Below are 115343 nucleotides of genomic sequence, written 5' to 3' on the forward strand. Positions count from 1 at the left end.
CGGAGTACTAATTATGGCAAAGAAACTACGAGGTAATGGTTTATTTGAGTCTTCTCGAATGGTGCTGCCGGAACATAGGGAAGCGTGGATCAGGAGGGAAGAGTCAAAAAAGGCGCGAACGAAACCTGTTTTAGATGATCAGGAAATTCAACAAATTGAGTATTTACTTGTAGAGTCGTTTAATAAGCGGGTACCAGTTGTACTTACACTCTTTGATCCGATTGAAGATCAAAGAGTAGTTGGTGTAGTTACATCTATAAACTCATATCTAAGAGAGGTAAAGCTTGTTGTATTCGAAGATGACTGGCAGTGGATTAAGCTAAAAGATATAATTTCAGCTTCTATTTGACCACTTACTCCCATATATTGCCTGTATTTGGTACAATGTACTCATAAACAATTGGGAGAGTGGGTCTTTTGAACAAGAATTATAAAGTATCTTTCATTTTCGTTTCACTTCTTATTTTAAGTTTACTAACGGCTTGTACATCGAAAGACGAACTTACTTCTGCTAAGCAGGAGTTAGAAAAATTAAAAAGTGACTACAAAACTGTAAGCGCTGATTTAGAAAAAGTAAAAAAGACTGCTGCTGAGTTTCAACAACAAAATAAAGATTTAACCGACCAATTAGATTTATACAGAGAAAACAATTCAAATGGTAATGCCGCTGAGACAGTATCTGAATCTGCAATTTCAAATCCAGTTGAAAAAGAATATGCCGAGAACTTTGTTGAAATAAATAATCTTGAAACGAAATGGCATGAGGACATATTGTACGGTAATAAGGTGGCAGGGTATACATTCGATTTGAAAAACAAAGGTAAAAAAGACGTTGAATATCTAACAGTCACTGTTTATTTCAAAGATAAGTCTGGAAGTACTATCGCAGAAGCTTCCCTTACTCCAATAAACCCTTCCGGCATTTTTGATAATGATCCTCTGAAAGCAAATTACTCTTGGAAGATGGATACTGGGATATACTATCAGGCTAAAGATGTATCGAAGGAATGGGTGGAAGGATCCGCAGAAGCTGTTATCACTGAACTCAGATTTGTAAAAGAATAACATGATCTATCCCTAGTCAATTAAAGGCTAGGGATTTCTTATGCCCAAAAATCACTGGCCTTCACATTATATCCATGTTTTCTTAATGCGGATATAATCTTCAGAATGGTTTGTTCCTGAGGTTGAATTAACTTTGCCCCGTCACATAATTCTGAAATTGTATTACGGCTAACTTTTGATTCCTTAGCAAGCCATAATTGTTTAATACCATTTCTATCGCAATAAACCCCGAATTCACTCCGTTTTTTACCTAATCCATACATTTCTCTCACACTCCTTAATAGGAAGTGTGGACAATCTATGAAAAAAATATTCAAAAACCGTGCAACATGACCAAGCCGTTCGCCATAGTTATAGAACTAGATACATAACCAAACCGGATCAAGGCACCCTGGTTACGTATCTGGATATATAACCAGACAGCAGGAGAGTGATGTTTATGATAAGCGCAATCGATCCAGGTGGACGTAATACGAAGTACTTTGACAGTCGTTTACCTAAGCCAGTGATGTTTCCATCAGCAATCGGGATTAATGATCTGGACCGTAACCTAAAAAGCTCTGGGGAATTTGACTTTGAATGGGAGTATGAAGGACTTACTGGTTTCGCCGGCAGTCTTGCGCTCCGGGAGTCAGAGTATGTAGAAAGTCGGAAAGACGAAAGCAAAGCTCACTTTGATGCAAAGCTTAGATCACTCATAGCACTGCACCAGTACGGATCCGGTAACGAGCATCAAATACTTGTTGGCCAACCGATTGATACTCACACCGAAACTGAAAAACAGGCTATTAAGAAAATGTACATTGGTAGCCATGATCTGACTGTGAATGGAAAACGAAAAGTCATTGTAATCAAGAACTGTGAGGTTGGACCTGAAGGAGCTGCTTCTGGGCTTTTGGTAGCTCCTGCAGTCGGAACTATAAGAATCATTGATATAGGAAGTGGTAGCGTGAACTTCGCCACGATCACGGACCGGCAGTTTATCAATAAGAGCAGTTTTACGCTGCCTGAAGGTATGGAGAGTAAGAGTAAGCTGGATCCGCGATCTTTTGGACGGCAAATTGCTGCAAGGGCAATCGCTCGTAAATGGGATAAGAACGATACGGTTTATGTAACTGGAGGCGGAGCTAATGAGGTTCTACCGTTTATCCAACAGCTCTTTCCAATGGCAGTGCTCCTAGATCCTGATCCGTTTACTACAAACGTCAGGGGGCTCCTGATGATTGCAAGGAGGGTATACGGTGGCTAAGCAAATCAAGATCATCCAAGTAGCTTTTAACCTACTCGATCCGGAACAAAGATTCTGGCATGAGCAAGTATCGTGTAAGCCTAATTCGTCCGGATATATTAAGCGACTGATCCAGAGAGATATGGAAGGTAGCAGCATTACTATTCAGCTGCCAGAGGTTAAACGTTCGGAGGAATTCAGTGTTGAGGGTTGGATCTAAAAGGAGGGGGATTGTATGGGATACATCATTAAAAAGATTGCCATGAAAATTGGCGAAGCTGCCGGAAAGATTGATGCATCGAACGCACTTGAACAGCTCAACGCAAATGAGATTATCGGGATTATCAAAGACATTATTTTATAAGGAGTGGTAACGATGGAAAAGGCAAAAACGCTGCTGGCTGTTTCTGCTGTTGCTGTTTACTTTTTATGTCCTGCATACCGTTATTACGTAATTGGTTCATGGGTCGGATACAAGATCATGAACAATAAACCTCCTAAAATCCGTGTTGTGAAATGGAGTCGGTAGCCATGGGAATCCTATTGAGTTTGATTAAATCAGCAAAGAGCCTGGGAGCATTAGAGAAGGTGAAAACGATCATAACAAACGCGTATCACGGAAAATCCACAGTGCTAGGAGATTACATTTATATTAGTGATCGCACGTATGGCGAAATCATGAGCGCGCTAAAGGGTCGGATGAAAGAACTTGATGAATCACATGCGATTATAGACGCTTTTAAAGACTTTATTTTGTAGGAGTGTTTTGGAATGTGGCGAAGGATTGCGGTGTTTGGGTATGAGGTGATCTGCAAGACGAAAAATGAGGGTTACGAGTATGTGTCAATTCATCTAAACAAGAAAGAAGTATACAACTTTTCTCAGCGTAATTTCACCGAATTACCGGAATGGATGGTTGAAAAAATAATTAACTGTATAGACGTATTTTTATAAAGGAGTGATCCAAATGAACTTTATTATTCCTTTCGCGGGTATAGCTGCCATTGGTGTTGTGGCCCACATGATTGAGCGTAAACTTGAGTTTAGCGGTAATGCAGGAAATGTAATCATGGTGAAGATCGGCGCAAACCTTTGTTATTTCCTCATTGCCTTCGCCACCTGGAAGGATTTCTTTAAAATGGCGGGCCGGTATCTCGGTGTACATGTATCTTGGTAAATGTTTAAGTAATCATTTAATTAAATATTTGAGTAAACGTGTATTAAGAAATGTTTAATACAAGCCAAAACCATTGATATAGAGCCAAAAAAATGATTTGTTTCAAAGGAGCGACGCAGGGCGGAGTGAGTTTGAAAGTCTTGGGAGGGCTGCGCGATGATGATTGAAGGTTTGAGCATTTGGAAAGCGGCAGGGGTTGTGGGGAGTCTTGGCGGTGCTTACGCGGCTTATACGACCCTACCGGTGAATATAGCCATGAGAAAGCTAAACAGCGTCATACGTATGGGAAACCTTTATATGAGCATCCAAGGATACAAAGGCAGAGTAATAAAGAAATATCCATCATTCTCTAGAAAGGATATAAGGATTTACCTGAACCGCACTGAAATAAGTTTTGTATTGCCTATCGGACTTATGCCGGATGAAATTTACAAAAAGAAGGATTTGTTTTATCAGGCTTTTGGTTCGGAACTCGAGTTTGATTTGTCGAAGGATAAGCGAAGATTTTTCATTAAAGCTTATAACGAGGAAGTCAAAATGTTTGATTACGATCAGGAGAAAATTGCAGAAGGTGCGAAAGACATTCCCCTCCCTATCGTTGTAGGAAATACACAATCAGGATTAGTGGTTTACAACATGGTAGAGAATCCCCACTTACTTATTACAGGCGAAACAGGGAGTGGTAAATCCATTCAACTTCGGTCTATCCTCACAACGCTGCTTACTCAATGCAAAGACCGTGTGGAGCTGTACTGTGCCGATTTAAAGCGAACTGAGTTTCACATATTTAAAGGCATCGCCAAAGAGGTTGTAATCAAACCAAATGACCTTGAAACGCTGCTGTTAAAAGTCGTAAAGAAAATGAACCGAACCTCTGACCTCTTAAATAAACACGGTCTTGCACACATTGATGATCTACCTAAAGCGATCAGGCCAAAGTATACATTAGTGGCGATTGACGAATTTGTTTTACTGAAAAAAGAAAAGGACATTATGAGCATGCTTGAAGAAATATCGTCCGTGGGTAGAGCGTTAGGAGTGTTTCTTATCCTCTCTCTTCAACGTGCCGACAGTACAGTTATGGACGGGATACTGAAGAATAATTTAACCGTTAGAATGGCGTTTCGTGCCAGTAGTGCAGTTAACAGCCGAATAGCAATTGACAGTGGCGAAGCATCAGAAATTTTGAATAAAGAAAAAGGAAGGTTCGTATTTTCGATGGATGGTCTTAAATTTGCCCAGGCTCCTTTGTTAGCCCTTACCGATGCCAAAGCAATGCTAGAACCTCATAGGTGGCAGGAAACCACAGCGGAGAACGTCATTGATCTAAGGAATAACGAGTACGATGTGGAGGAAGAAAGCGAACCGATAGATGAAGAAGAAAACATATTTGGAGTGCTTGAATATGAGAACTAGAGACAAAGAGATCATCAACAGTCTGCATGAGTTTCGTTTTTTAACTGGAGAAGATGTTGCAGAAATGTACTTTTCCCACACCAAACATCCAGTGATTCACGCAAACTCTACACTTAAAAGATTGCGCCGGGATGGTTATATCAAATGTTCAACAGAGCGAAGGAAATACGTGTATTACTGCGCTGAACGTAAAGTAAAATCAGACTCGCAAAAGATCGGACATTTCCTCTCGATATCGGAGTTTTACAGGGATGTGTTTCGGATCGAGAAGCCACGCATATTCCGCGTAGAACCCAAGTTAGGCGGTAAAGGAATGCCCGAACCTGATGCATTTATGGTTTGGAAAAACACTCCATTTTACGTGGAAATACAGCGCAGTAAATATACTAAACCGCAAATGCAGGATAAAATGAATCGTTATGAAAAGTACTATCTATCAGGAGATTGGCAAAACGAAGCTTGGCAGATACCACAAAAGAAAATCTTTCCACCTGTATGGATTATTGGGGTTGGATCAGGAGGGTACGAAATTGATAAGCGTCCCTTCCGAATATATCAAGATGATATTGAACAGATGATTGGTCGATTTGTAAAGAAATAATAAGTGGGTGATTCACTTTAGTTGTTAGAAGAATTTGTCTGTTCTTGTCTTTGATTTTATTGGGAAATTGTTGAAAATAAAGAAAATAAGTCATATACTAAGAACAGTTGTTCTCTAATGTGATACGTTTTTTTCATTGCGACTATGAAATTAAAATGTCCAAGGGGTATCCGTAATATACGAGTAATTGCATATTTCATTTCCAAAACGTCAACTAATAGTTGACATATATCCGATGGGAGAAGCGGAAAAATTAACCGCTTAATCTAACTTAAATTCATACAATTCCTCTATCGTGCAATCCAATAGCAGCTGAGCACTATAAATATCCTCTGGTTGCATAACTCTTTGTCCATTACAAAAGTAGGATATCATCTGCTTGGATCGTCCAACACGACGAGCATATTCTGCTTGTGTTAACCCTTTTGCTTGTATGAGTTTATTTAGATTACATCTCCCTCGGGAGATTTTCAATGTCTATACTCCTTTTATTGGAAATACTCAAGGGATAATTATATCACGCTTCTTACTTTTCGGTAAACACGGTTCTTGGGAGTGTTTATTAGTCGAAGGGAGTAAATGTATGAATCATAAAGAAGAAGTTATTAGCAAATGGATGAATATTGCTATTACGAAAAGAACAGAAGAGGTGATAGAACAATGTGACGAAAAATCTGAGGAAGTTTATTCGGAGCTAACCAAGTTATTAAATGAGGTTAAAAGTACGAATCCTAACCTCTCTGGAATTACTGATCGCATTGAAAATATATTTCTTTTAAAGACCAGAGTGGATACCGAATTCGTATACCCTCTGGCAATTGAAGAGGGAATTGAACTCGGTAAGAAACTAAAGTGATTTTTTCGTTCTCCCCCAATTCTCCCCCAAAACAAATTTAATTTACATACGGAAATATATTGAAAACGCCTTGAAGCTTAGAGCCTCAAGGCGTTTTGATTATGATCTGTAGTGGGCTCGAACCACTGACCCCTACCCTGTCAAGATAGTGCTCTCCCAGCTGAGCTAACAGATCAAGTTTAGTTTAAAGAATAATCTTATATTATCAGGCTTATTTTACACTGTCAATCAGAAGTTTGTATGTTTAAATTCTACTGAAATGACACATCCTAAAAGGAAGAATGATCATCTGGAGGATTGCCATCCTATGAAAAAGTTATACGACACGTTCATGGCAAGCTGCACAATTGCACTATTGCTACTAAACATATCAGGATGTACTTTAGAGCCATCAGAAGAAACAATAATGCTACAAGAGATGATTGATCCTGAATCGGAGCTGCCTATCATTGATGATGTGTACTCTCCTTCGATAAGGGATGATGTTTATTCTTCTACCGATGAGGAAATACTAACGCCTTAATGAAGCTTGCCGTCGTCTAAGATACAATAAGTCAGTCCGTTCCTTCGGGCTGGCTTATTTCTGCTGTATTGTTGTATAATAGCGTGAGTTTTATGGGTCTAGAGCATCGAAGAGCTAAAGCAGAGGGGGATATCAATGCCAGCTGAAATTATTAATGTAACCACTGAGGAACAATTAGAACAGGGGCTGCACATTCGTAAAGAGGTGTTTGTAAAGGAACAAAACGTTCCTTTAGAAGAAGAAATTGACCAATATGACGTCATTTCTCCCGATGCGCATCATATTCTTATACAGGATGGACAGCAGATGGTGGCGACAGGACGTCTCATTTATTATAAGAAGGATACAGCGAAACTCCAACGCGTAGCTGTTCTTAAAGACTACCGTGTTCATGGTTATGGTCGTGTATTAATTATGGCTCTAGAAGAGCGTGCAAGAGAGCTTGGTCTTGCGTACTCCATCCTTGATGCACAGTGCCAAGCTGAAGGGTTTTACGCTAAACTGGGCTATGAAGTGATATCGGACGAGCCGTTTTATGATGCCGGTATATTACATGTACGGATGCAAAAAGCGTTATAACTTCATTTCGTTTACATAGAGCATTCTTTTTTGGGACACACTATATTTGCCGAGCAAGAGCCTATCTTCGTACTCGGTACAGGTAAACACCAAATACAGTGCAAAAAGGAGTGTTGTTCTAATGGAAAATAACACGCGCGAGCACTTTGTCGCTGTTCAGAAAAATGGAGATGGCGATTTAACCGCATTTAAAACTTCGGCAGGTCGTGTTCTTGATTATAACCAGGCATTGAACGAGGTTGAGTCTGGAACGATTGCGGGAGCCAACGTATTTAAGGCAAAAGGAGGATCACTCCGAATTCGCGGTGATGCTGACGGAGATCCAAGCAACAACCTAGATCAATTACCGATTTTTGAATAAAAACTAACCAATAACCGGAGATCCGGTACGATATGAAAGAGGGGCCCTTTGGGGCTCCTTTTTTGCGTAGATAAGACCTCTAACAAATTTCCTCCTCACTAGCACCTTCTTATACGAATCCCCATACAATGCATTACCTAGGCGAGAGTTCGGATGACAGATCAGTTTTCTCGCATGACAAGGGAAGCGGGGAATAGGGCCATGGTAAAGGGCAAAGGAAAAAAAGTAGTGGCAAAAAAGGAGAAAGTTCGCGGTGGGATGAGAATAGTTACTTCTGAAGTCTGTGAGGTGTGTAAGACGCCATGCGACATAGGAATGGCCTATGCTGCACGTATGCGAGAGCCAGGCGCTGTAGGTAAAGGTGTACCTTGTATCTTAACGAAACCAAAAGGATAAACATTAACAACCGCATTCTTACTCATGAGATCTGAGAGATAATGCGGTTGTTATAAATTTTAGAAAAAGAGAAAAAAACGACTTTTTGCCGCAACTTGTCTTGCTGGATGAAGTATAAATATATATACAATCTTATGGGGGAGGTAATATGGAACAATGAAATGGAGAAGAACACTTGCCTTGGTACTTGTCTTTTCTCTTGTAGGCAGTGGATCTATGTTATTTGCAGATTCAATTACAGAAAAAATTCGTGTCGTAGTCAATGGCAATGATGTCAATGGTGGCGGTTATTATATTAATGGGACAACCTATGCTCCTGTGCGTGAACTTAGTGGTCTTGCATCCTGGGATGCAACTAGCAAGAAGGTAACAGTTATTAAGCCTAATGTACATATAACACTGTTTAAAGGTGATACTGTTTTTGGAAATGTTAATGTAGGAAAGCTGAAATTTCACGTGCTTAGTCAAGTTGATAGTTTGGATGGAAACATTTCAGAAGTCAAAGTTGCCATCACGGATCCTTCCGGAAACACAAAAAATATTCAAACGGAGAAGATGGGAAGCGGATCAAACGATAATTTTTGGTTCAAAACGAATGATTTCACATATGATTTCAAGAAAAAAGGGAAATATAAAGTAGGGTTCTACATGAAGCCGGCAGGAGGGAATTCATTCTTTCTTGTATCCGAAAAAGTGATTACAGCACTAGATTCGTAAATTGGCTGAATTGATTTTATCCTCTAATAGTGTTACGATATTTCGGTATGATTACTTATATGAGTGTGAATACAATACAAGTATAAATGAAATGAGGTATAGATGAATGAGCGATCATAACCATGTACATGATGAGAACTGCAACCACGACCACGACCACGAACCTCAGGTGCTTATCTTTGAAGATGAGAACGGTAAAGAGATTGAAATGATTCTGGTACAAACTTTTGATGTAGACAATAAGGAATATGCGGTATTTGTTGAGCGCAACAATCCGGAAGAAGATGGCCTCATTCTTCGTTTTGAAGAAGAGGGCGATGAAGTGAGTCTTTATCAAATTGAAGATGAAGATGAGTGGAATCGTGTAGAAGCTGCATTTAACAAAATGGTTGAAGAACAGCAATAAGAGCAAAATGAAGCAAGGGAAGTCTCTGGATAACAGGGGCTTCCCTTTTTTTATTACCATGCACACAGTGGATGTTTTGAAAAAAAAGGACCCGCTCAGCTTGTCAGCTAAGCAGGTCCTTCTCATTTATGAATCGTATATCAATGTAAGTTAGAAGATTGGATCTGCTTCTACAATTACTTTTACATTCTTAATATAACGGTCTTCAGGACCTTTTACCGGTAATCCAACTTCGACGTGTTCCGTAATATAATTAATGTTTTCCTGAGAAATAACTTCTCCCGGAAGCAGGATCGGAATACCAGGAGGATATACATAAATGAATTCAGCAATAATACGTCCAGCAGATTCTTCAAAAGGAATGACTTCTGTATCTCCGTAAAATGCCTCGCGCGGTGTAAGCATGAGCTGAGGGATTTCTGGGATTTTGACAATTAAATCGTTAGCTGTGTTGACATTATAATAAGTTTTGGACAATTCACGAAGTGCATCAAGCAGCGTATTTACCGTTACATCATTGTCTCCTGGTGTAATGAGACAGAGGATGTTATACATATCGCTCATCTCGACTTCAATATTATAGTGTTCACGCAGCCAGTTCTCTGTATCGTATCCCGTCAAACCAAGATGGCGTACATGAACCGTTACTTTGGTTGGATCATAGCTATAGGTTGCTTCTCCTCCAAGTATTTCTTCCCCAAAACAATACAATCCTTCGATATCGTTAATCGAACGTCTTGCATACTCTGCAAGATCAATGGCTTTTTGAGCCATGGAATGTCCATTCAGCGCAAGGTTACGTCTGGATGTATCCAGCGAAGAGAGCAATATATAAGAAGTTGAAGTCGTCGTCAGCATACTGATGATCGTTTGAACTCGCTGTGGATTTACAAATCCATTTTTGGTGTTTAGGTTGAGTACTGAACTTTGTGTCATCGAACCGCCGAGCTTATGAACACTGGTTGCCGCCATGTCGGCTCCTGCTTCCATGGCTGACATCGGAAGATCCTCGTGAAAATGGATAAGGACTCCGTGCGCTTCATCAACAAGTACAGGTACTTGGTAACTATGCGCAAGATCTACAATTTCTTTAAGATTCGCACATACACCGAAATACGTAGGGTTAATAACAAGCACGGCCTTGGCATCGGGGTGACGCTCTAAAGCACGCTGAACCGAACCCACCGTAATACCGTGATCAATACCTAAATTTTCATCACTCACTGGAGAGACGAATACAGGCTTAGCTCCCGAAAAGATAATAGCAGACATAATCGATTTGTGTACGTTACGCGGTACGATGATTTTATCACCTGGTCCACATACAGACAGAATCATGGTCATAATGGCACTGCTTGTCCCTTGCACACTAAAGTACGTATAGTCCGCACCAAAAGCATCAGCTGCAAGTATTTGAGCTTCTTCAATGACACCCGTCGGTTGATGCAAATCATCAAGCGGCGCGATGTTAATTAAATCTATGGAAAGGGCATTATCCCCTATAAATTCGCGGAATTCAGAGTCTGTTCCAAGTCCTTTTTTGTGACCAGGGATGTGAAACTGTACCGGATTGTTAGCCGCGTGTGTTCTAAGCGCTGTAAAAAGCGGCGTACGACGGTGATCCATGGATTCTGTCACAACCTTTCTCTATTAGAAATAATAAAACCTAAATGAGTATAGCAAAATGGATAAAGATTGTAACGAATTTTTTGTGATGAATCTCACTTCATTTAAAAAGCCATTTTATACAGGGGCGCAAGCTGAGTAAATACTTCTTGAGCCTTCTTCCCAAAGGCTTCTCCGTCCAGAAGAAGCGGATCATCCTGTTCAATACGCAGGCCGCATAAAATTTCTGATTTTTTCACGGTTTTTAATCGTTCAGCTATTTTTTTGAAATCTGCTTTCGAGATATCTTTATGAAGGGTTCCTTCTGGATTCATATGATCTGTAGACCAGTAGAAGTGCCCTGGAATATGTTCCATAACATCGTCAAGCTGTCTCTCTAATGCTTCAGCGAAGATTTCCTTATTATTGCTTTCGTAAATAACGGCAAAAATAACAAATACATGAGTACCAAACATTCCTACTTGAAAATGAGGATATGCTTTGTAACCACGTTTGTTATTAGCGATCGCTACCCAAGTATCATTTGGCGGATTCACGGTACGTCTAGCATGCTTGGCCACATGAACAAACATTTCTTCTCCAACTAAATCGCTTAGAAATGGCGCGGATTCTGCACCAATCTCGTTCAGTTTTGGACGGATTCTCTCAATCAATAATTCCATTCGGGGTTCGAGCCCGGGTATATCAAAGACATCAAAATCTGCGGATGTAAATGAAGGGTATTTTAGTGTAGTCATCAGGTTAACTTCCTCCTTATGTGTTGTGATGGACAAGTTTTATTTATATAAGCATGAACCTTATCACTTGCCAATATAATAGGATACAAAACAATATGGGACTCATTATAACACAGGTAACTCTATTCGCACTTCTCTAAAGCCTGTCCCTTATCTGTATTGTTAATGAAGATTTCGTGTCTTAAGAAAAATGGACTTATAACTACGTACCCTTACCTTACGTGTCGTATAAAATAGGGTAAGCCGACTTATGGTGGAACGTAGATCATAGGGGCCATGGCGGAAAGTCACATAATAAGACTCCGGATCAATCATCCGGCATGGAGGAGGAAGTGCCGTGAACAAGAGCTATGAAGTGGAATACTGCAATCTAGAGCTCCGGTTTAACCGTCGGCATATCCAACAGCTCATCAAAGACTTAATTCAGGAAGGATATTCGCTGTATTGGAGTGAAGATGAAAGCCTGTTCATTCTTTCCGTGAGAACGGGTCGTAAATTGGTTAAACTGAAATTTCAACTCATGCGTACGGGCGAATACAAGTTGATTGGTGATTATATTATTAAAGATGCGAAACTTGCCGAGTTCATAGAGAAACTCATCGGAGATACTCGAGGCCATGCGGTTGTCCGCAGGTTTAAAGATCACATCATCGTTATAGAAAATATTTTGTTCGGCGAGGTTATACGTCTGGTGGAAGTGTCGGGATTCAAACAAAGGGTGATCTATCAGAAAGGGCCGACCCCTACAATGGAAGAGATGGAGGAAATGTTCTCTTCGCAAGAAGGGGAAATGAGATTGCTGCTGTTAAAGATGGAAGTGGATGATGAACTCGAACGGCTTCATGCTGCAATCCATAATGGAGACGAGGCTAAGGCGGAGTCTTGCCGCAACTATTTAAAGCAAATGCAGAATCGAATGTTCATGCTTGAATGGTAAACAGCCGTATGAACCATACTATTATTTATATGAGTATTTGATGAACACCTCATGAAAAGAGGTGTTTTATCCTTGTTTACACTTTAGCGGGGGGTTCACTTCCTTTTGCAAAAGCGTTAGAATAGGATTATTGTTAGGGCGTCCTTCTTTTGCTTACATAATTTTCTAAGGGATGATAATTGTCTGCTTATGGACAAGTTCATTATCGGACAGCTCTAGTAACATAAGATACATCAAAATAACGTAGCAAAGGATGGAGAATATATTGACTAAACAACAAATTGGCGTTATCGGTCTAGCCGTAATGGGCAAGAATTTAGCCCTGAATATTGAAAGCAAGGGGTTTACGGTGTCTGTATTTAACCGTTCTCCAGAAAAAACACATGATCTTCTGAAAGAAGCAGAAGGCAAAAATCTAGAAGGTTTCTTTTCTATTGAAGAGTTTGTACAATCTCTTGAATCTCCACGTAAGATTCTTATTATGGTACAAGCAGGACCAGCTACAGATGCAACGATTCAACAGCTCATTCCTCATCTAGATAAAGGCGACATTATTATCGATGGCGGTAATGCTTACTTCCCTGATACTGTTCGCCGCAGCAAAGAACTGGAAGAGCAAGGTTTCCGCTTCATTGGTGCTGGTGTATCCGGTGGTGAAGAAGGCGCACTGAAAGGCCCGGCAATTATGCCTGGAGGTCAGGAAAGTGCTTATGAACTTGTAAAACCAATCTTAACTTCGATCGCGGCTCAAGTAGATGGAGAGCCTTGCACAACATATATCGGTCCTGATGGTGCTGGACATTATGTAAAAATGGTACACAACGGTATTGAATACGGTGATATGCAGCTGATTGGCGAAGCATACCATTTGATGAAAGATGTACTTGGTCTTACTGCAGAAGAATTCCACGAACTCTTCTCCGAATGGAACAAGGGCGAGCTTGACAGCTACCTGATCGAAATTACGGCTGATATCTTCTCCAAATATGATGAAGAAACAGGCAAACCAATGGTAGATGTGATCCTCGATGCTGCTGGACAAAAAGGTACAGGAAAATGGACTAGCCAAAGTGCGCTTGATCTCGGCGTACCATTGTCTATGATTACTGAATCCGTATTCTCCCGCTTCTTATCTGCGATGAAAGAAGAGCGTATTGCAGCTAGTAAAGTGCTCAGCGGTCCAAAAACAGAGCCATTCTCCGGTGATAAACAAGAATTTATCGAGAATGTTCGTAAAGCATTGTTCGCAAGTAAAATCGTATCTTATGCACAAGGTTTTGCTCAAATGCGTGCAGCTTCCGACGAGTATGGTTGGAATTTGAAATATGGAAACATTGCAATGATCTTCCGCGGAGGATGTATCATTCGTTCCCAATTCTTGCAAAACATCAAAGAAGCTTATGATAAAGATGCAGAACTGAAAAACTTGCTTCTGGATCCATACTTCAAAAATGTTGTGGAATCTTACCAAGATGCATGGCGTAAAGTGATTTCTGTTGCTGTAGAAAAAGGAGTTCCGGTACCTGGATTCTCCAGTGCTCTTTCTTACTATGACAGCTATCGTACAGAACGCCTTCCAGCGAATCTGCTTCAAGCACAGCGCGACTACTTCGGTGCACATACGTTTAAACGTGTGGACAAAGAAGGAACATTCCACCACAACTGGATGGGCAAATAAGACCAGCTTTAAGATACACTGTAATTCATGCTGCTTTGCTGCATTTCTCCGCGAAGACCATAGAGTGCCTCGTGCAGGCAGGTCCGGAGTCTTTCTTGTGTTGAGTGGGAAGTGTGTTCACCCAATAGCAGCATGGCAGCTTCACTAAAATATTGAAAATTAGTAATAAGACGTGGTTTTGGTAGATCCATGAGAAGTGGGTCTTCCAAAGCCACTTTTTGTTGTACATAATGCAGTACGAGCAGTACGTCATCTCTGCATATCACATAACCTGGTTCAAAGATACGTGTGATTCTGCTAGGAACCTTAGGTAGTTTCAGTACGGGCAGATAAGCTAAATCATCCATTATCTTCACACTCCTTACAGATATCTCTGCTTTTATCCTCTATCATCCATACGTAAAAGGATGTCCCGATATGCTTCTTGGCGGATCTTTTTTTCTATGTTATGTTTAGTAGAATAAAAAAGTGGTACTAACTGGGTCTCATAATGAAGGGGTGGCAAGGCAGTGAGCAAGGAAGCTGATAATATCATTCTTATTGGAATGATGGGTACAGGTAAGACAACAGTATCCAGCATACTGGCACAAGAACTTGGATACACGCGCATAGATATTGATACGGAAATAGAAGCGCAAGAAGGCTGTCCGATCCCTGTCTTATTTCAAGAAAAGGGAGAACGATACTTTCGCCAAGTGGAGAGTGATACCTTATGTAGAATTCTCAAAGACTCTTCTCAAGTCGTTTCTACGGGTGGGGGATGTGTACTTCGAACAGAAAACCAGAAGATAATGAAGGATGCAGGTTGGGTTATCGCTTTGACAGCGAGTCCAGAGTCGATTATTTCACGTGTGTCGTCTAGTGGTGATAGACCGCTGCTTAAAGGCAATGTAGAGGAACGTATAAAGAATATAATGGAAGAACGTAAAGATGCATATTCTTTTGCAGATGTTACGATCGATACTTCGGAGCTTAGTCCGGAAGAAGTTGTTCATCATATTTTAACGCTTTACCGCGTCTAAGCTGTTGTGCTTTTCAGATACATTGTAGTATGATCTTAAAAAGAAAGAGGGCAGGCACTGCCTACCCGTTCCATCTTCTCTTAATTAAGTCCAGGCAAGCATGCCGCCAACCAGGTTCACACAGCTTGGATATCCCAGCTCTGTTAGATATTCGCAAGCTCTCTCGCTGCGATAACCGCTGCGGCAGATCAAAATCGTTTCCTGCGTTTTCTCGATTTCATCAAGACGATCAGGAATTTGTCCAAGTGGAATATGTTTTGCTCCTGGAATCATACCAGCAGCAACTTCTTCATCTTCACGGACATCAATCATTTGAATAGCTTCTCCTGACTGTAGACGAGCCTTAAGTTCAGCAGGTGTAATCTCGAGTATTTGATTCATGAGTCATCCTCTTTTCTATGGTTACTAATATATTGGTGTAATCCGAATGGACATGTTCTTATGGATAACTATACCATGATACCGAAGGGAAGAGGGGACTGTCAATTTCATTACGAAGGTTGTTCCCGAGTGTTAAACCGCAGCTGATTATATATAAAAAGGAGTTATAACTATGGACGTTATCGTAAATAACACCCCTTCCTTATCTGGAACGATTGACGCTTTATCTTCGAAAAATTACACAACGCGTTATTTGCTTGTTGCTGCATTAGCAGAAGGAACGAGCACAATCTATTATCCTGCTCACAGTGAGGACAGCGATGCGATGCGCCGCTGTATTCAGGATTTAGGTGCTGTTCTTGTAGAAGACGATGAAAAAATAACCATTACTGGGTTTGGCTCTACACCTCGTCCCACAGGTGAACTGAATGTAGGAAATGCAGGAGCAGTTCTGCGGTTTCTGATGGGAATTGCCGCGCTTGGAGAGGAAATTACATTTGTTAATACATATCCGGAATCTCTTGGTAAAAGGCCTCATCAAGATTTGATTGATGCACTGGAGCAGCTTGGAGCCGAAGTAGATCATCAGGAGGGAAGACTGCCGATCACCATTCGTGGCGGTCAACCGCAAGGCGGAGTTATTCGAGTATCGGGTTCTGTAAGTTCTCAGTATCTGAGTGCTTTGCTCTTTCTGACACCGCTTCTCCCGCAGGATAGTACCATTGAAGTCCTTCATGATCTGAAATCGAAAGTCGTTATCGGGCAAACACTTGAAGTGTTAGAACAAGCCGGTATCGTTATTCATGCAAGTGATGACTATATGTCCTTTAAGGTTCCTGGTTCTCAAAAATATCAACCGGCAAATTATACGGTTCAAGGAGATTATCCCGGATCAGCAGCGATTTTAGCAGCGGCTGCGGTGACAAAATCAGATGTAACGGTTACGCGGTTAATGGAGAAAAGTAAACAGGGTGAACGTGCTATTATTGATGTGCTGAAAATGATGAATGTTCCGCTCACCCATGAAGATAATATCGTTCATGTTCAAGGAAACGGGAAACTTACGGCTGTTGAATTTGATGGAGATGCAGCTACGGATGCGGTACTTGCTATGGTTGCAGCAGCTGTTTTTGCGGAAGGCACTTCGCGTTTTTATAATGTGGAGAATTTAAGATATAAAGAATGTGATCGAATCACTGATTATTTGCACGAACTCTCCAAGGCTGGCGCAAGAGTCGAAGAAAGACAAGCGGAGATTATTGTCCACGGACGGCCTGAAGGGGTAGAAGGCGGCGTTGAAATCAACGCTCATTATGATCATCGTGTCATTATGGCACTTACGATTGTGGGCCTCCGTTCCAAAGAGCCGCTGCGTATTAAAGATGCTCATCACGTTGCAAAATCCTATCCTGGATATTTCGATCATTTACAGGCGCTTGGCGCCAACGTAGAATGGGTATAGTAAAGTTAGAAAGGTGCTGATGAATATGACATTTGAAAACCCGTCACGGGATGAGATCAAAGAACTTCTTCGTTCCGCTGGAAATATTGCAGTTGTCGGTCTATCAGATAAACCGGATCGAACTTCCTACATGGTCTCACAAGCTATGCAAAGCAGGGGGTACCGAATTATTCCAGTGAATCCTAGAGCAGATGAAATTCTAGGAGAGAAATGTTATGCGAAACTTGCGGACATTCCTGAGCCTGTTGATATCGTAAATGTATTCCGCCGTAGTGAATACTGCGGTGAAGTGGCAAAAGAGGCAGCCGAGATCAAAGCTAATGTACTGTGGTTACAACTCGGTGTTGTCAGTGATGAAGCAGCTCAGATTGGTGAAGAGCATGGCATGACGGTCATCATGGATCGATGCATTAAAGTGGAAGATTCCATTTTACTTGGCAAAGAGCAAAGATAAATGATGATAGAAAGGTCCCTTTATGAGGGGCCTTTTTACTTTCGAAAAAGATGTACAGGATTCATTTTGACAAAAAGACATGGAACGCTTACCATCTAGATTAGAAAGGAGAGGGTGCCATGAATTGGCTCGGTTCCTTACAGCAGCTCGGCAGAGCTGTGATGCTCCCGACGATGGTCTTACCTGCAGCAGCGATATTGCTGAGTGTAGGCAGTTTGCCATGGGATTCTTGGGGATTTGAAAGCGTAAGCGGAATCGCTACAGTAGCAGGTCAAAGCCTGTTTTATTTTTTGCCGTATTTATTTGCGGTGGGTGTGGCGCTTGGTTTATCTAATCAGGCGGGTCAAGCCGGTCTTGCTGCCCTGTCGGGGATGATTATCTACGATCAGGTGGTAAGTCATTTCGGAGATGGAAGCGTTCAGCCTGCTTCACTCATCGGTATTATTCTTGGCGCCATCGCTGGGATTACTCATAATCGATTTAAAAGTATACGACTACCTGAAATTTTGCAATTCTTTGGAGGATCTCGTTTTGTTTTACTGATTGTAGGACTCATCGCAGCATTATTCTCCTGCTTGATGCTGGGTATTGCCCCCATCATCCAATCTTTACTCGACATGATTGCTTCCATGGAATATCAACTGGGAGGATTCGGACTCTTTTTATATGGCATTTTGTACCGGGTCCTGGTTGCTTTTGGACTTCATCATTTGCTGAATAATGTGTTCTGGTTCCAGCTTGGTTCCTATGAGACTACAGGCGGTGAGGTTGTTACAGGAGACTTGCCACGTTTTTTTGCAGGAGACCCAACAGCAGGTTATTTCATGTCAGGTCTGTTTCCTATTATGATGTTCGCCATTCCAGCGATAGCACTTGCGATTATCCAGGAGGCTAGAGAAGATTTAAAACCGAAAGTTTACAAGACGTTCATTACGTCAGCTCTGGTGTGCTTTTTGACAGGGGTCTCAGAACAGATTGAATTTGCCTTTTTGTTTGCTGCGCCTTACCTGTTCATCGTTCATGCGGTTATGTCAGGACTTGCTTTATGGATCAGCTACTTATTAGAAATACGCCATGGATTCTCTTATTCTGCGGGTGCGATTGATTACATACTGAATTTCCATTTGTCCGAGAACGGGTTACTTCTCATTCCGATAGGGATTGTATACGGCTTAATCTATTATTACTTATTTCGCTGGGCGATCCGTACATTCCGTATTCCTACTCCAGGGCGTGAAGAAGGTTCAGTCCTCGAAGATTGGGTGGGCAGTATCCCTTATCAAGCTCCACTTATATTGGAGGCACTGGGCGGGAAGCGTAATATCGTTCAGGTAGAAGCGTGTATTACCAGGCTCAGAATTACCGTTCATAATGATCGTCTAATTGATGTGAGTGCAATGAAGGCACTTGGTTCTGCTGGTCTCATCAAGCTTGGAGGAGGAAATGTACAGGTCGTATTCGGTACTTATTCTGAGCTTATACGTGAAGAGATTGCCAAGCTGCTTGAGCGTGATTTACCGCAAGTATTATTCAGTGCGCCGGTTCAGGGAAAAATGTTGCCAATCGAGGATGTGCCGGATAAAATATTTGCCGGTAAGCTTGTAGGGGACGGGGTCGCTTTTGTGCCGGAGAATGGAGAACTTCTTTCGCCCGTATACGGCACCATTATGCACCTGTATCCAACGATGCACGCCATTGGGATCCAAACACCGGAAGGACTAGAAGTATTGCTTCATATTGGAATTGACACTTCACAACTCAAAGGTTGCTTTGAAGCCGCAGTAAAAGAAGGAGATGTCGTGGAGGCTGGTCAGCTATTGATTAAATTCGATCTGGATGGACTAAGGAAGGACGCTCCTTCGTTAGTTACACCGATGGTGATTACAAATCCCGACCGAGTGAAATCATGGAGCTATGCTCCATTTAAACATGTTAGAAAAGGCCAGGCATCGGTAATGTCTGTTGTACTACATGAAGATAGGAATGTTGGAGGGGTAGAAGCATGATACAAGGCATCTCAGGAGCGGCAGGCGTCGCAATAGGCAAGGCATTTGTCCTTCCCAGCTGGGAATGGGATTTACCAGACCAAAAAATGGACGTCGTTGACCTGGCCAAAGAATTTGAACGGCTGTATGAAGGCATCAGAACATCTCGTAATGAGATTGAGATAATAAAGCAGGAATTTAATGAAGTGGTTGGGCCGGAGGAATCCAGTATCTTCGATGCCCATTTAGCTATACTGGAAGACCCTGTATTTATGAGCGAAATTCAAGGGATTATTGAACGCCAATACAAGGCAGCAGAAGTTGCGGTGAAAGAAGCAATCGATCATTTTGTGACGATGTTTGATTTGCTTGATGATGAATATATGAAAGAACGTGCTTTAGATATAAAAGATGTAGGCAATCGGTTGTTAAAACATCTGCTGGGGGCTCCAGAAATTACGCTCCCTTCAGACACGCAGCCGTATATCCTAGTTGCCAAAGAACTATCTCCTTCGCAACTTGCTCATTTAAATCCTAATTATGTACTTGGTATCGTGACTCTAATCGGGGGTAAGACGTCTCATTCTGCCATTATGGCAAGAGCACTTGGCATCCCTATGGTATCAGGACTTGAGAATAGCGTGAATCTTCCAGTGCAAACGGGAGATACGCTCATTATCAATGGAGATGAAGGCACTGTCTATGTGAATCCGAGCGAGAAGATGATGGAGAAGTACACACGCATTCGTAACCAGCAGCTTCGCAAAAAAGAACAACTCCAGGTACTTGCTGAAGTTGACGCAGTAACTAAAGATGGCACCTTAATGAATCTTGCTGCTAATATTAGTTCAACAAAAGAGCTGGAGATGGCCCTTCGCCACGGCGCAAAAGGGGTCGGATTATTCCGTACTGAGTTCCTATACATGGATCGGGCGACCTTTCCTACAATCGAAGAACAATATGAGGTATATCGTCATGTTGTTGAGAGAGCAGGAGGTCAGTCGGTTGTCATTCGGACTCTTGATATCGGCGGAGATAAACAGCTCGACTATTTTCCGCTGGCAGAGGAGGACAATCCCTTCCTTGGGTATCGTGCGATTCGAATTAGTTTAGATCTGAAAGATCTATTTAAAGTTCAATTGACGGCCATTCTGAGAGCCAGCGTCCATGGGAAAGTGAAAATTATGTATCCCATGATTTCCTCAATCGATGAAATTCGGGAAGCGAATCAGGTATTGCATGAGGCAATGGGTGATCTTGATCGGCAGGGTATCAATTATGATAAGGATATCCAGATCGGTATTATGATTGAAGTGCCTGCTGCCGTTGTTATGGCGGATCTTCTAGCAGCAGAAGTGGACTTCTTCAGTATCGGTACGAACGATCTTGTACAATATGTACTTGCTGTCGACCGGATGAATGAACAGATCGCTCATCTATATCATCCGTTTCATCCATCGATCTTGCGCATGCTGAAGATGACCGCTGATGCTGCTCATACGGCCGGAATTGATATCAGTGTTTGCGGAGAACTGGCTGGGGACGAGAGAGCAGTACCAATCTGGATTGAGCTTGGAATTCATAATCTTAGCATGTCTCCGCAATCATTACTTCGAGTGAAACATAGACTACTAAATACGAATGCGGAAGAGGCAAAGGAAGTGGCTAAATCTTGTATTTCGATGTCAAGAAGTCAAGACATTGAAGCGAAGTTAGAAGAGTTCATTGAAGAAAATACAGAGAGATGAAACTGTTCTTTATGTTTATGTATAAAAAGGATGGATATCGCCGTAAGCAGATTACGGCGGAATCCGTCCTTTTTATTTTTTTGTGATGAAAAGAAAGACGAAGTGAGTAGAAATCTGCTCACTCGTTCTTATAAAGTATCTTATGATCTTTCTGCAAGAAGATCACAGAAAGCTTTTCCGTAAGGCGGAAGATCGGGAGGACGGCGTGCAGACACAATATGTCCGTCGGTAACGACTGCTTCATCTTTCCAGATCGCACCCGCATTTTCCATATCATCGCGAATACCTGGTGTCGAAGTAACGGTAACCCCTTGCAGAATTTTGGCGGATATGAGTACCCACCCCGCATGACATATTTGTCCGATCACTTTCTTTTCTGCATTCATTTCCTGAATCAGTGCAATCACTTTGGGATATCTACGCAGCTTGTCCGGCGCCCAGCCTCCTGGAACGAGAATACCGTCATAATCTGTACTGTTTAGTTCCTCAAAGCTGAATTCCGCTGTAGCAGGAACCCCGTATTTACCTACGTACACCTTACCCTTTACTTCACCGGCAAGATGAACCTCGGCCCCTTCTTCACGTACACGATGTACGGGATACCATAGCTCCAAATCTTCAAATTCTTCATCAACGAGCGCAATTACTTTTTTTCCAGTCAGTCTCAAGTTATTCATTCACTCCTTTTTTGTTTCTTACTCCTAGTGTAACGGAGAGCAGCTCAGATTGCCAAAATTGCTAACTTTTGAACAGGATCATAACTCCATCATGACTTTTAGCATAGATATATGAAATGAGATTGGAAATAGTTCGGGTGCCTGTAACAGCAGGATTTATGACAAAGGAGTCGAAGATTTATTGTAGAAGAAACACGAACCTTGCATGTAGACAATGTTACAGGCGGTGATCCTATGCCCAGATGGTGCGATTGCAATCAACCGATGAATCTTGAGATTCGTACCGTAATTTTTGCTAAAAAGATAGAAGTTAAAAATGTACCGATTTTTTCATGTATGTCCTGTTCCACTTATGAAGTACTTAAACCCGTTAAAGCTCATTTAACCGAGTATCTTGAAGCGATCGAGCTGTCTTTAAATGATCCGTATCAAGTTGTGTTTTTTTCGGATATAGATGAAGTAGCTAGTTTGTTCAGTGACCTATATAAAAGGAATGTGGAGATGGACTCGGAAAAGATTGGGGATATAGTTGAAGCTTTCAAAGAGGAGCGTATTAATTTACTTCTTGATGTGTATCAATGTGCCCTTCAGATGAACGATGAAAGTTGGATGAGAGATACACAGCGGAGACTCGAGCAACTGTCACAGTTCCAATTTGAAGAGCATTTTTCGGAAGCAGGATAAAAAATCACCTTGTAATGGATTGAAAATTAGCATTTCTCGTAGTTTTTTGTTACTATATTGTTAGTGTAAAATTTTCTGAAAAGAATGAAAACAAGACACGAAGCGATTTTTCATGTATTCGCATGGAATCCCTTACCATTCTCATCATCATCATTTTCTTTGTACGATCCACTAGCTGCTGAACTTATGAAAGGGGATGTATATGTTATGAAAACGTTGACAAGAATGAATTCTATAGAGCAATTAAATGACGGTATCGCATTATCTTCGGAAGCACCGCTTCTGTTATTTAAACATAGCACCCGCTGTCCTATTAGCGCGCATGCGTATAAAGAAGTATTAGCATATTTGCAAGATAGTCCCGCAGATAAAGTAAACTATAGTATCATTTATGTCGTCGAAGATCGCAGTATTTCACTAGAAGCTGCAGATCGTTTGGGTGTCAAGCATGAGTCTCCACAGGTTATCCTTGTGAAAAACGGCACACCTGTATGGCATACTTCCCATTCCCAAATCACTTCAAGTGGCTTAAGTGCGGTTTTAAGCGAGTCTTAAAGCCCATTCATTGCATGTTGCAATCTTATGTCGTATCATATTTTTAATTGAAAATGAACTGAAAATTTATTGCAAATGGAGAGAAGGAATGTGACGGTAACGATTTATGACGTAGCGCGCGAAGCCGGTGTTTCAATGGCAACGGTTTCTCGGGTAGTCAACAATAATCCAAATGTTAAACCTCAGACACGAAAAAAGGTATATGAAGCAATTGAGCAACTCGGCTATCGCCCGAACGCAGTAGCAAGAGGGCTTGCTAGTAAAAAAACAACGACAGTCGGAGTCGTAATTCCAGATATTTCGAACTCAATTTTTGCCGAGATTGCTCGGGGAATTGAAGACATCGCTAATATGTATCATTACAACATTATTTTGTGTAATGCCGATAAGAAGAAGGAAAAAGAAATTCGTGTTATTAACACGCTGCTTGAAAAACAAGTAGATGGGCTTCTTTTCATGGGTGGAACGGTTACGGATGAACATATCCAAGCCTTCCAAACTTCTGCGGTCCCAATTGTTCTTTGTGCAACTAGTGACGAAAAAGGAACCTATCCTTCGGTTGATATTGATCATGAAACTGCAGCTTTTGATGCGGTAAGTACACTTGTTCGTCATGGGCACCGTGAGATTGCTATGATTAGTGGAACGCTGCAAGATCCTGCGAATGGTTATGCAAGATTCCAAGGGTACAAGCGTGCGCTCGAAACTGCGGGGATTGAATATCAAGAAGATTTAGTACGCATCGGGAACTACCGTTATGAGTCTGGTGTCGAAGCTATGAAATATTTCTTAGGTCTTAAGAAAAAACCAACTGCTATTTTCTGTGCAACGGATGAAATGGCAATCGGTGCTATTCATAGTATTCAGGACGAAGGACTTAAAGTCCCAGATGATTTCTCTATTATTAGTGTAGATAACATTCGTATGGCTTCTATGGTTCGTCCACAGCTCACTACAGTAGCGCAGCCAATGTACGATCTAGGTGCAGTAGCCATGCGACTGCTTACGAAACTGATGAAGAAAGAAAACGTAGAAAATCCGCGTGTTATATTACCGCACGAAACGATCTTGCGTTTGTCTGTTAGTCACGTGTAAAATATGGAATAGAAAAAGCTCCGATAATCGGGGCTTTTTTTGCCGATTAATCAAGCAAAGGGGATAACATCTATGACAGCTACAATAGGGCTCATAGGAGCTATGAAAGAAGAGATTGAACTTCTTCTGGCAGGCATGGAGAATGTAAACCAGCATACATATGCAGGCATCCATTACGCAGAAGGGGATATTTACGGACAACATGTTGTGGTTTGTAAGTCTGGAGTAGGTAAAGTAAATGCAGCGATCACAACACAAATGCTGATTGAGAAGTTTGGGATCTCTAAAGTTATTTTTACTGGGGTGGCTGGGGCAGTTCACCCTGAACTTGATATCGGTAATATTGTCGTATCTACGACATGTATTCAGCATGATATGGATGTAACTCCTCTAGGATTTAAGCGCGGGGAAATTCCTTATCAGGAAGTATCTGCGTTTCCGGCTGATTCCGGACTGATTAGTCTGGCAGAGAAAGCATGTGAACAGCTCGCTATACCGCTGCGTAAAGGAATTGTACTCTCGGGCGACCAGTTTATCGCAAGTAAAGAATCCGTAAAATGGCTCTATGAAGAATTGGAGGGCGCATGTGTGGAGATGGAAGGTGCAGCAGTAGCACAGGTGTGTTACATGAATAATGTACCTTTTGTTATTCTGCGTGGTATGTCTGACAAAGCAGACGGGTCCGCACATGTCAATTTTGCTGAATTTACAGTGAAGGCATCCCATCAATCTCATAAAATTGTGGAATCGATATTGCTTCAGCTTGGTTAAGTATGTAAACCTTTGTAATAATGAAAAGACAAGAACATCCCGGATTAACTCTGGGGTTCCTGTCTTTTTCTTTAATCTAATACATATAACGATGCCTAAATCGCACTTTATCGAATTGCTCTTTTGAAGAGAGAGGCACATTTTTTCCGATACGAACCATGAGACAGTTAGCAGGATGTGCACAGATCTCAGGATCATCTGTCGCATACCACTCCATATCAACGATTTTCATCAGTTTCTCCATCATTTTTCGGTAATCCCAAACCGACAGTCCGCTTCCCTTCAGATCCCAATGCCAATAATATTCTGTAGTGAATACGATATAATTCTCCATCTGCTCTTGCTCAAAAGCAGTACTAATTAACATTTTTCCAATACCGTAAGAACGAAATTCGTCTGCAACTTCAATGGCACCAAGTTCAATTAAATCTTTCATACTTCCTTCAGACCAACGCTCCATTTCATCAGGATAATGAAAAGTAACATATCCAATGATCGTTTGGCCCTCACGGGCAAGAATAATTCTCCCTTCAGCCAGCGCTGAAATTTCAACCAGGGCTTCATGTTGTTCATTCGGTCTTCGAAAAGCGTCAAGATCCGGGTGCATATGATAACTCTGTAAAAGGGAAGAAGGGACTGGGCCTTCAACAACAATCTCCCTGCCGTTCCTTTGAAAGGAGTGGACATTGTGCTGTTTGATATGTTCCATCAGTTTTTCGTGCTCCTTTGACTTGTCATACCCTACTTATAGCAAATATACAAAAAAATGAAAAGGGATAGTGATAAAAATGAAATTTATGCTATAATAATCCAGACAAAAATTATTCACAATTGAATAGCTGTTCCCATGGTATAAACGTAGATGGTAATGAATTCGATGTTTTGTAAGCGCTAACGAACTTGTACATTGTGAAGATGTAGCTTAGGGGAGGCTCGAGTAGACAATGGGTCAAATGCAGAACGAAGTCATCGCGACTGTCGCAGAACGAAGTAATCTCGGAGATTACGATCAGGCTCGCGCTCAGTTTAGTTGGGAAGAGGTAAAAAAGCATTTTACATGGAATGAGACAGGCAAGGTCAATATGGCCTATGAAGCAATTGATCGTCACGTCGAAGAAGGACGAGGTGCGAAAACCGCACTTTTGTACAGTGATGCTCATAGAGATGAGAAGTATAGCTTTCTGGATCTGAGCGAAGGTTCTAATCGATTTGGGAATGTGCTGCGTAAATACGGCATCTCTAAAGGCGATCGTGTCTTTATTTTTATGCCAAGAAGTCCAGAACTTTACCTTAGTCTACTCGGTATACTTAAGGTGGGAGGAATTGTAGGCCCACTTTTTGAAGCATTTATGGAAACAGCGGTAAAAGACCGTTTGGAAGACAGCGGAGCTGTCGCCTTAGTCACAACTCCAGAATTGTTGCCGCGAATTAAACGTGAAGAATTACCGCTTTTAAAACATATTTTTGTTATAGGTGGAGGCACACAGCAAGAAGAAGGACTTGTTGACTATGATGCAGAGATGGCAGCAGCTTCAGATTCACTAGAACCGGAATGGCTCACGCTGGAAGATGGAATGCTCATTCATTACACCTCGGGTTCTACGGGTAGACCTAAAGGGGTATATCATGTACACAAAGCCATGCTTCAGCATTACTATACAGGTAAGGTAGTTCTTGATTTAAGAGAAGACGATATTTATTGGTGTACAGCGGATCCAGGCTGGGTAACAGGTACCTCTTATGGAATTTTTGCTCCCTGGTTGAACGGAGTTACGAATGTGATCCGCGGGGGACGTTTTAGTCCACAGGACTGGTATCAAACGATTGTTAAGAATAAAGTAACCGTATGGTATAGCGCGCCTACTGCTTTCCGGATGCTCATGGGAGCAGGAGAGGATGTCATTGAACAGTTTGATCTATCGACACTCCGTCATGTGTTATCGGTAGGAGAGCCGCTCAATCCAGAAGTGGTCCGCTGGGGAACAAAAGCCTATCAGCAGCGGATTCATGATACTTGGTGGATGACAGAAACAGGCGGTCAGCTAATCTGTAACTATCCGGGAATGGACATCAAACCAGGCTCAATGGGTAAGCCCGTACCGGGAATCGAAGCTGCTATTATTAATGACCAGGGCGAAGAACTGCCGCCATTCTCGATGGGCAATCTAGCCATAAAAACACCTTGGCCGTCCATGATGAGAAAGATTTGGAATAATGATGCCAAGTATGAGGAATATTTCAGAATACCGGGCTGGTATATTTCAGGGGATTCTGCCTATATGGATGATGAAGGATACTTCTGGTTTCAAGGGCGAATAGACGATGTGATCAACTCTTCTGGTGAGCGTATCGGTCCCTTTGAAGTAGAGAGTAAGCTGCTTGAGCATCATGCGGTTGCAGAAGCGGGTGTAATCGGTAAACCGGATCTTGTAAGAGGGGAAATCATTAAAGCGTTTGTAGCGCTGAGAGAAGGATATGAGCCTTCACAAGAGCTGAAAGATGAGATCTATCGATTTGTAAAAGAGGGCTTATCTGCACACGCTGCGCCTCGGGAAATTGAATTTAAAGAGAAATTGCCTAAGACAAGATCAGGTAAGATCATGCGCAGGGTACTGAAAGCATGGGAACTGGATTTACCGACAGGCGATCTTTCAACGATAGAAGACTAGCAAGTAGTTCATTAACAAAGTCAAAAGAGCCATCTGCCTTATCGCAGATGGCTCTTATTATGGTAACATGACTATTTTATAGATCTAAAACAAAAGCCGAGCACAGGGGAGACCCTGTATGCTCGGCTTTTGTTTTATTATCGGTCAATCTTATCGACTTACACTAACCGCAGCAGAAGGGGCTGATTCACCCGCTGCATTGACAGCCGTTACCCGAAAGGCTCCAGTAGCTTCTGCATTGTTATATTTAAAGGAAGTAAAGCTTGCTGTACCTACTTCATTAAACGGTTCCTGACCCGTTTCACTGTAGTATACATGGAAGCTCGATACCCCTTCTTGTGCAGCCCAGGAGATTGTAATACCTTGATCCGTAACCGTAGCAGTCACTCCGCTTGGAGCAGAAGGAACTGCAGCAGTTGATGGCTCTGTATTATTTTCTTCCCCAGTATTATCATCCGGCTCTACCACTTCACCAGGAACTTCAATAACACCTTCATCTGATGTTTCTTCTTGCGGTGGAGCAGGGGCCGTACTGCCGACTACAGAACTCGGCGCTGACTCTTTTCCTGCTACATCCACAGCTACGATGTAAAACTGAGCACCACCGCCTGCATAGGAAGTAAAGGTTGCTTGATTACCTGCAAGTACAACTTTGCCTTGATTCTGGAATGGACCGCCGTTTGTGCTTCGGTATAGCCTGTAACCAACCACGTCACTTGCTGAACTTGGGTTAAAGGTAATTACCGCATTATCATTGCTTACGCTTATTCTGACGTTCCCTGGGGCGTCAGGAGCGCTGCCATCGTCCCGGCGTGGGTCGACTTCTGTAGGCATGTCGTCATCCGCGTCCGTAGGCAAATAATAGGAAAGCGGTTCATGTGAACTCATTTTCTTGAATGCAGCTTGCAAATCCTTAATGAGATCGGAGATTGCACGCTTTCTTTTCACCACGGTTTGTTCTTTAAGCATATCCGAAGGTGTTTCATCTCTTGGAATGTAATTTACCCCGTTATAAGTGATGTACTTAGCTTTGCCTACCGCATCATCATATTCGGTTGGTACATATTTGGTATTGAATAGATCGGTCACAAATTTATCCGTAGCCGAAGTAGGAAGTTTACCGCTATAAGCGGACACGGTCTTCGTTGTAATACCATCCGGCTTCGTAAATGATTTGGTTGTAAACAAATCAGGTTCCTGTTCGGAAACTTCGTTCATGATCTTAGCCCACAGCTTACGAGCACGTTCCTTCTGAGCTTTCGTCTCCAGTGTGTTCGCTTGTGTCTTGTAACCAACCCATACGCCGAGTGTAACATCAGGTGTGTAACCTTCGAACCATACATCGCCGTAATTTTGAGTTGTTCCTGTTTTACCTGCGATAGCAATGTCGCCATATTTATTAAAGTTATCTCTTACGACTTTTCCTGTTCCGTCTGAGATCGCAGTACGAAGCATGTCTGTCATAAGATAAGCCGTTTGTTCAGAGAAAACTTGCTTAGGCTCTGCTTTGTGACTGTATACAATGTTACCTTTGTAATCCACGATTTTTTCAATCATGTAGGCATCATGGAATACACCATTGTTAGCAATTGCACCATAAGCATTCGTTAATTCTTCTACGGTTACACCATGACTTAGACCTCCGAGCACACCTGTTGTTGCGTTCGCATAATCATCTTCAGTAAGTGTAGTGATTCCGAGACTTTTGGCGAAATCCCAAGCTTTCTCCATTCCGACTTCTTCATTAAATAATTTCAGAGCAGGAACGTTAAGAGACTGATTAAGTGCATATCTTGCGGTAACAAGCCCACTGTATCTTCCATTACTGTTTTTAGGAATGTGGAATCCTTTGCTGCCGTCTTTCAAAATGATCGGTGAGTCATCAATAATAGATGCCGGCTGAATTAGACCTTCTTCTAAGGCAGGAAGGTACGCTGCAATCGGCTTCATTGCCGAACCGGGTTGTCTCACCATCTGAGTAGCATAGTTCATATTCTCTACGTTAAAATCACGGCCTTCAATCATACCGAGGATTTTCCCGGTTTTATGATCAATCATCATCGATGCCGTTTGTTCAAGACCTTTGTTTTCATCATAGGCAGAGAAATTACTGTCATCTTCAGCGATCGAGCGCATCGTTTTGTAGACAGTTTTGTTAATTGTCGTATATACCCGGTAACCTCCGGTGCGCAGCTGAATCTGAGCCTCTTCCAACTGTTCAGCGGTTGTTCCACCGTTTTCCGAAGCTTCTGGATAAAGTACTTCCATCAGAACCTTGGCAGCTTGACGCTCTGTTTCAAGCATCAGATAAGGATAGGTGTTATACGCTTTGGCTACTTTTGGTGCAAGCGAAGACTTGATATCAAAGGCAATTGCCTCATCGTATTCACTTTGTGTAATCTTACCAAGGGCAAGCATTCGTCCAAGAACACGTTCTTGTCGCTCTAGAGCATTATTAAAGTTCTTCTCGTTGAAATCCCCTTTTCCGTTAAAAGCAGAATAAGAAGAGGGAAGTTGCGGAAGGCCTGCTAAATAGGCAGCTTGCGCAATGTTTAAATCATTGAGATCGTTAATATTAAAAATCCCCTTGGCAGCAGCTTTAATGCCATAAACATTATATCCACTTGATCCATTTCCGAAAGGAACCTTATTTAGATAGGCTGTTATAATTTCATCTTTCGTTAGAAATCTTTCCAATCGAAGGGACAATAAGATCTCTTTTACTTTTCGGTCCTCTGTTTTGTCCAGATTAAGGAATACTCTTCTAGCTAACTGCTGAGTGAGGGTACTTCCTCCCGTTTGTACGGGTTCGTTTAGTATACGTTCCTTTACTGCACGAAGTGTTCCTGTTATGTCGACACCTTTATGCTCGTAGAATGAATCGTCTTCAATCGATACCACAGCATCTATTACCTTTTGAGGAATGTCCTCAAATTCTACGATTCGCCGATCCTCCTCGGTCCGAAACTGACCTATGGGAGACCCGTCAGCGAAATAAGCAAAGCCCGTCAGTGCATTTTCCCCTATCGCTTGCTCAATTTCAGCTCTTGATCGAACGGGTTCGTCTTTTACAATAGAAGCTATGTAGCCTGTTAGTGCACCACCTGCAAATAGAACACCCATGATGCCTAATATGAAAGCCCACTTCACAAAGCTACCCAGCCTGCGAAAAAAACGATTGCGGGAAGGCTTCTCTTCAGGTTTTTTATTCTGATCATCAACCATCAAATGCTTTCCTCCTTTTAACAGGCATTATTATAGCATAAATTAAGCCATTTGAATCCCCGCAAATGGTGGTAAGGATCGGAAATTGACATCCTTGCTCGGATTATGTACTTGTAAGACCCTATTTGAGGGCAATTCTGTTGATTTATGGTATAGCATTAACATAAATGAGCAAGCCTAATACAGTAGGAATCTTGCTTTGCCAGCTGCTATATAAATGGTTGATCCTTATAAAAAAGTGAAATAAAAACACCCGAACCATTCAAACGGATTCGGGTGTTTTTTTGTTCTCATCTGTAGCTTTTTTTCATATAGTAAATCCCCTGGCATAAAGCGCAGGGGATTTAAAGCTTGACTCAGATCTTAACGGTTGTAGAACTCGACGATTTGTTTCTCGTCGATATCTTGAGAAAGCTCAGCGCGTTCTGGAAGACGGATAAATCTGCCTTCAAGAGCTGCTTCGTTATACTCAACGTAAGCAGGAAGATGTGAACGGTTAGCAATCGCTTCTTTTACAGAAGAAAGATTGCGAGATTTTTCACGAAGTCCAATTACATCACCGATGTTTACAGCGTAAGACGCGATATCTACTTTTTTACCGTTAACAGTAATGTGTCCGTGAGATACCAATTGACGTGCTCCTGCACGGGAGTTAGCAAAACCAAGACGGTAAACCAAGTTGTCAAGACGGCATTCTAGTAGGAACATGAAGTTCTCACCAGCGATACCTTGCATTTTTTGTGCTTTAGCAAACAAAGTACGGAACTGCTTTTCACCCAAACCGTACATGTGGCGCAATTTTTGCTTTTCTTGAAGTTGCATACCGTAGTTGCTGATTTTTCTCCGTTGGTTAGGACCATGTTGACCAGGAGGGAAAGGGCGTTTTGCCAATTCTTTACCTGTACCGCTGAGAGAGATGCCGAGACGGCGACTTATTTTAAATTTAGGACCAGTGTAACGTGCCATGTTTAGAGTAACTCCTTTTATTATAAATTATCAGATGGGGCTCTATTTGCGCCGCTTTTTGTTTCGTATTACCTATTAGTGAGGCATACAACCGATTGAAAAGTTCAGCCGCTGTTCAATCAGCAACAAAGAGCTGTGAGGGTGACACAACGTTACGCCCAAATTTAAGACCATAACAGTCTTGTTCAACAATATATATTATATTAAATTAGAGCACAAAGTCAAGAGAATGACAAAAGTAGAATTTCGTCTGTTTTTGTCGATAGGTAATTAGACCTAAAAATATAGTACTGTTTTCTTTAAAAAAGATGCAAAGTGCCAGTAAAGAGAGTAATATAGATTGTATCTTAATTTTAAACCATCAAATACTTTAATATTAAAAAGTAAGAACATATAATTATCTCAATAGATCCATGTGATATGAATCGACCATGCCTTTTGGTTGTGACCTGTAACTTGCTGGTCACCAAAGGTGCAAAGGAGCGCCTATATGACAGAACAATTACATACGACTTTCTATAATGCACGTAACTCGAAGAATTCCGATCGGGGCATTCAAACTTTCACGCCTCCTCTTTTGCATGAAGAACAAGGTTATCGGAATGAAAAGGATGAATGGTTGAATCATCTTGATGTTAGCACTTTTGATTCTGCATATAATGATCGTTTGCTCCGTGAGGCTTTTAAAGAATGGAATCATGAAGTTCAGTGTATCCCTTCTTTAAAGCATTCGGTGTTTTCATTGTGGAACAGTAATAAATTATGTGTGGCTAAAAACGGAGAACTTTTCTCTCCTATAAAAGAAGCTGTATTCCAAGTACTTGAGCAAGAAGATGCAGATATTAAACTTTATCCAAAACAATCCACACGTTCAGAATACGAGCATTACTATTTATATACAATCCCGCTGAAGACACGTGTTGAAGGAAAACAGCTTGGTGTTTTGTGCGTAGCTGTGCCGGGAATAAGAGAGGGTATCCTCGAAGTATTGGAAGCTGCAAAACTTTTTTATCAGTCTAGCTTTTATCGTCATTTTGAGCACCGTTTCCTTTCCAATTTGCTGGACATTCATAAAACAACAGAAAAAGAAAATAGACGACGTTCCATTCTATTTCAAATTGTACAGCGTATGCACGATCGAATGGATGTTCAGACCGTTTTGGAAGAGGTATTTGACAGCGTAGCTTTTCTGTTCCCGGCAGCTCGTCTGACACTGTACATGTCACAAGATGGAATTACAGAAGATCCGCGGATCAAACCGCTGTATTTACAAGGGCAATATAATCCGGTATGTGCTATGGCTTATACTGAAGAAAGAATGATTTCTCAGCCGCTTGGGCTAGAAGAATACGAATTTGGGATTCCTTTTAGAGGGAAGCAGGGGACATACGGCGTATTCCATATTGAAACTCCCAGTGAATTGATAGAGGATGTTGATATCCAGCTAATAGTAATGATGGCTGATACGGCTGGAACAGCTTACGAGAATGCCAAGATGCATCAGCAATCGAATACACTCATTCAAGAACTTCGGATGATAGACGAGTTAACCAAAAAAATAAATCAGAGTTTGCAGCTAGCCGATATTTATGAATATGCTGTGCAGCAGCTAATGCGCATTTTTAAGGCAAAAGCTTGCTGTATCCTTAAACTTGATCCGGAAGATCAGCAGTTCCGTGTTCTGAATTCGACACTGCCTTCGTTAGGACAAGAGAAGTACTCGCTCTACGGGATCAGCGGAGAAGTATATCGTACGGGAGAACCTATTATCATTTTTGACTATGAGAAACATAGCGGTCCACGCTCTATTTTAATGGATATAACAAACTCTAAGTCTATGATGGCCGTACCTCTACGAATAAACGGACAGGTTGAAGGCGCCATTTTAGTAACACATCAGAATAAACAGTTTTTCTCTTACGATAACTTTCGTTTCATGGACATGCTGGGTGTTCATATTGGACTTGCTGTTACGAATGCCACTCTTCATGCAGAAGTAAAGAGACTGGCAACAGTAGACGCATTAACCGGTTTATACGTAAGGCATTATGTGGACCGAATGATAGAAGAAAGACAGAGCAGTGACTTTTGTGGTTCACTGATCGTCATTGACCTTGATGATTTCAAGCAAGTAAATGATTCTTATGGTCATCAGATCGGTGACCAAGTACTCACCCAGGTAAGTGACGTCATTCGCGAAAGTGGAGGTCCAGATGACCTATGTGCAAGATGGGGCGGGGAAGAGATGGCCATTTATTTACCTCAGGTCAGTGCGCAGCAAGCGTTCTTTATTGCAGAGAACATCCGGGTACAAATTTCAAGGCGAACTTCTCCATCGATTACGGTATCCTGCGGAATTGGGGAATGGTGCTGGCTTGATGATCAAGTCAGTGTTGAATCACTGTTCTATCGTGCAGATATGGCTTTATATGAAGCTAAAAACAGCGGTAGAAATCGGGTATGTATTGAGAATAAAAATATGTATAGATAAAGAGCGCTTCCTTTAAAAAGGAGGACGCTCTTTTTTATGGATACAAGGAGTACACAGAGGAAAACCTAACAAAAAATGAGGTGAAAGGTTGGGTTGATATGTATAGTTCATTATATCGTTTCTTGATAGTAATCCTATGCGCCGCTGTTTTGTTCGGAGGAACTGGGTGTGCTTATAGGTATCAGGAGGACCCAAAAGAAATCTTTCAACGTGCATTAACAGGGTTAGCTGGCAAAGAAGAGTTGGAATTTCGAGGAAAAGCGGCCATTCGAACGGATGATCATGGATTATTTGATACTGAATATCAATATTCAGGAACGCTCACGAATCATAATAAGGTTGTTATTGAAAGTCAGTTATCTCCCAGCAGTACAGACACTAAAACAAGATCACTTACTTTGAAAAGGGTAAACAAAGAATGGAAAGTAGAGTCTTTAGACGGAACAAAACCAGCGATAGTACGCTGGAACCCGTTAGCTCAATTAGAAGCTATTGAACAAATAAAAAACAAAACGTTTCGTGCCGAGTATGGTGTCCCGCGAGGGAAACAAATGATCAGAATCGAACTTGATAGTGAAGAAGCAGTAATGTACCTAAGTAATCAGCTTGAAGAGGAAATGCAGGAACTTCAGAGTGAACTTCCTGCCCTCACGAGTTCTGTGCCTAATGATAAACGCAATGAATGCCTGAAGGAGCTGAATACCCTGTATGAACAGCAGAAAAGTCAGCTGGATGATTATCTGACAAAGGCACAAGCTACACTCGTATATCATCTGCTCATTGATAAAAAAACAAATCTTCCCCTGAGGTTGTCTTCTGAAAGTGAGATTCGTTACCAAAAAGAAGAAGGAACTGCTAAGGAGCTTCTTGTGACGGATGTATATTTTGATCATTACAAGTAACTCTGTGCTGACATGAAGTATCCCATCAGACAAACTGCGTGATACAATGGAAATGTTAGACAACGATAGAAGTTTTACTACATGAAGGAGGCAACATATAACGATGAAAGATCCAAGAATTCAAAAACTCGCTCAAAATTTGGTTGGATACTCTGTGAATGTACAACCAGGAGAAAATGTTCTCGTGGAGATGATCGGCTCAGAACGCGACCTGCTGAATGCAATTATTGAAGAAATCGGTAAAGCCGGCGGTAATGCGTTTGTCCAGCTGACAGATAAAACGGTACTCCGTTCCATGCTGATTGGTGCAACAGAAGCACAGCTGAAAACATGGGCAGAGATTGACTTAAAGCGTATGGAACTTATGGATGGATACATCGGAATTCGCGCTGGAGAAAATGCGAATGACCTCTCTGATGTGCCTGAAGAAAAAATGAAAATGTACAATGCACTTTATTCTCATCCTGTACATAGCGAAGAACGCGTGAAGCGTACGAAGTGGGTAGTGCTTCGTTATCCGAATGCAAGTATGGCGCAGCTTGCCAACACAAGTACAGAAGCGTTTGAAGATTTTTATTTCAAGGTATGTAATTTAGACTATGCCAAAATGGACAAAGCACAAGATCCACTGGCTGAGCTGATGCGTAAAACCGATAAAGTCCGCATTGTTAGCCCGGGAACTGATCTTCATTTCTCCATTAAATCCATTGGAGCAGAGAAATGTGCTGGAGAGAAAAACATTCCAGATGGGGAAGTATATAGTGCGCCCGTTCGTGATTCTGTAAATGGGACAATCAGCTACAACACACCTACGTTATACAATGGGATTACATTTGAGAATATCAAGTTCCGTTTTGAGAACGGTAAAATTGTAGAAGCTACAAGTAATGATACGAAACGACTCAATGAAATTTTGGACACAGATGAGGGTGCACGTTATATCGGTGAATTTGCTATTGGATTTAATCCGCACATTCTGCACCCAATGAAAGATATCTTGTTTGATGAAAAGATTGCAGGAAGTCTTCATTTTACGCCAGGGCAGGCATATGATGTGACAGATAACGGAAACACGTCATCCATTCACTGGGATCTGGTACTTATTCAGCGTCCGGAGTACGGTGGTGGGGAGATTTATTTTGATGATGTTCTTATTCGCAAAGATGGTATTTTCGTCATTCCGGAACTGCAAGGACTAAATCCGGAAAACTTGGTTTAAAACAAATTACGCTAGCAAGTAAATGGAAAATATAGTTGCTAAGAAAGCGGATTCAATGTATATTGTTAGTGGTTATATAGAATAGAATATTCTTACACTAGACGGAGGGATTCCTATGTCGAATAATAATGCGGCAGTAGTGGAGATTGCGCAAACGGCCAGTAAATTCGCTTCTTCCATCGTACTCCACTCTGACACAAAGTACATTGATGTGAAAAGCATTCTGGGACTGTTTACCACACTTGTTGGCGGCAAAAACTATGAACTGCATGTTCATGGACCAGATGCGGATGAAGCAAAAAAAGAGTTATCTGAAGTATTTGAAAAACACGGACTTACTGTTTCGCTCGCTAAAGAATAACAGCGATACAGCAGTAAAAGCATCTTTGCCATATTTGGCAAAGATGCTTTTTTTAGATGCTTCTTGTATTGAGAACGATTTTCGTCTAATATTAAGATTAGATTGTCGTACAAGATTCTGGACGTAGGGGGGAAGAGTGCATGACTTCATCAGATCTGCAAGAACAACTTAATTCCAAAGCAATTCGTCTTCTTGAAGAAGATGCATATAAAATAGAAAAACTGATTCAAGTTCAGATGGAGAATCTGGCAACCCGTTATTGCCCTCTCTATGAGGAAGTACTGGATACGCAAGTGTTCGGATTTTCAAAAGAAGTTGATTTTGCAGTTCGTGCAGGTCTTCTTCCAGTCGATACAGGTAAACAGCTGGTAAACAACCTCGAACGTAATCTTGCTGTCCTGTACGAAGCACTTAATAAAAAAGGAAACCAGGAGTAGGCTCCTGGCATCTTTTCATAGAAGCATGCAGATTAGAGATGCATGCTTTTTTTGTATATAAGTTTAAATCAAGAAGAACGATACACCAAGAATAGCATAGACAGCGATAAGAAGAAGCCCCTCGTACCAGTTGGTTGATCCATCTTGAATAATCGATTTGGAGATAAAGACGGCAACGCCAATGGCTACAAGCTCAATCGTTGTAAATACGATATCCATTGTGTTTCCAAAAAAGAAACTAGTGAAGACGAGTACGGGTGCAACAAACAACGCAATTTGCAAACTGCTGCCTACTGCGATCTCAACAGCTGCTCCTATTTTATTTTTCATAGCGAGCAGGACGGCTGCACTGTGCTCAGCTGCGTTTCCTACAATTGCTACAAGGAAGGCACCTACAAAGACTTCACTTAGGCCAAATCGAACAGTCAGTGTTTCGAGCGTTCCAACAAGCCATTCACTGACAAAAGCAACCATCACTGTAGCGAGTACAAGATAAGCAATCGATTTTTTCTTAGACCAGGCAGGCTCCTCATGAGCTTCTCCTTCAGCAACGTTCTCTGCAAGGATGTCTTTATGTGTAATCATCGAGAAAATGATCCAAGCAATATAGGCAACAATGAGAATACCAGCTACGATGAGGCTCAAGGTCTCGGTTTGAGGGACAGTAATCGTATGGGTGTTAAAAAATACAGCCGGGACAAACAGCGCGATTACGGCAACAATCATAAGAGAGCCGTTCATTCCCGCAAGGGATTGGTTGAAATTCTGAACCTTAAATTTGGTGCCTCCGAGAAAAATACTAAGACCAAGCACAAGCAGTAAATTCCCGATAATAGAACCGGTCAAACTTGCTTTTACCATGTCATAAAGGCCTTCTTTAACGAGAAAGATAGCAATAATAAGTTCGGCTGCATTTCCAAAAGTGGCATTGAGAAATCCACCTAGTCGTTCCCCTGCATAGTGAGCTACATTTTCTGTAGCTTTTCCGAGAAATCCAGCTACAAAGACTACCGCGATGGCAGATAGGACAAACTGAATAAGTGGATCAAAATGAAGGTAATGGGAAACCGCACTTAGTAAAAATGTGATGATCAGTAACGAGGTTCTAACTTTACTCATATGTAATCTCCTTTTTCTAGTGTTTAACCTTCAAGACAAAGTTGGATCATAATTCATAACTATATTCCCCCTTTCACATGTATTATGAAACATTTATTATGAAACATTTGATATATCGCTGAATTCTAAAAATTGATTTCATTGCCTAAGTAGTCAGATGGCACTTTTATTTGCAATTTGGGGGGCAAAGGCATTAAAATATCTTATAAAGAAGCAAAGGAGGATATGGCATGTCAGAACAGCTAAAAATCGAAACAGGCGACATCCGGATATCCAATGATGTTGTAGCAAAAATTGCTGGCCTTGCAGCGTTAGAAACTCCGGGGATTGCAGCAATGTCCGGAGGTTTGTCTGAAGGCTGGGCCAAACGCCTCAGCGGAAAAAATGTGCAAAAGGGTGTCACTGTAGAAGTAGGGACAACGGAAACAGCCATTGATCTCCGCATTATTGTTCTTTACGAGACACCTATTCACGAAGTATCTCGGATGCTTCAGCAGAATGTACGTGAGGCAGTGGAAAGTATGACCGGTCTTCGAGTTGTTGAAGTGAATGTGAAGGTAGAAGGTGTTTCCTTCCGGGGCGACGAACAATAAGATGAATATCTTATCTTACAATTTTGATCTTACCTATCATAATGGATGGCATAAAAGCCGCATAAAGAAGGACAGTCTCGGTATTTACCGAAACTGTCCTTCTTTTATTACTTTGATCGTGAGCTACGTCGTTTTTGTGAATTCCGCGTGACAAGAGCAGGGGATGGTCGTTCTTCAGTTACAGTTCGAACAGATTTAACCGTCTCCTGAGTTATTTCCAAATTGTTTTCCCGGGAAATACTAAGCATAATCCCGATACTTGTCATCGTTACAAGCAGAGAGGTTCCCCCAAAACTGATAAAAGGAAGTGTTACCCCTGTAACGGGGATCGTTTGAGTAACTCCGCCGATATTGATGAAAGCCTGAATGGCAATAAGCCCCATAATCCCGACGCCAACGAGTGTCCCGAAGATGTCCTTGCAGCGAAGTGCAATCGTAAACCCCCGCCAGATAAAATAAACATAAATGATGAGGAAAATGGAAGCGCCGATGAATCCGAGTTCTTCGCCGATGACAGCAAAGATAAAGTCATTAAATGCATTAGGTAGATAGTGGAGCTTAATTACTCCTTGACCAATCCCTGTACCTGTAAAGCCGCCTGTGCCAATGGCTGTAAGTGAGTTCACCAGATTCCAAGAATCTCCAGTCTTATCATGAAACGGATCGAGAAAAGATTGAAACCGTGCCAGCTTATAACTGTATGAACTTCCCGATACATTTCCGGACATCAAATCCACAAGATAACCAGCACCCATGACGATTGCCGCGCCAAGAATAAGCAGTCCGATGGATCCCATGATGTGCTTCATACTTGCTCCGCCTGCATAAATAATGAGGCCGCAGGTTGCAACGAGGATAAAGGTAGAACCAAAGTCAGGTTGCAGCATGATGAGTCCGGCAACGAAACCGACAATAATCATTACCGGAATATATCCTGTTTTGAGATCTCGGAAACGCTCGCCTTTTTTAGTAATAAGAGCAGCTAAATACAGAATAATCGATATTTTGGCAATTTCGGAAGGCTGTAAAGTTCCAATTCCAAGATTAAACCAACTTCTAGCGTTGTTGATTTCTACTCCGACGAATAGAACGGCAACGAGCATCAGAATGGTAATAAAAAATAAGGGTTTATATAATTGCTTGTATTTTGCAAAAGGGATATTCATAGCAACGAACATGCCTATAACGCCGAGTATGGCATATACCGCTTGTCTTTTCGTGTAGTGAAGTGCGTCAAAGTTGAGTTTTTCAGACATGAGGGCAATGCTGGAACTCGAGCTGTAAACCATAACCAGTCCGAAACCGGTAAGCAGCAAGGTGAGGATCAGTAGCTGATAATCAGGCAAACCTTTTCTCTGAGGCCTAGCTGTGTTTTTTTTCATAGAATTCATAGTGCCTAAGCTTCAAGCAGTTCCTTGAGTTCTTTAATTTTCTCATTAGCTACATTCAGAACAGGAGAAGGAATTTCGCTCTCATACTCTAGTCCATGGGGGAATGTTGCTCTTCCGATATAAACAGCTTCTACCGAAAGAATGGTGTCTGGTTTTTCTAGTTTGCCCTCGATTGCCCGTGTATTAATGCGTAAGAAATATTCGCTTTTTGTCTTGTTGTCCTCAATTTTGTAGTCGTATGTAGCGCGGTAATATTCCCACTGCCAACGAATAAATCCGACTTTCTCGGCACTTTCGTCCATGTACGCCAGATCACTTTTTAAACCGTCCAGGCCTGTGTTTTCAAATATCATTGACGACCATACCTCCTTATATAAAAATCTCCCTTACATTTCTAGTTTCATATTAGTATGTTTCCTCAGCATGTGCAAGCTTTCCATAACCTTCCATTTCATATCGTTTGCGTATAAATTCTGCTACAATTAATTAAGAAATCATTTGAAGGGGTGGAGAGCGTGAGAATAGAGCATACCTATGAAGAATGGCTCGGCAAGATGATAGAGTGGAGACGTCATCTTCACCAGCACCCGGAACTTTCTTTTCAGGAATCCGAAACATCAAAGTTTATCAGTGAACATTTAGATTCATTTGGCCTTGAAGTCATTACAAATGTAGGAGGACACGGTGTTATTGGAATACTGCGTTCAGGACGGCCTGGACCTGTAGTGATGCTCAGAGCAGATATGGATGCACTGCCTATTCAAGATGAAAAGTCAGTTCCCTATAAATCACAAGTCGATGGGGTAATGCATGCCTGCGGACACGATGGGCATACATCAGCGCTGCTGGCAACGGCCGGTTATATGAGTGAACATATAGATGAGTTTATTGGAGAGATCAGGTTTTTGTTTCAACCCGCAGAAGAACTTCTTCCGGGAGGGGCAGTTAAGGTGATTGCTAGCGGAGCTTTGGAAGAGGTAGATGTGATTTACGGCATTCATTTATGGTCTCCGATGCCTGTCCGTACGTATGCCAGCACTCCTGGGGCAATGATGGCTGGTGCTGATGACTTCTATATCCAGCTGACAGGTAAAGGAGGACATGGCGGCGTACCTCATACGAGTATTGATAGTATTGTTGCCGGATCTGCTCTTGTGCTGCAGATGCAAAGTGTAGTGAGTCGTTCGGTCGATCCGCTTCAGCCAGCTGTGCTGACCATTGGAACGATTCAGGCAGGAGCTGCTCAGAATGTGATTGCCGAAACATATAAATTGAGTGGAACTGTCCGCACTTTTGATGAAGAAACTAGATATATTATAAAAGAACGTATACATACATTAACGAATCAGATCGCTGCCGCGTACGGCGCAGAGGCGGAGATCAAATACATTATGGGTTATCCGCCTGTCATCAATGATGAGAAGGAAGCAGAACGATTCTTTAAAATGGTTTCTGAAGAGTTCGGTGCAGAGCGGGCAATCGTATCGCCGAAGATGATGCCTGCTGAAGATTTTGCCTATTATTTGAAAGAGAAGCCAGGCTGTTTCATGTTTGTCGGTGCGGGGAATGAGCAATTAAATGCAGTATATCCGCATCATCATCCGAGGTTTGATTTTGATGAAAGTGCAATGCTCGATGCCATGAAACTATTTATTCAGATAACGAAAGATTACCTAAAAGAATACGATAGGATGTAATGTTATCAGTTCATGAGAGAAAACGAATGCGACTTGTTTATTTGGGTACTCTAACATAAGAGCATGAATCCAGGTGTTGTTAGAGATCTTATAGATGAGGAGTAGGCGTCTAATGAGTAAAAATGTTTCTGATGTGATGTCCACGAATATTGTTCCGGTGTCACTGGACAAGCATGTATATGATGTTGCACTGAATATGAAAGAACATGATACGGGGTTTATTCCGATTGTAGAAACAAAAGATCATCGTAAACTAGTAGGGGTTGTAACGGACCGTGATCTTGTTCTGCGCGGAATTGCCTCAAAAAATCCGGGTTCTACGAAAGTAAGTGAAGTAATGACTGCGGATGTGCATACAGTGAATTCCACAGCTTCTATTGATGAGGCAGCAAAAATGATGGCAGCGCATCAAGTTCGTAGACTGCCTGTCGTTGATAATGGAGAACTCGTGGGTATCTTGTCCCTGGGTGATATCGCAACGGCGTCTTCGTATCAGAATAATGCCGGCAGTGCACTTACCGACATTTCTGAACCTTCTCATTAATATTTGGGAACGAGCCGAGAGTCCTGTATACTATGATAAACAAGAAAAAGTTCATTTTCGCCTGATGGGTGATAGATGAACTTTTTTCTTTGTATTTTAGGTTAGATGAGAGATCCATGATGGATATAAACGTACGCTTGAAAGGAAATACTGGATATAAAGGAGGTAAACACCTATGAACTCACATCATGCATGTATTGTACAGCGTGACTTTACCATTTTGCTGGAGACGGCCCATCCTCAGTCCGAAAAAGCGAGAGAACTCATTCTTCCTTTTGCTGAGCTGATCAAGAGCCCTCCTGCATTTCATACATACAAAATAACGCCGCTTACATTATGGAGCGCCGCTGCCTTAGGTTATTCCGCTGATGATATTCTTAGCAGATTAGAATCAGTGTCCCGCTGGAATGTACCCGCATCGCTTACTCAAGAGATCAGGGAGCTTATTGAGAAATACGGTAAGTTGTCCCTGCAAGCGGATGAGCGTTCAGAAGATTTTCGGCTGGTTAGTGAAGATACGGACTTGCTCGGAGAAATTCTAGCACATCCATCACTGACTGCTTACGAGTTAAGCAGATTATCGGATACCGAACTGAAAGTGCTCGGCAAGTACCGAGGGCTGTTGAAGCAAGATCTTACGAGGCTCGGTTACCCGGTAATGGATCTGGCAGGATATAAACACGGAAGCCCGCTTTCTTTTCAGTGGAGGAACCCGGATAGTTCTTTAAATAACAAACCTTTTGAACTCCGAGATTACCAGAGAGAAGCAGCGACTGCCTTTGAAGGGAAAGATGGGTTTGGTGGAAGCGGGATCCTTGTGCTGCCTTGTGGAGCGGGGAAGACGATTATTGGAATGGCGGTTATGGAACGACTACAGACGGAAGTGCTCATTCTCACATCGAATACGACTTCTGTAAGACAATGGATTCGTGAGATTGAACAGAAGACAACGATTCCGTCCGCATCGATTGGTGAATACTCTGGTCATAGTAAGGCAGTCAAGCCAGTGACGGTGGCAACCTATCAAATTATGACACATCGTAAATCGAAGGAAAGCGAGTTTACGCATATGAAGTTGTTCGGAGAACGTAGCTGGGGACTGATTATTTATGATGAGGTTCATCTTTTACCTGCTCCGGTGTTCAGAGCAACCGCGGATATCCAAGCGACCAGAAGACTCGGGCTTACAGCAACGCTTGTTAGAGAAGACGGCCGGGAGGAGGATGTATTTTCACTCATTGGACCTAAGCGTTATGAATTGCCCTGGAAGGAGCTCGAACAGGAGGGCTGGATTGCGGAGGTGAATTGCAACGAGGTACGTGTTCCCATGTCCGATGAACTTAAGGAAGCCTATATGTACGCGGAGAGCAGACAAAAGTTCCGATTAGCAGCAGAGAATCCAGCCAAGATTAATGTGGTAAAAAGGTTGCTTGCTCTACATCCGAAAGTCCCTGCTCTCATTATTGGGCAATATGTTGGGCAATTAAAGGCAATGGCAAAAGAACTCGGTGTTCCGCTCATTACAGGAGCAACAAGTGAACAGGAGCGTTCCAGACTGTATATTGCTTTTCGTGAAAAAGAAATTACGGTGTTAGTCGTGTCGAAAGTAGCCAATTTTGCTGTTGATCTGCCGGATGCTGCGCTAGCAATTGAAGTTTCGGGCAGTTTCGGTTCACGTCAGGAAGAAGCTCAGCGGCTAGGACGCATCTTGCGGCCCAAAGAAGGAGATAACCGTGCTTATTTTTATACGCTGGTTTCGGAAAATTCAAGAGAACAGGATTTTGCTCTGAAAAGACAACTCTTTTTAATTGAACAGGGATATGAATATCACGTAACAGGCGAGAAGGAGGTTGCCTCCGGTTGAAGAATGAAGAAACGATAACATCATTAGAAGATGTAGAATGGTCAGCGAATGAAGCTCAATTTCTAGAAATAACTTTTTTAGAGTTTGGCGGGAATCCGTTTCAGATGGAGAGACTTACAGGGTTATTTGCTGGGAAAATGAGCGGACTTGAACTGGATATCGCATTATTTGGTTTGCGCAAGAAGGGCCTTATTGATGCTGCTAAAAAAACATGGGGAGAACATATCTACTTTATCCCTTCCCGGCATCATCCCTTTTTGACAGAGAAGTATGTACTGCCCTTACTCCATGAAGAAATTCCCTACAGCTCGTCTGGAAACATACAAGTTGCTATGGAAGCAAGACCTAATATTGCGGGGGAGATACTTCACCTGCTGTCTTACATTGCGATCCACGGTGTTCCGCTGACAGCAAAAGGGACGATACATAAAAAAGCGGTTTCCAAAATTGAAAATTTGACGGTATTAAGAAGTACGGACTTTGAGGCATTGAAATTATCGTATGCCCATCCAGAGCTTTATCCTGTGCAGGTAGCCGTGCTGCTTGATGTGGTATTTACTCTCGGACTTGCCAAGAAATACGAGGCGGAAATCGGGCTGGATGAATCTTACGTAAGCCGCTGGGTGCAGTTAAATAGACAACAGATGGAGAGGAATATCTATAACGCAATGATGGAGCGCTATAGTGCAGGAGAGGCTGGGTTGCAGCATTTCCGCTATCTGTTGACCCTATTTAGCCGGAAAGATGCTGGGAAGTGGCTGAGCATGGATCAGATCTGTCAGCGATTTGTGCAGGTCAGTATTGTTAATGAACAAGATCTTGCTGAATTCAAAAGTTATGCAAAAGGATGGGTCACGCTGCTTGCTGCGTTCGGTTATGGAGATACAGGAATGTCTACGGCTTCGGACGAGGCTTTATACTTCCGTTGGACGAATCCTATCAATTATGACTTGGAAGATTCAAAGCATTATACAGAGCCAGCTATCTATGTACAGCCCGATTTTGAAGTGATTGTTCCTCCTGATGCGCCTTATTCTATAAGGTGGCTGTTAGAAGGCTGTGCTGAGCTTGCGGTACGAGATCATATGACGATCTATAAACTAACGCGCGAGCGTCTAAATGAAGGTGCTGAAGTGAGCATTACTCCCTCCTTGGTACTTACATGGCTGACTCGGTATGCACAAGGATCGATTCCTGAGAATGTTCTCTTGGCACTGAAACAATGGGGAAGTGAACTCGGAAGAACTTCTTTTTCACAAGTCATGCTGCTAAGCACAGAAAATAAGCAGGACGCAGATAAAATTGAGTCATATCCATCCTGGAATGAGTCTTTACAAAGGATTGGACCGCTGCATTTCATACTGGAGCGTGACAAAGTGACAGAAGTACGAAAGCGACTAACGATGATGGGACTCACCCCAGCGAAGGCAGTTAAAGGAATCGATACAGAAGAACGGAGATATCCGGCTGTTTCGATAGAGGACGAGGTCACGCTGTCATCAGTAGAAGAGAATCCATTTATTCATTTTAATGAAGAAGGAAGGCAGGGATTTGTATATACTGGCCGTAATCTTCATTACTATGAAGTGGTGAATGAGGACCGGGATGAGGCCTCGATTATGCCAGACATAACAGAGGTACCAAAGATGTGGGTAAGTGAATGGAGAGAGTACCATCCATCCACAGCCAAACAGTTGGTACAGCAGGCCATCAACTGGCGTACACGAATGGGAGTGGAGATGAAGGGAGACAGGCAGGAGTTCATTCCTGAATCGATCGGAAAAGGCGAACCATGGGCTGTAAATGGTTGGCTGCTCCCTGGACCGAACAGAGTAGTAGCTGAGAGGTGTACACTTGTACCTGCTGAATGGACAAAACTCACCCTTATTTTACCAAATTAAGTAAAATCCTGAGAGGGTTTAGGAACAAAACTCTTCTTATGAACAATCGGGTATGTTATGATAGGTTATAGTCCGCTTTTCATATTTTTTAAGGAAGTGGAACTTTATTATAGATCGGGATGAATTTCATGAGCGTATCTGAACTTAACACGGTCGATATGGCCCAAGTGTTGACTTACGCCTATGAACTGGGCGATATGATCAACGAATCCACGTTGGTTTCAGATTATTTATATTGGAAAGAGCGGGTTCAATCGAATCCAGAAATACAAGAGTGGGTACGTAAGCTCGAAGATAAGAAGGAATTGTTTGCAGAAACACAGCGTTTCGGCCATTTCCATCCAAACTTCCATAGTGCCAAAGATGAAGTGAAGGCAGTAGAAGACAAACTGGACACTTTCGAAGAAGTGATTCGTTTTAAAGAAGCGGAGCAACAGCTCGATAGCCTACTCCATCAAATGTCTGAAACGATTGCTTTCTCCGTATCAAGCACAATTAAAGTACCAAGTAATAACCATTCACCAAAAGGTGGATGCGGCGGCGGTGGAAGCTGCGGCTGCGGAGGTTAATATGTATAGAATCGCTTACCAGAATTGAATTCTGGTAAGAGGATTTTGCAATAGATAGAAAGAGATGCAAATCCTACAAAAGAGGTGAAATTCGCATGTTTGCGGAACGAACAGGATATATCATATGGGTAAGTGATGTAAAGGCTGCGCGCAATCTAGACAAGTATGGAACCGTACACTATATTTCTAAAAAAATGCATTATGTTGTTATGTATGTGAATGCTGAACGTGCGGAAGATACAATGAAGAACGTGCGTAAACTCTCTTATGTACGTAAAATAGAACGATCTTATCGCAATGAAATTAAGACGGAGTATAGTAAAGATATTCCAGATAAGACCAACTTTTATGGCGGTATCGGTTAGTATTGATACAAGGTATATGCTGACTTTTTGAATAGGTTATAGATTGGAGCGGCCCACCTTTGGCCGCTCCTGTTATTTTATATGAGCATGGATAAATAGTGCTAGTGACTTAGCCAAATCATTTAAAATTACAGGATTTAGGATTTTCTGAGACAGGATCTTAATTTTCAACTTGAGATTCCAGGACTTATGATGTAATATATTGGATAAATATGTAGATAGAAAGACCTATCTTGTGGAGAGTGATATCCCATGCGTGACAAGTTAATGCAACGTTGGAGCACCTATGAACCTTTTTTTGTAGCTCTAGGTGATAAAAAAGTGGCTGACATTGTCATAACGAACCATGCGAAACTTCGATATGTTGACCGAGTCAGACAAGATAATAATGATTTTGAGAACATTGCAGCATGGTTGTGGGAATGCCTCAAACAGAACAGGATCTCACCTTACTATCGAAATGAACAAGATGTATATTTAATTGATGGCGATCTTGTCGTGGTTGCGGAATTCGCGGAGCTACCTGGTGAATATGATATTACGGGTAATCCCCTTCACAAAATGATTATTGTAACGTTTCTCGGAAGAATGTCGGAGACGATGGAACTTCGAGATCTCAAAACTTATTATTCCTGGTTACGTCATTCTAGGCGTATGACACTGGTCAAGAACAGCCGTAAACGTAGATAAGCAGTACTTTTTGTAAATGTAGTGAAGATAAGGTGTGCAGAAGCTGCACACTTTTTTTTGTATAAATCGGTTACAATATGAGGAAGGCCAGGGGGGATCGTATCGATGAATTTTCACCAATTACATATATTTTATACGGTTGCGGAAAAGGGAAGTTTTTCGGCAGCAGCTCAAGCTCTACATATGACACAGCCTGCGGTTACCATGCAAATTCAATCACTTGAAGATTATTTTGGAACCAAATTAATACATCGTTCTACTAAAAAAATAGAACTTTCTGAAGCAGGACAAGCTTTGCTTCCTTACGCACTGAGAAGTATGGAGTTATTTCGTGAAACGGATGAAGCAGTAGCCACCTATACAGACAGGCTGCAGGGACGTTTATTAATTGGAGCGAGTCTGACCATCGGTGAGTATGTATTGCCTGGGCTGCTAGGCCCTTTTGGCAAAAAGTATCCCGATATCTCGATCGTGATGAATGTAATGAATACAACGCAGATTGTTGAAGGAATCATGAAAAATCAGCTGAACTTTGGCATGATTGAGGCACCGCTGTCTCATCCAGATCTTATTGTAGAGCCAGGCATGCATGATGAATTGAAGCTGATTGTTCCTGCACAGCATCCACTCGTTCTTCGGCAAGAGGTAAAGCTTGAAGATATCCTGGAGTATCCATTTATCGTAAGAGAAAAAGGGTCGGGAACGAGACAAGTGATGGAGGATGCGATGAAGGAAAAAGGGATTGAACCATCGAGTCTAAATACCGTCATGGAACTAGGCAGTACGGGGGCTATTAAATCTGCGGTGGAAGCGGGCGTTGGAATTACGATTATTTCACCTTATTCTGTGAAGCATGAAGTAGCGCTGGGTCTTGTAAAAGTGCTCGATTTAAAAGATATCACATTCTCCAGGGAATTTTATGAGGTATATTCGAAGTCTTCCATGTTACCCATCTCGGCCGTTACTTTTTTAAATTATCTGAAAAAGTATGCTCAGGACTTAGACGTGATCGGCAGGGTAGGACAAAGCACATCATAGGATTTGTTTTTTAGAATCTGTGTATATTGTATAAAGCATGTGCAAGGCATTGGTAAGGAGGGATTCGTATGAATAAATCGGAAAGAGAAGCAGTTAATGTAGAACTTTTGAATGGAAAATGTGATCTTCATACGCATAGTCAGGCATCGGACGGAATGCAGCCGTCTACCGAGAATGTTCGCATTGCGTATAACAAAGGTCTTACAGCTGTTGCGATTACAGATCACGATACGGTTGCAGGAGTAGAAGAAGCGCTCGCAGCGGGTGAAAAATATGGGATCGTGGTTGTACCTGGTGTAGAGATCAGTACTAGACTTGAGGAAAAAGAAATCCATGTGCTTGGGTACTATGTGGATATAAAGGATCCTGAATTTCTTAATAGACTAGAGACCCTACGCAGAACCCGTGAGGAACGGAACATCCTCATTCTGGAGAAGTTAAATGAGCTTGGGCTCGTAATTTCTATGGAAGACGTAATTCGGGAGATGGGACGACCGCTGGAAAAGGATGAGACAGTTGGGCGTCCGCATATTGCGGATACGCTTGTAGCGAAAGGATATGTAAGTAACATGCGGGAAGCTTTCGATCTTTATTTAGCAGAAGGTAAACCGGGATTCGTCAGTGTTCCGCGGGTGACACCAGAAGATGCATTTGCCTGGATTAGAGCTGCAGGCGGAACGCCGGTGCTTGCCCATCCTGGGCTTTATGGCGACGATGAACTCGTTCGAAAAATAATAGAACATGGTCATCCGGCGGGCATTGAAGTTTACCATTCAGACCATGGCCTAGAAGAGGAAAAGCGATACCTTGCTATGGCTAAGCAGTACAACCTGATTGTAACTGGCGGTTCTGATTTTCATGGGGCGAGGCAGGGAGTTGTATTCCACGGGGATCTCGGCAGCGTGACCGTAGATGCTTCTGTACTGAGTCAACTACATGGGGCAAGATCGAGAGAATAAAAAAACGGCAGAGACAAACTAGACTAGCTAATTTATCTCTGCCGTCGTAAAAAGCAGCGTTCTCTATCGTATAGGGAACGCTGCTTTTTGATTTACTATTTTTAGGTTTAAGATCAGTTCTTAATGTGGCTAGGCAGCCTTTTAATCAGATCTTCGCTCGGTGTAACAAACAGCGTTTTTTGATTATCGTAAATCACAAAGCCGGGTTTTGCACCGCTAGGTTTTTTTACATGACGGATGGTCGTATAATCCACAGGCACACTGCTTGACTCTTTGGCCTGGCTGTAATAAGCCGCAATCATTGCTGCTTCTTCCAAGGTCTGCTCAGAGAAGGAGCTAGAGCGAATGACAACGTGTGAGCCCGGGATGTCTTTTGTATGAAGCCATGTATCATTAGAATTGGCTAGACGATTCGTCAAGTATTCATTTTGCAGGTTATTTTTGCCTACATAGATTTCGGTACCATCGGAAGACGTGAACACTTGCAGAGAAGGAAGTTGATTCTTCTTTTTCTTTTTTTTATTTCCTTTTTTATTACGGTCCCGAAGATACCCTTCAGAGACCAGTTCTTCCCGAATCTCTTCGACATCGTTTATCGATGCAGAAGCCAGCTGCTGTAATAAGTTGTCCATGTACATGATTTCTTCGCGTGTTTTGATCAGTTGTTCCTCAATGATCTGCAGGCTGTTTTTGTATTTATTGTATTTCTTAAAATAACGCTGAGCGTTATCGGATGGAGTCAGAAGCGGGTCAAGCGGGATGCGTACTTCAGCTTGATTTTCATCATAGAAGTTCGTAAGAACCGCTTCTTTATCTCCTTTCTGAATGGCATGAAGAGAAGAAAACAGCAGTTCACCGTAAATTCGGTACTGATCCGCATCATCCGCTTCTGCAAGGTCCGCATTCAGATGATCTAGTTTCTTAATATTTTTATTACGTTCATTTTGCAGGAATCGAAGGAGGTCACTGACTTTCTGTTTGACAACGTCCCGTTCCGCCTTTTCCCCATAGTAAGCTTCCATACATTCACTAATCGAATCATAAGATTGACTCTCCTTCAGATGAGTGAGAGGAATTGCAGAGAAGACCATCTTTTCTTTTGCATTTGTCGCAATGACGGGAGTGAACTCGTTACCGGATACCAGGTTCATCACTTCGGAAAAACCGTTCCATAGTTGTTCTTTGTCCCGCATCGCTTCTGGGTCGCTCTGGTTGCCGCGGAATGCAATCTCTTCCGCAGACAAAGGGCTGAGTCCGCTAAAAGTTTCTACCAGCCATTTCGATACACTTCCTTCATAGCTCTCATATGAAGCGAAGGAAGAAACATTTGCGGTGAGCGGGTTCTCCTTATTTTGCTGCGGAGGTTCCATGTATGAGAATCCAGGCATAATGACACGGTAACTGCTGATCGCAGGTGTCACATGATGAATTCCATCGAGGATATTTCCTGTGGAAGGATCTACTAAGATCACATTGCTGTGTCTGCCCATCAGTTCAACAATAATCTTCTTCGTTGAAACATCTCCGATTTCGTCCCGCTGCCGAACATCAATATGAATAATTCTCTCCATACCGACTTGGCTAATTTTCTCAATAATAGCGCCTTCGCAGTGTTTGCGAAGCAGCATACAGAACATAGGTGCTTCTGTTGGATTCACAAACGTTTGCTTTGTGAATTGAACACGCGGATAAGTGGGACTAGCTGAGATGAGTAACTTGGCATTCTCACGCCCTGCTCGTAGACTAATCACAATATCGCGACTGTTAGGTTGATGTATTTTACTCATCCGTCCGCCAATGAGCACTTGAAGCTCATGTACGATAGAACGAACGACAATTCCGTCTAATGCCATAATCTATGTTCTCCTATCTTGTATCAGGTTGGTTTTATTTTCATGTTGCGCTTGTGTAAAATTTCTTCTCTATCTATCATGCCATAGTTTGAACAAAAACTTAAGAGCCCTCTTTGTGTGATATTTCTGTCCTTGTCCGAATACAGTAGTTTTAGAAGTTTGTCCGGCATTAGACAGCTTGGCATTTTGACTGATGCATGCACACAAGTGTGAGAAAAGCTGGACAGGCACAGGACTAAAGAGCGGGAGGGGAACCTTGGAATATGGAACAGAAGAAGTGGCATCAGATGGGTGCAGACGAACTGAAGTCAGAATTAAATGTGGAGCCGCAGCTAGGTCTAACCAAGGATGAGGCAGCAGACAGACAGAAGAAGACAGGAGCAAATGAGCTGTCAGAAGGAAAAGGTATTTCTCCAATCACCCTTTTTCTAAATCAATTCAAAGATTTTATGGTGCTTGTCTTGGTAGGAGCTACGCTGGTATCCGGATTGCTGGGTGAATACCTGGATGCGATAACGATCATTGCTATCATTTTATTAAATGGGATTCTTGGATTTGTTCAGGAATTTAAAGCAGAACGTTCCCTAAGCGCACTAAAAAAATTATCAGCTCCTACCTCAAAAGTGCTGAGGGATGGAAAAGTAGAACAGATTCCGGCAAAAAACCTTGTTCCCGGCGATATTATTCTTCTGGAAAGTGGAGACCGTGTACCGGCGGATATCCGGTTTATCATGACAAGTAACTGTGATGTGGAAGAATCCGCTTTGACCGGCGAGTCTGTGCCTGTGAATAAACACAGCAAAATCATTGAGCAGGATGATCTTCCGCTCGGAGACCTCAAGAATGTTGGCTTCATGGGAACCATGGTTACGAGGGGGACCGCAAAAGGGATCGTCATTCGTACGGGGATGGATACCGAAATGGGGAAAATCGCAGACCTCATACAGAATACAGAAGCACAAGAAACGCCGCTTCAGCACCGTCTGGAACAACTCGGAAAGATTCTAATCATCGTATCCCTGGTGCTTACGGTACTCGTGGTCGTAGCCGGGATTTTACATGGACAGCCTGCGGTCGGTATGTTCCTTGCGGGTGTCAGTCTTGCGGTTGCCGCGATACCAGAGGGATTACCTGCTATAGTTACCATCGCACTTGCGCTTGGTGTACAGCGGATGATCAAACGTAAAGCAATTGTTCGTAAGCTTCCCTCGGTAGAAACGCTTGGTTCGGCTTCTGTCATATGTTCAGACAAGACAGGAACCTTAACTCAGAACAAAATGACAGTAACGGATGTGTGGCAGGGTGGAAGGCAGCTCAAAGTAACAGGAGAAGGCTATAAACCAGTAGGTCATATTACGCTTCGAGATCATGTAATAGATCTGAAGAATGATCAATCCTTGCGTAGACTCCTTCAAGTCAGCAGTTTATGCAACAACGCACTTATTGAAGAAGTTTCCGTTCAGGAAACACGTAATAAAAAAAGCAATGAGGAAACAGAATGGATATTAAAGGGCGATCCTACAGAGGGGGCGCTGGTCACCTTGGCCTCTAAGCTTGGAATGTCGCCTCAAAGCTTATCTGGGCTGTATGAACGAGTTGAGGAGTTTCCATTTGATTCCGAACGAAAACTGATGTCCGTACTGATGAAACATCAGGGAGGCAGACTTATTTTTACAAAAGGCGCACCAGATGTACTTATTAAGGAATGTGCCTATATTTTATGGGATGACAAAGTAATTCCATTTACCTCAGCGATCCGGCAACAAGTGGTTCAGGCTAATGAGCGGATGGCGAGTTCTGCACTTCGAGTGCTGGGAATGGCCTATCGTGAAGTAAGACCGGAAGAACAGGTAGAGGATGAGTGTAAGGCAGAAAGCCAACTTGTATTTGTCGGACTTGCTGGTATGATCGATCCACCGCGCAAAGAAGCAAGAGATGCGATTGCAACTTGTAGAAGAGCAGGAATCAAGACGGTCATGATTACAGGTGATCACTCGCTTACCGCAGAAGCAATTGCGCATCAGCTCGGTATTCTGCCTCGCGGCGGGAAAGTGATGACAGGACAGCAGTTGTCTCAATTCAGTGATGAAGACCTTGATAAAGAAGTAGATCAGATCTATGTGTATGCGAGAGTATCACCGGAACATAAGCTTCGTATTGTTAAATCACTACAACGAAAAGGGCATGTTGTCGCAATGACCGGTGATGGTGTGAATGATGCGCCAGCAATTAAGGCTGCAGATATTGGGATTGCGATGGGGATTACAGGAACTGATGTTACAAAGGAAGCTTCGGCACTCATTTTGAGTGATGATAACTTCTCTACGATCGTAGCAGCGATTGAAGAAGGCCGGAACATCTACGAGAATATCCGGAAGTTTATACGTTATCTGCTCGCATCAAATGTAGGAGAGATCTTAACGATGTTTTTTGCGATGATGGCAGGTCTTCCGCTTCCGCTTCTACCGATACAGATTCTTTGGGTGAACTTGGTTACCGATGGGCTCCCTGCCATGGCGCTCGGTGTCGATCAGGCGGAGAAGGATCTGATGGAACATAAGCCGCGTTCGGCGAAGGAGAATATTTTTGCCCGTAGACTGGGCTGGAAAATCATCAGCCGCGGTGTGCTGATTGGATTATGTACACTTGCTGCATTCTGGATCACGCTTCGCATAGATCCGCATAATCCTGCTCATCTGGTGAAGGCGCAGTCCGTGGCTTTTGCAACACTGGTTATGGCTCAGCTCATTCATGTATTTGACTGCCGAAGTTCAAGATCAATCTTTCACCGAAACCCGCTGCAGAACAAATACTTGGTGCTTGCCGTTATTTCCTCTGTAGTTCTGTTATTAGGTGTCATGTATACACCTCAGCTCCAACCGATTTTCAAGACTACGGCGCTTGATTTGAGAGAATGGGCTCTTGTTATCGTCGCTGCAGGAATACCAACATTCTTGCTTGGTGCAGGAAGCGTATGGGGAGGCCGAAAAAATCGGCGCAGGCTGGCTACGAGCGGGTACACACCGAAAAGTACAAAATTTTCAGCATAAAATCAATACAATTCCTCCACTCCTTACGATATGCTAACCTGAAAAGTCACTCGTTCAGGTATTGATTACCTGATTGTAGACGATGATTACATCGGAGCCGTTTAGAGCCCAAAGGAGTGGAACCTTATTATGGAATTTACGAAAATGCACGGACTTGGCAACGATTTTATTGTGATATATAGCGAGAAAGAGCTGCCTTCTCATGCTGCAGAACTAGCAATCAAATGGTGCAATCGTTTTTTTGGAATCGGTGCCGATGGGTTGGTATATATTTTACCTTCGGAGAAGGCTGATTTTCAGATGAGAATCATTAATTCAGACGGTACGGAAGCGGAACAATGCGGTAATGCGATCCGGTGTGTAGCGAAATATGTATATGACCATGGTCATATTGATCGTGAGAATATTACGATTCAGACGATTGGCGCCGGCGTACAACCTGTGAGATTGACGGTAGAGGATGGGAAGGTAAGTAAAGTTAGAGTAGATATGGGTGCGCCAGTACTGGACGGTCTCAAGATACCTACTACAATAGATGAGACTCCTGTAGTCAATCAGCCGATTGAAGCAGGAGATAGCAGTTTCCGGTTTACCGCCGTATCTATGGGGAATCCGCACTGTGTTATTTATGTGAAGGATGCAGTGAATTTCGACCTGGCCACCTGGGGGCCGAAACTTGAAGCACATCCCTTCTTCCCCAAAAAAATAAATGTTGAATTTGCTACAGTAAAAGACAGAGAGCATATTGACATGAGAGTATGGGAACGCGGGGCAGGTCCTACGCTGGCATGCGGGACAGGAGCTTGTGCAACGCTTGTATCTTCTGTACTGAACGGGCTTACGGAAAGGGCGGCTTGGGTTCGTCTGAAGGGCGGGGATCTCTTCATTGAATGGAATGAAGAAGATAATCATGTTTATATGACAGGGCCAGCAGCATTCGTATTCACCGGAAAGATAATTGAAAATGAGATTTGACAAAAAGAGGGAACATACTTGTTCCCTCTTTTTATGTTTTTATGTTACATTAGTGTGAAATATAGGAAATGTCACAGGAGGAGAATGAGGGTGGATCTACGTGGGGCGTTGCAAAAGGAAATCCTGATTGGCGATGGGGCGATAGGTACTTATTTATATCAAAAGGGTTTTCCTGTCGGAATCTCCTATGAGGAACTGAATCTAGAATCATCCGATGTCATTCATGATGTACATATGAAGTATATCGATGCGGGTGCACAACTGATTGAGACCAATACGTATTCGGCGAATTACGATAAACTTTCCAAATTCGGTCTGGAAGACAAAGTGGTGGACATTAACCGGGCGGGAGTTCGCATTGCCAAGGAAGCTTTGAATGGAAAAGGATATGTAGTTGGAGCGGTGGGTTCGATTAGAGCGGGTAAACGTTCTGATATTTCAAAAAATAAGCTGGGGTATTACTTTGAGGAGCAAGTTACCGCGCTGATCGATGAGGGCGTTGATGGGATCATGCTCGAAACCTTTTATGATGTAGAAGAACTTTTGATCGCACTCCGGAGTATAAGAAAACAATCGGAACTTCCTGTCATCTGCCAGTTTGCCATTGACGATATTGGAAGAACACTCGATGGTTATACCATGCCTCAAGCCTTCTCGATCTTACACGGAGAAGGAGCAGATGTGATTGGATTTAACTGCCGCTCAGGTCCAAATGCCATCATGCGTGCTATGGAAACGGTATCTACAATTGGTATTCCTATGTCCGTATATCCAAACGCAGGGATTGCTGACTATATTGATGGTGAAGTTCGCTTTGGTGCTTCAGCTGAATATTTTGGACAGACAGCTGTTCGTTTTGCTGATCTCAACGCCCGCATTATTGGCGGCTGCTGCGGTACAACCCCTGAGCACATTAAGGCAATAGCTGAAGCACTTGCAGCGTATAAGCCAGCTCTACTCCCGCCTCTCGATGAAGAGGCATTATTTACACATGATGAAATTAGAAGTTCATTTGCATCCACGGATCAATATGAAAAAACACGTACAGAACCTACCATCGTGGATCTGGTAAAAGAACGCCATACCGTTATTGTGGAACTTGACCCGCCTAGGGATCTAGATATTGAAAAGTTCCTGAAAGGTGCTAAATGTCTAAAAGAAGCAGGGGTTGATGCGCTGACACTGGCTGATAACTCACTAGCGGTTACCCGTATGAGTAATATGGCACTAGGATACCTCGTGAAGGAACAGACAGGAATGAGGCCTTTGATCCATATTGCCTGCAGGGATCGAAACTTAATTGGAACCCAGTCCCATCTGATGGGGTTTGATGCATTAGGCATTGATCACGTACTGGCAGTAACCGGCGATCCGGCTAGGTTTGGTGATTTACCCGGGGCAAGCTCGGTATATGATATGACTTCTTTTGAAATTATTCGAATGATCAAACAGCTGAATGACGGAATTGCCTTTTCCGGTAAGCCGCTGAAACAAAAAGCAGATTTCGTAGTGGGTGCTGCTTTTAATCCGAATGTGAAATATTTAGAGAAGGCAGTTCAGCGTTTGGAGAAAAAAATAGCGGCAGGTGCGGATTACATCATGACCCAGCCTGTGTACGATAAAGATTTGATTATTGCGCTTAAGGAAGCGACCAAGCATCTTGAAATTCCGATCTTCATTGGGATCATGCCACTTGCGAGTGGCCGGAATGCCGAATATCTGCATAACGAGGTTCCAGGCATTCTGTTATCGGACGCGGTAAGAGAGCGGATGGCAGGGCTTGAAGGTGAAGAAGGCAGAGCGATGGGAACTGCGATCGCCAAGGAATTGATAGAAGTTGCCATGGAGCATTTCAATGGAATCTATATTATGACACCGTTTATGTTCTATGGTATGAGCGAAGAGCTGACGAAGTTTGTATGGGAAAAGTCGAGTCACATCATGGAGAAAAAAGGATCGCCAGCAATTATAAATTAAATTTTATTATGAATTGATCAGAAAGGTGCCTTGCTGCGAGAATGATTTCAGCAGCAAAGGCACCTTTTTTACTATGCCGGAAAGAGTTTTCGCAGCATCTCGGGCAGAGGTTTGCTTTTTCGACTAGATGGATCTATCGTTACGCTAGTAACTGCCGCGTCTGCACAGATAATATCTGTCTCGCTTACAATCGTTTGTCTTAGTACATAACTTGAATTTCCGGCTTTTTCTGGTTCTGTAATGACCGTGAGCCTTTCATTCTGAACACATTCCTTACGATAGTTAATATTAATATTAACGGTAACGGTTTGGAATTCTTCTTGGAGCAGCTTGTTATAGGGGAGATCTGCGGCTTCGTACCATTCTTCTCTTCCCCATTCGAGATACTCTAAATATTTTGCATTATTGACATGGCCATTTACATCGATTTCTGTTGGACGAACAATAAGTTGAAGTTCTGTTTTCATGAGATGGTCTCCTTATTAAGTTCAGCATCATTTTTATGAAGAAGTTTTAATTTATTCTACTAGGAAGCCCTTTTTTAGGCAATAATGGTAGGAATTAAACGGGGATAAAGCGCAATGTTCATACTTGTTTCAACCACTATAATCCGATACAATAGTGTAATGGATGTGATGCCGATGTCATTCAGCATGACCGGATACGGTCAATATTCGCTCAGCTATGGCGGCTATAATGTATTGTTTGAAATGAAGTCTGTGAACCACAGATATTGCGAAGTGGTATTCCGAATGCCACGAGAGTGGACACGCTACGAAGATGGACTTCGTAAAATCATACAGCGCAAGCTTAGGCGTGGACGGATTGACGTATTTATAACGAAGGAACTTTCAGTGGAGAGTCATCTGAACCCGGTCCTTAACGAACAGGTAGTAGCTTCTTACCTAGAAGCAGCAAAAGAACTTGAGCTTCGTTATGGAATGAGAGGGAACATGGAAATCTCAGATGTCCTTTCGCTTCCTGGTGTGCTTCTGAAACCGGAGGAAGCGACTCTCCGAGTGGCAACAGAAGATGAAGCTTGGGACACTGCGCTGCAAGAGGGGATAACTCATGCCCTTGAGGAGCTGGTGGAAATGCGAGCTCGTGAAGGAAGTCACCTTGCGAAAGATGTAGAGACCCGGATTTCAAGTTTACAAGCCTGTCATGAAAAGATGGTTCAACTTGCACCTCATGTAGTGATCGAATATCGAAATAAACTGAGGCAGCGATTGGCCGAAATTTCAGATGGACCTTTTGATGAACATAAATTTGGTATGGAGATTGCGATTTTTGCGGACCGATCTAACATAGATGAGGAACTGACTCGTCTCTCTAGTCATCTTACGCAGTGCAGGCAATTACTGACCAGTCCTGACCCTGTAGGTCGCAAGCTTGATTTCTTGATTCAGGAAATGAATCGTGAAGTGAACACCATCGGTACGAAAGCTCATCACCTGACCTTAGTTAATCTCGTGATGGACATGAAGGCCGAGCTTGAGAAAATTAGGGAACAGGCTGCAAATCTAGAGTAGTCTAGAGTGAAGGTAAGCTTGCTGCCAAATAACAACAATGCTTTGCGAGAAGGATCAAAAGTTATAGGGGGACGAACCTGAATATGGCGATTAAACTCATTAACATAGGATTTGGTAATATCGTTTCAGCGAATCGTATCATATCTATTGTTAGCCCTGAATCAGCGCCTATCAAAAGAATTATCCAGGAAGCACGAGATCGTCATATGCTTATTGATGCTACATATGGACGCAGAACACGTGCTGTAATTATTACTGACAGTGATCATGTGATCTTGTCCGCAGTGCAACCGGAGACGGTTGCCCATCGTCTATCTTCTAAAGACGATGACAACGACGAATAAAATGGAGTGTAATATGTCTAAGGGATTACTTATTGTATTATCTGGCCCATCGGGTGTAGGAAAAGGAACCGTATGTACTGCTTTGCGTAAACGAGTTCCTAATTTGACGTACTCCGTGTCGGCAACGACACGCCAGCCAAGACTTGGCGAAGAAAACGGAGTGAACTATTTTTTCAAAAGCCGTGAACAATTTCTTGATATGATTGAAAAAGATGAACTACTAGAACATGCGGAATATGTGGGTAATTACTATGGTACACCGCGTGATTTTGTAGAACAGACGCTTGAATCAGGCAAAGATATTATTCTGGAGATTGAGGTGCAAGGAGCACTTAAAGTAAAAGAAAAGTTCCCAGAAGGAATTTTCGTATTTTTACTGCCTCCTTCGCTCGATGAACTGAAAGACCGTATTCAAGGTCGCGGTACGGAGAATCAAGCAACGATTGATCACCGGATGACCGTCGCTGCTGAAGAGATCAGTCTTTTAGAAAAATATGATTATGCTGTGGTGAATGATGAAATTGATTTGGCGTGTAAGCGAATAGAATCCATTATCATCGCCGAACATTGTAAAGTAGCGAAAAAATAGAATTGAATGAGGTGTTCGTATTGTTATATCCATCTATTGATGAAATGGTGAACAAAGTCGACAGTAAGTATTCTCTTGTAGTTGCTGCATCCAGACGTGCTAGACAGCTTCGTGAAGGTGAAAAATCCGAACTTAGAAGTCCTAAATCTCATAAACAAGTGGGCGTTGCCCTCGAAGAGATTTATAACGACATCATTAAAGTAGAGCCAGGTACTGACGAAAAAGAAGAAAATGAAGCATAATTCTATTCTTTTTATCTTTACTGAATTACTAAATAGGTAACACCCTGATAAAAGTGACAACCGGAAGGTTGTTATTTTTTTCTTTCTTTCTACTTCTTTTTTTACTCTGTTAACGAAAGATAAAAGAGTGCTTATTGCCATAAATCTATGATAAGAACAGGGGGAGCGCATATGTTGAAGGGTAAAAAAATCGTGCTTGGAGTAACAGGAGGCATTGCAGCATATAAAGCAGCAGCACTGACAAGCAAGCTCGTGCAAAAAGGTGCAGAGGTACATGTGATCATGACGGAATCTGCTAAAAAGTTTATCACGGAACTTACCCTGCAATCATTGTCACGAAATCCGGTTTATACCGATACATTTGATGAGCGAGATGCTTCGGTTGTCTCTCATATCAATTTAGCAGATACAGCGGATCTTGTGCTTGTTGCACCGGCTACAGCGAATACCATTGCCAAAATGGCACATGGTCTTGCCGATGATATGCTGACGACAACACTCCTTGCAACGACAGCTCCTGTGATTATCGCTCCTGCTATGAATGTCCATATGTATGAACATCCTGCGGTTATTGCGAATATGAATACCCTTCATTCCAGAGGTGTTCATTTTATTGAACCTGGTGTAGGTCAGCTTGCCTGTGGCTATGTAGGAAAAGGAAGGCTCGAAGAACCGGAAACCATCGTAGCTGCTTTAGAAACTTTCTTTGAACATCGTTCTCAAAAAGGATGCTTGGCAGGGAAAAAAGTCGTCGTTACCGCAGGTGGAACTATCGAGCGGATTGACCCTGTTAGATATATAACGAATGATTCCTCTGGGAAAATGGGAGTGGCCTTTGCGGCCGCTGCGAAAGACATGGGGGCGGAGGTTACACTTGTTGCCGCCAATATGCAAGTTCCCTATCCGGCAGATGTGGAAGTAGTGAAAGTGCAGTCAGCTCAGGAAATGTATGAGGCTGTCCATAAACTATGGCCTAAAACGGATATTATGGTCAAAGCTGCAGCTGTGGCAGATTACAGACCTGCGGAAGCTGCGAAACAAAAAATTAAGAAAAAAGACGATACATTTACGCTGTCTCTCGTCAAAACTATAGATATTTTAGAATCACTTGGTAAAGAAAAAACACATCAATACCTGATTGGATTTGCAGCGGAGACAAATGATGTTGAATTCCATGCAAAAGGAAAATTAGAACGAAAAAATGCGGATCTTATCGTTGCTAATGATGTAACGAAACCAGGAGCAGGATTTGGAACGGATACCAATGCGGTTGAAATCTATGACAAACATGGATTAGTTAAAGAATTAGCCGTAATATCAAAAGACGAAGTGGCAAGACAAGTATTTCAAATTGCAATTTCGCAAATGGAGGGGAGGGAGTAAACCCTTGAAGATTGCGAAAGTAATCGTGGATGTACCAGCCAAGGATACTGACCGCGAATTCGATTATCTCATTCCGGAATCCCTCTTAGGCTGGGTCGAAGTAGGAAGCAGGGTGGGAGTCCCTTTTGGCCATCGAACAGTTCAAGGGTTTGTAATCTCGATCGCGGATCATACAAACACTACTTTCAAGTTGAAGCCAATTGGAGAATTACTTGATCTTGTACCTCCGCTTTCACCTGATCTCATTGAACTCGCAGGATGGATGAGCAAGCGATATGCTTCCAATCGAATTCTTACGCTGCAGGCAATGATCCCGACGGCTCTAAAAGGAAAGGCTAAGCGTTATATCTCTGTCAACAGTGAGGCACAGGAACAATCCGCCGCAGATCCTAATAAGGATAAGGATTCATCTGTACCTAGGCTTACAGACAAGACGGACAACGTATTATTTGATCTGCCCGAAGATAATGAAGAATTCAAAGTGAAAAATGAAATTATTCGATATGTTCGAAGTAAGGAACAAGTAACATTAGATCATTTAGGTAAACGTTATCCTGAAGACGCTGACCTTATTAAGGAACTGCTTCTTACGGGTGTGCTTCAAGAGAACCAGTCGATTAAGGATAAGCTGCAGAAAAAAACATTGCGATCTATTGACCTCGCTGTCTCATTAGAAGAAGCAGAAGCTGCTCTTGCCGATTTTCCGGCAAAGGGAAAACGACAAAAAGAAGTGCTTTCTTATTTGGTGGAGATGAGCTCTTTTCTACCCATGGCATTAAAAGAAGTACTCTCTGGCTTACAGGTCTCTGCGGGTACGGTGAAGGGTCTAGAGGATAAAGGCCTTATTGTACTTGAAGATGTCGAAGTGTTTCGTGATCCCTATAAGGGCCGCCACTTCACACCTACCCAGCCGCTATCCCTAACTTTGGAACAGCAGGCTGTATATCATAAGATTGTGGAGAAATTGGACGAGCGCAAACAAGGTGTATTCCTTTTGCATGGAGTAACCGGAAGCGGAAAAACAGAAGTGTATTTACAGACAATACAGCGGGCGATTGAGCAAGATCGCCAGGCGATCGTCCTCGTCCCGGAAATATCACTCACCCCTCAGATGGTAGAGCGATTTAAGGGGCGTTTTGGTGATCAGGTGGCTGTTATGCACAGCAGACTCTCTGGCGGAGAAAGATACGATGAATGGCGTAAAATTCGTGAAGGTAAGGCAAAAGTAGCCGTTGGAGCTCGCTCCGCAGTATTTGCCCCTTTTGAACAACTTGGTCTCATTATCATTGATGAAGAACACGAGACTTCTTATAAACAAGAAGAAACGCCGAAGTATCACGCAAGAGATGTAGCGGTTGAACGTGCTCGTCAGCATGGAGCTGTCGTTATTCTTGGCTCAGCAACTCCTTCAATGGAAAGTTATTACGCTGCAAAATCCCAAAGTAATGATGAATTTGCTCCGGTTCTGCTCGAGATGCCTACGCGTGCGCTGGGTAATGAACTGCCTGTTGTTCACATTGTAGATATGAGAGAAGAACTCAAAGATGGCAACCGTTCCATGTTCAGCCGGGCTCTACACAAAGGGATTGCCGAGCGTATTGAAAAGGGTGAACAGACGGTATTGCTATTGAATCGAAGAGGTTATTCTACCTTTGTAATGTGCCGTAGCTGTGGGTATGTAGCAACCTGTCCTGAATGTGATATTTCGTTAACTTATCATCAGCGGTCAAATAATATGAGGTGTCACTATTGCGGATATGCTGAAGTGGTCCCAGAGGTTTGTCCTGACTGCGGGAGTGAACATATCCGTTACTTTGGAACCGGTACGCAGCGGGTAGAAGAAGAACTGGCGAAGTTGTTCCCTGGCGTTCGTGTGATCCGTATGGATGTAGATACAACAACAGAAAAAGGATCTCACGAAAAACTGCTGAAAGCATTTCGGGAGAAGAAAGCCGATATTTTGCTTGGTACGCAGATGGTAGCAAAAGGGCTTGATTTTCCAGATGTAACTCTCGTCGGTGTAATTACGGCCGACTCGGCGTTGAATTTACCTGATTTTCGCGCTGCGGAGAAAACATTCCAATTGCTGACTCAAGTCGCAGGCCGAGCAGGCAGGCATCAACTGCCTGGGGAAGTATTTGTTCAGTCATACACGCCAGAACATTATTCTATCATTCATGCAAGCAAACATGATTTCAACCATTTTATTAGGGAAGAATTAAAGCATCGCAAGATTTTGCAATATCCTCCTTATTGCCGTCTGATCCTCGTCACATTCTCACATGAACAGATTCCACTGCTTGTGCGAGCTGCCGAGAACTATACTAGAATGCTCAAGGAACAGGCTCAGAAGCGAGGGCTGCTTGGGAGTCTGGATAAATTCAGCGCAGACGCTTTGGATGTGCTTGGACCGGTAGCCTCTCCGATGGCGAGACTGAAAAATAGATACAGATTTCAATGTATGGTAAAATGGCGTGGTGATATAGATGCTATCGGACTTGTTCGTGACATCGCTCGTCATATGGAACAAGATTTTCAAGGAAAAGATTTACTGATTAGTATAGATGTTGACCCGCAAATGCTGATGTAAGCCAAGCGGTTTGATCATAGAATAAAACATAACTTATAAGCGTATAGGATGGTGTCCATAAAGATGTCAATTCGATTAATTGTAAAAGAACCTGATGATGTTTTGCGTAAAGTTGCGAAAGAAGTTACTAAAATCACGCCAAACGTTCAAAAACTGCTGGATGATATGGCCGATACAATGTATGACGCTGAAGGGGTAGGTCTTGCTGCTCCGCAAGTAGGAATTTTGAAACGACTCATCGTTATTGATACAGGAGATGATCACGGTCTAATTAAGATGATTAATCCGGAGATCGTATCCAAAGAAGGAGAGCAATTTGGTCCCGAAGGTTGTCTGAGTATTCCTGGTTATAACGGAGATGTACGCCGTGCAGAGACGGTAACGGTAAAAGGACTGGATCGTGAAGGCAAAGAAATTACGATTACAGGAAGCGGTCTGCTTGCACGTGCTTTCCAACATGAAATCGATCATTTAAACGGAGTTCTGTTCACAGATCTTGCTGAAAAAATATATGAAATCGGAGCAGATTTGCCGAATCGTAGCAACAGGGGGTAAGGATATGAATATTGTTTTTATGGGAACACCTGATTTTGCAGTGCCTGCACTTGAAAAGTTGCTGGCGGAAGGGTATTCCGTAAAACTCGTAGTAACTCAGCCTGATAAACCGCAAGGACGCAAAAAAATATTAACCCCAACTCCTGTAAAAGAGGCTGCGCTGAAACATGGGATTCCTGTGTTTCAGCCTCGCCGTCTTCGTGATGAAGAATCGGTGGCAGAACTTGCAAAGTGGGAGCCGGATCTGATTGTGACGGCTGCTTTCGGTCAGATTTTGCCTAAAGCTGTTCTGGACATGCCGAAGTACGGATGTGTTAATGTTCATGGTTCTCTATTGCCAAAATATCGCGGCGGAGCTCCAATCCAGCGTTCGATTATTAACGGGGAAAAGGTTACAGGAGTTACGCTGATGTATATGGCGGAAGGTCTCGACACGGGGGATATGATCTCCAAAGTGGAAGTTCCGATTACGGACGAAGATACGTCAGGTACGATGTTTGCCAAGCTGAGCGAAGCGGGATCTGATCTGCTTCTCCGCGAAATGCCTAATCTAATCAGCGGTAAAGTAAAGGCTATTCCGCAAAATGATGAGGAAGCGACTTACGCGAAGAACTTGACAAGAGAAGATGAGAAGATTGATTGGGCGCGTTCTGCAAGAGAGATTTACGACCAAATTCGTGGTCTTGTTCCTTATTCAGGGGCTTTTACCCTGTGGGACGAGCAGGTATTTAAAGTGTGGTCGGCGGTAAATCCTTTGGCGTTGCCGGAAGAGTATAAAAATGCATCGAGCGGACAAAAAGAAGTCGAAGCGGGAACCGTACTTTCCTTATCTAACCTTGGTATCGAAGTGAAGACTTCAGATGGTTCGTTATGGCTTCGCGAAGTACAGCCTGCAGGTAAAAAAGCGATGCAAGCTTCTGATTTCGCTCGCGGCGGATCTCTCAAAATAGGGACGGTGTTGAAGTGAAGTCATCTGAGCAGCATAAGGTAGGTAAGAAACAGTCGGCTCCTTCTGCACCTAAGAAACGGAATATAACGAGTCGTGAAGCTGCGATGAACATTTTGACCGCAGTGGAAGAAGAAGGAGCATACAGTAATCTGCTCTTGAATCAGGTATTAAAAGGCGCAAATCTAAGTCCTGCTGATGCAGGTCTTGCTACTGAACTTGTATACGGAACGATAGCACGGCGTAACACATTAGACTATTTCCTGGAGTCCTATGTTGCGAAAGGTTTAAAAAAACTAACCCCTTGGGTTCGGAATTTGCTCCGTCTTAGTCTGTATCAAATTTTATACCTTGACCGGATTCCTGATCACGCAGCAGTCAGTGAAGCAGTAAACATTGCGAAACGCAAAGGTCATCAAGGCATTTCAGGTATGGTGAATGGGGTGCTGCGTAACATGCTTCGGAATCTTGATCAGTTAAAAGTTCCAGAAGATTTACCAGCAGTCAAACGTATTGCCCTGACACACTCACACCCAGAATGGTTGGTGAAACGATGGGTCGCCCAGTACGGAGAGCATACAGCCGAAGCAATGTGCCGTGCCAATAACGAAGCGCCGCCAGTCAGTGTTCGTGTCAATACGACCATGATTTCCCGCGACAAATTAATGCAAGAGATGGAAGAAGCGGGTCATATCGTAGTGCCGTCCATGATCAGCAAAGACGGAATTATTGTATCAAGTGGCGGTAACATGGCACTTACCTCTTGGTATAAAGATGGTATGTTGTCTGTACAGGACGAAAGTTCAATGCTTGTGGCCGAGGCGGTAGAACCAAAACCCGGAATGACTGTGCTGGATTGCTGCGCTGCACCGGGAGGCAAAACCTCTCACATAGGTGAGAAGATGCAGGACCAAGGTTCTATTATTGCGAACGACATTCATCCTCATAAGGTGAAATTAATTCAGGATCAAGCAGATCGGCTAGGCCTCGGAAGTATTGAAACGGTATGTCACGATGCTTTGGATCTGGATGAGAATTATCCGGTGGCTTCTTTTGACCGGATTTTGCTTGATGCTCCTTGTACAGGCTTCGGAGTCATTCGGCGCAAACCGGATCTTCGCTGGGCGAAATCGCCGGAGGATGTTGAATCGATTAGCAGTTTGCAGAGCGAACTTCTCAGCCGGGTGTCCAAGCTTCTTAAGCCAGGTGGTATATTAGTCTATAGCACTTGTACTACGGAGCCTAAAGAAAATGACCAAGTTGTCTGTGAGTTTCTATCAACACACCCTGATTATGCAGCGGTGGGACCTGCGGAGAGCATGAACGAAGAGGTCAAAGCCTGTGTTACTGAAGAGGGATATGGAATTCAGATTCTTCCTCAGAACTTTAACAGTGATGGTTTTTATATCGCCAGATTAAAACGTCTTGTATAGCTCATGTAGAAAAAAAGGATGTTGTATCCTTACCTGATGTCTGCTAAGCTTTATAAGATTTTATACCATAGATAAATGATTGCCGCTGTAAACCGTAAGGTTTAGGCGGCTTCTTGTTGCTTTTAAGAAGCTTGGTAAGTGGCAAATCATATTCACGTGTGACAGGCTGTAACATCAGCTTTCATGGATGAATGCGGGATTATATGTTAAAATGGGTAGAATGATAAGATGACAATGTTTTGCTTTACGATACTTTATTTAAGAAAGAACAGGTGTTGAAAATAATGACTAAGCCTTTTATATATGATTACACGCTCGAAGAGCTAGAAGCGTGGGCTCAAGAGAATGGTGAACCTAAATTCCGTGCTGCGCAAATATACGATTGGATCTATGTTAAACGTGTAAATGACTTCGCAGAGATGACGAATCTTTCGAAAGCACTGCGTGAAAAACTTAATGATCAGTTCCAGTTTGTTACGCTGCGTGAAATTACTAAATTTGAGTCTAAAGATGGAACCGTTAAGTTCCTATTCGGACTCCATGATGATCACGCAATTGAAACAGTAATCATGAAACATAATTATGGAAATAGTGTTTGTGTAACTACGCAGGTTGGATGCCGTGTAGGTTGTACTTTCTGTGCATCCACACTCGGGGGACTGAAACGTAACCTTACTGCAGGTGAAATTATTGCTCAGGTAGTTCGTTCTCAGCAAATTTTGGATGAGCGCGGCGAACGTGTAAGCAGTATCGTTATTATGGGTACAGGTGAACCGTTTGAGAACTATGATGAGACGATGAAATTCCTTAGAACGATGATTCATGAAAAAGGACTAAATATCGGACAACGTCATATTACTGTCTCTACAAGTGGTATTGTTCCTAATATTTATCAATTCGCGGATGAAGACACGCAGATTAATCTCGCGATTTCCATTCATGCGCCAAATGATAAATTACGCTCCAAACTCATGCCGGTTAACCGCCGTTTTCCTTTTGATGATGTAATGGAATCTTTGCGTTATTATCAAGCAAAAACAGGACGCCGAATTACTTTTGAATACGCGCTTATCGGTGGGGTTAATGACCAGCCTGAACATGCAGAGGAACTCGCAAGTGTAATTAAAGACATGATATGTCACGTAAACCTGATTCCGGTTAACCATGTACCGGAAAGAAAATACGTAAGAACTGCTCGTAAAGACATATTCCAGTTCCAAAAAATCCTTGCTGATCAAGGAATTAATGTAACAATTCGTCGAGAGCAAGGACACGATATAGCGGCAGCATGCGGACAGCTGCGGGCTAAGCACATGGAAGCATGAGGTGAGTGATGAAGGTGATGAATACAGTACATGTCAGCCACGTAGGGCGGGTTCGTTCCGTGAATGAAGATTCAGCCTGGGTCCGCCAATTAGATCAAGGTTATATTCTTGGTATTGTAGCGGATGGCATGGGAGGTCATCTGGCTGGGGATACAGCGAGTCGTCTCGCTGTAGAAACCGTCTCACAGGACCTGTCCGGGCTTGAGACTGAACTGCCTTTATCGACACTGTCAGCTGCGCTCAGTGATGCAATTCTGCATGCGAATGAGGTAATTTTTCGTCAGGCTGCAGAAAATGAAAAATTCCATAATATGGGAACCACTGTTGTTGCTGTTCTGATGAGCGATTCGGCAGGGGTTATAGGCCATATTGGAGATAGCAGAGCTTATCTTATATCAGATCGTAAAATAGTGCAGCTGACGGAGGATCATACTCTTGTAAATGAGCTGTTTAAAAACGGTCAGATCAGTGAAGAAGAAGTTCAAGTTCATCCACTTAAAAATGTCGTCACGAGAGCGCTTGGTACAGATGAGGAAGTAGATGTAGATCTCTACTCCGTCCACATGGAACCAGGAGATGTACTGATGCTTTGCAGTGACGGATTAAGTAATATGGTCAGCAGTGAACAGATCCTTACGATTGTCGGACAAGCAGATCTTCTACTGTCTGAACGGGCGGAAAGACTGCTTCAACTGGCACTACTTGCTGGCGGGGATGATAATATAACGGTTGCCCTTTTTGAGATGCCCGAAGCGGTAGCTAGCGGCAAGGAACAGGGGGGTAACATATGATTGGACACCAGCTTGGCGGTCGTTATGAAGTAATAGAACGCATTGGCGGGGGCGGCATGGCCTTAGTATACAAGGCTCAAGATATTTTGCTGAACCGTAATGTTGCAATTAAAGTTCTTCGCCAACAGTTTGTACATGATGAAGAATTTATTAGACGTTTTCGTAGAGAAGCTCAATCGGCTGCTTCTTTATCTCATCCCAATGTAGTCAGTATTTACGATGTGGGTCAAGAAGACGAAATTCATTACATCGTAATGGAATATATTGAAGGACAGAACTTAAACGAAATTATTAAAGAACGTGCGCCACTGCAGGTTGAGGAAGCGGTAAGAATTGCTTGTCAGATTGCGGATGCACTGGATCATGCACATCATAACCAGATTATTCATCGCGACATTAAGCCGCATAATATTTTGATTGGCAGAAACGGCCGAGTAAAAGTGACAGACTTTGGGATCGCTCGAGCTGTAACTTCTACGACAATAACACAAACCGGTTCGGTTGTTGGTTCGGTTCATTATTTCTCACCTGAACATGCTAAAGGGGTAGTAACTGGTGAAAAATCAGATCTATACTCGCTTGGTATTGTTCTATATCAAATGCTCACAGGGCAGCTTCCTTTCTTAGGGGAAAGTCCCATCAGCGTTGCCCTCAAACATCTTCAAGAAGATTTTGAGGAACCGAGACTTTTGAATCCGCTGATTCCGCAAAGTGTTGAAAATATTATTCTCAAATCGATGCGTAAAGATCCAAATGAGCGATATCAATCGGCTCTGGAGATGCAGACAGATCTTGAGACTTGTTTGTTTCCTGATCGGCTCGAGGAACCGAAGATGATGTTTGACGATGAGTTTGATATCGATCAAACGCGAGTCATTCCTGCTATCAAACCAGAACAGTATACTGCTGTTAATACAGATGCAGCGGGGATAGATCCGGAGCGCGCAGATCAGAAAGCGAAGCCAAATAAGAAATCGAAGAAAAGGGCAACTTTTTGGGTAACATTAACTCTCATTGTCCTTGTAGCCCTTGCCGGAGTCGTCTTTTATGTAGAGAAAGTACTTGTTGTTCCAAATGTACCTGTTCCTAATGTCATTTCTTTGGACGAAGATGCGGCGAGAAAGCTTCTTACGGAAAGTGGACTTGAAGTCGATGAAGTATCTGAAAAATACAAAGAGGGAGTCGATCCTGGAATTGTATTTGAACAGAGTAAACCAGAAGGCAGTCTTGTTAAAAAAGGTTCCTTAATTGATCTGACCGTTGGTGCTGAAAAACCACAGGAACAAATGGTCGATGTAACGGGAGAAAATTACGAAGACGCTGTTCAAAAATTACTGGCTCTTAATATAAAAAATGATAATCAGATCAAAAAAGAAGAAAGTTTCAGCGATGAGGTTGTAGGGACGGTCATAAGTCAGTCGATTGCGCCAGGGGCCGAATTTGATCCAGATACAGCTGAAATTGTTCTTACCGTCAGTAAAGGCCCAGAACTAATATTGATGCCTGATCTGATTAATAAATCGCGTTCTGAAGCTGAAAAACTGATTAAGGATAACAACTTGAAACTTGCTGAAGTCAAAGAAGAATCAAGTTTTCAAGTGGAAAAAGGTAAAGTTACACAGCAGTGGCCCGTTGATGCGGGATCTTCCATTGCGCCAGGTACAGAGATTACAATCTATGTAAGTACCGGGTATTCGCCGGAAACGATTGAATATACGTTCACATTCCCTATTGCTCCTAGCGAAGAGGGAACGAACAATAAGATTCGAATTGTATACACGGATGCTCGAGGAGAAAACCAAGAATGGGGCACCAAAACGATTAATAAAGTACAAACCTTCTCTGTTCCACTCGTGCTTGCTCCGAACCGTGATGGATATGTAACCGTTCATCGTGATGGAATATTAGACGATACTTACAAGGTAGGATACTTTGACGCCAAGAACGGCAATGTAGAGATCCCTGAGATCAAATCGAATTCTGAGCCGGAAGAAGGCGGAGGAGGAGATGAAGGACCGGGTACCCCTGCAAAAGAGCCAGAAAAAGATACTACGGCTAATCATAATAACGGTAATGGTAACGGTAATGATAATGGTAAAGAGAACAATAGTGAGAAGAATGACAATAAGGGTAATAATGGAGAGAACGGAAACGATAAGAACGATGATCAAGGTAACGGTCAGGGAGATGAAGATCCATCCGATAATGAGGATGGTGATGAGTGATTGATGAAATATGAGTATACACTCTTCATTTCAGGCGCCGAATAGGCGCCTGTTCTTATATTCCGTAGCAATATTAAATGTCTAAAGGACGGTGGATTCATGCTCGATGGAGTTATTATTAAAGCATTAAGCGGATATTATTATGTTAAGCCACTTGGGGAGGATGGAGCTCCGATCGATTCGGAATCCTCCGTTCAATGCCGGGGGCGAGGGGTCTTCAAAAATAGAGGCATCTCCCCGCTGGTAGGCGACCGAGTAAAGTATGTTCTTACCGAAAATGGAGAAGGAACGGTTACTGAAGTTTTGCCCAGAAAGACAGAATTGATCCGGCCGCCAATGGCAAATGCTCGTCTTGCCGTACTTGTATTTTCATTAAAAGAACCAGAAATGAATGTTCAGCTGCTTGATAAATTTTTGGTACACATTGAGCAAGCGGGTCTGGATGCTATCATATGTCTGACGAAGAGTGACTTGGTGGATGAAAAAAGTGAACAAAAATATAAAGAAATTATTCAAATCTATAAGAAAATCGGCTACGAGGTCATTCGTACAAGTTCTAGGGAAGGTCTTGGTTTTAACGAGCTGAAGGAACATCTTGCTGGTGAAATCAGTGTATTTTCAGGACAATCCGGTGTAGGGAAATCATCGCTGTTAAATGCAATGATGCCGGGACTTACTCTTGAAACAAACGAAATCAGCATGAAACTTGGCCGGGGGAAACATACCACACGTCATGTGGAGCTGATCCCACTCGATAACGGTGGATTCGTTGCTGATACCCCAGGCTTTAGTCAGCTGGATTTCCTTGAGATTGGTGTGGAAGAGCTCGGAGAGTGTTTCCGTGAGTTCCGTGAATACTCAGGCGGATGTAAATTCAGAGGGTGTACACATACGCATGAACCAGGCTGTGAAGTGATTCGTGCCAAAGCAGATGGCCTGATTGCTGAAAGCAGATATCATCATTACGTTCAATTTTTAGAAGAAATGAAGGACAAGAAGCGGAGGTACTAACTATGACAATTAAAATCGCACCATCTATCCTATCCTCAGATTTTGCACGCCTTGGAGCTGAAGTAGCAGAAGCAGAAGCTTCTGGTGCGGATTGGATCCACGTTGATGTTATGGACGGACATTTTGTTCCTAATATTACGCTTGGACCACCGATTGTAAAAGCGATTAAACCACATACAAGTCTCCTGCTGGATGTACATTTAATGATTGAAAATCCAGAACTTTATATTGAAGACTTTGTAAAAGCAGGAGCAGGTATGATTACGGTACATGCGGAGGCCTGTGTTCATCTGCACCGTGTAATTCATATGATTAAGGAACATGGCATTATGGCAGGCGTAGCGCTCAACCCAGGCACTCCTGCAGCTCATGTACAAGAAGTTCTGGATGACGTAGATATGGTGCTGGTTATGACCGTGAACCCTGGTTTTGGAGGACAAGCATTTATTCCAGGCACAATACGTAAAATCCGCGAAATTCGCAGCTCGTTACGTGAAAGAGGACGTGCTGATGTTCATATTGAAGTAGATGGAGGAATTACGAAGGAGACGGCACCACTTGTAGTGGAGGCAGGAGCAGACGTACTCGTTGCTGGCAGTGCTGTATTTGGAAGAGAAGATCGTGCAGAAGCGATTACTGAGATACGTCAAAGCCTCGGAGGATAAAAATGACCTTTAAAGAAGCAATGTGGACTTCGCTTATTAGTCTAGTTACGGGAACTTTATTAGGTTCCTTTGCATTACTCCCTTCTCCTATTAATGCAGTCGTATCGCTTCTTGGTGTTATTCTTGTGATTTGGTTTTTTCGTAAGTTTGAGCGAAAAGGGATTCGCATTACTTTTGTTATTTTTACTGCGGTATATTACTTACTATTTATCTTATTATGGTCGGCATATACTTTTATCAAAATGAATCCGCCGCAGGTTTAAGCAAAGCTTGTGGCATAGCAAGAGAATATTCTGCATAAATATGGTTACATGAGCGCGATTCTCATGTAGCCTTTTTCGTATAATCCTGGTTTGAGATCTAAAGCGAATAGGAAGGCTTCTGGTACGATAAAAGGTGGAGCGCATGAGGATGATGGGGAGGGTTAAGTATGAAATTCTACACGTTTAAGCTTCCAAAGTTTTTAGGAGGTTTTGTAAAAGCGATCCTAAACACGTTCCAGAAATAAAATCGGCTTGAAGTGTGTCCATTTTACGCTGAGAAGAGCTGGCATAGGAAGGGTCGCCGGAAATCCAGACATGAAAAAAGCACCTAGTCAGAAGGCGAGGTGCTTTTTGTCTTTGTATTCTATAGACGTAGCTAAGATTATACGCGAGTTACTTTACCGGCTTTCAGAGCACGGGTGCTAACATAAACGCGTTTTGGCTTACCGTCCACCAGAATGCGAACTTTTTGAACGTTTACGCCCCAGGAACGGCGGTTACGGTTGTTAGCGTGAGAAACATGGTTACCGCTACCCGGTTTTTTACCTGTCACATAACATTTGCGAGACATAGATTACACCTCCTATTCTGAAAGTAACCGTTATCCGCAAGGTCAATGGTTGTACTTCAGACCAAATTTGGCCATACTTAATCCAATACACCTGCATAAAACAATACTTAAATATAATATCACATAAGAAAAAGCTTAGTCAACATAAACAAAAACTTTATTTATTTCTCTTCATGATTATAGTACAATGAGGTATAGTCCATAATACTGCGGAAAGACCGCTGTCGCTTGAGTCACTACTCAGCGGAACAACGGATGTTAGAGCTTTTCTCGAAGGCACCAGCCTTCTTAGAGCAAGCTCCCGCATCAAGCTAGGAAGGGGAATTCTCACTTGAGTAAACGTTCTTTAAATGGAACAGATTTCTACGCGATGGTTTTAGCCGGAGCGGATCAATTGCATAAGCATGCTGAACACGTCAATTCCCTCAATGTATTTCCTGTTCCAGACGGAGATACGGGTACAAATATGAATTTGACAATGAGTGCCGGAGTGGCTGAACTTAAAAGAAACAGCTCTAGTTCCATCGGAAGCTGTGCAGGGATTTTATCGAAAGGCCTGCTGATGGGCGCACGGGGGAACTCGGGTGTGATTTTGTCGCAGTTGTTCCGTGGCTTCAGTCGTTACGCTGCTCCATACGAGGAGCTGAATACGATTCAATTTGCTGCTGCCCTTCAAAGCGGTGTGGATACCGCATATAAGGCTGTAGTAAAACCAGTAGAAGGTACAATCCTCACGGTTGCCAAGGAAGCGGCAAAGCATGCGACTTATTATGCTCGTCGAACCAATGACGTTACTGAACTTATGAGTGAAGTATTAAAAAAAGCAAATGAAACTCTTGCCTTAACACCGGAAATGCTTCCTGTACTTAAACAGGTAGGTGTTGTTGATTCCGGCGGAAAAGGACTTGTATATATTTATGAAGGATTTATGGAGTACTTATTAGGCGGAACTGCCGAAACAGATTCTAAAGTTCAACCTGCTAAGGAAATGACTCCACCGGCTCCTGCTGCAAAAACGATGCCAACGGCACCTTCGGCTCATCGTGAACTTCCTAACACAGCGCAAGCTAGACTGGAGACTGAGGATATTGAGTTCCTTTACGATATGGAATTTTTCATTAACCGTCAGTTAGGTGATGCACAGGGAACGCCATTCGATGAGGAATATTTCAGGAAAGCGTTGTCAGTAAATGGAGATTCAATCATTATTATCTCAGATGATGAAGTCATTAAAGTACATGTTCACTCCAAGACACCAGGTGATGTACTCAACTTAGCGCTTCAATACGGAGAAATAACACAAATTCATATCCTTAACATGCGAGAACAGCACCGTGATTTATTGACAGCTGGTATGGATGCTGCTACAGAGCCAGGGCTCTTTGCGGATATTCCGTTGGAACAAGAGATTACTCCAGAACTGTCAATACCGCCGGCAGATGAAATTGCTCCATTTGGCTTTATTGCTGTTTCTTCTGGCCAAGGGATCGAAGAGGTATTCAAAAGTCTTGGAGTAGATATTGTTCTATCCGGTGGACAAACCATGAATCCGAGTACAGAAGATTTTGTGAAAGCCATTCATTCCATCGACGCAGAACATGTATTTATTCTGCCGAATAACTCAAACATTGTTCTTGCTGCTAAACAGGCAAGAGATTTGCTAGAAGGAGAGCGTCTTGTTACCGTCATTCCAAGCAAGACGATTCCGCAAGGGATTTCCGCTGCTTTTGCTTTCCAGGAAGATGAAAGTGCAGAATCCAATGAAGAGAACATGTTAGAAGCTATTGCTCATGTTCGTTCTGGTCAAGTCACCTATGCGGTAAGAGACACGGTATTCGATGATCTTGAGATTAAAGCAGGACACTTTATTGGTATTCATGATTCCAAAATTGTGGCTACCGAGGAAGGTCTCGTTCCTACTTGTGAGCAGCTGCTGAGCAAGATGATTGAGAGCGGTGATGAAGTAATTACAATACTGTCAGGTGAAGAAGCCGATGAGGCAGATACAGAGCGTCTAGCATCATGGCTTACTGCTGAATATCCAAATGCTGAGATTGAAGTACACGAAGGCGGTCAGCCAATCTATGCCTATCTCTTCTCGGTTGAAGCTTGATCATAAATAAGGGGGTCCTTTTTCATGAGCCAAGTTTTCATTGTTACGGATAGTACTGCGGATATTCCTGATGAACTTGTTGCTAAATATCAGATTCATGTGGTTCCGCTTCGAGTCGTATTTGATCAGGAAACTTATCTTGATGGGATTGAACTCAGTCCGGCTACATTTTATGAGAAACTTGGGAATGCTAAGGTACTTCCTTCTACTTCTCAGCCTTCGCCAGTTGAGTTTATGAATGTGTATAGCCAAATTTTGAATGAGCATCCAGGCAGTCAGATTGTTTCGATCCACTTATCTTCAGGTATGAGCGGAACGTATCAATCTGCACTGCTTGGTAAATCGATGCTTGAAGATGAGCAGACGGCAGAGATTACGGTTATTGATTCTAAATCTGCCAGCTATGGATACGGGCTGCTCGTTGTACATGCGGCACAGCTGGCACAGGCGGGAAAGAATGCGCAAGAGATTGAAGCCGCTGTACTTAGGCTTCATCAGCAGCGTAAGCTGTATTTCTTAGTGGATACCTTAGAATATTTGCAAAAAGGCGGACGAATCGGAAAAGCTTCTGCTGTGTTGGGTACCTTGCTAAATATTAAGCCTGTTCTATCGATAGATGATGAGGGAATTATCTATGCTGTCGAGAAGATTAGAGGCCAGAAAAAAGCAATGGAACGCATCATTCAAATGTTTGAACAAGATTTTGCGGGAAAACGAATTAATATTGCTGTCGGTCATACAGCCAATCCTGCCTCGGCTGAAGCCTTTATCTCACTGATCCAAACCCGGTTTGAACTCGGTGAAGTGGTTTATCCGAACATTGGTGCTGTTGTTGGCACCCACGTAGGTTTTGGAACGATTGCTGTTTTTGTATGGCCGGCATAAAATGAGGGATGCTTTATGTTGTTAGAAGAAACATCGGTGAAGCAAGTTAGCGGCGTGAGTGCTCTTAAAGAAGAAGAGCTTCACGCCTTTGGCATTTATACTGTGAAAGATTTGCTTGAGTATTATCCTTTCCGTTATGAGGATTACCGTTTGCGTTCTTTAACAGAGGTGAAAGATGGGGATCGGGTAACGGTTCAGGCGAAAATCATGGGTGTACCTGTATTGCAGCGATATGGTCGCAAGTCGAGACTTACTTGCCGGATGATGGCAGAAGATTTTATGTTCTCAGCGACATGGTTTAATCGTCATTTTCTGAAAGATCAGCTAACGCCTAATCGGGAAATTACACTGACGGGAAAATGGGATCAGAAACGAATGCAGCTTACCGTCTCGGAGTCCGAATTTCCAGACAAAGGTGCAGTACGTACCGGCTCTGTGCAGCCTGTCTATTCTATAGGTGGGAAAATGACGCAGAATTGGCTGCGGAAGACCATTAACCAAGCCCTTCAGCAATTTGGTGACCTTGTACCGGAACTGCTTCCTGCTGAACTGCTTAGTAAATATAACCTCATGCCTCGTAAACGGGCTATCGCACTGATTCATCAACCTGGTGATCCGCAGTCAGGTCAAGAGGCACGTAGACGTATGGTATACGAGGAACTCTTTTTATTTCAACTAAAAATGCAGGCTTTTCGTGCTATAAATCGAGGGAAAAGTGATGGAGTCGTACATACCGTTCCCAATAGCACCATTCGAGAGTTTGTTCGCAGTTTACCTTTTGAGCTTACGGATGCTCAGAAACGAGTAGAGCTGGAAATATTGCATGATATGCGCTCTCCGCACTGCATGAACCGTTTGCTTCAAGGAGATGTTGGTTCAGGCAAAACGGTCATTGCTGCTATCGCTTTGTTCGCTGCGGTACGTTCAGGATTTCAGGGGGCATTAATGGTACCGACTGAAATACTGGCAGAACAGCATATGCGTTCGCTTGAAAAGCTATTTACTCCTTTTGATATTCAAGTGGCTCTGCTTACAGGAAGCACACCCGGCCGTAAACGAAAAGAGATTTTAGCGGGATTGCAAATGGGTCTTATCGACGTGATTGTAGGTACGCATGCTCTTATTCAGGATGATGTGTTTTTCCGAGATATTGGCCTAGTTGTTACGGATGAACAGCATAGGTTTGGGGTCAATCAGCGCAGTGTACTGCGCCGTAAAGGATACAATCCGGATGTTCTTACGATGACAGCTACACCGATTCCGAGAACACTTGCCATCACGGCCTTTGGAGATATTGATGTGTCAACCATCTCAGAACGTCCTAAAGGAAGAATCCCAATCTCTACTTACTGGGTGAAGCACGATATGATGGATCGGGTCATCGGTTTTATTACTCGAGAACTGAGTCAAGGTCGTCAAGCGTACCTGATCTGTCCTCTCATTGAGGAATCAGAGAAGCTCGACGTCCAGAACGCGATTGATCTGCATGTAGCGATGCAGCAAGCTCTTCCTCAGTATCAGGTAGGTCTTTTGCACGGGCGAATGACACCCTCAGAGAAAGAAGAGTCGATGCGGCTTTTCTATGAGAATAAGACCCAGATGCTCGTATCCACTACCGTAGTTGAGGTGGGAGTCGATGTACCTAATGCAACGCTGATGATTATTATGGATGCAGAGCGATTCGGGCTCTCTCAGCTTCATCAGCTGCGCGGACGTGTGGGAAGGGGTTCTCATGCATCGTATTGCATACTTATTGCAGATCCCAAGTCAGAGATAGGCCAAGAGCGAATGAAGGTTATGACAGAAACGGAAGATGGATTTGAAGTTTCACGACGGGATCTGGATTTGCGGGGACCAGGGGATTTCTTTGGAACGAAGCAAAGTGGTATGCCTGATTTTAAAATTGCAGACATGGTCAGTGATTTTGAAGTGCTTGAGGTAGCCCGTGATGATGCAGCTTCACTCGTATCTAGTGAATCATTCTGGACTTCCCCTGGATACGAGGCGCTGCGAGGTTTCTTGCAAAAGGAACAAATTTTCCAAGGCGATATCATGGATTAAGAATGTTTATAAAATAGAGGTCAAGTGGACGTGCACTACTCGCATATAGTAGTGAGGGACTACAATATGCGGGAGGTGTAACGTTCTTTGAGCTATCAAAAATATGGCATTAGTCCGCAGCTGGTGGAGCGCATCAAGACAAAAATGAAAAATCCGGCAGCGAAGGAACGAGTTAAATTGCTAGTTGATGGAGTTACAAAATCGGATCTTCAGAATAGTGCCAAAGTAAGACGACTGGTAAAATCGTCTGCTGCTATATTGAATGAGAAGTTTTCGCCGGCGGATGAGGAGCGTTTTGTCAAATTTGTTGTTGACCAAAAAATAGATCCGAACAATACCTTGCATCTTATTAAACTATGGGGAATGTTTCGCTGAATAGGGTGCTAGTTGATCCGTTTAAACTGTTGATCTGAAATGATGTCTTGCATTTTGTGCGGAAAAAACTACAAAAAAGAGGTGCTGAACTCATTCAGCACCTCTTTTTTTGTAGTTATCGTTTGAATTTAATCTAGGCTACGTTCGTTTTTGTTATACCGGTGAGATCAGCTCGATGCTGTCATTCGCTACCTTGCCCACGGCAGCGGACACCGGATAAGCCTGCATCTGACTCGCAGGATAGGGGACAAGCAGTGGAGATATCTCTTCTGGGCGCTGAGCCGATCGATTCAGCCACCGATCTTCCTGTCCCGCAGGGATGACAACAGGCATCCGATCATGAATCGGAGACATAAGAGAATTGGGCCTTGTGGTAATGATGGTGCAGCTGCTTACTTTTTGCCCTTCCGGGTTTATCCATATGTCATATAATCCTGCGAAACTAAAAATACCTTTGTCTTCCATTGTGAGTCGAAAGGGTACCTTTTTTCCATTCTCCTGCTTTTGCCATTCATAGAAACCATCGGCTGGTATAAGGCAGCGTTTACGAAGAAAGGACTCACGAAAGGCAGGTTTCTCGAGAAGAGTCTCGCTGCGAGCATTGATTAATTTACTGCCGATGCTGATATCTTTTGCCCAGTGAGGGATCAGTCCCCAGCGGAGTGTACCCGCTCTTCGTCTTGTACCATCATGTATAACCGCAACAACCTGCTGGGTTGGCGCAATATTATAGCGGGGGCGGTAATCTATATATTCTGGAATATCATCAAGCATATAACGAAGCATCAATTCTTCCATCGTGACACCAAGGGTGAATCTTCCGCACAAAGTTAGCACACCTTCCGTTTTTGTATCAGTATAACGTATGACTCCTTAGAAAACCTGTTTTGAAGATGCAGCAGGTTAGTTAGCATAAACATCAATAATATGTCTCATTCGAACATCATGGAGTCCGGCCAGGTCCTGTATACGAATCGTTCTTCCTGCCTGATCAAATTTGACAACGGTTCCGGTAAGATGGACATCTTCCCACTCATCGAACAAGACGATCGTCACAGGCTCTTTTAACATCAGTGACTCGGCAAGTAGACGTGACATTTCCTCGAACGCTTGAGGATCAAGGATCGGCCGGGACCTGGGAGCTAATTTTTGCTGATGTTGTACATAAGCTTCACGATGTTCGGGAAGCATCATTCGCGAGGATTCAAATAATCCGTTTTGCTGTAATTTTTTACTCATCGATAGTGACCTCCAATTTTGCGGGAACGATCATGTATCTGACCTGCATGCTCAAGAGAAGAAGCACGAATAATAGCAGTGTCTCCAAACTTACGTTTGATCGCATCGGTTACTTTATCAAGTTCCCGTTGTTGTTCCCGGTTATCGAACCAGGTTAATTGATACTCCGTGTCGGGGATCAGCTCTGTAAGAGATACACCCACTCTTCTTACGGGCTGGCCATCCCAGTAGCGCTGGAATAACTCACTGGCTGCTTTATAAACTTCTACGGTAATTTGCGTGGGTTCCTTTATTTTCATTTGTCTGGAAAACCCGGTGGGTCTGTCAAAATCAATTCCTCGGCAGCCGACAGATACAACATGGCCCATAAGTCCTTTCTCCCGGGCCCGCCTTGCAACAAGTTCAGCTAGTTCCAACAGGACAACACGAATCTCTGACCATGTAGTGTAGTCTCTCGGAAGGGTCATTTGATGACCGATTCCTTTTTGTTGCTGCATAAAAGTGCTGGGTCTTACAGGCGAATCATCTATTCCGTTCGCGATACGCCATAAGACTTCGCCATTGACACCCCAACGGTCACGCAGACGAGGGAGAGGAGTGCGTGCTAAATCCCCAATCGTATGAATACCCATCTTATAAAAATGATGAGCCATTCTCGACCCGACCATAAACATGTCTCGAATAGGCATGGACCATAGTTTCTCAGCTATATCTTCCTTCGGAATAATATAGATCCCTGTCTTATTTTTCTTAGCAAACAAATCACAGGCCATCTTGCTCACGACCTTGGTATCGCTGATTCCGATCCGTACCCGCACTCCGGTTTCAAGCCAAACTTGCTGCTGGATCTGGCGGGCGATTTCTTCTGGTGTACCGAATAGCCTTAGACTGCCCGTTACATCGAGAAATTGTTCATCAATACTGTAGGGCTCCACAAGATCCGTATAGGATTGAAAAATACTTGTAATATGGAGAGAAACCCGGATGTATTCTGCCATTCGAGGTTTCACTACAACAACATCCGGGCATTTGGCGATTGCATCTGACAATCGCTCAGCTGTTGTAATTCCGTAGGTCTTGGCCAGTGGACAGGCTGCAAGAATAATTCCGGACCTGCGAGCGGGATCACCAGCAACGACAAGGGGGCGATTTGTATACTCGGGATGGGCTGACTTCTCCACACTGGCATAAAAGGACTGACAGTCAGCCAGCATGATCACACGTTTTTTTCGCTCCATAAGACCATACTCCTCTCCTCTTCATTCGCTCTATTACAGAACACATGTTCTTATTTTATAAGAATAACGGAGAAATATACATACAGCAACCGGAATTTTTTTGAAAAGAGATGAAATTTCCTGAAATGCTCAGAAAGTATTAGAAATTAGGAAAAAGGACTCGGTTTTTAACATAAAGAGCGAGAGATTTGAGACCAGGGAGTCAGAAATGAGGGAATTATAAGCAGAATGTAAAGGAATATTAAATAAATTTGTCCTGGATACAGGACCATACGGTTCTTTTCAAAAGTTTGATATTTCAAGAATGCTGGTATATCAAGGCTTTTCACGTTTTAGATATCGGACTATAGTATCAATTTTGTAATAACTATGGTTAAATTTGTAAACAAAGAACAACTTTAGGTTATTACATGCGTTACATTATATAGACAGGAGGGAAGGAGAATAGGGCTGTAACTACTGATGAGTAAGGCTTTTTCTTGATTATTGAAGAGGAATTCAGGTATTGCTTTGGTGTAGACAGAGTAGTAAAAGAAAATTGGGTTTTTAGGATGGTCGGACCCTAAACCCAGGATAATAGTTTTGAAACTGGGCAATATTATCCAATCTATCTTTCCTTCCATTTGCCTAGTTACAAAAGGGAAAGCTTGGCGATATAGTTAATAGAGAAGTTACAGACATTCGCCAAACGACAGAATCCGATTCTGCATTGCAGGCGATCTGTAAAATAAGGGAGGCATTGCAATTATCGTTTTTGCCTTACGATGACTAAGAATGATTTTTAGAAGTGGAGCGAACCAGGAACCATGAGCAGACGACAGAGAAAACGATTTGCCTTAGGCATCTTAATTGGCATTCTTATTTTTGGCGGCGGAGGATGGGCTTTATACTCGTACATGAAACCAGCGCAAAACACTTTTACAGCAGAAGACGGAACGAAAATGAAATTCAAAACCGAAGGCAATCAGTTCTTACAATACAGCCAGGAAGGAAAATGGCAGGAACTGTTTGTGAAGGGTGTTAACCTGGGTTCAACGAAACCAGGTCATTATCCAGGTGAATTTCCGCTTGTAAGAGAAGATTATCTTAGATGGTTTCAAGAGATTGAAGATATGGGCGCAAATGTAATCCGAATCTATACGGTTCATCAGCCCGTATTTTATTCAGCGCTTGCAGAATATAACAAAGGCAAGGAACATCCGCTGTACTTCATGCAAGGAATCTGGTCACCAGAAGAACAGTTGATTGAGCAAAGGGACGCTTTTGCTGAAGGAATTGAAGAAAAATTTAAAGCAGAAATAAAAAAAGCAGTATCAGCAGTCTATGGAGATGCGGATATCCCGCATGTGAATGGAGAATCAAGTGGTAAGTACAAGGTGAATGTGGGCCAGTACTTGCTAGCATGGCATCTGGGGACCGAGTGGGACCCGCAGATGGTAGAGGACACAAATAACAAGTATTCGGATCATCCTCGTTACGAGGGAGAACACATTTCTGGTACAAAAGAGGCAAGCCCATTCGAGAACTGGCTTGCTGAGCTGCTGGATGAAGTAGCGAAGGAAGAGCAGAAATACGGATGGGAACACCCTTTAACTTTTACCAACTGGGTCACGACCGATGTGCTTGAACATCCAGGCGAGCCTCTATTTGAAGAAGATTTGGTAAGCGTAGATGCGAGACATATTGAACCCGTGAATTGGCAAGGCGGTTATTTTGCAGCCTATCACGTCTATCCTTATTATCCAGACTTCTTCCGTACAGACAAAACGCTGCAGACGATAAAAGATGAACAAGGGGAATACAACACGTACAAAGCGTACTTACGTAAGCTTAAATCCGAGTTTCCCGATCTACCTATAATGATTACAGAATACGGAGTTCCGTCTTCTCTCGGAATATCTCATTATGGTCCCGGAGGAAAAGATCAAGGCGGTCATAATGAGCAGCAGCAAGGCGAGATTAACCAGTCGCTAACCAAGGACATTTTTGATGAAGGATATGCCGGAGCTGTTCTCTTCATGTGGCAGGATGAGTGGTTTAAGAAAACGTGGAATACAATGCCGCTTGAAATTCCTGCAGATCGTAAAGCTTACTGGCTGAACGTACTCACGAATGAGAAAATGTTTGGCATTCTCGCCATGGAAGCAGGTAAACAAAACCAGCTGTATATCGATGGAAAACTGGATGAGTGGTCCAAGCTTCCGGCTGAACAAATTCAGCTTTGGCAGGGCAACACAGAAGGTATTGAGAGTATTCAATTAACTCATGATGAAGCTTACCTATATATGGGGATTACGCTTGATGAACCATTTGATCCGTCCAAGACGAAGTTGAATCTCGGTACAGATACGCTTCCTGGCGGCAATCAGCCGCTTGAAGCCCTCCCAGGTAAAACACTGGAAGGCGGGGATCTGGAAACGCTGATTACAATAGGCAAGGATAAGGAATCGGAAGTAGCGATCGCGAAAAGCTATGACTTTAACCAGCGGTTATATGGACCGCAAGGGTACTGGATGCTGGAGGAGCAGACAAAGGCTACACCGTCATTTGTTCCTTGGAAGCTGGCCATCAGTCTGATGATGAGTCCGCCTGATACCAAATACGCCCATCCTTATATGGATGAAGTTGTAGGCCTGTTAAACCGGGGGACAACGAATCCCGATGCTGCTGATTACGATTCACTAACCCTTTGGCAGTACGAAGGAAAGGAAATAGAAGTCCGTATTCCATGGATGCTGCTTGGTTTTGGAGATCCGAGTTCACTGCAGGTCATTGATTACAGTCCGTTAACAGAAAATAAAGAATTTCAGACGGTAACAACGGAAGGAATACGGCTGATTCCTTGGCTGACTGATCTTAACAGCGGTAACGTATCTTGGCCTGGCGGCACAGAAGATACATTTAATATACAAGACATTCAAGCTTATTCATGGGACCCATGGGAAACTGTGAATTATAGTGAACGTTTCAAAAAGAGCTATGATCTCATGAAAGAAACGTACTCAGAATTACAAACGCAAGAAAAATAAAGGAGGATACTTATCCATGTTTTCTAATTTGGCCCTAGCGTACATTTTCCTTTATTTGTGCGCAGGACTCATTGCAGTGGGGATTGGTTTGCTCATAACGATGAAAACAACCCACAATTCAAAAGAACGCAAGAAAGAAGAGTATGCAAATAAACACAAGGATTACTTCGTTTATGTTCAAGCAAACTTGACGGGGAATGAGAAACTTCAACTTCCACCAGGAAAATTAACAAAAATTGAAGAGGAAGTCATTATGGATCGTTTGATCGTCATCCATGATCAGATTAAGGGAGAACATGCTGCGAAACTTCGCGACATAGCAAGGGAATCTGGTTTGATAGCGAAGCAAATGAAACAGCTGGACAGCATCTCCGGTAGCAAAACAATAGAAGCTGCTTACAGGCTAGGCGGAATACGAGGTTCCGAAGCAACGACAGCCTTGCTGCAAGTGCTAAAAGAAGAAAAAAAGGTAGCACATGCAGTCATATACGCCAGAGCGGTGGCGAAGTGCGCAGAACGGCCTGCTGAACTGAAAGAGATGCTCAGATATCTCCTTGATAAAGGAAAACCAGTTTATGAACTCGCTGCTGATATTCTGATGGAAACGAGTCTTACACCGAGTAATCTGTTACAAGAACTGCTTGAATCAGATCACTATAATGATGTGAAAGTGGGACTTGTCGCTTCCTATGCGTATGCATCTCCAGAAGTGATGCCGGCTGTCATCCGTTTGTTCCGATCCAAGGATGAAACAATACGTACAGATGCGATTAAACTTTATCTAAGCAGAGGTCCTGTACTCAAGGATCAAACGATGAAAGAATTAATGCGAGATTCAAATCCTGAGGTTAGAACGGCAATGGCAAACGCTCTTGGATCCATCCACACGGAAGACAGTATTCAGCTGTTACAAAAAGGACTAAGCGATGTAGATATGCTTGTGCGTAATCAAAGTGCAGAAAGTCTTGCGGGACTTGGTGTGCGCGGTTTTGAAGTGCTGTGTGAAACAGCGGCTACGGCAAGCGGTATGGCTAGAGAAGCAGCTCTTGCCTATACAGAGCGTGCGATGGCTACGGCTGACGGTCAAGAAGAAGTTGAAAAAATGATGACGCTGAACAAGAAAAAACTAATCTATCAACGTTATTTCGGAGCTTCACCAAAAGAAAAACAAACTCGCCGTATGTCAGAAGTTATTGGAGGGGATTTCACTGCTTAAAGATATATTGCTTGGCTATGGAATGGTTATCATTTATTACGTTATTTTCGTTACTGTCTTATATTTCGGAATTTTATGTTTTTCTTACAAAGATATATTTACGATTCGCCGCCGAGCAGAGTATTCCAGCTTTAAAAGCTTAGCGGGATCGGATGTCGTTCCTCCTATATCGCTTTTGGTTCCTGCGTATAACGAAGAATTGACGATTATAGAAAATGTAAAATGTCTGATGACACTCAATTACCCGGCATATGAGGTCATTGTCGTCAATGATGGTTCTACAGACAAGACGATCCAAGTACTCATTAAAGAATTTGGACTTCTTCCCGTTCAAAATCCGATCTTCCGTGGAACTATCAGGTGTGAGCAGGTTCGCGGTGTATATCATAATCCGGATTATCCTTTTCTTTACCTCATTGACAAGAATAATGGTGGTAAAGCTGATTCACTGAATGCCGGAATCAATTTCTCGCATTTTCCTCTGATCTCATCGATTGATGCAGATTCTCTACTTGAGAAGGATGCACTTATTCGCATGGCTCGTATGTATCTGGAGAATCCAGAAGAGACAGTTGCGATCGGCGGAGATGTGCGTATTGCAAATGGCTGCAAAATCGAAAATGGCGCTGTAAAAGATGTGTCACTTCCGCGTAAAATTTGGCCGATGTTTCAATCCATTGAATACTTAAAAGCATTCCTTGGCGGACGAATTGGCTGGAGTTCACTAAATGGGCTGATTATCGTTTCAGGTGCTTTCGGAGTATTTAAAAAAGAGGCCGTTATTGCAGTAGGTGGATATCGTGATGGATATCCCGGAGAAGACATGAACATCATTATCAAGCTTCATCGTTACATGCTAGAAAACAAGAAAAAATATCGTATTGCATTCTGTCCAGAGGCAGTCTGCTGGACTCAAGCTCCAGATACGTACCAGATTATTTCGAACCAACGTAAACGCTGGGGTCGGGGAAACCTGAAAAATATGCTGGAGAACGGAAATATGATGTTCAGACCCAAGTATAAAACAATGGGAATGCTCACGATGCCATACAACATCTTTTTTGAGGCATTGAACCCTTATTTCCGGATTACTGGGCTTCTGGCTTTAGTAGGTTACGTTATGCTGGATATGACGGCATGGCCTGTTCTCGTGATTTTTGGTCTCCTTAATTTCTTGAGCGGTTATCTGCTGAGTGTAGGAGCCCTGATTCTCGAAGAGATTGCTTTTCGCCGTTATCCGAAACCGTCTGATCTTGTAAAAATGTTAGCTTTTTCTGCTCTTAAGTTTGTAGGGTACCATCAGCTTGGCGTCCTTTGGAGAGTACAAGGGCATATCCAGTTTATGCGAAAGAATAACTCCTGGGGAACGATGACAAGACAGAGCTGGGAAGAACCAAAAGCCGAAGAGGCTGCTTAAGTAAGGTGAAAGTGAAATGTTGAAAGGTGGAGATGAGACTTATGGCAAATACAGTAACTCTTGAGCGCCAGATGAAGGACAGTGTATATGACATTCTGGATGAGCAACTGAAAGGAATGGCTAACGAAAACAGCGGCGTTGTGTTTGTCCACTGCATGGATAGGGACCAGCAACCGGATGCGGAGTTGCAGGATATTCTCACGAGAACCTGCGAGACTGAATATCAGGTCTGGAAAGATACGCAGACAAATACGATTGCGGTCTTCCTTCCCTTTATGTCACTCAATCGCACACACTATCAGGCACTGTTAATCAAACAGAGCCTGATGCAAATGTTGCCCGGTGTAGATGCGCGTCTGACGATCGCAAGTTTCCCTGAAATGGGGAAAGCAAGCAAACACATGCTGAAAAGTATGGCTGAATCTGCAAGACTCAGTACGGATGCAGATATCAAATTATATACACCAAACGAAACAGCGGTACGGCCAGGGAAGATTCTTATTGTAGATCAAGAACAATCAACAAGAGAATTTCTTCAAATCCGCCTTGCTTTGCAAGGATATGACATTTATGAAGCAGTGGATGGACTTAGTGCCCTTGATATGGCTGTAAAAGTGGAACCGGATCTTATTTTGACCGAACTTAATTTGTACGGCATGAGTGGAGTTCCCTTTATCCATCAGATCCAAAACCTGGATCTAAAACAGCAGCCAAAAGTAATTGTTTTGACAGACCAGCGAGTAGAGCAGACCATCACACAGTGTTTTGAAAAAGGCGTAGAAGATTATGTAACCAAACCTTTTTCTCCTGTGGAACTCGATGCCCGTATTCGTCGCTGTTTTCAATAGAAACCATAGATATTACAGTAATCGTAGCTTGTAAAATAGTAGATTTCAAACTGATAAGGTAGTCCTGATTTAACACATAAAACGAAAGTGAGCTGTGTATCATTGTATTTAAATGATGCAGCCTGCTTACCTAAAATTCCATTTGGAGGGTGAAGTACTGTGAAAGAGCAATTCCATACTTTGATGAACGCAATTGAAAGCAAGAAAGCCGTGTTGGGTGTAGTAGGATTAGGATATGTTGGCCTGCCGCTCGCAGTAGAAATGGTAAAGCAAGGATTTACGGTAATCGGTATCGATTTAGACCCATCCAAAGTGGAGAGTATTTATCAAGGCGAGTCCTATATTCATGATATTTCTTCGGAAGACCTGAAAACGGTAATGCAAAGCGGACGCTTTCAGCCGACAACAGATTACAGCATGCTGCGTGTGATCGATGCACTGAGTATCTGTGTGCCAACACCACTCAGTGAAAACCAGGATCCGGATACATCATACATTGTAACTGTAGTAGACCAAATTAAATTGCACATGAAGGAAGGTATGCTCATTACGCTTGAGAGCACAACTTATCCTGGTACAACGGAAGAATTGATTGAACAAGAACTTGAGGCTATTGGTAAAAAAGTGGGAGAAGATTATTTCCTCTGCTTCTCACCAGAACGTGTGGATCCGTCAAACGGCAGATATACTACTTTCAATACACCAAAAGTAATTGGCGGTACTACGGAAGAATGCTTGAAACTCGGAGCAGCTCTGTATAGCCAGTATGTAGAGACGGTAGTTCCTGTATCTAATCCAAAAATTGCGGAAATGTCCAAGCTACTTGAAAACACGTTCCGCAGTGTAAATATTGCGTTTGTGAATGAAATGGCAATGATGTGTGACCGCATGGGGATTGATATTTGGGAAGTAATTGACGCAGCTGCGACAAAACCATTTGGCTTTATGCCATTCTATCCGGGCCCAGGTATCGGTGGACACTGCATTCCGCTGGATCCGATGTACTTATCCTGGAAAGCGAAAGGATTTAGATTCTACAGTCAATTTATTGAACTTGCTCAATCCACTAATGATAATATGCCGTACTACGTAATGAACAAAACAGCAACGATTCTGAATGAATATGCGAAATCAATTCGTAAATCCAACATTTTGCTGCTGGGTATGGCATACAAACCAAACATTGCGGATCTTCGTGAATCTCCTGCTCTTGAAGTTTACGAGCTCTTTAAAGAAGCGGGTGCCAATGTAGAGTACTTTGATCCGTATGCAGATACTTTCCGCGATAAACATGGAGAAACGGTTTCGAGCGTGGAGTATAACCCAGCTAACTTCAAAGGATATGACTGCATCGTTTTAATTACGAACCATAAAGATCTGGAGTATGATGAGATCGCATCGCTGGGCGTACCTATACTCGACACTCGTAATGCATTCAAAGAATATCCATTACCGCACATCTATAAAATAGGCCATTCTGTACAGCATCCCGTAACATTGCAGGAAGAAGCGGTATTTGCTTAAGAAGAATACGGCGAGCACCGTGCAAAAGCCATCAAGTAAAGGAGGATATGTATGGAATACATGGCCGGCATGGGTAAAAGGAGGCAGTTTGGTAATCATCTTTGTCCTTTTACTTATCCTGTATTTCATGCTGAAATCACCTGGGGTGAATGAAAATAAAGCGACATGGCTATGGGATGCTTCGATCATTGAAGAGCGTACAGATGAAATTGTGATGTTCTTAGCAGAGCAAAAGGTGAATACTGTTTTTCTGCAAACGAAAGACAGCGTGTCTGATGAAGCATATCGACATTTTAATGCGGAAGCACAAGCTCACGACATTTCAGTCCATGCACTCAATGGTCATGCAGACTGGGCTTATACAGAAAAACGAGAAGAAGGCACGGTATGGGTAGAATGGGTAAAGAAATTTAACCAGGAAGCAGCACCAGAGGAGCAGTTTGCAGGCGTGCAGTTCGATGTCGAGCCGTATCAGTTGCGGCGATGGGAACAAGAGGAGCAAGCAGTCATTGCAGAATGGAGCGCGAATATAGAGGAATGGATTCAGGCAGGGTCTGAAGGCAATCTCTATATGAGCGCAGCGGTTCCTTTTTGGCTTGATAAGCGAGAAAGTCCAGATGGTGAGGGAACACTTAGTCGGTGGATGATTGATCAATTTGACGCGATTGCCATCATGGCTTATCGAGACAGCGGTCAGCAGATGTACGATCTCTCCAAGGAAGAACTTGCTGAAGCAGATGAGCTGGACAAGGAGGTATGGATCGGCGCCGAGCTCGGTCATACCGAAGAAGGCGAACATCTAACCTTTTACCGAAAAGCAGTTACGAATATGGAATCAGAGATGGAAGTAGCGGCTGAACTTGGCACGAAACATCATTCTTTTGCTGGACTTGCGGTACATCATTATGAAGTATGGTATGAGAAAATGAAGGATGATGTATCTCTTGCTCGTAAAGAAAATAAATAGTCAATCCTTAATCTTGTTTGCGGAAATAAGAGATAGTAGAAAAAGAGAACGGTATGCTTACTTAGATAAGCAGACTGTTCTCTTTTTTTGTTGACAGGCTGTCTTAAATCATTATAAATAAGATGGTGGGTTCCACTTCAAATACATTACATAAGGGAGCAAAAGTATTACGATGAGTAAACTCGAAGTTTTACAGAATCCGAAACAACGTAAGCTGCTCTTTAGCGCCGGGCTGAGCTGGATGTTTGATGCCATGGAAGTAGGTATGATGTCCTTTATCGTAGCTGCTCTGGCGAAGGAATGGCTCCTCAGTCCAGGTGAAGTAGGGCTGATCACAAGTTCAACTTCCATTGGTATGGTCGTTGGAGCTGCCCTCGCAGGAACGCTCGCTGATAAGTATGGAAGAAAAGCGGTTTTAATGTGGACGCTGCTTATCTTCTCGGTAGCAAGTGGGTTTTCGGCTTTAGCTACAGGGTATGTGTTCCTTTGCCTTATTCGTTTTGTCGCAGGGATTGGTCTTGGAGGAGAACTTCCGGTCGCTTCTACGCTGGTATCAGAATCGGTACCTGCTAAGGAAAGAGGACGAGCCGTTGTTCTGCTTGAAAGCTTTTGGGCTGCAGGCTGGATTATTTCGGCTCTTATTTCTTATTTCATCATCCCCGAGTATGGATGGCGTGTAGCTTTTCTAATCGGTGCACTACCGGCTTTTTACGCGCTGTACTTACGGAAAGCTATCCAGGATCCACCTGATTTTAACAAGAAAAAGGAACTCAAAAAAATTTCCTTTAGAGAAAAATTTAAATCGGTTTGGTCCATAGAACATCGGAAGACCACACTGATGTTATGGATCTTATGGTTTACGGTTGTATTTTCTTACTATGGCATGTTTTTATGGTTGCCAAGTGTCATGACGTCAAAAGGATATGAACTTGTCAAAAGTTTTCAGTATGTACTTATTATGACACTCGCGCAGCTGCCTGGTTATTTTACTGCCGCTTACTTTATTGAGAAATTCGGGAGAAAATTTGTACTTGTCGTATATTTAGTGATGACAGGATTTAGTGCGCTCTGGTTTGGAAATGCCAGCTCGGAATTATCCTTAATTATTGCAGGAATGTCACTTTCTTTCTTTAATCTGGGGGCATGGGGAGGCATGTATGCTTACACACCGGAGTTATATCCGCTGAGAACACGTTCTACTGGGGTGGGGTTATCCGCGTCCGTTGGCCGAATCGGAGGCGTTATTGCACCGCTTCTTGTAGGTCTTTTGGTCCAAAAAGGGGTTCCTTTTAGTACAATATTCACCTTATTCTTTGTTACGGTATTAGTTGGCGCAGCAGCGGTATTGGTACTAGGTAAGGAAACAAAAGGAACGGAACTTGTAGATTAGGTCCATCGGCAGATGTAACAAAATTGTAACTTATGTTATAGTACACATTAGGTGTTACTTTTAGCGCCGCCAAATTCAGTGATGAGATTTTTTTATGTAGTACGTCTTATCACGAATGAAACGGAGGATATGTAAGACTAATGAAAAAAATACCCACACTTATCTTAACATGTGCCTGTGCTCTTTCCATATTGGGTGCATCATCAACAGCTAGTGCTGCGACACTACAGAAGGGTAGTAGAAGTTCCGAAGTAGTTGAGGTCCAAGAAAGACTGAATAAAATAAAATATTTCTGGGCTGGCATCAGCGGTTACTATGGTGACAAAACGGTTGCAGCTGTGAAGAAATTCCAGAGGGTGAACAACTTAGCTGTCGATGGAAAGGTTGGTCCCAAGACAGAAGCCAAACTGAAAGCCAAAGCGCCGATTAATAACAAAGTGTTAAAACATCTGGCAGGTATTATTCAAGATGAAGCTGGCGGAGAATCATTTACTGGACAAGTTGCAGTAGGTGCTGTCATTCTAAATCGTGTTCAGAACCCGGCGTTTCCGAACGCTATTACGAACGTGATTTTTCAAAAAGGACAATTCTCACCTGCAGCGGATGGCAAACTAAGTGTGCCAACGGCTGGTGCTTATGAGGCAGCTCGCAGAGCTTTGACAGGATATGATCCTTCTAAAGGTGCTCTGTACTTCTATAATCCGAAGTATACCTCTTCTTCTTGGATGAATTCTAGGCCAGTTACACAAAGACTTGGTAATCATGTTTTCACAAAATAAATCTTTTGCAAAATAAATATTGAATTTGTAAGAATGAGTGTACTTGAAAAACACTTCGCCGGGAGAAAGCAGGAACAATTCCCTTTCTCCCGGCTTTTTTTTCAGGATCGGCAAAGCCAGATCCCACTATTGAACTTACATCACGAATCTGGAGGTTGTCATAGGATATATGAACAAATTAAATAACAACAAAAAATGGAAAACATTCACAGCAGGTTTACTTTTAAGCGGATCGATAGCAATAGGTACAGTAGGAGCGGCTTCCCCGGCCAGTGCAATGCTTCTTCAAAAAGGAACTCAGCACTCTGAAGTTGTAGAGTTGCAAGAGAGACTCAGAACGTTAGGCTACTTGTCTGCTGGAGTAACCGGATACTATGGATCACAAACAGAGAAGGCAGTTCAAACCTTCCAGAAGCGGAGTGGCCTTGCTGTAGACGGAAAGGCAGGCAAACGAACGATAGCCGCTTTGAAGACTAAGGTGCCTGCCGCTGGAACTACACTGAACGCTTTGGCTAAAGCCGTAAATGGTGAAGCGAGGGGCGAATCATTAAAAGGACAGGTAGCGGTAGCTGCTGTCATCCTTAACCGGGTCCAGTCTAATCAGTTCCCAAGTTCTATAAAAGATGTTATCCTTCATCCTAGACAGTTTACTGCGGTAGATGACGGCCAGTATAACCTCACTCCTAACTCATCTGCTTATGTAGCAGCAAAGCGTGCGCTGAATGGTGAAGATCCAACAGGGGGAGCTCTCTATTATTATAATCCGAAGATTGCCACATCTGCTTGGAGTAAAGCACGTCCTATTATAAAAACAATAGGGAATCATGTTTTCACAAAATAGGAATTTATAATAAAGAAGTCAAAAAAGATGTTCTTAAACGAGGCCGCGTAAAAGTCCTCTTATAAAAAAAAGGTACGGCTCCTCAAAAACAGTTGAGGGGCTGTACCTTTTTTTTGCCTATAATTAATGCATCATATGAAAAGTAGGTGAACGTGGATGATTAGACAACAACAAACCTCAGTTCTGAGCCCTTGTGCGGCACTATGGTACATTCCTGTACCCGATGGACAATATACTCCATCAAATCAATATACTCGTGAACCACACTGACGTAGACATTGGTGAACATTCTACGTATGGCCTGTCGTTCATTTTTCTCGGCTTGGCATCAGTGGGCTTGGTTATCAGTCCAAGTTCTCTACCCGACATCAAGTAAACTACGTGTAAAAGATCTGAACCTGCTCACGCTATAACCCAAAGTCACCGTAAGAAATCCTACAAGACAAAAAGAAGACATTCATCTCCAAAACGCGGAGTGAATGTCTTCTTTTGATACTAATCTATAATATTAGAGTACACTTTTTGCTCCTACATATTTAGGACCCCAGTAAGTGTTACTCAAGCTGTCGATTTTAATACCACTGGAAGTAGTGGCAGAAATGAAACTATTGTTTCCAACGTAAATGCCGACATGAGAGACAGAACCTGTTGTATTAAAGAAAACAAGATCGCCTTGCTTCAGATTACTCTTTGATACAGAAGTTCCTGTGTTATACATGGAAGCTGCTGTACGCGGAAGGGATACATTGTGTTTCTCAAAAACATATTTCACGAAACCAGAGCAGTCAAATCCGCTTGGAGTAGAACCTCCATATACATAAGGTGTACCTATATATTTTGTAGCTTCTTGAACAATACTTGTTCCTTTTACATGATCATTCCCTACAAGAATCGGGCTATATGTTTTACCTGTAGTACTTACCATAACAAGAGAATAGCTCTTTTTCCAAATAACTTCACTTCCCATGGCTTCGGATACAAAACGAAGTGGAACGTATGTACGGTTACTGCGAATAAATACTTGAGTATCTAGGCTTACACTTTTTCCATTGACTGTTGCTGTTGTAGAACCCGTTTTAATTTTAATCGTGGTTCCATTTTTTTTAATAGTAACCGTTGTAGTTGAACCTGATTTAGAAGAACTTACGGTATAATTCATTTCTTCTGCAAGTTTACGTAATGGGACTTGCGTTCTATCGTTATTATCTAGAAAAGGAGAAGCATCTTCAAAATTAACAAGACTATCATTAAGCTGTACATTTACACTATTTGAACCTGAAGAAGAAGCATCCACTTGCGAATTTCCGAGTACTAAGCCTGCTCCAAGCAGAGTAGTTAACAACATACATTTACCAAATTTCATCATTATTATTTATTCCTCCATTAGCCTCCGAGGTTAGTTGACGGGTTTGAGTAGAAGGTACTCTAGGATCTTTCATCCATTCACCCCAAGTATGTAAATCGTCCCCCGTACTATGTAGTAGATTCGGCTTTATTAATATTAATCAACTGTAACTAATATATAATAAAATAAGCATTGAATGTTACAATATTGTAACCATAGTTTCATCTTTAACACACTAAAACTTGGCAAAATACTTAGTTATATACTTATGTAGAGGGGTTGAGTTCCTTTAAAAAGGGTATTTTATCACTAAACTAAAGGATTGAAACACCTTATTTAGTTACAATATTGTAACCTAAATTATTAATTTCTCTATTTTTATTACAAAATATTTATCTATTATTTCATATAAAACCCTTTATTTTCTAGTTCATTGGTAAGAATATGCCAAAAAACAACCCGTATTTTTAGAATTAACGGGTTGTTGGGCTGATCATTACAAAGATGTTATCATTTTATGTCGTCTTATTACGTCCTGTTATTAGTAAAAGGAGGAAAGAAATAACAATAATAGAGATCGTCCACACCCAAGCCATGCTTGTATTACCGCTGTCTACAGCAATATATATAGCAGTGGGTACAGTCTGCGTTTTGCCAGGTATATTACCTGCAATCATAAGTGTAGCCCCAAACTCTCCCAGCGAACGGGCGAATCCAAGTATATAGGCGGTCATAAGAGAAGGCCATACAAGAGGAAGTGTAATATAGCGAAAGACTTGCCATTCATTTGCACCGATGGAACGTCCAGCTGCTTCAAGCTCTTGATCGACGGACGAAAATCCAACTTTCATCGTCTGATAGACAAGAGGAAAAGAAACAACAATCGAAGCAATAACGGCTGCCCACCATGTGAATAGAAGTGGGGCATCAAATATACGCTCTATTACTGAACCAACGAAGCTGTTTCTGCCAAAAAGAACAAGTAACAAAAATCCAACGACGGTAGGGGGCAGCACAATGGGAAGCATGAATGCAGTCTCGAGAAAAAGTTTACCGCGGAATGTTTTTCTGGACATCCATTTTGCGAGTAAGCTTCCTACAATGATCGTTACCATGCTTGAGAGCAATGCAACAATCAGTGACAATCGTACGGGCGCCCAGAATAAACTCCAGTCAATCATAGGCATTTCCATCTAAAGACCTTTAAATCCGTACTTCTGAAATACGGTCTTGGCCTCATCAGATTTGAGGAATTCATAGAATACTTTGGCCTCCTCGGTGTGTTTACTTGCATGAGTAATGCCCATTGGATAATGGATAGGTGCGTAAAGCTCTGAATCAACCCTATGTACAATATTTACTTTAGAAAGAACAGCATCTGTTATATATACGAAACCTGCGTCAGCATTACCAGTTTCAACGTACTGTAATACTTGACGGACATCCTTGGCCTGTATAACCTTCGGAAGCAGTTTATCGTATAATCCAAGTCCTTCAAGGGCTTCTTTGGCATAACTACCGGCAGGCACGCTCTCTGGAATACCGATGGCCACTACTTTTACTTCCGGCTTTGTTAAATCGGCCTCAGATGTTATATCAATCTTACTGTCATTTGCGGACACAAGCACCAGCTGATTCGTCAGCAAAGTTTCAGAGTATCCTTCCAAGATCTGATTGTTGTCAATCAGTGCCTGCATATTCTTCTCCGCAGCTGACAGAAAGAGATCAACGGGAGCACCTTGTTCAATTTGCTGCTGCAGCGCGCCGGAACTGCCAAAATTAAAAGTAAGCTGGATTTCCGGATGATTCGCCTCGAAAATCGGCTGTATTTCTTCCAGCGCATCCGTTAAGCTCGCTGCAGCTGAAATGGTAAGCTCAGTGACCTCAGCGTGTGTAGAGGATGATTCTGAAGTAGATTGCTGCGATTCTTGCTCTGTAGACGTAGAATCCGGTGTATTACTTGTACTTCCGCATGCTGCTAGAAACATCATGAAGAGAAAACATAAACAAACATAACTAACCTTATTCATTTTGATCATAATATCATCCTAACGTTATAATTGATTATATTTAGTTATAATTAATTATATTATGAATAGATGAGATGACAATACTGAATCAATTTCAACAAAAAGAGATTATGATACAATGCGGATATAGATTTGCCTTTGGGGGTATCGCAAGTGAAAGATAATATATCTTATACAACAGAGGAAATAGCGAAGCTTTTAAAAATATCCAAACTGACCGTATATGATTTGATAAAAAAAGGAAAGTTACCCGCCTATAAAGTCGGCAAACAAATGCGAATAGACCATGCGGATCTGGAGGCTTACAAACAGGCTTCCAAAGATTTTGTTGCAAAGCCAGCTCATGATACGGGGAAACGGGAATTGCATGTAGCCTCTCAGAATAGCGGAGTAAGACAAGTGGTTATTACGGGTCAAGACTTGAGTCTGGATATTCTGGCGAGTCATTTGGAGAAACGTTCACCGTTTCTAAGACCACTGCGTTCCTATGTGGGGAGTCTGGACAGTCTTATTTCTATGTATCAAGGGAAATCGGATATCGTTAGCACTCATTTGCTTGATGGGGATACAGGAGAATACAACGTTCCCTATATTCGTAAGCTGCTAGTTGGTTCTTCTTATCTTGTTGTAAACCTGATGAGCCGGTGGGCTGGGTTATATGTAGCGCCAGGCAATCCGCATCAATTACAGGGATGGCCTGATCTTACTAAGCCGGGTCTTCGATTCGTAAACCGCGAGAAAGGGGCAGGGGCTAGAGTTCTTGTAGATGAACAACTTCGTATCCATGGTTTGGACAGGAGGCTAATCCAAGGATATGAGTATGAAGAAACTAGTCATTTCGCTGTAGCGGCAAAAGTTGCCTCTGGTGAAGCAGATGTTGGGGTAGGGTCTATGAAAGCAGCTTCAGTTGTAGCAGGAGTTGAATTTATTCCGCTTATTAAAGAACGTTATGATCTTGTCTTGCTAGATCTACCGGAGAATACGGTACTCATTCAAGCGGTGCTTGATATCCTTCGTTCGGATACATTCCGTCATGAGCTGAATATGATTTCTGGATACGATCTTTCGGAGACAGGGAAGATCATGCTGAGAATGTAAATGTGCTATATATAGAAGCATAAAAAAAGCCTGGCTTTAATAACCGGTTTTTTTCGTCTGCCAAAAAGAACCCGCCTTTCACACACACGCCGTTTTAACAAAGATCAAATTCAGTTGGCCAGATCAGATATCCTCTTGTTCTAGTCCCTTTATGAATGTCTTTAAAGTAGGAAAGTAACCTAGGACGTGACGGTCCATTCAGTACGGAGACCATATATTCGGCATATGTTTTCTGTGTAACATCATAAACCCAATCCAGCTGCCTAAGAAGCGGAGATAAAGAAGAAATAGGAAGAAGCAGATGGGTGTTCTGAAGCGGGTTTAGCTTCCCCTTTAAATAATATGTAATATAGACAAAAGCTTCTCTGTCACGCGCAATAAACATGGTAATAGAATTCGGGTCTCTCTCGCTATAGCGTATATAACCTGCTAGATCTTCGCCGATCAAAATGGAGGATGCGCGTATAGTGTTAGACGGGCTAATCCAGTCGAGCAGTGAATGTCCCGGAAGGATTGAAAAAGAGGAATGCCCATAAGTGGTTTCCCACATGTCATATAGTTTAGGAAGATCACTAGACTCTACACGCCGCTCCCGAAGGAAGGGTTCTGATTCTGTTACAAAGATCGTTTCGAGCGGGATTTTTACTTTTTCGTCCATCCATGCGTTGCTTCTGAAGCCAAATCGTCTATAGAAATGCGGGTGGCCCAGTACAGTAGATAATTCATATCCCTTCTGCTGAGCACGGTGTAATCCTTCTGTAATTAAAGCAGAACCAATACCAAGCTTTTGATAATCAGGATGAACGGATAAAGGAGCCAGGATTAGATTTTTCACCTTGTTTCCTTCTATTTGTACTTCTTGCGGGGTAAACAGAATATGACCGATGACTTGATCGTTCTTTATGCAGATTAGGGAGAGTTCGGAATCGAAAGTTTTCCGTGTACGAAGGGCACTGACAAGAGCGGTTTCTCCCATACCAAAGTTATAGGCAAAAGCTAGGGCATGCAGTTCCGCAATCGCATGGAAATCAGAAGGAAGTTCGGAACGAATGATCCAGGAAGTCATGATATACACCTCATTTCTTTTTGCTAAAGGTGGATTCTTATAAGTCTTCTGAATTTAGAATGGCGTTACCCTCGGCTTTTTATGCATTAGACAAGAGAAAAAAAGGGGGGGATATGGCAAGAAAGGGTGGTTGCTAAAAATTTTTGTTCGTGAGATAATTGGAGTTTGCCTAATAAGAATTTGATAGTGTTGGAGGCGTAACCATGGAGCGATATCCTTTCTCCTATGATCCGTCAGAACCATTCGTCAAGCAGGTCGGCGATTGGGTAGCGGACGTTTTTTATGATGTATTACCTGAACATGGATTTGATATCCGTGATGAACAAATATTTATGGCTTACCAACTGGAAAGAGCCTATGCCAATAAGAAAACCATTTTTGCTGAAGCAGGAGTAGGTACCGGAAAAACACTTGTGTATCTGCTGTATGCAGTTAACTATGCAAGGTATACACGGAGGCCCGCAGTCATTGCCTGTGCAGATGAGTCACTCATTGAGCAGCTTGTTAAGCAAGAAGGAGATATTGCTAAGCTTGCCCGTTATTTGGACTTGCAGATTGATGCACGGCTTGGGAAATCTCCGGATCAATACCTCTGTCTCAAAAAAATAGACAGTGTTCGTCTTCAGGATGAAGATGCAGCTGTCATTGAAGACGTATACGAAACACTTCCTGATTTTGTCCATTCACCGGGCACCATGCAATCTTTTTACCCTTATGGAGATCGTAAGGAATATCCAAATCTAAATGATGAACAGTGGAATAAGATCAACTGGGATTCTTTTCAAGATTGTTTTGTATGTGATAAAAGACATCGCTGCGGCATGACACTGTCTCGTGACTATTACCGCAAGGCAACAGATATTATTATTTGTTCCCACGATTATTACATGGAGCATGTATGGACCTATGAAGGAAGAAAAAGAGAGGGTCAGCTTCCTCTGCTTCCTGAACATAGTTCGGTCGTATTCGACGAAGGACATTTACTTGAATCTGCTGCACAACATGCCCTTAGTTATAAGCTAAAACATAGTGCTTATGAAGAGATTGTTACTCGGTTGTTGGATGGAGAGATTCGGGAGACACTCGCACTGCGGATTGAGGATTCTATTGATCAGAGCCAGCTTGTCTTTGAACTGGTTGCAGAACAAAGTACGGCCATACCTGGTTCCGAACGGAAACGCGTCCGAATTGATGATAAATTGCTTAGTGAACTGAATCGCTGGAAGAGTACGATTGAAGCGATTGATGAAGAGCTTGTATTTGAAAGTGGACTTCATACACTAGATGAATATAAGCTGCGTATTGTTGAAGAACATTTGGAAATGATTCAAACGGCACTCCATCTGTTCCGCGATCCGGATCATTATATTTGCTGGGCAGAAGAAAATGAGGACGGGGCAGCAACGCTTGCCATTATGCCGCAAACGGTCAAAGAAGTATTAGAGGAACGGGTATTTGGACTACAAATGCCGATCGTATTTTCTTCAGCAACCCTTTCTGTCGATGGATCATTTGATTATGTAGCAAGCAGCCTTGGTATCAGTGATTATTTATCTTTCTCTGTAAATTCTCCATACGATTACGAGAAGCAGATGAAACTGATCGCCCCAAGTGAACTCCTTGGAGAAGGTGATATGCGAATGGAAGTTGCTGCAGCGAAGAAACTGGCGATGGCTGCAAAACTGATCAAGCGTACCGATGGACGAGCTTTATTGTTGTTTAAAACCATGAATGAACTTCGTGAATTTAAACAAGCAGCTTCCCATCATCCTTACTTTGCATCCTATAAGATGCTTTATGAAGGAGACCGAGAGATCAGCAGTTTGATTGCGGAATTCCAAAATACCGAGGAAAGCGTACTTTGTGCGGCTAGTCTATGGGAAGGACTGGATGTACCTGGACCTTCGTTGTCCAATGTTATTATTTGGTCACTTCCTTATCCGCCGGAGGATCCTGTATTTATGGCTAAACGGGAAGCTGCTGATTCAGCATATGAAGAAGTAGACCTGCCATACATGCTGCTTCGTCTGCGCCAAGGATTAGGCAGACTCATTCGTTCTTCAACAGATCAAGGGATTGCTGCTATTCTAGATGCGGAAATTCTGCTTAATTCAAATGTGAGAGAGCGAGTGGAAGCCGTCTTGCCACCCGGAGCTAAACTCTCAGTAGAATCACTGTAGTTTGTATTTTGAAATAAGATAGAAGCAACGTGAAAAAGACCTGTTATGTACCCAGTTCAAGTCATAAAGTAGACTTGAAGCGGTCCTAACAGGTCTTTTTATATTCTTATTTTTGTGATGGTCATGATATATACAGACGAAACCTTAGAACAAGCCCATACTTAAATATCTTTCGCCCGTATCTGGAGCGATACAAAGCACTTTATGCCCAGGTCCTAGACGTTTTGCGATTTGTAAGGCAGCCCACACCGATGCTCCTGAAGATGGACCGAGCAGTAATCCTTCCTCTGAGGCAAGTTGCCGCATCGTATGCAGAGCCTCCTCATCCTTCACCTGGATGATTTCATTCCAAACGTCTGTATTCACGATCGGAGGAATAAAACCGGGACTTGTTCCAACTAACTGATGGGGACCTGGTTTACCGCCGGATAGTACCGGAGAACCTGCAGGTTCTACCGCATAAATATTTATACTCGGAAGGTGTTCACGAAGTACCTCACCTGTTCCAGTAATCGTTCCTCCTGTACCAGAAGTGGCCACAAAGGCATCGAGTCTTCCTTCCATTTGGGAGAGTATTTCAAGTGCAGTCGTAGTCCGGTGCGCATCTGGGTTTGCACTGTTCTCAAATTGCTGCGGGATAAAGCTGTGAGGGATGCTTTCTTTTAGCTCATTTGCTTTACGAATCGCGCCGGGCATCCGTTCTGAAGCGGGAGTGAGCACTACATCTGCTCCATATGCCTTTAGTATCTGAATGCGTTCCTTACTCATATTATCGGGCATGACAAGGATGGCTTTGTATCCTTTGGCTGCCGCATTCATGGCTAGACCAATCCCCGTATTTCCACTCGTGGGTTCAATAATGGTTGAACCAGGCAGAAGTAGTCCGTCAAGCTCTGCTTGTCTGATCAGATTGAAGGCAGCGCGGTCTTTCACACTTCCACTGGGGTTAAAATACTCGAGCTTTACATAAACTTCAGCATGTTCGGAACTTGAGATACGCTGTAACTTTACAGCCGGCGTATCTCCGATGAGATCTGTAACATGCTGAGCAACTAACCGATTCATAGGTTGCGAGGGTGATGTCTGCCTAGAATTCATGCCTATAATCCCCTTTATTATCAATGTTCCTATTATTATGACATGAAATTCTATAAAGTGTAATGATATGTAATCAGCCGCTATTTCAATCTTCGGTCAAGTTTAGCCCAAGAAAAAAACTGATTTCTTTTTTTACCTCTGTTTTAGCAAAGGTCCATAGAAGAAATAGGCGCCGCCGATATCCTCTGCATAAATAAAGTGCTTCAATACCTTCCTTTTGTTTCGACTCTTCATATACCCGGATCCCGCGGGTGCGCATGTCTGAACGAAGATTGGTCAGGGACACTGTAACCTCGGATTGAAGCTTGGAAAGACGCAGTATGTATACCTCAGGCATATGCAGAGAAACCTGCCTCATCATATCAATATCCTGTTCCAGGACATCTAGCATTAATGTGTAGATGAGATACTTTTTGATCAGTAAATGATCCGCTTCAGAGGGAGCGGGAGGGGTGGGTGGCACCGTCATCCTTTTCACTTCCTAGCTATGGGTAGAATAATGCAAGAAATTTGTTATTTGCGATTTACAGAACATATGTTCCTGTTCTATACTATCCAATATAAGATCTCATTATGCTTTTTGGCAAGTGGATAATCTAGGGGGGGAGGCGGAGCTTGTGGCACCGATGGAATAAACAAGTGCGACAAATAGATGGATACATAAGAAAAAAGGACGGGCATCACCCATTAGAAGAGTGAGCCGTCCTAGTCTAGTTTAGATGTGATATGAAGAGGGTTCATACTTAAGCCATATATTGCGGTTTGTCGTAGAGAGCTTCTTTTTCCAAAATGACCTTGTACGGACGCTCTTTGCCCTTTAGTGACGGACCTAACGTAGTAATAGGTTGTTCTGGTTTTTTAAAAAGGTCGCCGTTGTCACTTGCGGGTGCAGGTCCGGTGGAATCCGGGGTAGCGCTCAGACGCACCTTGGGGGCTCCTCTTTTCTTTGTGAGCCTTTGTCTGATCGGTTTCATCCCATTTCTCCTCCTAACAGGTCATGAATAGCACTGAATAATTGGCGATTATCATGGTCAATCTGCTGAAATAACTCGTCACCTGCCTCGAGATGTCCTACAAGATGCACGGTGAATACATAATTACTTGCTACAGGATAGCACAGCATATACTCTTTCTCAAGATAATCGTCATATAGGTTGACCTTGATTTTATTCTCCTTAAAAGCATCTACGGTAAGGATCCGGCTTGGATCATCCGGAGATTTTCCATCGTTCACATCCAGTGAATATTTCCGTCCAATCTCTCCCACATTTCCTGCCACTTGCTGAAGATATCCGGATTCTGTCGTCCGATGAACGGTAGTTCCTCGTACAAGAAAATGGGGACGGGAAACAAATGTGGTTCTCAGCGTATCACTCATTCGGTGAAGCATCTGGTCATCTGCCTTACGGGAGCGTAGCAGTTCGCGAAAGAAACGAAGCAGCTTGAGCAGTTGGATTCGTTTACTGTCTTCTTCTTGGCGGACTTTGTTTATTTCCTTTTGAACCGAAAGGTCAGTCCATGGGCCTAGCATTTCCATAACTTCTGTAATTTTATTACAGGCTACTGCCACGGCAGGAGCCCATTTGCCATCTGAGCGAATTTCATAATGTAATGACCCGAGCCCAAGAAGATCGGAGGGCATTCGCATACCTTCCACTTGTGCTGTATCTTCGAGTTCCTTTACATGCTCTGGTAATATAAAGAATATGCGTTTTCTACCCAACTTGCTCATAAAAAGACCCATTTCGAATAGTGTGTTATCCCGTACCGTTGCTACCACTTTGCCACGAATTTTCGCGACGTCATCTGGATGGAAAATAAAAATGGCGAAGTCATTATTTTGTACTTCCTTCTCTAGATCCTCAATCGTATAATTCCCCGGATTAAATACACCGGTATACCAAGGAGTCACTTCAGCCGCATATCTTAGGTTTTCATGCACCGCTGCGGCTATAGGCTTCGCTTCAAGAGAACATCCAATGAACGCTCTAGGCTTCTTAGTCATCATAGTCCGCTCCGCCTCGCTTAACGGGATTCAGTTTTAATTTAGATCTTTTTCTATATTATACCATTTACCCTTTTTTGACGAACCCAAAAACATCACATGGCAAAGAACGAGTCATTAGTACTAGTTCCCTGTGTCTGAAGCAACATGAAGATAAAGAAAATATGCTACAAATTTCATAGATCAATATATGAATGAAACCTTGTATCTTATGAAAGAGAAATTTGACATCTTGTTTAACAAAATAAAAAATCATTAATTTTTCGACAATATGCCGTTCCTAAACGCAGGATGTGCCACATAAATTATAAGGGACAGGTGTTTTACACTTTTTCTCTATGTTTAAAGCATGTTATAATAAGGGTAATCATATGTATAAGAACTGCTCGTGCGAGCAAAATATATGGTTAAACAAGAAAGGATCTGGATACCATGAGTCCCCGAAGGACAGAGCCCCAAAGGACGATTTGGAAACGCAACGATTCCTCCTATACTTAGCTTCCCTTACGTAAAGTAGAACAAGTCACCCAAGAATGAAGACGGTACTTATGCGTAAGGAGAGGTTTAAATGAAAATCCGAAGGATGAATTCCTCAATAGTGCACCTCCCGCATAGGTACGGTCTATCGACCATACTACAAATAATGCGAGGGAATCTGTATGAGGAAAATAGAGCAACAACTAAAGAAAGAAACTGAGAGGTATGGTAATAAAGTTCCTGCACTGCCTGCTTTTTTGAAAAGCACAGGTATGATGATGTTAGGAACAATGCTGATGGCATTTGCGTTTTATCATATTAATTATGTCAATCATTTATCAGAAGGTGGATTTGTTGGGCTTGCCCTGCTTGGAAGTTATATAGCTGGATGGCCAGCTGCGCTCACTTCTTTACTGCTTGATCTGCCGATTATTTTGATTGCTTGGTATCTGATGGGACGTAAATATATGTACAAAGCATTATTAGGAGCTATATCATTCTCCTTGTTTTATGAATGGTGCGAGAGATATTCTCCGCTTGTCATTGACTTGCATGGAAGCTTGCTTGCTGCAGCCATTTTCTCCGGTATTTTAACGGGGATTGGTGCAGGACTCGTTATTCGAAGCGGCAGTGCGACCGGTGGAGACGATATTCTAGCGGTAATCATAAGTCAGCGGAGCCGGTTTAAGATAGGTACTGTATTCTTTTTGATGGACGCAGTGGTTTTAATCGTATCTCTTGCTTTTATGCCGCTGAAAGAGACCTTATATACCATACTTGCCGTATGGATATCAGGAAAATTGATTACTTTGATTACACAAGGGTCTATTCAGTCTCATCCTAAAACAGAAACAGTGCCGAGCGTACCATATAAACAAGCAATACGAAATAAAGTGAAAATTTCATCCAACGTACAGGTTGTACAGCCTGCCCCCAAACCTGCAAAGGCGATTCTTACGAATAGCCAGCGGAGCTTAACGGGAGTAAAAGGGTATCCATCAAGTACAGGAGGTTCCTAGTTAAAGGGCTACAAGTAAATAGAAATGAAGACTAGCGTCTGGAGTAATCCAGGCGTTTTTTCGTTGCGAAAGCTGGTTAAGATAGTGTAACTTCAATAATATGAAAATATTGGGGAATATGGGAGGTGGGGGACTGTGAGCACTATGCTATCTAACAAGAGAACGTTAGGCGGAGTGGTATTAATGGTCGTTGGAATTTTTATCTTAATAACTAAAATGATACAAATTACAGGGGCTGATCATGTGAATGATAAGCTACTCCTCATAAGCGGATTTGGAGAATCTATTCCTGATCAACCTCAGCGTGAAGTGACTTTGTCTTATTCAGGGACAGTGGAGAATCATGCCAATCAGTCTCTAACCATTCATTCGATAGAACCGATTCTTTCAGTTGATACATCTAACCTGTTAATTCACCCAGAGAAACAAATTCTTATATATGATCGTGTTCTAAAGAAAAAAGAGAGTCTTCATGTAAATGGAGATATTCTACTTGATACGAGTCAGCTGACGGAAGAAGAAATGAGCAAGTTACTGCCTGGTGTTATTGCCTATAAAATTACATATAACAATGATCATGAAGTTGTGCTAAACACGGTGCCTTGAGTCAATATAAGATCACTCAGGTAAAGATTAATTATAACGTTTCTTTCACTGTCTCTTCTGTGCAGAAGGGAGTTATAATGTGGTTGTCGGGCCGACGAATTCTTTCTGAAAGGAGATGATCCATTTGATCAAAAACCGTGAGGTGACTTTCGCTTAGGCGAAAGAAGCATTGATAAGAGGGGAGGACATGTGTCTCTCCTCTCTTTATAACCATCTGATTTGAAAAATAAGGGAATTATAAAATATAATGGTTGTATATCCGAACTTCCAAAATTATAATAAATGTAGATTGAATCAATTTCATAATACCTTTTGTTGCTTTAATCAGGACGATCTATAGATGGAAATGGTCCAATTGATTCGATATCGATTACATATCTAAAAACAAAGAGAGGAGGAAGCCACATGTTGACATATCAGTACGTTCAAATACCACAATTTCATACGAAAAAACCAAGGTGTCATAGATGAATGATCATCTGTAATGCAGCTGAGTTACTCGGATTTGAACAGAATATTTTAACTTCTGAGTCAAGTCAAAGCAGCACTACACATATGTTTATACGTAATGAACTACCTTTGGAGCAGAACAGATCCAAGGTTTTTTTTGTTTTAAGCGGCATAGTTCGCAGTGGATTCTAAAACCAACTAATCGAAAGGAGGCGTAAGCATGCAAAATTTATATAGCGCATGGAAACAAAGTTTGAGATCAACAATATCCGTATTCGAGGAGGACCTTTATCGTGAGGTACAAAAATGGAAGAGAAGCGCTTCCCCCTAGTCTGTTAAAAGAGATTCAAAAATATATTCAAGGTGATCTGATCTATATACCTAAAGCTACTGAAGAACGAGCAAGATGGGGTGAAAAAAGCGGAGCCCGCAAAGAGCTGGCTCAGCGTAACGCAGAAATCACTCTTCATTATACTAAGGGATGGACCGTACCTGAACTTGTTCAGAAATATCATCTTTCAAGTGAAAGCATTCGTAAAATTGTTGTGAAAACATGGTAGTGAATACTATTTACCGGCATGAAGGTTATTTACCTTTCTGCCGGTTTTTTATTATGTGCATACACAATAAAAGGAAGTTTGTTTTTACATGATTTACTCAAGGAGTACACATACTTGGTATGAATAGGATGCTTATGATCATGAATTGCATGATAATCAAAACATTGTGAGGAGAAGTAAAATGTTGAAAACAAAAATCATATGTACAATGGGACCTGCTTGTGATTCCATCGACTTACTGAAACAGATGATACAGTCAGGAATGACCGTTGCTCGGTTAAACATGGCTCACGGAGAGCTGGAAGAGCATGTGAATCGTATGGAGCGCGTTAGAACAGCTGCAAAGGATCTTGGAACTTTTGTACCTATTATGCTGGATATTAAAGGTCCTGAAATACGGATTGGTAAATTAAAAGAGGCTTCCGTCACTTTGGAAACAGGGAAAGAGCTGATCTTGACGACGGAAGAAATTTTAGGAGAAGTTCACCGGATCGGCGTCAATTACGCGGAAATGAATGAGGTCGTAAATCCGGGAGATACCATTCTCATTGATGATGGACTCGTTGCCTTAAATGTAAAGAAGGTAGAGGGTACGGAAATATATTGCCAAATTTTAAACGGAGGCGTTCTTAAGCCTAGAAAAGGGGTGAATCTGCCTGGTATCAAAACAACGCTTCCAGGAGTAACTGAGCGTGATAAAAAACATATCGCTTTTGGTCTCGAAAATAAGATTGAGATGATTGCAGCGTCATTTGTACGTAAAGCAGCAGATGTGGAAGAGATCCGTGCCATACTGAAAAAAAACCAGGCAGAACATGTTCAGATCTATTCCAAGATTGAAAACCAAGAAGGCGTTGACAATATTAAAGAGATCATTGAAGCCTCTGATGGAGTGATGATTGCTCGTGGTGATCTCGGAGTTGAAGTTCCGATTGAAGACGTCCCTATGATGCAGATTGATATTATCAAGCAATGTAATCTGGCAGGTAAACCGGTGATTGTAGCTACTCATATGCTGGATTCAATGCAGGTCAATCCACGTCCAACTCGGGCAGAAGTAAGTGATGTATCGAACGCGGTACTTCAGGGTGCTGACGTTGTCATGTTATCCGGTGAATCGGCAGCCGGTAAATACCCGCTCGAATCAGTTAAGACTATGGCAGCTGTTGCCCAAAGAGCAGAATCCTTAATTGATTACCGTGATAATTTCTTCAAAAAACGGGAACAACATGCAACTAACATTACAGAAGTGATCAGTCAAAGTGCCGTAAGTGCTTCACTTGAATTGAATGCTAAAGTGATCATTGCTTCCACCGGAAGTGGGTTTACGGCAAAAGTCATATCAAAATATCGTCCAAAAGCTCCGATCTTGGCGATTACTTCTAATGAAAAAGTGCTGTCTCAAATATGTCTCTTCTCTGGAGTTTTCCCGTACCTTGGGGAAAAAGTAAACTCGACGGATGAGATGTTTGAATCGATTACGCGGAATGCGGCTACCAAAGGATTTATCTCATCTGGAGATACCGTAGTTCTCTCTGCAGGGGTACCGATCGGGATTTCGGGCACAACGAATCTAATTAAAATTGTACAAGTGTAGGATTTAAAGCAAATAAATAGGACTTAGTAACGAAAGGTTTAGAGGCTGTGTAGCTTATAGCCTTACCTTTCGTTACTTTCTTATAGAAATAAGCTGGAGGTATAGTTATATGCCTGATTGGATTGAAGTTGCACTTCGAACACTTTTAGCGGTCACTGCGCTTTTTATAATCACAAAAATATTGGGTAAGCGCCAAATATCCCAACTTTCTCTGTTTGAGTACATTACAGGGATTACACTCGGTAACTTGGTTGGATATATCTCACTGGACTTGGACAGCACCTGGTACTTGGGATTTGTAGCTTTGGCAGTATGGATTGTAGTGTCTGTCGGAGCTGAGTATTTCACTATGAAAAACAAAAAGTTCCGAGATATAGTTGATGGAAAGTCAACGATCCTCGTAGAAAATGGTGCACTAATTGCTGATAATTTACGCAAAGAAAAACTAACGGTTGATGAATTTTTAGAACAGCTGCGTAAGAAGGATGTTTTCCGAGTAGCGGATGTAGAGTTTGCTATTATGGAGCAAAGCGGTGAAATTAATGTGATGCTCAAAAAAGAATTCCAACCACTCACCGCAGATGCACTTGGTTATCGATTAATGAAAGAACAAGAGCCTAAAACCATTATTATTGATGGACGTATTCTGCCTGAGTCTCTGAAGGATACAGGATTTAATGAAAGCTGGGTTCAGAAGCAACTGAAAGCTTTACAGCTTCCCCTCAAGCATGTTTTTATAGGGCAGGTGGACAGTAAAGGTGAATTGACGGTCCAAACCGGGAGCAGAGCGTTACCTAATTCAGCTCAACCTCAGCCTAATGCTCAAATATCTGATCTTGTAGCACAGTTTCAAGATGAACTAACGATGCGTAAGAAGCTGGCACAGAATGATAAGGATCAATTACAGTATCAAGAAGCACTGGATACATTGAATCATGCAATGAGCTCATATCAAAGTACAAAAAAGCCGTAACATAGCGATATGTGACGGCTTTTTTTCCTTTTATTGTATAATTTTATTTTAAAGCGATGTAGGATTTTGGAACGTTTTATTTCAGCATAGCTGCATTATTACAAACTACGAGAAGTAAAACATACTCATATTAACCATAAAAAGGTATACTGTAATGCAAAAGATCTTTCTACATTTGGAGGAGGGTATCTTGAATGCAGCAGGCAGTTATCGGTATAGACATTGGAGGAACGAACATAAAGGCGGGGGTAGTTACTCTTAAGGGTGAATTGATTGTTGACCGTACCCTTCCTACATACTCGGAAAATGGCAAGGAAGCCTTACTAAACAAAATAGAGGAGATAGCTACAAATTGTTTGGAAGAGGCGTCATATAGTAATCTGCATATCCTTGCTCTTGGAATAGGAACCGCAGGGTTTATTAACTTGCAGGGAGAGATCGGAAGCGCTACAGCCAATTTACCCGATTGGAAAGGAACTCCGCTGCGAGCAGAAATAGAAAAGAGAATCGGGATCTCCGTTTATGTGGATAACGATGTCAATATGCTTGCATTAGGGGAACTGTGGCAAGGTGCAGGAAAAGATCTGGATCACTTCCTATGCGTAAGTCTTGGGACAGGTATTGGGGGATGTTTGATCTTGAACGGACTTCCTTACCGAGGAAGAAGTGGCTTTGCAGGAGCCTATGGACACCAAGTGATTCAAATGAAAGGTGTACCCTGTACATGCGGATCAGCAGGATGTTGGGAACAATATGCATCAGTCACTGCACTGAAAAGGCAAGCAGCTGAAGCAGGGGGAAAAGCCTGGGCTGAACATCCCAGACTGATATTTGATGAAGTGAGAACAGGTAATAAAAAAGCACAAGACCTCATACTGCAATATACAGAATATATTGCAGTCGGCCTGTCCAATCTGATCCATCATTTTAATCCGCCGGCTGTTATCGTTGGTGGTGCTGTAACAGAACAGGGGGATATTTTATTCGAACCGATTCGTACCTTTGTTCGAAAGTTTACAATGGATGGTTTTGCGAATCATCCGGATGTGCCTATACTTCCAGCTAGGCTTGGAAATAGAGCGGGAATCATGGGTGCAGCAAAGCTTGCGATTGCAAGAAGCGAGGCTTAGTTGTACATTTTTGATGTTTGGATCTTACCTTGCTTGTCATGGATGATGAGACGAATGTTTTTGGATGAAACAATATCCTTCGCCGCTTTTACAGCTTCATCTTTCACATCATAGATATGTTCGGGTTTCTCTATTCCTTCTTTTTTAACAGCCCATCCGTCCTCGCGAGGTACAACATGGATATTTCGGTGTTCACCAGCGTGAGCTGACGAATCTGCTTTTTTTGGAGATGAATGATCGATTTTATCATGCTTTTTCGTTTCTCCTTCAGGGTGATTCTCATTCCATTCTTCTGCTTGTGCGGTAGCAATAGCTATCGATCGTCCTTCTTCATATCCTTCGCCGAGCAGGGCGTTGGCAATTTCAATCGCTTTATTGCGTACACGGGGTTCTAGGTTTTTCATGGATGGGAGATAATCTTTTTTATTCCAAGGCATATGGGTTCCTCCTGTAATCGGAATTTATTTAGAATCTTAATATTACGTTGTAATGAATTACCCTTTTCACAGGTAACAAAAACAGAAGAGAAATGAACTGGACTTCTGAACTACTTGGACAAGGCAAAGGAGTAACCATAGATGATCTATCAATTGGCATTGCCGTTTTTGTTTACGATGATTATACATGCAGCAGACAGTATGTCTTATGCACTGCGGCTCGGTGGAATGAGGACACGAAGAATAACAATAGCGATCTCATTGTCCGGCATGCTGCTATTATTATCCCGCACTTCTAATATGGCTCAAGGCCCGCTGCTCGGTTCTATGATTGATTCCGCTAGAGAAAGTGGTGGAGGTTCCATTCAGATGGGATTACATATCATTATTCTGGCTGCTGCGGTTGGCACGATGATCGCCATTCTTTTATTTCCAACAACTGTACGCTGGTCAGCTAGAATGGTTGTTCATTTAGAGAAGGCAGGATCGATTCCGGCAATGGTGAAGTCATTATTTCATCTTACAAAAATGAAGAATGCATGGACTTATGTTTGTCTGGCGCGCTTATCCATGTTTAAACAGCTGATGACAGGGAGAGTCCCCCGCAGACTAATGTTGCTTAATATGATCGTAACTGCGATCTATACTTGTGGTGTACTTGCTACTCTATATGCTGCTTATATGAATCCTGAACAAGCGGTAACGGCCTCACAGTCAACTGGGCTAATCAATGGGATCGCAACCATTCTTCTTGCCATGTTGATTGATCCGAAATTGGCTCTTTTAAGTGACCGAACGTTACGCGGAGAGGTTCCCGTTGCCCATATGAATAAAATTTATGGTTCCATGTTGGTTTCACGGCTTGCTGGAACGATGGTAGCTCAATTTCTTTTGATTCCTTTTGCTTTATGGATCAGCTGGATTGTCGGTTTTCTATAAATCAAAAAGCGCACACTCCATAATCAAGGAGTGTGCGCTTTTATTAGATGTGAATATTAATCTTTGAAAAGAGAAAGATATTCGCCATATCCTTCTTTTTCCATATCCTCTTTCGGTACAAAACGAAGTGCTGCAGAGTTAATGCAATACCGTAATCCATTCTCACCAGGACCATCATCAAATACATGACCAAGATGGGAGTCTGATTCCCGGCTTCTTACCTCTGTACGAATCATAAAGTGACTGAGATCCGTTTTTTCTTTGACACTGTAGCTGCGTAAGGGACGAGTAAAGCTTGGCCAGCCGCAGCCCGCATCATATTTATCTTGTGAGCTAAAGAGCGGCTCACCCGACACGATATCAACGTATATGCCGTCACCCTCGTGATCCCAATACTCGTTTTGGAAAGGAGGTTCTGTTGCACTGTTTTGTGTTACTTCATACTGAATAGGGGTCAGGCGTTCTCTCAGGTTATCTTGTTTCTTTTTGGAAGACCAGTGCTGCTCAATGAAGTCTTCACGTCCTGAGCCTTTGCGATAGCGTTTGTAATGAGCAGGATTCTTTTTATGATAATCTTGATGATGTTCTTCAGCTTCATAGAATGTAGACGCCGGAAGAATGGGAGTGAAGATCGGTTTATCAAAACGTCCGCTTGCCTCAAGATCTTGCTTCGAAGCTTCTGCTTTTACTTTCTGTTCTTCTGTATGATAGAAAATAGCAGTTTGGTAGGAAGTACCGCGATCATGGAATTGTCCGCCTGCATCCGTAGGATCAATTTGTTGCCAGAACAGGGTCAATAATTTTTCATAAGGGAATACTTTCGGATCAAAAGTGATTTGTACAGCTTCTACATGACCGGTTGTATCCGAACATACTTCCTCGTAGGTTGGATTTTCTGTGTGACCGCCTGTGTAACCTGATTTTACTTGAAGGATGCCTGGAAGCTCTTCAAAAGGTGACACCATGCACCAAAAACATCCTCCGGCGAATGTTGCTTTTTCTGTATATAATGGTTCCATAATATAATTCACTCCAATCTTGATGAGATAATCGAACTTAAGGTTTTGCGTAGATGTATTATATCCCAAACTTGGCCGGTAAACCAATCTTTGGTTACGAATCGACCTCTTGTATTTGCTTTAACCTTATTCGGTACGACACAAACGCAAGGATCAGAAGCAGGAGATAAATGATAAAAATCGTAAGCGTGGCAAGCGGATGTTCTGTAGCATTTTTACCCGCATACGCATATAGGGCGATACTCGGCAATCTTCCAAGTCCTGAAGCAATCATACAACTCCAGAAAGGGAGAGCAGCCGTACCCGCATAAACATTCACTGCCATTTGGGGAATGATCGGAATCATTCTTGCCAGAAGTACAGCGCTGAATGTTTGCTGCTGCATCATGATCGTCAGGCCTTTTACTCCTGGAATCTGTTTTAAATAACTGTCGCCTGTATCTCTGAGTAGCCAGCGGAATACACCGTACGTAATGAGGGACGAAATCATGGTACCCAGCCAGCTTACAATGCCTCCCATAACAGGACCGAATGCATAACCTAATAAAGCGATGATGAGCTTAAACGGCAGGACGGGGAATATGGCAAAAACGGTGGTAAGGATTGTGAGATTTGTATATGATGCGTTAGTTTGTGACCAATCCATAATCTCATTACGATAAATAAACAATACCCCGAGTAAAGGAATATACAACAAACAAAAAAGAAGCCATTTTTTCAAACCAAATCATTCCTTACAGGTAGTATGATCTCCATTATAGTCTAACGAAGGGTGAATGGATAATCTGATTTGATATTAGATGCGTTTTGATTGTTTTTTGCTTGCTTGATACACTAGTTGCAGAATAAAGATGAAGTGAGGGATACGGGATGAGTGCTTCGAAACGAATCAAGGTTGCCGTCATTGGGCTAGGTGATATTGCAAGGAAAGTATA

118 protein-coding genes, 1 tRNA gene and 1 riboswitch (2 of these 120 running past the window's edge) are annotated in these 115343 nt (G+C 42.5%); of the genes, 88 read left to right on the top strand and 31 right to left on the bottom strand.

Going from position 1 to position 115343, the window contains the following annotated elements; all coding sequences use genetic code 11:
* From H9647_RS06905 to H9647_RS06915, 3 genes are all read left to right on the top strand, one after another.
* Positions 1–11, top strand: the final stretch of a protein-coding gene (locus H9647_RS06905) for a hypothetical protein (RefSeq protein ID WP_191799020.1). 271 nt of this gene lie to the left of the window's left edge; the window shows 11 of its 282 coding nt (coding positions 272–282); its start codon lies beyond the left edge, outside the window; the stop codon is at positions 9–11.
* A 2-nt stretch (positions 12–13) separates the two neighbouring features.
* On the top strand, positions 14–349 hold the full coding sequence (locus H9647_RS06910) for a YolD-like family protein (RefSeq protein ID WP_191799021.1): 336 nt from the start codon (positions 14–16) through the stop codon (positions 347–349).
* Between the two features lie 68 nt (positions 350–417).
* Positions 418–1065 carry a hypothetical protein gene (locus tag H9647_RS06915; RefSeq protein ID WP_191799022.1) on the top strand — a complete coding sequence of 216 codons (648 nt, stop codon included), beginning with the start codon at positions 418–420 and terminating at the stop codon, positions 1063–1065.
* Between the two features lie 38 nt (positions 1066–1103).
* On the opposite strand, the gene H9647_RS06920 is transcribed toward H9647_RS06915, so the two are convergent.
* Positions 1104–1328, bottom strand: a complete 225-nt coding sequence (locus tag H9647_RS06920; RefSeq protein WP_191799023.1) for a transcriptional regulator — start codon at positions 1326–1328, stop codon at positions 1104–1106.
* A 176-nt stretch (positions 1329–1504) separates the two neighbouring features.
* Between H9647_RS06920 and H9647_RS06925 the strand changes: the two genes are divergently transcribed.
* The 9 genes from H9647_RS06925 to H9647_RS06960 all read left to right on the top strand — a co-directional run bounded on the left by H9647_RS06925 (position 1505) and on the right by H9647_RS06960 (position 5487).
* Positions 1505–2314: a ParM/StbA family protein gene (locus H9647_RS06925; protein ID WP_191799024.1), complete on the top strand. Its 810-nt coding sequence runs from the start codon at positions 1505–1507 to the stop codon at positions 2312–2314.
* Entirely contained in the window at positions 2307–2513 is a 207-nt protein-coding gene (locus tag H9647_RS06930) for a hypothetical protein (RefSeq protein WP_191799025.1), read from the top strand. The genes H9647_RS06925 and H9647_RS06930 overlap by 8 nt, the downstream gene beginning before the upstream one ends.
* A 15-nt stretch (positions 2514–2528) precedes the next feature.
* A complete protein-coding gene (locus H9647_RS25965) occupies positions 2529–2657 on the top strand; it encodes a hypothetical protein (RefSeq protein ID WP_263621313.1) in 129 nt (42 codons plus the stop codon).
* 12 nt (positions 2658–2669) lie between these two features.
* Positions 2670–2822, top strand: coding sequence for a hypothetical protein (locus H9647_RS06935; RefSeq protein WP_191799026.1), 153 nt, complete (start codon positions 2670–2672; stop codon positions 2820–2822).
* Positions 2823–2824: 2 nt separating this feature from the next.
* Positions 2825–3052, top strand: a complete 228-nt coding sequence (locus H9647_RS06940; protein ID WP_191799027.1) for a PIN domain-containing protein — start codon at positions 2825–2827, stop codon at positions 3050–3052.
* 12 nt (positions 3053–3064) lie between these two features.
* Positions 3065–3247 (top strand): hypothetical protein, encoded by a 183-nt coding sequence (locus H9647_RS06945; RefSeq protein WP_191799028.1) that lies wholly within the window; start codon positions 3065–3067, stop codon positions 3245–3247.
* 4 nt (positions 3248–3251) lie between these two features.
* Entirely contained in the window at positions 3252–3470 is a 219-nt protein-coding gene (locus H9647_RS06950; RefSeq protein WP_191799029.1) for a hypothetical protein, read from the top strand.
* A 156-nt stretch (positions 3471–3626) separates the two neighbouring features.
* Positions 3627–4886 carry an FtsK/SpoIIIE domain-containing protein gene (locus H9647_RS06955; protein ID WP_191799030.1) on the top strand — a complete coding sequence of 420 codons (1260 nt, stop codon included), beginning with the start codon at positions 3627–3629 and terminating at the stop codon, positions 4884–4886.
* Positions 4876–5487 carry a replication-relaxation family protein gene (locus H9647_RS06960; protein ID WP_191799031.1) on the top strand — a complete coding sequence of 204 codons (612 nt, stop codon included), beginning with the start codon at positions 4876–4878 and terminating at the stop codon, positions 5485–5487. Before H9647_RS06955 ends, H9647_RS06960 begins: the two co-directional genes overlap by 11 nt.
* A 261-nt stretch (positions 5488–5748) precedes the next feature.
* On the opposite strand, the gene H9647_RS26295 is transcribed toward H9647_RS06960, so the two are convergent.
* Positions 5749–5961 (bottom strand): helix-turn-helix transcriptional regulator, encoded by a 213-nt coding sequence (locus tag H9647_RS26295; protein ID WP_191799032.1) that lies wholly within the window; start codon positions 5959–5961, stop codon positions 5749–5751.
* A 109-nt stretch (positions 5962–6070) separates the two neighbouring features.
* Here H9647_RS26295 and H9647_RS06970 point away from each other — a divergent pair, with 109 nt between their 5' ends.
* Positions 6071–6343, top strand: a complete 273-nt coding sequence (locus H9647_RS06970; RefSeq protein WP_191799033.1) for a hypothetical protein — start codon at positions 6071–6073, stop codon at positions 6341–6343.
* Positions 6344–6445: 102 nt separating this feature from the next.
* Here H9647_RS06970 and H9647_RS06975 read toward each other — a convergent pair.
* Positions 6446–6518 (bottom strand) — tRNA-Val (locus H9647_RS06975).
* A 132-nt stretch (positions 6519–6650) separates the two neighbouring features.
* On the opposite strand from H9647_RS06975, the gene H9647_RS06980 reads away from it, so the two are divergent.
* The 6 genes from H9647_RS06980 to H9647_RS07005 all read left to right on the top strand — a co-directional run bounded on the left by H9647_RS06980 (position 6651) and on the right by H9647_RS07005 (position 9325).
* Positions 6651–6866, top strand: coding sequence for a hypothetical protein (locus tag H9647_RS06980; protein ID WP_191799034.1), 216 nt, complete (start codon positions 6651–6653; stop codon positions 6864–6866).
* Positions 6867–7001: 135 nt separating this feature from the next.
* Positions 7002–7445 carry a GNAT family N-acetyltransferase gene (locus H9647_RS06985; protein WP_191799035.1) on the top strand — a complete coding sequence of 148 codons (444 nt, stop codon included), beginning with the start codon at positions 7002–7004 and terminating at the stop codon, positions 7443–7445.
* Between the two features lie 121 nt (positions 7446–7566).
* Entirely contained in the window at positions 7567–7806 is a 240-nt protein-coding gene (locus H9647_RS06990; protein ID WP_191799036.1) for a DUF3892 domain-containing protein, read from the top strand.
* A gap of 153 nt (positions 7807–7959) precedes the next feature.
* Positions 7960–8202 carry a hypothetical protein gene (locus tag H9647_RS06995; RefSeq protein ID WP_404822590.1) on the top strand — a complete coding sequence of 81 codons (243 nt, stop codon included), beginning with the start codon at positions 7960–7962 and terminating at the stop codon, positions 8200–8202.
* Between the two features lie 156 nt (positions 8203–8358).
* Positions 8359–8919, top strand: a complete 561-nt coding sequence (locus tag H9647_RS07000; protein WP_191799037.1) for a copper amine oxidase — start codon at positions 8359–8361, stop codon at positions 8917–8919.
* A 106-nt stretch (positions 8920–9025) separates the two neighbouring features.
* Entirely contained in the window at positions 9026–9325 is a 300-nt protein-coding gene (locus H9647_RS07005; protein ID WP_160036999.1) for a DUF1292 domain-containing protein, read from the top strand.
* Positions 9326–9475: 150 nt separating this feature from the next.
* Here the strand turns inward: H9647_RS07005 and H9647_RS07010 are convergent, their stop codons facing one another.
* Together H9647_RS07010 and H9647_RS07015 are read right to left on the bottom strand one after the other, a co-directional pair.
* On the bottom strand, positions 9476–10951 hold the full coding sequence (locus tag H9647_RS07010; protein WP_191799038.1) for an aminotransferase class I/II-fold pyridoxal phosphate-dependent enzyme: 1476 nt from the start codon (positions 10949–10951) through the stop codon (positions 9476–9478).
* 104 nt (positions 10952–11055) lie between these two features.
* Positions 11056–11688, bottom strand: a complete 633-nt coding sequence (locus H9647_RS07015; protein WP_191799039.1) for a YktB family protein — start codon at positions 11686–11688, stop codon at positions 11056–11058.
* Between the two features lie 337 nt (positions 11689–12025).
* Here H9647_RS07015 and H9647_RS07020 point away from each other — a divergent pair, with 337 nt between their 5' ends.
* On the top strand, positions 12026–12625 hold the full coding sequence (locus H9647_RS07020) for a hypothetical protein (protein WP_191799040.1): 600 nt from the start codon (positions 12026–12028) through the stop codon (positions 12623–12625).
* Positions 12626–12890: 265 nt separating this feature from the next.
* The gene (gene gndA / locus H9647_RS07025; protein WP_191799041.1) at positions 12891–14303 is read left to right on the top strand and encodes an NADP-dependent phosphogluconate dehydrogenase; all 1413 of its coding nucleotides are present in this window, start codon (positions 12891–12893) and stop codon (positions 14301–14303) included.
* Between the two features lie 8 nt (positions 14304–14311).
* On the opposite strand, the gene H9647_RS07030 is transcribed toward gndA, so the two are convergent.
* Entirely contained in the window at positions 14312–14650 is a 339-nt protein-coding gene (locus H9647_RS07030) for a hypothetical protein (RefSeq protein ID WP_191799042.1), read from the bottom strand.
* A 162-nt stretch (positions 14651–14812) separates the two neighbouring features.
* Here H9647_RS07030 and H9647_RS07035 point away from each other — a divergent pair, with 162 nt between their 5' ends.
* Positions 14813–15325 (top strand): shikimate kinase, encoded by a 513-nt coding sequence (locus H9647_RS07035; RefSeq protein ID WP_318245274.1) that lies wholly within the window; start codon positions 14813–14815, stop codon positions 15323–15325.
* A gap of 84 nt (positions 15326–15409) precedes the next feature.
* On the opposite strand, the gene H9647_RS07040 is transcribed toward H9647_RS07035, so the two are convergent.
* Positions 15410–15706: a rhodanese-like domain-containing protein gene (locus H9647_RS07040; protein ID WP_191799043.1), complete on the bottom strand. Its 297-nt coding sequence runs from the start codon at positions 15704–15706 to the stop codon at positions 15410–15412.
* 172 nt (positions 15707–15878) lie between these two features.
* On the opposite strand from H9647_RS07040, the gene aroA reads away from it, so the two are divergent.
* From aroA to ptsP, 4 genes are all read left to right on the top strand, one after another.
* Positions 15879–17168, top strand: a complete 1290-nt coding sequence (gene aroA / locus H9647_RS07045) for a 3-phosphoshikimate 1-carboxyvinyltransferase (protein WP_191799044.1) — start codon at positions 15879–15881, stop codon at positions 17166–17168.
* Positions 17169–17193: 25 nt separating this feature from the next.
* Complete coding sequence (locus H9647_RS07050) at positions 17194–17622, top strand: CoA-binding protein (RefSeq protein ID WP_191799045.1); 429 nt, start codon at positions 17194–17196, stop codon at positions 17620–17622.
* 119 nt (positions 17623–17741) lie between these two features.
* Positions 17742–19628, top strand: coding sequence for a glucose PTS transporter subunit IIA (locus tag H9647_RS07055; RefSeq protein ID WP_191799046.1), 1887 nt, complete (start codon positions 17742–17744; stop codon positions 19626–19628).
* Entirely contained in the window at positions 19625–21355 is a 1731-nt protein-coding gene (ptsP, locus tag H9647_RS07060) for a phosphoenolpyruvate--protein phosphotransferase (protein WP_191799047.1), read from the top strand. The genes H9647_RS07055 and ptsP overlap by 4 nt, the downstream gene beginning before the upstream one ends.
* A 140-nt stretch (positions 21356–21495) precedes the next feature.
* Here the strand turns inward: ptsP and H9647_RS07065 are convergent, their stop codons facing one another.
* On the bottom strand, positions 21496–22023 hold the full coding sequence (locus tag H9647_RS07065) for a type 1 glutamine amidotransferase domain-containing protein (RefSeq protein WP_225229119.1): 528 nt from the start codon (positions 22021–22023) through the stop codon (positions 21496–21498).
* Positions 22024–22266: 243 nt separating this feature from the next.
* Here H9647_RS07065 and H9647_RS07070 point away from each other — a divergent pair, with 243 nt between their 5' ends.
* The 4 genes from H9647_RS07070 (at position 22267) to H9647_RS07085 (ending at position 25137) form a co-directional block, all read left to right on the top strand.
* The gene (locus H9647_RS07070; RefSeq protein ID WP_191799049.1) at positions 22267–22716 is read left to right on the top strand and encodes a hypothetical protein; all 450 of its coding nucleotides are present in this window, start codon (positions 22267–22269) and stop codon (positions 22714–22716) included.
* Positions 22717–22923: 207 nt separating this feature from the next.
* Positions 22924–23271: a bacillithiol system redox-active protein YtxJ gene (gene ytxJ / locus H9647_RS07075; protein ID WP_191799050.1), complete on the top strand. Its 348-nt coding sequence runs from the start codon at positions 22924–22926 to the stop codon at positions 23269–23271.
* A gap of 90 nt (positions 23272–23361) precedes the next feature.
* On the top strand, positions 23362–24366 hold the full coding sequence (gene ccpA / locus H9647_RS07080; RefSeq protein ID WP_191799051.1) for a catabolite control protein A: 1005 nt from the start codon (positions 23362–23364) through the stop codon (positions 24364–24366).
* Between the two features lie 72 nt (positions 24367–24438).
* Complete coding sequence (locus H9647_RS07085; protein ID WP_191799052.1) at positions 24439–25137, top strand: 5'-methylthioadenosine/adenosylhomocysteine nucleosidase; 699 nt, start codon at positions 24439–24441, stop codon at positions 25135–25137.
* 76 nt (positions 25138–25213) lie between these two features.
* Here the strand turns inward: H9647_RS07085 and H9647_RS07090 are convergent, their stop codons facing one another.
* On the bottom strand, positions 25214–25846 hold the full coding sequence (locus H9647_RS07090) for a GNAT family N-acetyltransferase (RefSeq protein ID WP_191799053.1): 633 nt from the start codon (positions 25844–25846) through the stop codon (positions 25214–25216).
* 235 nt (positions 25847–26081) lie between these two features.
* On the opposite strand from H9647_RS07090, the gene acsA reads away from it, so the two are divergent.
* On the top strand, positions 26082–27806 hold the full coding sequence (gene acsA / locus H9647_RS07095) for an acetate--CoA ligase (RefSeq protein ID WP_191799054.1): 1725 nt from the start codon (positions 26082–26084) through the stop codon (positions 27804–27806).
* 150 nt (positions 27807–27956) lie between these two features.
* Here the strand turns inward: acsA and H9647_RS07100 are convergent, their stop codons facing one another.
* A complete protein-coding gene (locus H9647_RS07100; protein WP_191799055.1) occupies positions 27957–31031 on the bottom strand; it encodes a transglycosylase domain-containing protein in 3075 nt (1024 codons plus the stop codon).
* A 363-nt stretch (positions 31032–31394) separates the two neighbouring features.
* Positions 31395–31997 carry a 30S ribosomal protein S4 gene (gene rpsD / locus H9647_RS07105; protein WP_191799056.1) on the bottom strand — a complete coding sequence of 201 codons (603 nt, stop codon included), beginning with the start codon at positions 31995–31997 and terminating at the stop codon, positions 31395–31397.
* Between the two features lie 490 nt (positions 31998–32487).
* Here rpsD and H9647_RS07110 point away from each other — a divergent pair, with 490 nt between their 5' ends.
* From H9647_RS07110 to H9647_RS07130, 5 genes are all read left to right on the top strand, one after another.
* Complete coding sequence (locus tag H9647_RS07110) at positions 32488–34488, top strand: sensor domain-containing diguanylate cyclase (RefSeq protein WP_191799057.1); 2001 nt, start codon at positions 32488–32490, stop codon at positions 34486–34488.
* Between the two features lie 122 nt (positions 34489–34610).
* Positions 34611–35390, top strand: coding sequence for a hypothetical protein (locus tag H9647_RS07115; protein ID WP_191799058.1), 780 nt, complete (start codon positions 34611–34613; stop codon positions 35388–35390).
* Between the two features lie 103 nt (positions 35391–35493).
* A complete protein-coding gene (locus H9647_RS07120) occupies positions 35494–36609 on the top strand; it encodes an aminopeptidase (RefSeq protein WP_191799059.1) in 1116 nt (371 codons plus the stop codon).
* Between the two features lie 115 nt (positions 36610–36724).
* Positions 36725–36970: an HPr family phosphocarrier protein gene (locus tag H9647_RS07125; protein ID WP_191799060.1), complete on the top strand. Its 246-nt coding sequence runs from the start codon at positions 36725–36727 to the stop codon at positions 36968–36970.
* 140 nt (positions 36971–37110) lie between these two features.
* A complete protein-coding gene (locus H9647_RS07130) occupies positions 37111–37407 on the top strand; it encodes a YlaN family protein (RefSeq protein WP_160033642.1) in 297 nt (98 codons plus the stop codon).
* 63 nt (positions 37408–37470) lie between these two features.
* Here the strand turns inward: H9647_RS07130 and cax are convergent, their stop codons facing one another.
* Positions 37471–38526 carry a calcium/proton exchanger gene (cax, locus tag H9647_RS07135; RefSeq protein WP_191799061.1) on the bottom strand — a complete coding sequence of 352 codons (1056 nt, stop codon included), beginning with the start codon at positions 38524–38526 and terminating at the stop codon, positions 37471–37473.
* A gap of 230 nt (positions 38527–38756) precedes the next feature.
* On the opposite strand from cax, the gene H9647_RS07140 reads away from it, so the two are divergent.
* Positions 38757–39119: an Asp23/Gls24 family envelope stress response protein gene (locus H9647_RS07140; RefSeq protein ID WP_191799062.1), complete on the top strand. Its 363-nt coding sequence runs from the start codon at positions 38757–38759 to the stop codon at positions 39117–39119.
* Positions 39120–39226: 107 nt separating this feature from the next.
* Here the strand turns inward: H9647_RS07140 and ftsW are convergent, their stop codons facing one another.
* On the bottom strand, positions 39227–40501 hold the full coding sequence (ftsW, locus tag H9647_RS07145) for a putative lipid II flippase FtsW (protein ID WP_191799063.1): 1275 nt from the start codon (positions 40499–40501) through the stop codon (positions 39227–39229).
* A 14-nt stretch (positions 40502–40515) separates the two neighbouring features.
* Positions 40516–40863 (bottom strand): YugN family protein, encoded by a 348-nt coding sequence (locus H9647_RS07150; protein WP_191799064.1) that lies wholly within the window; start codon positions 40861–40863, stop codon positions 40516–40518.
* 201 nt (positions 40864–41064) lie between these two features.
* On the opposite strand from H9647_RS07150, the gene H9647_RS07155 reads away from it, so the two are divergent.
* The 9 genes from H9647_RS07155 to H9647_RS07195 all read left to right on the top strand — a co-directional run bounded on the left by H9647_RS07155 (position 41065) and on the right by H9647_RS07195 (position 50137).
* Positions 41065–42207 carry a M20 metallopeptidase family protein gene (locus H9647_RS07155; RefSeq protein WP_191799446.1) on the top strand — a complete coding sequence of 381 codons (1143 nt, stop codon included), beginning with the start codon at positions 41065–41067 and terminating at the stop codon, positions 42205–42207.
* A gap of 112 nt (positions 42208–42319) precedes the next feature.
* The gene (locus tag H9647_RS07160) at positions 42320–42751 is read left to right on the top strand and encodes a CBS domain-containing protein (RefSeq protein ID WP_191799065.1); all 432 of its coding nucleotides are present in this window, start codon (positions 42320–42322) and stop codon (positions 42749–42751) included.
* A gap of 175 nt (positions 42752–42926) precedes the next feature.
* Positions 42927–44615, top strand: coding sequence for a DNA repair helicase XPB (locus H9647_RS07165; RefSeq protein ID WP_191799066.1), 1689 nt, complete (start codon positions 42927–42929; stop codon positions 44613–44615).
* On the top strand, positions 44612–46516 hold the full coding sequence (locus H9647_RS07170) for a helicase-associated domain-containing protein (protein WP_191799067.1): 1905 nt from the start codon (positions 44612–44614) through the stop codon (positions 46514–46516). Before H9647_RS07165 ends, H9647_RS07170 begins: the two co-directional genes overlap by 4 nt.
* Before the next feature lie 128 nt (positions 46517–46644).
* Positions 46645–47085 (top strand): YlbF family regulator, encoded by a 441-nt coding sequence (locus H9647_RS07175; protein WP_191799068.1) that lies wholly within the window; start codon positions 46645–46647, stop codon positions 47083–47085.
* A 95-nt stretch (positions 47086–47180) separates the two neighbouring features.
* Positions 47181–47450, top strand: coding sequence for a YlbG family protein (locus H9647_RS07180; RefSeq protein ID WP_191799069.1), 270 nt, complete (start codon positions 47181–47183; stop codon positions 47448–47450).
* Between the two features lie 252 nt (positions 47451–47702).
* On the top strand, positions 47703–48140 hold the full coding sequence (locus H9647_RS07185) for a hypothetical protein (protein ID WP_191799070.1): 438 nt from the start codon (positions 47703–47705) through the stop codon (positions 48138–48140).
* A 105-nt stretch (positions 48141–48245) separates the two neighbouring features.
* Entirely contained in the window at positions 48246–49178 is a 933-nt protein-coding gene (locus H9647_RS07190; RefSeq protein WP_191799071.1) for a selenium metabolism-associated LysR family transcriptional regulator, read from the top strand.
* 68 nt (positions 49179–49246) lie between these two features.
* A complete protein-coding gene (locus tag H9647_RS07195; protein WP_191799072.1) occupies positions 49247–50137 on the top strand; it encodes a PHP domain-containing protein in 891 nt (296 codons plus the stop codon).
* A 113-nt stretch (positions 50138–50250) separates the two neighbouring features.
* On the opposite strand, the gene H9647_RS07200 is transcribed toward H9647_RS07195, so the two are convergent.
* Positions 50251–51990 carry an Rqc2 family fibronectin-binding protein gene (locus H9647_RS07200; RefSeq protein WP_191799073.1) on the bottom strand — a complete coding sequence of 580 codons (1740 nt, stop codon included), beginning with the start codon at positions 51988–51990 and terminating at the stop codon, positions 50251–50253.
* A 263-nt stretch (positions 51991–52253) separates the two neighbouring features.
* Here H9647_RS07200 and H9647_RS07205 point away from each other — a divergent pair, with 263 nt between their 5' ends.
* The 3 genes from H9647_RS07205 (at position 52254) to H9647_RS07215 (ending at position 57992) form a co-directional block, all read left to right on the top strand.
* A complete protein-coding gene (locus tag H9647_RS07205) occupies positions 52254–55040 on the top strand; it encodes a calcium-translocating P-type ATPase, SERCA-type (protein WP_191799074.1) in 2787 nt (928 codons plus the stop codon).
* Positions 55041–55169: 129 nt separating this feature from the next.
* On the top strand, positions 55170–56015 hold the full coding sequence (dapF, locus tag H9647_RS07210) for a diaminopimelate epimerase (RefSeq protein ID WP_191799075.1): 846 nt from the start codon (positions 55170–55172) through the stop codon (positions 56013–56015).
* Between the two features lie 84 nt (positions 56016–56099).
* On the top strand, positions 56100–57992 hold the full coding sequence (locus tag H9647_RS07215; RefSeq protein ID WP_191799076.1) for a bifunctional homocysteine S-methyltransferase/methylenetetrahydrofolate reductase: 1893 nt from the start codon (positions 56100–56102) through the stop codon (positions 57990–57992).
* Positions 57993–58063: 71 nt separating this feature from the next.
* Here the strand turns inward: H9647_RS07215 and H9647_RS07220 are convergent, their stop codons facing one another.
* Positions 58064–58459: an acyl-CoA thioesterase gene (locus tag H9647_RS07220; RefSeq protein WP_191799077.1), complete on the bottom strand. Its 396-nt coding sequence runs from the start codon at positions 58457–58459 to the stop codon at positions 58064–58066.
* A gap of 174 nt (positions 58460–58633) precedes the next feature.
* On the opposite strand from H9647_RS07220, the gene H9647_RS07225 reads away from it, so the two are divergent.
* The 16 genes from H9647_RS07225 to spoVM all read left to right on the top strand — a co-directional run bounded on the left by H9647_RS07225 (position 58634) and on the right by spoVM (position 74131).
* Positions 58634–59524: a YicC/YloC family endoribonuclease gene (locus H9647_RS07225; protein ID WP_191799078.1), complete on the top strand. Its 891-nt coding sequence runs from the start codon at positions 58634–58636 to the stop codon at positions 59522–59524.
* Positions 59525–59607: 83 nt separating this feature from the next.
* The gene (gene remA, locus H9647_RS07230) at positions 59608–59868 is read left to right on the top strand and encodes an extracellular matrix/biofilm regulator RemA (RefSeq protein WP_006209218.1); all 261 of its coding nucleotides are present in this window, start codon (positions 59608–59610) and stop codon (positions 59866–59868) included.
* A gap of 13 nt (positions 59869–59881) precedes the next feature.
* Positions 59882–60457 carry a guanylate kinase gene (gene gmk, locus H9647_RS07235; protein ID WP_191799079.1) on the top strand — a complete coding sequence of 192 codons (576 nt, stop codon included), beginning with the start codon at positions 59882–59884 and terminating at the stop codon, positions 60455–60457.
* 20 nt (positions 60458–60477) lie between these two features.
* Positions 60478–60699: a DNA-directed RNA polymerase subunit omega gene (rpoZ, locus tag H9647_RS07240; RefSeq protein WP_191799447.1), complete on the top strand. Its 222-nt coding sequence runs from the start codon at positions 60478–60480 to the stop codon at positions 60697–60699.
* Positions 60700–60870: 171 nt separating this feature from the next.
* Positions 60871–62082, top strand: a complete 1212-nt coding sequence (gene coaBC, locus H9647_RS07245; protein WP_191799080.1) for a bifunctional phosphopantothenoylcysteine decarboxylase/phosphopantothenate--cysteine ligase CoaBC — start codon at positions 60871–60873, stop codon at positions 62080–62082.
* Positions 62083–62086: 4 nt separating this feature from the next.
* A complete protein-coding gene (gene priA, locus H9647_RS07250) occupies positions 62087–64672 on the top strand; it encodes a primosomal protein N' (protein ID WP_191799081.1) in 2586 nt (861 codons plus the stop codon).
* 63 nt (positions 64673–64735) lie between these two features.
* Complete coding sequence (def, locus tag H9647_RS07255) at positions 64736–65227, top strand: peptide deformylase (protein WP_160033598.1); 492 nt, start codon at positions 64736–64738, stop codon at positions 65225–65227.
* Positions 65228–65231: 4 nt separating this feature from the next.
* Positions 65232–66194, top strand: a complete 963-nt coding sequence (gene fmt / locus H9647_RS07260; protein ID WP_191799082.1) for a methionyl-tRNA formyltransferase — start codon at positions 65232–65234, stop codon at positions 66192–66194.
* A complete protein-coding gene (gene rsmB / locus H9647_RS07265) occupies positions 66191–67606 on the top strand; it encodes a 16S rRNA (cytosine(967)-C(5))-methyltransferase RsmB (RefSeq protein WP_404822592.1) in 1416 nt (471 codons plus the stop codon). The genes fmt and rsmB overlap by 4 nt, the downstream gene beginning before the upstream one ends.
* A gap of 284 nt (positions 67607–67890) precedes the next feature.
* Positions 67891–68931, top strand: coding sequence for a 23S rRNA (adenine(2503)-C(2))-methyltransferase RlmN (gene rlmN / locus H9647_RS07270; RefSeq protein ID WP_191799083.1), 1041 nt, complete (start codon positions 67891–67893; stop codon positions 68929–68931).
* Positions 68932–68945: 14 nt separating this feature from the next.
* Positions 68946–69722 carry a Stp1/IreP family PP2C-type Ser/Thr phosphatase gene (locus H9647_RS07275; protein WP_191799449.1) on the top strand — a complete coding sequence of 259 codons (777 nt, stop codon included), beginning with the start codon at positions 68946–68948 and terminating at the stop codon, positions 69720–69722.
* Positions 69719–71947 (top strand): Stk1 family PASTA domain-containing Ser/Thr kinase, encoded by a 2229-nt coding sequence (gene pknB, locus H9647_RS07280; protein ID WP_191799084.1) that lies wholly within the window; start codon positions 69719–69721, stop codon positions 71945–71947. Before H9647_RS07275 ends, pknB begins: the two co-directional genes overlap by 4 nt.
* A 99-nt stretch (positions 71948–72046) precedes the next feature.
* The gene (gene rsgA / locus H9647_RS07285) at positions 72047–72958 is read left to right on the top strand and encodes a ribosome small subunit-dependent GTPase A (protein ID WP_191799085.1); all 912 of its coding nucleotides are present in this window, start codon (positions 72047–72049) and stop codon (positions 72956–72958) included.
* A 2-nt stretch (positions 72959–72960) separates the two neighbouring features.
* Complete coding sequence (rpe, locus tag H9647_RS07290) at positions 72961–73623, top strand: ribulose-phosphate 3-epimerase (RefSeq protein WP_191799086.1); 663 nt, start codon at positions 72961–72963, stop codon at positions 73621–73623.
* Positions 73624–73625: 2 nt separating this feature from the next.
* Entirely contained in the window at positions 73626–73886 is a 261-nt protein-coding gene (locus H9647_RS07295; protein ID WP_160033586.1) for a hypothetical protein, read from the top strand.
* A gap of 167 nt (positions 73887–74053) precedes the next feature.
* Positions 74054–74131, top strand: coding sequence for a stage V sporulation protein SpoVM (gene spoVM, locus H9647_RS07300; RefSeq protein WP_091159225.1), 78 nt, complete (start codon positions 74054–74056; stop codon positions 74129–74131).
* 137 nt (positions 74132–74268) lie between these two features.
* On the opposite strand, the gene rpmB is transcribed toward spoVM, so the two are convergent.
* Positions 74269–74457, bottom strand: a complete 189-nt coding sequence (gene rpmB / locus H9647_RS07305) for a 50S ribosomal protein L28 (RefSeq protein WP_047910965.1) — start codon at positions 74455–74457, stop codon at positions 74269–74271.
* A gap of 331 nt (positions 74458–74788) precedes the next feature.
* Between rpmB and H9647_RS07310 the strand changes: the two genes are divergently transcribed.
* The 4 genes from H9647_RS07310 (at position 74789) to H9647_RS07325 (ending at position 79891) form a co-directional block, all read left to right on the top strand.
* On the top strand, positions 74789–76570 hold the full coding sequence (locus H9647_RS07310) for a DAK2 domain-containing protein (protein ID WP_191799087.1): 1782 nt from the start codon (positions 74789–74791) through the stop codon (positions 76568–76570).
* A gap of 24 nt (positions 76571–76594) precedes the next feature.
* Positions 76595–77455: a DegV family protein gene (locus H9647_RS07315; RefSeq protein ID WP_191799088.1), complete on the top strand. Its 861-nt coding sequence runs from the start codon at positions 76595–76597 to the stop codon at positions 77453–77455.
* A gap of 15 nt (positions 77456–77470) precedes the next feature.
* Entirely contained in the window at positions 77471–79516 is a 2046-nt protein-coding gene (gene recG / locus H9647_RS07320) for an ATP-dependent DNA helicase RecG (RefSeq protein WP_191799089.1), read from the top strand.
* Between the two features lie 87 nt (positions 79517–79603).
* Positions 79604–79891 (top strand): stage VI sporulation protein F, encoded by a 288-nt coding sequence (locus tag H9647_RS07325; protein WP_160033578.1) that lies wholly within the window; start codon positions 79604–79606, stop codon positions 79889–79891.
* Between the two features lie 153 nt (positions 79892–80044).
* Here the strand turns inward: H9647_RS07325 and H9647_RS07330 are convergent, their stop codons facing one another.
* The 3 genes from H9647_RS07330 to H9647_RS07340 all read right to left on the bottom strand — a co-directional run bounded on the left by H9647_RS07330 (position 80045) and on the right by H9647_RS07340 (position 82368).
* Positions 80045–80719, bottom strand: coding sequence for an SOS response-associated peptidase (locus tag H9647_RS07330; protein ID WP_191799090.1), 675 nt, complete (start codon positions 80717–80719; stop codon positions 80045–80047).
* Between the two features lie 75 nt (positions 80720–80794).
* Positions 80795–81130, bottom strand: a complete 336-nt coding sequence (locus tag H9647_RS07335; RefSeq protein WP_191799091.1) for a YolD-like family protein — start codon at positions 81128–81130, stop codon at positions 80795–80797.
* A complete protein-coding gene (locus tag H9647_RS07340; RefSeq protein WP_191799092.1) occupies positions 81127–82368 on the bottom strand; it encodes a DNA polymerase IV in 1242 nt (413 codons plus the stop codon). Before H9647_RS07340 ends, H9647_RS07335 begins: the two co-directional genes overlap by 4 nt.
* Before the next feature lie 806 nt (positions 82369–83174).
* Between H9647_RS07340 and H9647_RS07345 the strand changes: the two genes are divergently transcribed.
* The 9 genes from H9647_RS07345 to H9647_RS07385 all read left to right on the top strand — a co-directional run bounded on the left by H9647_RS07345 (position 83175) and on the right by H9647_RS07385 (position 94379).
* Positions 83175–85397, top strand: a complete 2223-nt coding sequence (locus H9647_RS07345) for a hypothetical protein (RefSeq protein WP_191799093.1) — start codon at positions 83175–83177, stop codon at positions 85395–85397.
* A gap of 16 nt (positions 85398–85413) precedes the next feature.
* The gene (locus tag H9647_RS07350; RefSeq protein ID WP_191799094.1) at positions 85414–86613 is read left to right on the top strand and encodes a HEAT repeat domain-containing protein; all 1200 of its coding nucleotides are present in this window, start codon (positions 85414–85416) and stop codon (positions 86611–86613) included.
* Positions 86614–86635: 22 nt separating this feature from the next.
* On the top strand, positions 86636–88030 hold the full coding sequence (locus H9647_RS07355) for a glycosyltransferase family 2 protein (protein WP_191799450.1): 1395 nt from the start codon (positions 86636–86638) through the stop codon (positions 88028–88030).
* A gap of 41 nt (positions 88031–88071) precedes the next feature.
* Positions 88072–88878, top strand: coding sequence for a response regulator (locus H9647_RS07360; protein WP_191799095.1), 807 nt, complete (start codon positions 88072–88074; stop codon positions 88876–88878).
* Positions 88879–89061: 183 nt separating this feature from the next.
* Complete coding sequence (locus H9647_RS07365) at positions 89062–90402, top strand: nucleotide sugar dehydrogenase (RefSeq protein WP_225229174.1); 1341 nt, start codon at positions 89062–89064, stop codon at positions 90400–90402.
* Positions 90395–91369, top strand: a complete 975-nt coding sequence (locus H9647_RS07370) for a sugar phosphate isomerase/epimerase (RefSeq protein WP_225229122.1) — start codon at positions 90395–90397, stop codon at positions 91367–91369. Before H9647_RS07365 ends, H9647_RS07370 begins: the two co-directional genes overlap by 8 nt.
* 172 nt (positions 91370–91541) lie before the next feature.
* Positions 91542–92759 (top strand): MFS transporter, encoded by a 1218-nt coding sequence (locus H9647_RS07375; RefSeq protein WP_191799097.1) that lies wholly within the window; start codon positions 91542–91544, stop codon positions 92757–92759.
* Between the two features lie 140 nt (positions 92760–92899).
* A complete protein-coding gene (locus H9647_RS26120) occupies positions 92900–93538 on the top strand; it encodes a cell wall hydrolase (protein WP_191799098.1) in 639 nt (212 codons plus the stop codon).
* A 169-nt stretch (positions 93539–93707) separates the two neighbouring features.
* Positions 93708–94379: a cell wall hydrolase gene (locus tag H9647_RS07385; RefSeq protein WP_191799099.1), complete on the top strand. Its 672-nt coding sequence runs from the start codon at positions 93708–93710 to the stop codon at positions 94377–94379.
* Between the two features lie 508 nt (positions 94380–94887).
* Here H9647_RS07385 and H9647_RS07390 read toward each other — a convergent pair.
* The 3 genes from H9647_RS07390 to modA all read right to left on the bottom strand — a co-directional run bounded on the left by H9647_RS07390 (position 94888) and on the right by modA (position 97715).
* A complete protein-coding gene (locus H9647_RS07390; protein ID WP_191799100.1) occupies positions 94888–95745 on the bottom strand; it encodes a C40 family peptidase in 858 nt (285 codons plus the stop codon).
* A 4-nt stretch (positions 95746–95749) separates the two neighbouring features.
* Positions 95750–95881: riboswitch (cyclic di-AMP (ydaO/yuaA leader) on the bottom strand.
* Positions 95882–96239: 358 nt separating this feature from the next.
* The gene (gene modB, locus H9647_RS07395; RefSeq protein WP_191799101.1) at positions 96240–96917 is read right to left on the bottom strand and encodes a molybdate ABC transporter permease subunit; all 678 of its coding nucleotides are present in this window, start codon (positions 96915–96917) and stop codon (positions 96240–96242) included.
* Positions 96918–97715 (bottom strand): molybdate ABC transporter substrate-binding protein, encoded by a 798-nt coding sequence (gene modA, locus H9647_RS07400; RefSeq protein ID WP_225229123.1) that lies wholly within the window; start codon positions 97713–97715, stop codon positions 96918–96920. It abuts the gene before it with no gap.
* Between the two features lie 192 nt (positions 97716–97907).
* On the opposite strand from modA, the gene H9647_RS07405 reads away from it, so the two are divergent.
* Positions 97908–98852, top strand: coding sequence for a substrate-binding domain-containing protein (locus H9647_RS07405; protein ID WP_191799103.1), 945 nt, complete (start codon positions 97908–97910; stop codon positions 98850–98852).
* A gap of 94 nt (positions 98853–98946) precedes the next feature.
* Here the strand turns inward: H9647_RS07405 and H9647_RS07410 are convergent, their stop codons facing one another.
* Positions 98947–99918: a GNAT family N-acetyltransferase gene (locus H9647_RS07410; RefSeq protein WP_191799104.1), complete on the bottom strand. Its 972-nt coding sequence runs from the start codon at positions 99916–99918 to the stop codon at positions 98947–98949.
* Positions 99919–100121: 203 nt separating this feature from the next.
* Here H9647_RS07410 and H9647_RS07415 point away from each other — a divergent pair, with 203 nt between their 5' ends.
* Positions 100122–102098, top strand: a complete 1977-nt coding sequence (locus tag H9647_RS07415) for an ATP-dependent DNA helicase (protein WP_191799105.1) — start codon at positions 100122–100124, stop codon at positions 102096–102098.
* A gap of 144 nt (positions 102099–102242) precedes the next feature.
* Here H9647_RS07415 and cysK read toward each other — a convergent pair whose 3' ends face one another.
* From cysK to H9647_RS07435, 4 genes are all read right to left on the bottom strand, one after another.
* Positions 102243–103163, bottom strand: coding sequence for a cysteine synthase A (cysK, locus tag H9647_RS07420; protein ID WP_191799106.1), 921 nt, complete (start codon positions 103161–103163; stop codon positions 102243–102245).
* Positions 103164–103281: 118 nt separating this feature from the next.
* A complete protein-coding gene (locus tag H9647_RS07425) occupies positions 103282–103665 on the bottom strand; it encodes a hypothetical protein (RefSeq protein ID WP_191799107.1) in 384 nt (127 codons plus the stop codon).
* A gap of 274 nt (positions 103666–103939) precedes the next feature.
* Positions 103940–104170 (bottom strand): hypothetical protein, encoded by a 231-nt coding sequence (locus H9647_RS07430; protein WP_191799108.1) that lies wholly within the window; start codon positions 104168–104170, stop codon positions 103940–103942.
* Complete coding sequence (locus tag H9647_RS07435) at positions 104167–105204, bottom strand: nucleotide-binding protein (RefSeq protein ID WP_160033542.1); 1038 nt, start codon at positions 105202–105204, stop codon at positions 104167–104169. The genes H9647_RS07430 and H9647_RS07435 overlap by 4 nt, the downstream gene beginning before the upstream one ends.
* 656 nt (positions 105205–105860) lie before the next feature.
* Between H9647_RS07435 and H9647_RS07440 the strand changes: the two genes are divergently transcribed.
* From H9647_RS07440 to H9647_RS07465, 6 genes are all read left to right on the top strand, one after another.
* Positions 105861–106697, top strand: coding sequence for a YitT family protein (locus H9647_RS07440; RefSeq protein WP_225229124.1), 837 nt, complete (start codon positions 105861–105863; stop codon positions 106695–106697).
* 135 nt (positions 106698–106832) lie between these two features.
* Positions 106833–107303, top strand: coding sequence for a hypothetical protein (locus tag H9647_RS07445; RefSeq protein WP_191799109.1), 471 nt, complete (start codon positions 106833–106835; stop codon positions 107301–107303).
* A 743-nt stretch (positions 107304–108046) separates the two neighbouring features.
* Complete coding sequence (locus H9647_RS07450) at positions 108047–108313, top strand: CD3324 family protein (RefSeq protein ID WP_191799110.1); 267 nt, start codon at positions 108047–108049, stop codon at positions 108311–108313.
* A 181-nt stretch (positions 108314–108494) separates the two neighbouring features.
* Positions 108495–109910, top strand: a complete 1416-nt coding sequence (gene pyk / locus H9647_RS07455) for a pyruvate kinase (protein WP_191799111.1) — start codon at positions 108495–108497, stop codon at positions 109908–109910.
* Between the two features lie 109 nt (positions 109911–110019).
* Positions 110020–110883 carry a DUF421 domain-containing protein gene (locus H9647_RS07460; protein ID WP_191799112.1) on the top strand — a complete coding sequence of 288 codons (864 nt, stop codon included), beginning with the start codon at positions 110020–110022 and terminating at the stop codon, positions 110881–110883.
* A gap of 194 nt (positions 110884–111077) precedes the next feature.
* Complete coding sequence (locus tag H9647_RS07465; RefSeq protein WP_191799113.1) at positions 111078–112013, top strand: ROK family protein; 936 nt, start codon at positions 111078–111080, stop codon at positions 112011–112013.
* Here the strand turns inward: H9647_RS07465 and H9647_RS07470 are convergent.
* A complete protein-coding gene (locus H9647_RS07470) occupies positions 112010–112450 on the bottom strand; it encodes a DUF2188 domain-containing protein (protein WP_191799114.1) in 441 nt (146 codons plus the stop codon). The genes H9647_RS07465 and H9647_RS07470 overlap by 4 nt on opposite strands.
* A gap of 141 nt (positions 112451–112591) precedes the next feature.
* On the opposite strand from H9647_RS07470, the gene H9647_RS07475 reads away from it, so the two are divergent.
* Positions 112592–113389: a lipid II flippase family protein gene (locus tag H9647_RS07475; RefSeq protein WP_191799115.1), complete on the top strand. Its 798-nt coding sequence runs from the start codon at positions 112592–112594 to the stop codon at positions 113387–113389.
* A gap of 56 nt (positions 113390–113445) precedes the next feature.
* Here H9647_RS07475 and msrB read toward each other — a convergent pair whose 3' ends face one another.
* On the bottom strand, positions 113446–114408 hold the full coding sequence (gene msrB / locus H9647_RS07480; RefSeq protein ID WP_191799116.1) for a peptide-methionine (R)-S-oxide reductase MsrB: 963 nt from the start codon (positions 114406–114408) through the stop codon (positions 113446–113448).
* 94 nt (positions 114409–114502) lie between these two features.
* The gene (locus tag H9647_RS07485) at positions 114503–115102 is read right to left on the bottom strand and encodes a TVP38/TMEM64 family protein (RefSeq protein ID WP_191799117.1); all 600 of its coding nucleotides are present in this window, start codon (positions 115100–115102) and stop codon (positions 114503–114505) included.
* Between the two features lie 176 nt (positions 115103–115278).
* On the opposite strand from H9647_RS07485, the gene H9647_RS07490 reads away from it, so the two are divergent.
* Positions 115279–115343, top strand: partial view of a Gfo/Idh/MocA family protein gene (locus H9647_RS07490; RefSeq protein ID WP_191799118.1) — the beginning only. The gene runs 886 nt beyond the window's last position; 65 of the gene's 951 nt are visible here — the first part of the coding sequence; it begins with the start codon at positions 115279–115281; the stop codon falls past the right edge of the window.

This window comes from Paenibacillus gallinarum, assembly GCF_014836635.1.
Classification (GTDB): domain Bacteria; phylum Bacillota; class Bacilli; order Paenibacillales; family Paenibacillaceae; genus Paenibacillus; species Paenibacillus gallinarum.

Coding starts and splice junctions, on each gene's coding strand:
- H9647_RS07160 (WP_191799065.1), top strand. CDS start 42,320: ATGAGTAAAAATGTTTCTGATGTGATGTCCACGAATATTGTTCCGGTG.
- H9647_RS07005 (WP_160036999.1), top strand. CDS start 9,026: ATGAGCGATCATAACCATGTACATGATGAGAACTGCAACCACGACCAC.
- rlmN (WP_191799083.1), top strand. CDS start 67,891: ATGACTAAGCCTTTTATATATGATTACACGCTCGAAGAGCTAGAAGCG.
- coaBC (WP_191799080.1), top strand. CDS start 60,871: ATGTTGAAGGGTAAAAAAATCGTGCTTGGAGTAACAGGAGGCATTGCA.
- remA (WP_006209218.1), top strand. CDS start 59,608: ATGGCGATTAAACTCATTAACATAGGATTTGGTAATATCGTTTCAGCG.
- H9647_RS07475 (WP_191799115.1), top strand. CDS start 112,592: ATGATCTATCAATTGGCATTGCCGTTTTTGTTTACGATGATTATACAT.
- H9647_RS26120 (WP_191799098.1), top strand. CDS start 92,900: ATGAAAAAAATACCCACACTTATCTTAACATGTGCCTGTGCTCTTTCC.
- H9647_RS07000 (WP_191799037.1), top strand. CDS start 8,359: ATGAAATGGAGAAGAACACTTGCCTTGGTACTTGTCTTTTCTCTTGTA.
- H9647_RS06945 (WP_191799028.1), top strand. CDS start 3,065: ATGTGGCGAAGGATTGCGGTGTTTGGGTATGAGGTGATCTGCAAGACG.
- H9647_RS07195 (WP_191799072.1), top strand. CDS start 49,247: ATGAATAAATCGGAAAGAGAAGCAGTTAATGTAGAACTTTTGAATGGA.
- H9647_RS06995 (WP_404822590.1), top strand. CDS start 7,960: ATGACAGATCAGTTTTCTCGCATGACAAGGGAAGCGGGGAATAGGGCC.
- ytxJ (WP_191799050.1), top strand. CDS start 22,924: ATGAAAACGTTGACAAGAATGAATTCTATAGAGCAATTAAATGACGGT.
- H9647_RS07425 (WP_191799107.1), bottom strand. CDS start 103,665: ATGACGGTGCCACCCACCCCTCCCGCTCCCTCTGAAGCGGATCATTTA.
- H9647_RS07460 (WP_191799112.1), top strand. CDS start 110,020: ATGCCTGATTGGATTGAAGTTGCACTTCGAACACTTTTAGCGGTCACT.
- H9647_RS07190 (WP_191799071.1), top strand. CDS start 48,246: ATGAATTTTCACCAATTACATATATTTTATACGGTTGCGGAAAAGGGA.
- H9647_RS06940 (WP_191799027.1), top strand. CDS start 2,825: ATGGGAATCCTATTGAGTTTGATTAAATCAGCAAAGAGCCTGGGAGCA.
- H9647_RS07010 (WP_191799038.1), bottom strand. CDS start 10,951: ATGGATCACCGTCGTACGCCGCTTTTTACAGCGCTTAGAACACACGCG.
- H9647_RS06990 (WP_191799036.1), top strand. CDS start 7,567: ATGGAAAATAACACGCGCGAGCACTTTGTCGCTGTTCAGAAAAATGGA.
- H9647_RS07055 (WP_191799046.1), top strand. CDS start 17,742: ATGAATTGGCTCGGTTCCTTACAGCAGCTCGGCAGAGCTGTGATGCTC.
- H9647_RS07415 (WP_191799105.1), top strand. CDS start 100,122: ATGGAGCGATATCCTTTCTCCTATGATCCGTCAGAACCATTCGTCAAG.
- H9647_RS07355 (WP_191799450.1), top strand. CDS start 86,636: ATGGTTATCATTTATTACGTTATTTTCGTTACTGTCTTATATTTCGGA.
- H9647_RS07155 (WP_191799446.1), top strand. CDS start 41,065: ATGATAGAGTGGAGACGTCATCTTCACCAGCACCCGGAACTTTCTTTT.
- H9647_RS07365 (WP_225229174.1), top strand. CDS start 89,062: ATGAACGCAATTGAAAGCAAGAAAGCCGTGTTGGGTGTAGTAGGATTA.
- H9647_RS06955 (WP_191799030.1), top strand. CDS start 3,627: ATGATGATTGAAGGTTTGAGCATTTGGAAAGCGGCAGGGGTTGTGGGG.
- H9647_RS07175 (WP_191799068.1), top strand. CDS start 46,645: ATGAGCGTATCTGAACTTAACACGGTCGATATGGCCCAAGTGTTGACT.
- H9647_RS07180 (WP_191799069.1), top strand. CDS start 47,181: ATGTTTGCGGAACGAACAGGATATATCATATGGGTAAGTGATGTAAAG.
- H9647_RS07040 (WP_191799043.1), bottom strand. CDS start 15,706: ATGAATCAAATACTCGAGATTACACCTGCTGAACTTAAGGCTCGTCTA.
- ftsW (WP_191799063.1), bottom strand. CDS start 40,501: ATGAAAAAAAACACAGCTAGGCCTCAGAGAAAAGGTTTGCCTGATTAT.
- dapF (WP_191799075.1), top strand. CDS start 55,170: ATGGAATTTACGAAAATGCACGGACTTGGCAACGATTTTATTGTGATA.
- rpe (WP_191799086.1), top strand. CDS start 72,961: ATGACAATTAAAATCGCACCATCTATCCTATCCTCAGATTTTGCACGC.
- H9647_RS07030 (WP_191799042.1), bottom strand. CDS start 14,650: ATGGATGATTTAGCTTATCTGCCCGTACTGAAACTACCTAAGGTTCCT.
- rpmB (WP_047910965.1), bottom strand. CDS start 74,457: ATGTCTCGCAAATGTTATGTGACAGGTAAAAAACCGGGTAGCGGTAAC.
- H9647_RS07205 (WP_191799074.1), top strand. CDS start 52,254: ATGGAACAGAAGAAGTGGCATCAGATGGGTGCAGACGAACTGAAGTCA.
- gmk (WP_191799079.1), top strand. CDS start 59,882: ATGTCTAAGGGATTACTTATTGTATTATCTGGCCCATCGGGTGTAGGA.
- rpsD (WP_191799056.1), bottom strand. CDS start 31,997: ATGGCACGTTACACTGGTCCTAAATTTAAAATAAGTCGCCGTCTCGGC.
- H9647_RS07315 (WP_191799088.1), top strand. CDS start 76,595: ATGAGCCAAGTTTTCATTGTTACGGATAGTACTGCGGATATTCCTGAT.
- H9647_RS07070 (WP_191799049.1), top strand. CDS start 22,267: ATGCCCAGATGGTGCGATTGCAATCAACCGATGAATCTTGAGATTCGT.
- H9647_RS07090 (WP_191799053.1), bottom strand. CDS start 25,846: ATGGAACATATCAAACAGCACAATGTCCACTCCTTTCAAAGGAACGGC.
- H9647_RS07295 (WP_160033586.1), top strand. CDS start 73,626: ATGACCTTTAAAGAAGCAATGTGGACTTCGCTTATTAGTCTAGTTACG.
- H9647_RS07410 (WP_191799104.1), bottom strand. CDS start 99,918: ATGACTTCCTGGATCATTCGTTCCGAACTTCCTTCTGATTTCCATGCG.
- fmt (WP_191799082.1), top strand. CDS start 65,232: ATGAATATTGTTTTTATGGGAACACCTGATTTTGCAGTGCCTGCACTT.
- H9647_RS07340 (WP_191799092.1), bottom strand. CDS start 82,368: ATGGAGCGAAAAAAACGTGTGATCATGCTGGCTGACTGTCAGTCCTTT.
- H9647_RS06985 (WP_191799035.1), top strand. CDS start 7,002: ATGCCAGCTGAAATTATTAATGTAACCACTGAGGAACAATTAGAACAG.
- H9647_RS07100 (WP_191799055.1), bottom strand. CDS start 31,031: ATGGTTGATGATCAGAATAAAAAACCTGAAGAGAAGCCTTCCCGCAAT.
- H9647_RS07465 (WP_191799113.1), top strand. CDS start 111,078: ATGCAGCAGGCAGTTATCGGTATAGACATTGGAGGAACGAACATAAAG.
- aroA (WP_191799044.1), top strand. CDS start 15,879: ATGGACGTTATCGTAAATAACACCCCTTCCTTATCTGGAACGATTGAC.
- modA (WP_225229123.1), bottom strand. CDS start 97,715: ATGATGTTTCTAGCAGCATGCGGAAGTACAAGTAATACACCGGATTCT.
- H9647_RS07125 (WP_191799060.1), top strand. CDS start 36,725: ATGTCGAATAATAATGCGGCAGTAGTGGAGATTGCGCAAACGGCCAGT.
- H9647_RS07185 (WP_191799070.1), top strand. CDS start 47,703: ATGCGTGACAAGTTAATGCAACGTTGGAGCACCTATGAACCTTTTTTT.
- H9647_RS07375 (WP_191799097.1), top strand. CDS start 91,542: ATGAGTAAACTCGAAGTTTTACAGAATCCGAAACAACGTAAGCTGCTC.
- H9647_RS07385 (WP_191799099.1), top strand. CDS start 93,708: ATGAACAAATTAAATAACAACAAAAAATGGAAAACATTCACAGCAGGT.
- H9647_RS07345 (WP_191799093.1), top strand. CDS start 83,175: ATGAGCAGACGACAGAGAAAACGATTTGCCTTAGGCATCTTAATTGGC.
- pyk (WP_191799111.1), top strand. CDS start 108,495: ATGTTGAAAACAAAAATCATATGTACAATGGGACCTGCTTGTGATTCC.
- H9647_RS07110 (WP_191799057.1), top strand. CDS start 32,488: ATGACAGAACAATTACATACGACTTTCTATAATGCACGTAACTCGAAG.
- H9647_RS06935 (WP_191799026.1), top strand. CDS start 2,670: ATGGAAAAGGCAAAAACGCTGCTGGCTGTTTCTGCTGTTGCTGTTTAC.
- H9647_RS07140 (WP_191799062.1), top strand. CDS start 38,757: ATGTCAGAACAGCTAAAAATCGAAACAGGCGACATCCGGATATCCAAT.
- def (WP_160033598.1), top strand. CDS start 64,736: ATGTCAATTCGATTAATTGTAAAAGAACCTGATGATGTTTTGCGTAAA.
- H9647_RS07130 (WP_160033642.1), top strand. CDS start 37,111: ATGACTTCATCAGATCTGCAAGAACAACTTAATTCCAAAGCAATTCGT.
- H9647_RS07335 (WP_191799091.1), bottom strand. CDS start 81,130: ATGAGTAAAAAATTACAGCAAAACGGATTATTTGAATCCTCGCGAATG.
- H9647_RS06970 (WP_191799033.1), top strand. CDS start 6,071: ATGAATCATAAAGAAGAAGTTATTAGCAAATGGATGAATATTGCTATT.
- H9647_RS07470 (WP_191799114.1), bottom strand. CDS start 112,450: ATGCCTTGGAATAAAAAAGATTATCTCCCATCCATGAAAAACCTAGAA.
- H9647_RS06980 (WP_191799034.1), top strand. CDS start 6,651: ATGAAAAAGTTATACGACACGTTCATGGCAAGCTGCACAATTGCACTA.
- cax (WP_191799061.1), bottom strand. CDS start 38,526: ATGAGTAAAGTTAGAACCTCGTTACTGATCATCACATTTTTACTAAGT.
- H9647_RS07015 (WP_191799039.1), bottom strand. CDS start 11,688: ATGACTACACTAAAATACCCTTCATTTACATCCGCAGATTTTGATGTC.
- msrB (WP_191799116.1), bottom strand. CDS start 114,408: ATGGAACCATTATATACAGAAAAAGCAACATTCGCCGGAGGATGTTTT.
- H9647_RS06920 (WP_191799023.1), bottom strand. CDS start 1,328: ATGTATGGATTAGGTAAAAAACGGAGTGAATTCGGGGTTTATTGCGAT.
- H9647_RS07220 (WP_191799077.1), bottom strand. CDS start 58,459: ATGAAAACAGAACTTCAACTTATTGTTCGTCCAACAGAAATCGATGTA.
- H9647_RS06910 (WP_191799021.1), top strand. CDS start 14: ATGGCAAAGAAACTACGAGGTAATGGTTTATTTGAGTCTTCTCGAATG.
- spoVM (WP_091159225.1), top strand. CDS start 74,054: ATGAAATTCTACACGTTTAAGCTTCCAAAGTTTTTAGGAGGTTTTGTA.
- rsgA (WP_191799085.1), top strand. CDS start 72,047: ATGCTCGATGGAGTTATTATTAAAGCATTAAGCGGATATTATTATGTT.
- recG (WP_191799089.1), top strand. CDS start 77,471: ATGTTGTTAGAAGAAACATCGGTGAAGCAAGTTAGCGGCGTGAGTGCT.
- H9647_RS07120 (WP_191799059.1), top strand. CDS start 35,494: ATGAAAGATCCAAGAATTCAAAAACTCGCTCAAAATTTGGTTGGATAC.
- H9647_RS07085 (WP_191799052.1), top strand. CDS start 24,439: ATGACAGCTACAATAGGGCTCATAGGAGCTATGAAAGAAGAGATTGAA.
- ptsP (WP_191799047.1), top strand. CDS start 19,625: ATGATACAAGGCATCTCAGGAGCGGCAGGCGTCGCAATAGGCAAGGCA.
- H9647_RS07165 (WP_191799066.1), top strand. CDS start 42,927: ATGAACTCACATCATGCATGTATTGTACAGCGTGACTTTACCATTTTG.
- H9647_RS06960 (WP_191799031.1), top strand. CDS start 4,876: ATGAGAACTAGAGACAAAGAGATCATCAACAGTCTGCATGAGTTTCGT.
- H9647_RS07390 (WP_191799100.1), bottom strand. CDS start 95,745: ATGATGAAATTTGGTAAATGTATGTTGTTAACTACTCTGCTTGGAGCA.
- H9647_RS07435 (WP_160033542.1), bottom strand. CDS start 105,204: ATGATGACTAAGAAGCCTAGAGCGTTCATTGGATGTTCTCTTGAAGCG.
- H9647_RS07350 (WP_191799094.1), top strand. CDS start 85,414: ATGTTTTCTAATTTGGCCCTAGCGTACATTTTCCTTTATTTGTGCGCA.
- H9647_RS07430 (WP_191799108.1), bottom strand. CDS start 104,170: ATGAAACCGATCAGACAAAGGCTCACAAAGAAAAGAGGAGCCCCCAAG.
- H9647_RS07215 (WP_191799076.1), top strand. CDS start 56,100: ATGAGGGTGGATCTACGTGGGGCGTTGCAAAAGGAAATCCTGATTGGC.
- acsA (WP_191799054.1), top strand. CDS start 26,082: ATGGGTCAAATGCAGAACGAAGTCATCGCGACTGTCGCAGAACGAAGT.
- H9647_RS07150 (WP_191799064.1), bottom strand. CDS start 40,863: ATGATATTTGAAAACACAGGCCTGGACGGTTTAAAAAGTGATCTGGCG.
- H9647_RS07225 (WP_191799078.1), top strand. CDS start 58,634: ATGTCATTCAGCATGACCGGATACGGTCAATATTCGCTCAGCTATGGC.
- H9647_RS07050 (WP_191799045.1), top strand. CDS start 17,194: ATGACATTTGAAAACCCGTCACGGGATGAGATCAAAGAACTTCTTCGT.
- H9647_RS06925 (WP_191799024.1), top strand. CDS start 1,505: ATGATAAGCGCAATCGATCCAGGTGGACGTAATACGAAGTACTTTGAC.
- cysK (WP_191799106.1), bottom strand. CDS start 103,163: ATGAATCGGTTAGTTGCTCAGCATGTTACAGATCTCATCGGAGATACG.
- H9647_RS07200 (WP_191799073.1), bottom strand. CDS start 51,990: ATGGCATTAGACGGAATTGTCGTTCGTTCTATCGTACATGAGCTTCAA.
- pknB (WP_191799084.1), top strand. CDS start 69,719: ATGATTGGACACCAGCTTGGCGGTCGTTATGAAGTAATAGAACGCATT.
- H9647_RS07360 (WP_191799095.1), top strand. CDS start 88,072: ATGGCAAATACAGTAACTCTTGAGCGCCAGATGAAGGACAGTGTATAT.
- H9647_RS25965 (WP_263621313.1), top strand. CDS start 2,529: ATGGGATACATCATTAAAAAGATTGCCATGAAAATTGGCGAAGCTGCC.
- modB (WP_191799101.1), bottom strand. CDS start 96,917: ATGGAAATGCCTATGATTGACTGGAGTTTATTCTGGGCGCCCGTACGA.
- H9647_RS07440 (WP_225229124.1), top strand. CDS start 105,861: ATGAGGAAAATAGAGCAACAACTAAAGAAAGAAACTGAGAGGTATGGT.